Below are 114637 nucleotides of genomic sequence, written 5' to 3' on the forward strand. Positions count from 1 at the left end.
GCCTGATCCGCTCCCTGCGCAGCCTCGACCTGCCGCTCCCGGACGTGGGACGACTGCTGGACCGTGAGGACGCCCTGACGGACGCGCTGGAGGACGCCGTCGCCGGGCGGCTGCGCGACCTCGGCACCCAGCTGTCCGCGCTGCGCTGGCGGGAGGCCGCCCTGTACGCGCTCCGGGACTGCACCGCCGCGGAGCGCGCCGACCGGCTGCGGCTGGTCGGCGCGCTGTCCACCCCACCCAGCACCGCCCCGATGAGGCGCTTCTGGCGGCGGTGGCTGCCGCCGCGGCTCCCGGCCGGACTGGTCGGCCGGATCCTGGAGTTGTCGGTGCCGGAGCCTCCCGGCGACCCGACGCCCGACCAGGTGCTCGCCTTCGCCCGGCTGCACGCCCTCACCACGGGCAACTGCTCCGACGACGTGCGCCCGCGGCCCGCGGAGTACTGGTCCGGCGCCGGCGGACGCCCCGCCGGGCTCTATGAGGGACTCGAGGAGGCGTACGACCTGGCCGCCGCGGAACTGCTGGCCGGACGGGATCCACGCGGGGGCGACGCGCTGGACTGCTTCGTGTCCGCCTACGCCCTGGCGCACGGCGCCCGGGACACGCCCGCCTTCCGGCGCCTGCTGGCAGGACTGCTCGCCGCCGAGCCCCGCGCCGACCTGTACTGGCAGCTCACCGCGGAGCTGTGGGGCCCGGCGCGGCCCACCCCCGGCGCCGCCGACGACTGGCTGCGCACCGCCCTGTCCGCCCCCGCCACCGGCCCGGACGCGGCACAGCCCCGGTTCAGGCCCCGTCCCGGCCCCTGAACCGGGGCATCCTCGCCTGTATCGGGTGGATCGACCGCGATGTACCGTGGAAGTACGCGATCCCGGACGGCAGGGGGCCGTGATGGTCGTCGAGTTGATAGCCGCCGTGCTCTCGGCCGGAGTTCTGTACTTCGTGGCCGGGGCCCGCGTCGTGCAGCAATTCGAGCGGGGTGTGGTGTTCCGCCTCGGCCGGGTCAGGGGCGTGGTGCGGGGGCCCGGGTTCACGATGGTCGTCCCGGTCGTCGACCGGATGCGGAAGGTGAACCTGCAGATCGTGACGATGCCGGTGCCCGCCCAGGAGGGCATCACCCGGGACAACGTCACCGTCCGGGTCGACGCGGTCGTCTACTTCAAGGTCGTCAACGCCGCCGACGCGATCATCAACGTCGAGGACTACCGCTTCGCGGTCTCGCAGATGGCCCAGACCTCGCTGCGCTCGATCATCGGCAAGAGCGATCTGGACGACCTGCTGTCCAACCGGGAGAAGCTCAACCAGGGCCTGGAACTCATGATCGACAGCCCCGCCATCGGCTGGGGCGTGCAGATCGACCGTGTGGAGATCAAGGACGTGTCGCTGCCGGAGACGATGAAGCGCTCGATGGCCCGCCAGGCCGAGTCCGAGCGGGAGCGCCGGGCCCGGATCATCAACGCGGACGCGGAGTTCCAGGCGTCCAAGAAGCTGGCCGAGGCCGCGCACGTGATGGGCGACGCCCCGGCCGCGTTGCAGTTGCGGCTCTTGCAGACGGTCGTCGCGGTGGCCGCCGAGAAGAACTCCACACTCGTGCTGCCGTTCCCGGTGGAACTGCTGCGCTTCCTGGAACGTGCCCAGCCCGGCCCGGGCACCGCCGCCCCCGCCGCCCCGGCCGCGGTGCCGCGCGAGTCCGTGCCACCGCCCCCGCCTGCCGCCACCGCGCCTGCCGCGGAGCCGGTCCCAGGCGGTGCCCCCGGCGAGCCGGCGGACCCGCTGCTGAGCAGCGTCCGGCGACCCCGGCCGTCCGACGCCGTCTGAAGCCGTCCGACGCCGTTCGACGCCGCGCGGGTCTCAGGCGGGACCGTCCGCCGTTCCCGCGTCCGGCCGCCAGACGTACGGCACGGTCGTCGTGACCGCCACCAGCCCCAGCCGCCCCAGGACGGGAGCACTGTCCGCCGAGGCGTCGACCTGCACGAAGCGGTGGCCCGCGGCGACCGCCAGCCGGGCCCGGTGGGCCACCGTCGCCCGGTAGACACCGCGCCCGCGCCACTGCGGAAGCGTCGAGCCGCCCCACAGCGACACGAAGTCCGTGCCCCGGTGGAAGCGGGCCCAGCCCGCGCAGACCACGGTGTCCCCGCTCTCGGCGACGACCACCACGCACGGGTCGCCCGGCCCGGCCACCTCGCTCTCCAGCATGTCCGGCAGCCAGTCGTGGCCGACGCCCCAGATCTCCTCCTCCATGGCGCGGATGCGCTCGAAGTCCGCGCGTGAGGTGACCTCGCGCAGCGTCACCCCCTCCGGCGGCCGCGGCTCGCCGGCCAGCGGAGCGGCCTCGCCCACCAGCACCGTCTCCGGCTCGTCGGGCGTGAAGCCGGCCGCCGTCAGGCGCTCCGGCAGCCCCGGCGGCAGGTCGTGCGCGAAGTACTTCCACTCCACCGCCATACCGAGCCCCGCGAAGTGGTCCCGCTCCCCGGCGATCAGGGCGTCCAGCTCCGGACCGTCCAGCCCGCCGAGGTCGCGGTAGTCGAGGAAGCCCGCCTCGCCGTGGCGGTAGATCTTGCGCAGCAGGGGGCCGACCTGTTCCACCGACGCGTGCCGGGAGAAGCCGTCGGGGACGCGGGCGCGCAGCTGCGCGTCGTACGCGGCGCGGTATCCCAGCGCCGTCGCGGAGGGTTCGAGAGTGCTCATCGGGCGGAGTCCACCACATCCCGGGGACGGAGGCGACCGAATTACCCGGCATGAACACAACGCGTCGGTGCTCCGTATGACCGGCGGCACAGCGCCGCCGCCTCGGCTGTCGACGACCGACCCCGTATCCCCCCACAGGAGGTCATGAGTTGAAGCACAAACACCTACCGAAACGAAAGATCGCGCTGGTCACGGCCGGTGTCGCCGCGGTCGCAGCGGCCGCGGTCCTGCTGCCCCGGGCCAACGCGTCGCAGTCCCCGGCGCCGTCACGGGACGCAGCGCCGCCGCAGGCACCCGACGCCCGTTCGGCGGCGGAAGTGACCTCCCGGCTGACCGCTCAGTTCGGCTCGTCGATCACGGGCACCTACTGGGACCCGGCCGCCCGGCGGCTCGTGGTCAATGTCGCAGGCAACGACACCGACGCCGTCCGCCAGGCCCGGCAGGCCGGCGCCGTGCCCCGCCAGGTCCGCAACACCGCTGCCGAACTGACCGGCGCGGCGGGGACGTTGAGGCAGAACGCCACCATCCCGGGCACCGCCTGGGCCATCGACCCCAGGACCAACCAGATCCTGGTCACCGCGGACCCCACCGTCACGGGCGGGAAGTGGGACACGCTCCAGGCCACCGTGCGGTCGCTCGGCAGCGGCATGGCCCGGATCGAGAGGTCCGCGGGCCCGATCACGCCGTTGGTGGCCGGCGGTGACGCGATCTTCGCCGACGGCGCGCGCTGTTCGCTCGGTTTCAACGTCGTCAAGGACGGCGCCCCGGCCTTCCTGACCGCCGGTCACTGCGGAGTCGCCTTCCCGGCCTGGTCAGGCACGCAGGGCGGCGCCCCCATCGCGACGGTGGCGGCGGCGACCTTCCCCGGCAATGGCGACTTCGCCCTGGTGACGTACGACGACCCGGGCACCGACGCGCCCGGTCAGGTCGATCTCGGAGGTGGCCGGGCCCTGCCGGTCAACCGGGCTGCGGACGCCGCGGTGGGCCGGGAGGTGTTCCGCATGGGCAGCACCACCGGTCTGCACAACGGCACCGTCCTCGGCCTCGACGCCACGGTCAACTACCCGGAGGGCACCGTCACCGGGCTCATCCGGACCGACGTGTGCGCGGAGCCGGGGGACAGCGGGGGCTCGCTCTTCACCCGCGACGGGAGCGCGATCGGGCTCACCTCCGGCGGCAGTGGGGACTGCCGGTCGGGAGGCGAGACGTTCTTCCAGCCGGTCACCACGGCCCTGGCCGCCGTGGGCGCGGAACTCGGCTGACGCGCACGCGATGCGCGCGGGCCCGGGGCGACAGGCCCCGGGCCCGGCCGCGCGCGATCCTGCGAGGGGTCAGCGGTTCAGCGGTTGAGCGGGAAGGCCATCACGGTGGCGCCGACGTGCACGGTCCGCGGTGCCGCCGTGCGGGGGGCCCGTGCGTCCTCGTGCAGCCCGACCAGCAGCGCCGCGAGCCGGTGCCGGAAGTCGTCCCAGATCTCGGCGGCCTCGGCGTCCCCGGCGCTCCCGGTCTCGCCGGCCCGGTGCTGCTGCCGTGCACACGGCGGCTCCACGAAGCCCGCGGCCGCGAGGCGGCGCAGATGGTTCAGCATGCGCAGCCGCCCGGGGTGCGCCGCGGGTCTGAGTGTGGTGTCGGTCGCGGTCATGGCGGTCAGTAAACCGTGCCGTCCCCTTACCTTCGCAACCCCTTCCGGGTCATCGGGCACCCGGAGTGTGACGGGTGTTGACGCGCGGGACGAACGGATACGCGCGGGACGTCCGGACGTGACCCATCTCGCACGGCCGCCGGGTTTGGCGCGCGCCGGGCGGCTCGTAGCCTCGCCCTCCGCGACGGAGGCTGCCCAAGGGAAATGTTGACGGAGCGTCACCTGCCGACCGTAGGGGCAAGGTCACAGCCAGGGTTCACTGGCTGATCGTGAAGATGTAATGTGCACGCTTCACTGGATCTCTCTAATCGGAACCGCACCCATCACTGGTGTGGGTGCAGCGGAGGTTCTGCCTCCGTGTCCTCTTCCGACCCGAGGTTTCCATGACATCGATGGTCTTGAACCGTCGGCTTGCAAGGCCACTGCTCGTGGTGCTCGCCACGGCGACCGCGCTGGCGGCCGCACCTGCCATGGCGTACGCGGACAGTAGCCGGCCCGCACCCGTCACCGGTGGCATCCCGCTGATCAACACGTCCGAGAAGATCGGTCCGGGGATCGGCCTTCAGCACGTGAAGGCGGTCGATCAGAAGGGCTGGTACGACGCGCAGTTCCTGACCGTCGACCTGTCCAACAGCGCCGTCGGCACGGACCTGCTGAGCTCCGGACCGGTCGCGTCCGGCGGGCCGCTCAGCACGGCCGTCAACAAGGCCGGTGCCGTCGCGGGCGTGAACGGCGACTTCTTCGACATCGGAAACTCCAACGCGGCGCTCGGCGGCGAGGTCCAGAACGGGCAGCTCGTCAAGACCGCCGACATCTCCGGCGGTCGCAAGCACGTCGGTGTCAGCAAGGACGGCATCGCCCAGCTCGTGGACCTCACGGTCAACACGACGGCGAAGTTCGCGGGCGCGGACCACAAGGTCCTGTCGATCAACGCCGCGAACGGCGGCGGCATCCCCGCCGACGGCATGGTCGCGTTCACGCCCGCGTGGGGCACCTACAGCCGCAACAACGGCCTGACGGGTGTGGCCAACGACCAGATCGCCGAGGCCCTGGTCACGAACGGCTCGGTCGTGTCGGTCACCCCCAGCGGTCCCGCGGGATCCGGGGCGATCCCGGACGACAGCTTCGTGCTCGTCGGGCGCGGCGCCGCCGCGACCGCGATCCGCGCGCTGCAGCCCGGCGACCCGGCGACGCTCAGCCACACGCTCGCCGACAACGCCGCCAAGACCATGCAGTTCGCGCTCGGCCACGGCGGCACCGTCGTCACCGGCGGCAAGGTCGTGCCCGGCCTCGACCCCTCGATCGCCCCGCGCACCGCGCTCGGCTTCAAGGACGGCGGCAAGACGCTCGTCCTCGCCACCTGGGACGGCCCGGGCGGCACCGGCAAGGGCGGCATCGGGATCGACAAGGAAGCGCGCGACCTCGTCGCGATGGGCGTGGAGACCGCGGTCAACCTCGACGGCGGCGGCTCGTCCACCATGGTCGCCCGCGCGCTCGGCGACGACGACGCGACCGTCCGCAACACCCCGTCCGACGGCCAGGAGCGCAACGACCCCAACGGTGTCGGTGTGTTCGTCGCCAAGGGCGACGGCAAGCTGCGCCAGCTCCTCGTGAAGCCGGCGCCCGGTGCGGCGTCGGCCGACGGCGACGTGAAGGTCTTCCCCGGTCTGCACCGCACGTTGACCGCGGTGGGCGTGGACAGCCACCAGACGCCGGTGACGGTCGACCCGAACTCCGTGCAGTGGTCCTCCCGTGAGGCGTCGGTCCAGGGTGACGTGCTGACGGCGCCGCAGGCGCACGGCCCGGTCACCGTCGACGCGACCGCGGACGGTGTGCAGGGGCACGGGACGGTCTCCGTCCTGGGCCCGCTGGCCAGTGTGGAGCCGTCCTCCAAGCTCCTGTCGATCGCCGCCCCGACGCCCGAGGACGCGACCACCGTCTCGGTGACGGGCCGCGACGGCGAGGGTTACACCGCTCCGGTCGACCCGCAGGACCTGTCGCTGGACTACGACCACGACGTCGTGGACATCAAGGCCGTGGGCGGCAAGCTGCGGATCACCCCGCTGGCCGACGACAGCACGATCCTGAAGATCTCGGTCGGCGGTGTGTCGGCCCAGCTGCCGATCACGATCGGTGTGCAGACCAAGACGGTCTACGACTTCGACGACGATGTGCTGGCCCGCTGGCGGAACAACAGCACCGCGGCCACGACGTTCTCCACCGCCCCTGAGGGCCTGCGGATCGACTTCAACGCGATGCGCAACGTCGGTGTCACCTCGGCTTCGTCGGCCCAGCGCGTGCAGGTGCCCGGCCAGCCGCTGCGTCTGCGGGTGCGGCTCAAGTCCAGCATCAGCGTGCCCAGCGGTCTGAGCTACCTCGCCTACACCGACTCCAGCGGCAAGAGCAACGGCATCTACGGCACGGGGCTTTCGGCGAGCAGTGACTGGCAGTACGCCACCTTCCCGGTCCCGGCGGACACGAAGTTCCCGATCGCGATCTCGGGTTTCCAGGGCATCAACACCAGCGTCGCCCAGCAGAAGGCGGGCACGTTCGTCCTGGACCGCATCGAGGCCGACATCCCCAGCGCCATCGACCTGCCGGCGCAGGCGGACCTGAAGCCGGACGCGCTGGTCTCCGACGACGGCTCGCTGCTCAAGGGCAGCAGCACCTGGAATTTCGCGACGCTGTCGGACGTGCAGTTCACCGCGGACAGCCCGGTGCTGACGCAGGTCGCCACCACGGCGATCCAGCGGATCCGCACCACCCACCCCGACCTGCTGGTCCTCAACGGTGACATCACCGACCGCGGTCTGCCGCAGGACCTCACCCTGGCCCGCAAGGTCCTCACCGACGCCGGCTGCGACCTGATCCCGGTCGGCCAGGAGCCCGCGGCCGACAGCACCCCGGACCCGGCGGCCGGCTCGATCCCGTGCTACTACGTGCCGGGCAACCACGAGTCCTACGGCCTGAACAACGTCCAGCAGGACCTGACGAACTTCACCGCCGAGTTCGGCAAGCCCTACCGCACGTTCGACCACAAGGGCACCCGCTTCATCCTGCTCGCCAGCTCCGTCGGTTCGCTGCGCTCCACCGCGTGGGAGCAGCTGCCGATGCTGCAGCAGGCACTGGCCGACGCCAAGAACGACAAGTCGATCGACAACGTCGCGGTGTTCGCCCACCACCCGGTGGACGACCCGGCGGAGACCAAGTCCAGCCAGCTCGGCGACCGCGACGAGGCCGCGCTGGTGGAGAACCTGCTGACCGACTTCCGTGACGACTCGGGCAAGGGGGCCGTCATGGTCGGCTCGCACGCCCAGATCGCCGACGTCCACCACCTGGAGGGCGTCCCCTACATGGTGCTGCCGTCCTCGGGCAAGGACCCCTACGGCACGCCGGACCGCGGTGGCTTCACCGGCTGGGTCGACTGGTCGGTGGACTCGCACCGCAACGCGCGTCAGCAGTGGCTCCAGGCCGATGTGCGTGCCTTCGCGCAGTCGATCACGCTGAACACGCCCGAGTCGGTCGAGGCCGGCAGCACCGCGCAGTTGTCCGGCAGCATCGTGCAGCCGCAGGGTGTGGCCACGGGTTCGCGTGTGGTGCCGCTGCGGTACCCGATGTCGGTCCACTGGACCGGTTCGTCGAACCTGGCGATCGGTACCGGTCAGGACGCCGTCGATGACGCCCGCCGCAAGGGCAAGGTCGCGATCCTCGACCCGCAGACCCGGATCCTGACCGCGCTGAAGGCCGGCTCGGTGACGGTGTCGGTGACGAACGACTCGATGCGCGCCTACACCGACGCCGCCTCGCTCGCACCGGTCACGACCTCCAGGACCATCCAGGTCCTCCCGGCCGCACAGGGCTGAGAATGACCACGTGACCCACCACGTCACATGACCGAGGGCGAGCACACACCACGTGCTCGCCCTCGGTGCTTTCCGGCCACACGCGTCCGATCGCCGCAAGTCCGCCCCCCTCCAGGGCGGCCGGGGCGTAGCGTGAACCGCCGTGACGGACCAGGTGGATCCCGCTGTGGTGGTGCGTGACTGCACCGACCGAATCGACCGGCTCGACGCCCGGGTGAGGGCGTTCGTGCCCGAGCCCGACCGGCGGGGCCGGCTCGCGGCGGAGGCGGCCGCGGCGCCGCCGGGCGTGCTGTCCGGGGTCGTGGTGGGTGTCAAGGACATCGTGCGGTGCGACGGGACGCAGACCCGTGCCGGGTCGCGGGTGCCGGCGGAGGTGCTGGCAGGACCGCAGGCACCGCTGGTGGACCGGTTGCGCGCGGCGGGGGCGCTGATCGCGGGGAAGACGGTGACGGCCGAGTTCGCGGTGACCGCGCCGGGGCCCACCCGCAATCCGCACAACACCGCCCACACGCCGGGTGGTTCGAGCAGCGGATCGGCGGCGGCGGTGGCCGCGGGCATGGTGCCGCTGGCCGTCGGTACGCAGACCGTGGGCTCGGTGATCCGGCCCGCGGCCTTCTGCGGGGTGGTGGGCTTCAAGCCGACCTTCGGGCGGATCCCGGTGGACGGGGTGATCGCCAACGCCCCGAGTTTCGACACGGTCGGGGTGCTCGCCGCCGATGTCGCGGGCGCGGCGCTCGGCGCGTCCGTGCTGTGCGACGACTGGCGGGAACCGGACGAGCCGGAGCCGGGGACCGTCCGGCGGCCGGTGCTCGGCGTCCCGGTCGGGCCGTACCTGGACCGGGCGGGGGCGAAGGCGCGGGCGGCCTTCGCCGCGCAGACCGCGCGGCTGGCGGCGGCGGGCTGGACCGTGCGCGAGGTGCCGGTGATGGACGCCCCCGGCGAGTTCGAGGCGGTCGTACGGCAGTTGTTCACCATGAACCGCTACGAGGTCGCCCGCACGCATGCCGACTGGTTCCCCCGCCACGGTCACCTCTACCGTGAGCAGACCGTCGCCGCCATCCGCGAGGGGCAGGCGATCGCCCGTGAGGACTACGAGCGGGCCGTGCGGGAACGGCGGGACGTCCGAGGACGGTTGCTGGACGCGATGGAGCGGATCGACGTGTGGCTGGCGCCGTCCGCCACCGGTCCGGCCCCGTTCGGCCTCGACAGCACCGGCGACTCGGTGATGTGCCTGCCGTGGAGCAACGCGGGCTTCCCCGCCGTGAGTCTGCCCGCCGGGTACGCCGCGAACGGCCTGCCGCTGGGGCTGCAGGTCGTGGGGCGCCCGGGGGAGGACGAGGAACTGCTGCTCCGGGCCGTCGAGCTGGCCCCGGCCGTCATGCCTCGGTGAAGACCAGGTCCTCGATCGGCCGGGTCATCCGCACCGTGCCGTCGTCCGTGACCTCGACGACGTGGTGCAGCCCGCGCACCCGCGCGTGCGGGGTGGCCGAGGACAGGATCCGGTACTCGTCGGCCGCCCCCGCGAGGAAGGCGCGGAAGGAACCGAGGGGGAACTCGCCGGGTGCGAGGTGGTCGAAGAGGCGCCGGAAGAGCTTGGGGACGATCACCGCCTCGTCGGTGAGCGAGGAGAGTCCGGTGACCTTCGCGCCCGCGGTGCTCGCGTCCTGCGGCCACAGTCCGGCCCCCGCGGTCCTGGCCTGCCGGACGGCCGCGGCCAGTTCCTCGCGAAGGTCCTCGTAGAGGTCGCTGTAGAAGGTCGGGTAGGCCAGGCCCTGCGCGATCAGATGGTGGTTGACCGTCCGGCGCAGCAGCGGCACACCGACCGGCACCTCCTGGCCGCTCCGCGTGCCCTCCGGCAGCGGGCCGCGCCCGGCCAGCGCGATGCAGCGGCCGTGCACGTCGACGCCGCCGGTGAGGATCCACCCGGGCACGCTCTCGGGGACGGCGGAGGAGACCCGTTCGCTGTCCGGCGCGCGCCGCACATCGGTGAACCCCAGCCACGCCAGGAGTTCGTCCCGGGCCGCGTGGGCGAAGGGCAGCGGCTGGTGGGCCGGGGCCGGGGCCGGGCCGTAGTGGGTCTCCAGGGCGTCGACGGCGTCCAGGCGGAGCTTGCCCCGGCAGGAGTTGGTGAGGTCGAGCCGCGCCGCTCCCGGGACGCGGTTCCAGTCCGGGTGGCGGGCGGGGACAAAGCCCACGGTGTCGCCGTCCGGCTCGGTGCCGGTTATCTGGAAGGACCCTTTGACCAGCAGCATCGGCATGGCGACTTCCCCCTCGGGTGCGCCGGCAGTGACGTCCTGTGCAGGAAACCACGCGAAGGGTGGCGGAGGACAGGGATCCGGCGTGTCTCCGGCATGTCTTCGTACATGCGTTCGAGAAGTGGTCTATGGTGGGTGCCGGAGGGTCCGGAAGGGGGGAGACGTGAGCGGTCGGAGGTGCGTATGCCGGGATTCACGCATCTGCACACCGTCTCCGGCTTCTCGCTGCGGTACGGGGCCTCGCACCCCGAGCGGCTGGCCGAGCGCGCCGCCGAGCGGGGCATGGACGCGCTGGCGCTGACCGACCGGGACACCGTGGCCGGTGTGGTGCGCTTCGCCAAAGCCTGCGCGCGGGCCGGGGTGCGGCCGCTGTTCGGGGCCTCGCTCGCGGTGCCCGCGGCGTACGACGGGCAGGCCGCCCGACCGTCCGGCGGCCGGCGGCGCACCCCGGTGCGCGGGGGCTCCTTCGTCCCGGAGGCGACCGACCGGGCGGTCTTCCTCGCCCGGGACCGGCGCGGCTGGGCCGCGCTGTGCCGGCTGATCAGCGCCGCCCACGCCGGGGAGGCGGGGCTGGGCTGGGCGGACCTGGGTCAGGAGGGGGTGTTCGTGCTGCTGGGCGCGGACTCCGAGGTCGGCCGGGCGCTCGCCGCCGGCCGCCCCGACCGGGCCGCGAAGCTGCTGCGCCCCTGGCGCGCGGCGTACGGGGACGCGCTGCGCCTGGAGGCCGCCCACCACGGCCGCGCCGGCACCGGGCCGGGATCGCTGCGGCTGGCCGCGCGCATCGTCGGATTCGCCGCCGAGCAGGGGGTGATCCCCGTGCTGACCAACGCCGTCCGCTACGCCGACCCCGGGCAGGGGGAGGTGGCCGACGTGCTGGACTCGGCACGCCGGCTCGTGCCCGTCGACATCCGCAAGCCGGAGAGTCTGGACGGCGGCGAGCGCTGGCTGAAGGACGCGGGGGACATGGCCCGCACCGCCGAGCGGGTCATGGAGGCGGCCGGCCTCCGCCGCACGGACGCGCACCGGCTGCTGCGCACCACCGAGGAGACCGCCGCGGCCTGCGCCGTCGACCCCGCGGACGACCTGGGGATCGGGCAGGTCCACTTCCCCGAGCCGGAGACGGTGGGGGCCGTCGCCCGCACGGCCGACCGCGTCCTGCGTTCGCGCTGCGCCGCCGGGATGGTCCGCACCGGGCACGACCGCGAACCGGGCTACTGGGCGCGGCTGGAGGACGAACTGCGGATCATCGAGCGGCTCGGCTTCGCCTCGTACTTCCTCACCGTCGGCCAAGTGGTCGCCGACGTACGGGAGATGGGCATCCGGGTCGCCGCGCGCGGCTCCGGCGCCGGCTCGCTCGTCAACCACCTGCTGGGTATCGCCGCCGCCGACCCCGTCGAGCACGGCCTGCTCATGGAGCGCTTCCTGTCCGGGCGGCGCGCCTCCCTGCCCGACATCGACATCGACGTGGAGTCCGCCCGCCGGCTGGAGGTCTACCGGCGCATCCTGGACCGTTTCGGCGGCGCGCGGGTCGCCACCGTCGCCATGCCCGAGACCTACCGGGTCCGGCACGCCGTCCGTGACGTGGGGGCCGCCCTGGGGCTGGAACCGGAGCAGACCGACCGGCTGGCCAAGGCCTTCCCGCACATCCGGGCGCGCGACGCGCGGGCCGCGCTCGCCGAACTGCCCGAGCTGCGGCAGGTGGCGGGGGAGGACCACGGCCGGCTGTGGGAGCTGGTCGAGGCGCTGGACGCGCTGCCGCGCGGGGTCGCCATGCACCCGTGCGGGGTGCTGCTGTCGGACGCCGGGCTGCTGGACCGTACGCCGGTGATGCCGACCAGCGGTGAGGGCTTCCCGATGTCGCAGTTCGACAAGGAGGACGTCGAGGACCTCGGGCTGCTCAAGCTCGACGTGCTCGGGGTGCGGATGCAGTCCGCGATGGCGCACGCCCTGGACGAGGTGGAACGGACCGGCGGCGGCCGGATCGACCTGGAGGACCCGGCGCAGGTCCCGCCGGGCGACCCGGCCACCTATGAACTGATCCGCTCCGCCGAGACCCTGGGCTGCTTCCAGATCGAGTCGCCCGGCCAGCGCGACCTGGTGGGGCGGCTGCAGCCCAGTACCTTCCACGACCTGGTCGTGGACATCTCGCTCTTCCGTCCGGGCCCGGTCGCCGCCGACATGGTGCGGCCCTTCATCGACGCCCGGCACGGCCGCAAGCCCGTCCACTATGCGCATCCCGACCTGGAGGACGTGCTGAGCGAGACCTATGGAGTCGTCGTCTTCCACGAGCAGTTGATCGAGATCATGCGCGTGATGACCGGCTGCGACCGGGGGTTCGCCGACGAGGCCCGGCGGGCGCTGTCGGACGAGACGCGGCAGGGCCGGGTGCGGGCCTGGTTCGCGGCCCGGGCACGGGAGCGCGGTTACCCCCGCGAGGTCATCCGGCACACCTGGGAGATCGTCTCGGCCTTCGGCGCGTACGGCTTCTGCAAGGCGCACGCCGTCGCCTTCGCCGTGCCCACCTACCAGTCGGCCTGGCTCAAGGCGCACCATCCGGCGGCCTTCTACGCCGGGGTGCTCACCCACGACCCGGGCATGTACCCCAAGCGGCTGCTGCTCGCGGACGCCCGGCGGCGCGGGGTGCCGGTGCTGCCGCTGGATGTCAGCCGGTCGGGTGCGGGCTATCGAATCGAACTGGTGTCTGACGAGGGGGGTGGTGCCGGGGTGTGGGGACTGCGGCTCGCACTGTCGGAGGTGCACGGCATCAGCGAGGCCGAGGTCGCCCGGATCACCGCCGGGCAGCCCTACACCTCGCTCCAGGACCTGTGGGAGCGGGCCCGTCCCGGCCGGGCCGTGGCCGAACGGCTGGTACAGGTCGGCGCGCTGGACCTGTTCGGCGGCAACCGCCGCGACCTGCTGCTCCAGGTCGCCGAGCTGCACCGGCAGGGCCGCGCCTCCGCGTACGACGGCCAGCTGGCCCTCACCGGGGGAGAGGCGGCGGCGTCCCCGCCGGCCGGTCTGCCCGACATGGACGCCGGTGAACGGCTCGGCGCCGAGCTCGGCGTGCTCGGCATGGACGCCTCCCGGCATCTGATGGAGGACCACCTCGCCTTCCTGGAGGAACTGGGCGCGATCCCGGCGAACCGGCTGCGCGAGGTGCGGCACGGCGAGACCGTCCTGGTCGCCGGCGCCAAGGCGGCCACCCAGACCCCGCCCATCCGCTCCGGGCGCCGGGTCATCTTCACCACCCTCGACGACGGCACCGGCCTGGTCGACCTCGCCTTCTTCGACGACAGCCACGAGGCCTGCGCGCACACCGTCTTCCACTCCTGGCTGCTGCTGGTCCGCGGGGTGGTCCAGCGCCGCGGCCCGCAGAGCCTGTCCGTCGTCGGCGCCGCCGCCTGGAACCTCGCCGAACTGGTCGAACTGCGCAAGGAGGGCGGCCTGGAGGCGGTCGCGGCCCGGCTGGCCGAGACCCCGGGCGGGACTCCGGACGAGCCCGTGGGCCTGCCCGTCCCGCCGCCCGACGGCCGCCGGGTCCGGATGTCCACCGGCTACGAGATGCACCCCTGGGCCGATCTGCGCCCGGCAGGCGAGGGCGTCCCCACCGGCCGCAAGCTCTGGCACTCCAGCCCGGGGAGCGCGGGACGATGACGGACGGCGGCGCCGGGCGGCGACGGGACGGCACGGCGGGCATTCTGCATGTGCGCTGTGCTCCGGAACTGCCCGAGGAGGGCTATCGGGCGGTGCTGGATCTGCTGCGCGCGTTCTCCCCGGTCGTCCAGGCCGTTCCGCCCCGGGCGGCTCTGGTGCAGGTGCGCGGCGCGCAGCGGTACTTCGGCGCGGACGCCGAGCGGATCGCGGGGCTGATACGACTGCGTGCGTCGGCCTGGCTGGCCACGGACCTGCGGATCGGGGTCGCGGAGACCTGGGCGGTGGCGGCGACGGCCTCGGACCGCGTGGCGGGACCGGGCGGCGTCCTGACCGTGCCCGAGGGCGCGGCGGACGATTTCCTGGCGCCGCTGCCGGTCGAGGCGCTGCACGGCATCGGCCCCCGGCAGGCCGAGGTGCTGCGCACGTACGGGCTGCACACCATCGGGGCGGTCGCCGCGGTGTCGCCGGGCGTCGTCGAACGGATCCTGGGCCGGCGCGCGGGCCGGCTGGCCGCGGAACGGGCGCGCGGCACGGACCCCCGCCCCGTCGCCCCCAGGGACCTGCCGCCGTCGGCCGGTGTGACGCACCGGTTCACCCGGCACGAGCTCGACGGCCCTGCCGCCCGGGCCGCGCTCCTCGACCTGGTGGTGCGGCTGGGGGCGATGCTGCGCGGCCGCCGGCAGGCCGCCGGGTCCCTGTCCCTGACGCTGCGGTTCACCGGCAACGGGCACTGGGAGAAGACCCGGCGACTCGCGGAGCCGTCCGCGCACGAGGAGGATCTGCGGGCCCTGGCCTACCGGTTGATGGATGCGGCCGGCCTCCAGCGGGCGCGCCTGGCCGGTATGGGGCTGCGCGCCGAGGACCTCACCGGTGCCGACCGCGTGGCCCAGCAGCTCTCGCTGGACCCGATGCGCGCGGTGCACCTGACGGCGGAGGCCGCCGTGGACCGGGTGAACGCCCGGTTCGGCTTCGGCGCGGTGCGCCCGGCCGCCACGTTCCGCAAGGCGTCGTAGCCGCAGGGCTCCTCTATCACAGGACAGTGAAGACGGTGTGACACATTCTTTACCGACCAGTAGCTGGTCGGTTTTTGTTACCCGTGCGTAAATTGACGGAAGCTCAGCAATCTTGTGATCCGGATCACAGGTCGTCAGGGAACGGTCCCCCCTGCTCTTTCCCCCACCTGCGAGGAGATCGCTCGATGCTGCCCTTCAGACGGACAACGCTCCGGCTCCTGTCCGCCCTCACCCTCGCCGCGGCCCTCACCGTCACGCCGGCCCTGGCCGGTACCGCCGCCGCCTCCGCACGGACCGCCGCCTCCGCCCCCGGCAGCGGCTGGAACAACTGGTCCTGCAAGCCCTCCGCCGCCCACCCGCGCCCGGTCGTCCTGGTCCACGGAACCTTCGGCAACTCCATCGACAACTGGCTCGGCCTCGCGCCGTACCTCGTCGCGCGGGGGTACTGCGTCTACTCCCTCGACTACGGCCAGCTGCCCGGCGTCCCGGTGTTCTACGGGCTCGGCTCCATCACCGCGTCCTCCCAGCAGCTCGCCGACTACGTCGACCGGGTCCTCGCGTCCACCGGCGCGGGCAAGGTCGACATCGTCGGGCACTCCCAGGGCGGCATGATGCCGCGCTACTACATGAAGTTCCTGGGCGGCGCCGCCAAGGTCAACGCGCTCGTCGGGATCGGCGCCGACAACCACGGCACCGACCTCAACGGGCTGCTCAACCTGCTGCCCTACTTCCCCGGGGCGGGCGAGGTCATCGACGGACTCCTGCCCCAGGGCCTCACCGACCAGATGGCCGGATCGGCCTTCCTGACCAAGCTGAACGCCGGGGGCGACACCCTTCCCGGCATTCACTACACGGTGATCTCGACCAAGTACGACGAGGTCGTCACGCCGTACACCTCACAGTTCCTGTCGGGACCCGACGTCCACAACGTGGTGCTCCAGAACCTGTGTGCGCTCGACCTGTCCGAGCACGTCCTCATCGGGCTGACCGACCGCATCGTCTTCCACGAGACGGCCAACGCCCTCGACCCGGCGCACGCCACCCGGACCGACTGCACGGACGTCTTCAGCTGATCCCCGCCCGAACCACCGGCGAGCACGTTCCGCCACTGTTTCCGGTCCCGGACGGGACCGGAAACACCTCACGGCGGTGGTTCGTCGTCCGTCTCAGGAATGCCTCCGGCTGCGCGGTGTGCGCCGCGGCGGCCTGGTGAGGGTGATCTGCCGGACGAGCTGGTGGAAGCAGGACAGGGCCGCGATGGCCGGCAGCGCGGCGACGGTCCAGTTGGTGATCGTCCTGGGGGCGCAGGCGATGCAGAAGAGGATGGCGAACGCCGAGAAGAGCAGCACGACCGCCCACGAGTGCGGCGCGCGGCGCTGGTGCAGGGCGGCGCGCAGGATCGACAGCGAGGCCACCATCCACGGGCCGTACACCAGCAGCGGCCACCAGTCGGCCAGGCCCGAGGACCCGTCGGCGGAGGCGATGTTCCGCAGCGGGTCGTGCGCGATCATCCCGCCGAGCACGCTCACCATGGCCACGATGGTCGCCGCCAGCGCGGCGGCGATGAAGCTGAGCGTCTGGGTCCGCGTCAGCCGGCGCCGCAGCGCGGCCCGGCGGATCTTGCGGTGGCGGCGCCGCGTGAGCGGGAGTTCGTGCGTCGCGGTGTCCGGGGCGTGCTGGAAGACGTCCTCCTCGTCCTCCGGCCCGGTCTGGTCGAGCAGCTGCGCCAGCTCCTCCTCGGACGCCCACGCCCCGTTGAGCACGTCGAAGTCCGGGGCGGAGAAGATCCCGTGTCCCGAGGTGTCGTCGGTGGACTGGCGGGGGCTGTAAATGGTGGGACCGTGGAGATGATCCTCGTACGGCAGACCATTCTCAGGGCGGAAACGGTCCTGCAAAGGCGGCATGAAGGCATTCCTGTCGGGGCCGGGCGTGGGAACAACGGGAGCTGGGGACGCGGGCAAGGGGGAGGGTGCGGTCCCTCAGTACGGCGCCGCCGGGTCGATGCCGGAGCAGCGACGGGTGAAGTCCCCTTCGATCCCGGCCATCTCCCTCGTGAACTGCTCCAGTTCCGACGAGCAGTGGACGAGGGGGACCCGCTCGTCGCCGCGCTCGATGTAGGCGTCCGAGGCGCTGCCGAGGAAGTGGTCGGTCCGCGGGATGAAGACCCATTCCCCGAGGGGGAAACCGGGCGAGGTGCGCGGGGGGTACGTGCGGCGGACGGACGCCGGGACGGTCCGGGGGGTCGCGCTCCCGGACGACGCCTCAGGCGCGCTCTGGGGATTGACTGTAGCCACATCCCCACAACGACGGCCGGCACGTGATGGACTTGCGCCACACGAGTGACCCCGGCGCGCCGGACGGCGCTCGCGCCCGCCCCGAGTGCCGCTCCACACCGGCGTGTTGACCTGCGGGCCAACGCATCCGGGGGATGGCAGGGTGTCCCCATGACCGAACCGCCCCGCCGCCCCGCCTCTCTGCAGCTCATCGACGCCCTCGTCGACCCCGGGAGCTGGCGCGGCTGGGACCGTCCCCTGTCCCCACCACCCCCGCTGCCCCCGTACCTGGACGGCGAGGAGTACCGGGCCGACCTCGCCAGGGCCCGCGCCCGGACCGGGCTGGACGAGTCGGTGGTCACCGGCGAGGGCGACGTGCGGGGGCGGCGCGTGGCCGTCGTGGCGGGCGAGTTCGGCTTCCTCGGCGGATCGATCGGCGTGGCCGCCGGGGAGCGGCTGGTACGGGCGATCGAGCGGGCCACCCGCGAACGGCTGCCGCTGCTGGCCTCCCCGGCGTCCGGCGGGACGCGCATGCAGGAGGGCACCATCGCGTTCCTCCAGATGGTGAAGGTCGCCGCGGCCATCACCGACCACAAGGCGGCGGGACTGCCCTGCCTGGTCCACCTGCGCCACCCCACCACGGGCGGCGTCCTCGCCTCCTGGGGCTCGCTCGGCCACGTCACGGCCGCCGAACCCGGGGCGCTCATCGGCTTCCTCGGGCCCCGCGTGCACGAGGCCCTGTACGGCGAGCCGTTCCCGCCCGGGGTGCAGGTCGCGGAGAACCTGCTGGCCAACGGCATCGTGGACGCCGTCCTGCCGCTCACGCTGCTCGCCGGGGCGACGGCGCGGGCGCTCGCGGTGCTCTGCGGCGACACGGCCGCCCCGGCCGCCCCGGCCACCCCGGCCGGTGACGCCGGCGGGCGGGACGACGCGGGCGCCGCCGCGCGGGATGTGCCGGCCGCGGAGTCGGTCCGCCGCTCGCGACGGCCCGAACGGCCCGGACTGCGCGCCCTGTTGGCGGTGGCCGGCCAGGACGTGACGCCGCTCAGCGGCACCGGCGCGGGGGAGCGGGACCCCGGACTCCTGCTCGCGCTCGCCCGGATCAGCGGCACCCCGTGCGTCGTCCTCGGCCACGACCGGCGGGGGGCCGGCGACGGACGGCCCCCCGCCCTCGGCCCCGCCGGACTGCGGATGGCCCGCCGCGGCATGCGTATCGCGGCCGAACTGGACCTGCCGCTGCTCTCCGTCGTCGACACGGCGGGCGCCGCGCTGTCCCGGGAGGCCGAGGAGGGCGGCCTCGCCGGCGAGATCGCCCGCTCACTCGCGGACCTGGTGACCCTGCCCGCGCCCACGCTCTGCCTCCTCCTCGGCCAGGGCGCCGGCGGCGGCGCCCTCGCACTCCTGCCCGCGGACCGGGTACTGGCCGCCCGTCATGCGTGGCTGTCCCCCCTGCCGCCCGAGGGCGCGTCCGCCATCCTGTACCGGACGACCGAGCGGGCCGACGAGGTCGCCGCCCGCCAGGGCGTACGCTCCGCCGACCTGCTCGCGCGCGGCATCGTCGACCGCGTCGTCGAGGAGGCGTCCGGCGGAACGGGCGCGGGAGACGCCGCGGACGCCCCCGAAGCATTCCTCGCCCGCCTCGGCACGATCCTCGGCGACGAACTCGCCACCCTCCGCACCCTGCCCCGCGCCGCCCGCCTCGCCGCCCGCCGCGCCCGCTACCGCGAACTGGGCCTGTACTGAGCGGGCGCGCACGCCGTCCGCCGTGACGAGGGCCTCCCCGGGAGGTTGCCGGCGTGGCGTGGCGCGGGCGGCAGCAGGCGCCGCCGGGCCCGCGCAGTGCCGCGCGTCGGTGACACGGCGTCCGGATCCTTCCGTGCGTCGCGTGCCGGTCGCCGCTTGCCCTCGGGGTGGTCCGGTGGGCGGTCGCGTACCTGTACGCGGGGGTGGGCGGCGGCTGTCGGAGGGCTTCTGTGCGGCGTCGAAAGTGCCGCGTTGTGCCGGCTCGGAGGTGGAAGCCGTCATGGCGCCTGTGGGGTGGTCCGGTGAGTGGTCGCGTACCTGTACGCGGGGGTGGGCGGCGGCTGGCGGAAGGCTTTTGTGCGGTGCCGAAGTCGCCGCCGCAGCCAGGGCAGTGCGGTCGCCGGCGGGCCGGTGGCCGGGAGCGGCCTCCCGGGCAGGACCGCACGCGCCGGCGGCACGGTGTCCTGGACCGGCGCGCGCATCGTGAGCCCGTCGCTCGGGGCCGCCACGGCACCGTGGGGGCGTCCCGGTCGCTGCCAGGGGCGTTGTCGGTGGGGGGTGACAGGATCGGTGGGTGGACGATGTGAGCGGGGACGCGTACTGGGACGCCGCGGCGGACCGTTTCGACGAGGAGCCGGACCACGGGCTGCGCGAGCCGGAGGTCCGGGCGGCATGGGCGGGGCGGCTGCGGGGCTGGCTGCCGGACGCGCCGGCGGACGTGCTGGACCTGGGGTGCGGGACGGGCAGCCTCGCGGCGCTGGCGGCGGAGCAGGGCCACCGGGTGACCGGCGTGGACCGGTCACCGCGCATGGTGGCCCTGGCCAGGGCGAAGCTGGCGGGGACCGGCGCGCGGGCGGTCGTCGGCGACGCGGCGCATCCGCCCGTGGCGGCAGGGCGGTTCGACGTGGTGCTGGTGCGCCACATGCTGTGGGCGCTGCCCGACCCGGCGGCGGCGCTGCGCCGCTGGGCGGGGCTGCTGCGGCGCGGCGGGCGCATCGTGCTGGTCGAGGGACGCTGGGGCGAGGCGGAGCCGGCGGGCATCACGGCAGCCGAACTCGCTGCCCTGGTGGCACCGTTGGCCGGCAGCACGGAGATCGAGCAGCTCGCCCACGACACTGCCCTGTGGGGCCGTCCGGTCCGGGACGAGCGTTACGCGGCCGTGGTGCGGCCGGCCCCGCCCCGGCGCCACAGCGAGATCGTCGACGTCCACCTGATTCTGCGGCGCGGCGACCGTGTGCTGCTCGGCCGTCGCCTCAACACCGGGTACGCCGACGGCCTGCTGCACGCGCCGTCCGGCCATGTCGAGGCCGGTGAGGACGTCCGGGAGGCGCTGATCCGCGAGGCGTACGAGGAGGTGGGCGTCGCGCTGCACACCGAGGACGTCTCCGTCGCGCTGGTCATGCAGCACCGCGCGCCCGGCGGTGACGCGCGCATCGGCTGGTTCTTCGTCGCGGACGGGACCGGCCGGGAACCGGTCAACCGCGAGCCCGACAAGTGCTCGGAGCTCGGCTGGTTCCCGTTGGACGCGCTGCCGGACGACATGGTCGCGTACTGCCGGGCCGGGCTGGACGCCTACCGCGCGGGGGAGCGGTTCGTACTGCACCTGCACGAGCCCGGCGACACCATCGCCCACGACCCGAAGGCCCCCGGCCGTGCCGTCGCTCTGCCGTCGAGCGGCTGCAGCACAATGGCCGCGACAAACGCCGTGTCCTGACCCGCCGGGAGAGCGAACCACATTGACATCCTCCCCGTCCTATAGGGCGGCGATTCCTGGCTCACGTGGGCTGGGGACCAGCGGTCCGCCAGCGCTTGCACGATCGGCACCAGCCGGGTTGAGACCAGCCCGGACGAGCATCACGCGGGCGGAGTTCTTGTCCCTGGGGGACACGACTTTGCACGTGGTGCAGGTGTAGGTACGTTCGGAAAGAGGCAGTGCGTGCTTGGTTCTCGCTCCGCACGCCGCGCAGTCCATGGTGGTGTGCGCGGGATGCACCAGGCGGATGTCCCGCCCGTGCTTGCGGCCCATCTCGATCAGGGCCGTCTTCGTGGCGCCGATCGCCGCGTCCGCCGCCTTGCGGGCCATCGTGGACTTCGCCAGGAACTTCGGCCGGAAGTCTTCGACGGCGATGGCGTCGTGGTCGGTCACGACGCGCTTGGCCCACTTGCGGGCGGTGTCCTGCCTCCGGCGGGCGGTCTTCCTGGACACCTTCGCGGCGGCTTGGCGCGCCCTGCGGTACCCGCCGGTGTCCGGCGCGTCCCTCGGGGTTCGCCGGCGGGCCATCATCCTCTGGTAGAGGGCGAGTTTCGCCGCGGCGGTCCTGCCGTGCTGGGCGTGGGGCAGGTCGTGGAGGTCGCTGGTCGTGGTCGCGGTCTCAGCAACGCCCCAGTCGATACCGATCACTGCGCCGGTGGCGGGCAGCGGCTGCACCTGGGCGGCGACGACGAAGGAGGCGTACCAGTGGCCGCAGCTGTCCCGTTAGACGCGCACCGACGTCGGGGCGGCGGGCAGGTCACGGGACCACACCACCGTCAGCACGATGCCACCCGCCAGGTGCAGGCGCTCGTCCTTGATCCGGAAGCCCCGGGTGGTGTAGTTCAGCGACGGGTCGGCCTCGCGTTTGCGCTTGATGCGGGGCATTCCTGCGCGCTGCGGCATCGGCAGCCGCGCCGCGATGTCCTTCAACGCCTTGGCACGGGACTTCGCGAAGTCCCGGATCGTCTGCTGCTGCGGCACCGAGCTGCCGTCCCGCAGCCACGCCATCGACCGCCGGGCCTCGGTCAGCATCTTGTCGAGCTGCGCCGGGCCGCACGTGATCTTCCGCCGGGCGGTCTTGTTCAGGGCGTGGACCTTGCGGGACACGGCCACGCACTCGTTCCACACCCACCGGCACCGCGCCCACTCCGCTTCCAGGCCGGCACGCGCTGTCGACGACACCCGCAGCCGGTAGGTGTACCGGGCAGGCCCGGACTCCTCCTCCGCCGTCGCAGTCGTCGTCATGCCCCGGAACCTAACAGCCCCCACTGACAACCAATGAGAGTGCAGGTCAGGACAGATGCGCAGAGAACTCCGCCGCTTCGCGGCTCAGACCAACGGACCCATTCCTCCCCGGCCTGAAGGCCCGGGCCTCCTGGGAGAAAACAGATGAGCCTGAAGATCGTCATCCGTCCGAACGCGGCCGCCGCGCCGTTCGAGCAACTGCGCGCCCAGATCGCCGACCAGGCACGCTCCGGAACGCTCCCGGTCGGCTACCGGCTGCCGACGGTGCGCGGGCTCGCCGACGAACTCGGCCTGGCCGCCAACACCGTGGCCAAGGCGTACCGCGCCCTGGAGTCGGACGGCGTGATCGAGACCCGCGGCCGCAACGGCACGTTCGTCGCGGCCGCGGGCGACGCCGCCGACCGCGAGGCGGCCACCGCCGCGACGGCCTATGCCGAGCGCGCCCACCGCCTCGGCCTGGACCGCGCCGCCGCCGAGGCCGCCGTGCGGGACGCGCTGCGCGCCGTGTACGAGGCGTAGCGCGTCCCGCTCAGCAGCCCGGCGAGTTGTAGAGCGCCGGCCAGCCCGCGACCGCGACATCGAGGCCGGCCCCCGTCCCCACCTTCGGGTTCTCGTCGAGCAGGTCGAGCAGGTCGAGCGCCTCCGGCGGGATGCCGTGCCGCTCGTGTCCCAGGACGGCGACCGCGGTGCGCCGCGCGGCCCGCAGGTCCGGCCGTAGGGCCTCGTCGGCCGGGTCGGCCCCCACGATGTGCGCCCCGCGGGCGCGCTGCCGCTGGAGCCGGTCCAGCGGGTCGCCGGTCCAGTGCAGGCAAGGAGGGCGCCGCAGCGTGGTGCCGCGGGCCGGCGCCCGCGGCACCCAGGGGAAGCGCGGCACGACCAGGCACGCCCCGACCGCGTCGCAGGTACGCAGCGGCGTGCCCGGGTTCGCGCCGTGCAGCGGCCGCAGGGGCGCCGCGTAGAGGTGGTCCCGGCAGCCGTGCGTCCGGGGGCGGCGGCCGCGCCGCAGTCCGGCACCGGTGCGGGACCGCATCCGCGGCATCAGAGGTAGAGGCCGCCCGAGGGGGAGGCCGGGGTCTGGGCGGGGAGCACGGGGCCGCCAGCGGAGCCCGCGCCGCGGCGCAGCGCGTACAGCTCGGCCAGCGTGGCACCTTCGCGGCCGACACCCTCCGACGTGCCGAGCCAGTCGGTGGCCTCGGCGCGGGTCAGCGGGCCGACCTCGATACGGGCCAGGCAGCGCCCGGGACGGACCACCGCCGGGTGCAGGCGCTCGAGGTCCTCGTTGGTGGTGATGCCGACCAGGACGTTCCGCCCCTGGCCGAGCAGCCCGTCGGTCAGGTTGAGCAGCCGGGACAGCGCCTGGCCCGTCTGGTGCTTGGCCTGGCCGCGGATGAGTTCGTCGCAGTCCTCCAGGAGCAGCAGCCGCCAGCGGCCGGGCCCCTCGGCGTCGTCCTCGCCGATGGCGATCTCCATCAGGTACCCGACGTCGTTGAAGAGCACCTCGGGGTCGAGCACGCAGTCCACCTGGCACCAGTCCCGCCACGCGCGGGCCAGGGTGCGCAGCGCGGAGGTCTTGCCGGTGCCCGGCGGGCCGTGCAGGAGCAGCAGGCGGCCGCTGATGTCGTCCGCGGTGAGCTTCATCAGCCCGTCCACCGCCTCGGCCACCGGCGCGGTGTAGTTGTCCCGGACGTCGTCCCAGGGCGCGGCGCTGATCTGACGGGTGATGCGGTGCGGCCCGCGGCGCGGCGCCACGTACCAGAAGCCCATGGTGACGTCGTCGGGCTGCGGTTCGGGCTGGTCCTCGGCGTCCTCGACGGCCTCGGCCAGCACGCGCTGCGCGAGCTCCTCGCTCACGGCGGTGACCGTCACGTCCGCGCGGTGGTGCCAGCGGGAGACCAGGATCGTCCAGCCCTCGCCCTCGGCGAGGGTGGCGCCGCGGTCCTTGTCGCGCGCCGCGCGCAGCACTTCGGCCCCGACCGGCAGCAGGGTCAGCCCCGACTTGACCCGCTCCACGGAGGAGCCGCGCGAGTACGGCTGCTCGCCGGTGACGAAGCGGCTGAGGAACAGGGCGTCGATGGCGTCGGACGGCGAGTCGTCGTCGTTCATGCCGAGACGGATGGACAGGGCGCGATGCGGGGGCGTTGCGTCGGGCATGACGCTCATGATCCGGCACGTGCTCCGCACGCGCACAGGGTTTTCGCGGAGCGGCGCAATCCCGTTGAACCCCCGGTGAAACCCGTCCGATCCGGGCAACGCGGCGGTTACCCTGGCTGGTGATGGGACGCCATGGGGACGTTCGTGCGAAAGTACCGGGGGCGGGGCGGCGAGGCATCACCGCGCTTCTGGGGATCGGTGTGGTCGCGCTGGCGCTGCTGCTGACGACGTGCGACCTACGGGGCGGTACGGGCGACGGCGGGCGCGGCAGCGCCGGGTCGGACGCCGGGGTGCACAGCCCGTCCGGCACGCCCACCGGAAAGCCCGCCGCCGAGCTGGGATTCGGCCTGACCCACACCGAGTACAGCGCCGACCACGGCGAACGCCCGGCCAAGCAGGCGGCTGCCGGACTGCTCTCCGAGCGGTCGCTGCCCCAGGACCAGGCGATCATGGGCTGGGGCGCCGACAACCCCGAACCATCGCCGGGGAAGTACGACTTCGGCGAGCTCGACGACCGCATCGACCTCATCCGGGCCAGCGGCGGCACCCCCGTGATCACGCTGTGCTGCGCCCCGGACTGGATGAAGGGCGGCGCGCCCGGCGCCGGGACCGACTGGTCACGGCTGGAGGTCGCCCCCACCCGCGACCACTTCGACGACTTCGCGGCCCTCGCCGCCACCGTCGCCCGCCGCTATCCGGACGTGCGGCACTTCATCGTCTGGAACGAGTTCAAGGGCTTCTGGAACGACGGCGAGCAGCGCTGGGACTACGAGGGCTACACCGACCTGTACAACCGCGTGTACCGGGCCGTGAAGAAGGTGAATCCGGACAATCTCGTCGGTGGCCCCTACCTCGTCATGGACAGCTTCGCCCCCGGCGACGACGGCAACGGCGACGCCTCCGGCACCCTCAAGGGCCCCTGGGGCGCGGCCGACCGGCGGGTCCTCGACGCCGTCGACTACTGGCTGCGCCACAAGGCCGGCGCGGACTTCCTGGTCGCCGACGGCTCCAGCACCAACCGTGACGATTCCCTGGTACCCGACGAGTTCGCCGCCACCGAGAAGTTCGCCGCCGTCGGCCGCTGGCTGAAGCGTCGCAGCGGCGGCCTGCCCCTGTGGTGGGCCGAGTGGTACGTCGAGCCGGACGGGAAGCCGACCGGCTGGGACGAACGGCACCGCACCGCCGTCCAGGCCGCCGCCATGATGGAGCTCGCCCGCGGCGGCGCCGACGCGGCGTTCTACTGGAATCCCCAGGAGCGCGGCAGGTCGTGCCCGGGATGCCTGTGGACCAGCACCGAACTGTCCGCCCGGCGGTGGCGAGCAGCTGCCCATGATGGACCTGCTGCGCCGCTTCGCCGCCGCCTTCCCGCCGGGAACGCGCTTTCGCACCGTGTCCGTCGCCGAGGACGACCGGCCCAATGTGCGGGTGCTCGCCGACGACCGGGCGGTGCTCGTCGTCAACGTCCTCGGCCGCCCGATCCGGGCGAAGGTGGACGGCCGGGCCTTCGACCTGCCCGCCTACGGCATCCACTGGCTCGGCCGTGACCGGTAGGGCGGGCTGGGGCCGCGGCCGGCGTCAGACGACGTTGCGGACCAGCCACTCGTCCGGGTTGTAGGCGTCGCGGTCCGGGTCGTGGACCGTGGCCAGGACCCCGGGGACCGTGTCCTGCGGGCGGACGCGCGCCGGCAGCCGGCCGAAGCGGGCCTGCCGGGCCTGCGCCGCCGTGTCCGGTGCCGTGCCCTGCGGCTGCGGGGTCGTCTCGTTCTCCTTGTGCGCCATTGCTCGCACCTCCTTGGCCCCGGGAACGTCGCGTGGCGGCGCGGTGTTCCCGGGGCTGTTCCCGGGGCGGGGAGGCGGCCGGTCAGCTCAGGGTGAGGAAACGGACCGCCGTCGCCGCCAGGAACACCAGCAGCAGCGGCGCGGCCGCCACCAACGACCAGCGCATGCCGCGTCGTCGCCTGGCCTCCGGCAGGATGACCCGGGCCAGCTCGCGGGCGCCGAGCAGCACCAGCAGCGAGACGCCGGCGAGCACGCCCGCCGCCGTCCAGGTGTTCCATGTCACAACGGGGAAGACCCGGCCGGGCCGCGGTTGCGCCGCCTCCCAGCCGGCCGGCTGCTCGCGCAGTTCGTAGACGGTCGCGTCCTCGTTGCTCAGCACCGGCCGCAGTTCGGTCCGCGCGTCGAGGGAGCGCAGCAGCTTGGCGGGCCAGGTCCCGGAGAATCCGGCGTCCAACTGGAGATAGGCGTCCTGGCCGCGCGAGACCATCAGGTACGAGTTCGGTCCCGCGTCCTGGAGCGCCTTGACCAGCGGATCGACCAGTACCGGGTCGCGCGGGGCCAGGACCGGCACGTACGTCACCCGTTCCATGTCCCGGGCGTTCCACGGCAGGGCCGGCGTCACGTCGTTCACCGGGTCGGTGCTGAGCCACACCAGGCGGGCGGTCGGCTTGTCGTGCGCGTACACGTACTCCATTGCCGCGACCTCGCCTGTGCGGACCCGCTCGAACGGCTCGTTGCCCCACCGGGCGACCAGGAAGCCCGCGATCAGCACCCAGCCGGCCAGCAGCGCCGCGGCCGGCCCGCGCCACCCGCGGTCCGAGGAGGACCGCGGGAAGAACGCGAGCGCGCCCAGGACGGCGGCCCCCGGCAGCGCGAACAGGAACACGCGCAGGGCCATCTCGCCGCCGTAGGACTGCATGCCGAAGCCGAGGAACGGCACGACCAGCAGCACCAGCAGGGCCAGGTCGTTGATCCCGGCCCAGCGGCGGCGCAGCCAGCCGGCCGCCGCGAGCGCCATCACGCCGCCCGCCAGGGCGATCCGCACGTAGAGCACCAGCTTGTGCACCGTGCTGCCGCCTTCGATGCGTCCGGAGACGCTGGAGGACACATTGCCGCCGAGCGAGCCCACGCCGCCGAACAGCTCGTCGAAGTGGCCCGACCAGTACGGTTCGGCGAGGTAGCAGATCCATCCGATCAGCAGCACCCCGCACAGCACCGGCAGCCCGAGCGGTGTCGACCGCCGGACGAGCACGAGGAAGGCCAGCACCCCCAGCATGACGAAGGGGGTGAGCTGGTGGCTCACCACCGACGCCGCGAACAGCGCCACCAGCAGGGCCAGCAGCACCGCCCGGTCGGTCCGGCCCGTCGGGGCGACCTCGGCCTCGCCGGGCAGCAGTTTGCCGCGCGGCGCCGCCGGGGACCGGAACCAGACCAGGAGCACGGCCGCGAAGAGCAGGTAGATCAGGTAGTTGAGGGACTGCGGGGAGAAGTAGTCCTGCCCCACCCAGCCGCACAGGGCGAACATCCACACCGCGCACCACTTCGCGCGCCATCCCGCGCGCACCGCGCGCAGCAGCAGCATCAGCGGCGCCAGGTACAGCAGTTCCACGGCCAGCGGCCACCAGCGCAGCACCTCGGTGAGGTCGGTGAGCCCGCTGGCGCGGGTGACGAAGGTGACCGCGGCGAAGAAGCCGGGCCAGGAGAAGCGGGCGTCCATGTCGGGCGCGGCGTCCCCGGTACGGCCGATGTAGTCGATGAAGCCCGCGTGCTGCCACGCGGTCGCGAACCGCGGCTGCTCCTCCAGTACCGCGGGCAAGGCGTGCAGGGACACCACCGTCGCCAGCAGGATCGCCAGCAGCAGCCACCGGCGCGGCGCGCGCAGCCACAGGCCGGCCGCGAAGGCCACCACCAGCAGCGCCGCCCCGGCCAGGGTCGCCGGCGGGAGCACGGAGATCAGGCCCAGGCCGTTCATCGCGTCGAGCGAGGCGTCGTCCATGCCGGTGAGCGGAAGCCAGTACAGGGCCAGCGCGGTCACCAGCAGACCCCAGACCCCGAGCCCCGGCAGTCGGGCCCGGAAGCCGGTGGGAACCTCGGGCGGCACCGGGGCTTTTGCCGGGGGCTCGGCCGGGGGCTCCTGCGGTGGTCCGGATGCCGGGGAGGGTGTCGCGGGCGTCAGGGACTTCTCCGCGCGCGGCGCGGGAAGTTCCGGGATCGCGGTCCCCTGCGGCGGCGTCACCCAGGGGCGCCGCTCGGGGTGGTCGAAGTCGAGGTGGACGCCCAGTTGGAGGGTGTCGCTGTCCAGCGCGGCGGCACGCGCCCAGCGCGTGCCGTAGACGATCTCCAGGTCCTCGCCCGCCGCGGCCGTCTGCTCGGGCGCGGGCCCGGTGGTGTCCGCCTCGTATGTCCCGGCCTCGGGCACGGCGGACGGCTGCGGGGCAGCAGCGGGTGCGGTGACCAGCGGCCGCAGCCCGAAGACGGCGACCACCGCGATCACCACCAGGCTGCCCAGCTCGGCCCACCCGGCCCCGGTGATGCCCAGCGGCCCCAGCAGCGCGAGGGTGAGCGCCAGCACCAGCAGGCACAGCAGCCCCTGAAGGAAGGCCAGCAGGCCGGTGCGGCTCTGCGCCCGCAGGATGCCGAAGTAGACCTCGATCAGCACACGGGTCAGCGAGCACAGCGCCAGCAGCCGCAGCAGCGGCGCGCCCTCCTGCGCGTAGCCGTCACCGAACACGCCGAGGATCTGCGGCGCGAAGACGCCCATGACGAGCGTGATCGGCACCATGATCTTGGCCATCCGGCGCAGCGCCGCCCGGCAGTTCTCGGCGATCCGGCTGGGGTCGTGGGCGCCCTCGACGGTCAGCGAGGACCCCATGTTGATCGCGAGCAGGTCGATCGTGCCGCCGATCGTCATGGTGATGTAGAAGTACGCGTTGTCCGCGGAGGAGATCTGCGAGGCGACGATGACCGGGACGAGATACACCACGGCGAGTGCGAAGAACGAGCCGGTGGCGTCACCGGCGACGAAGCGGCCCATCTGACGGGCCGTCGGCGGCTCGATGGTCTCCGCCGTGGCCTTGACGTGCCGGGGCACCAGCCGGCGGAAGACCAGCCAGCCCAGCGGCACCACCGACAGGCCGATGGCGGCGACCCAGGACACGAACACGCCGGCCGTCGGGACAGCCGCCGCGATGCCCACCAGCAGTGCCAGTTTCGCCGCGGAGAAGACGGTGTTGCCGACGGGAACCCACACCGCCCGGCGCAGCCCGGTCAGCACCCCGTCCTGGAGCGTCAGCAGCGACCAGCCGACGACCGCCGCGATGAAACCGAGCCCGTTGGCCGTGCCGTGCAGGAAGCGGTACGAGGGGCCCCAGAAGTCCAGGGTGAGCAGGAAGGCCGCCGCGGCGAAGGCGACGATCGCGGAACTCCCCGTGTACGTGCCGAAGATCAGGCGCCCGGTGCGCCGCCCCGAGACCGGGATGAAGCGGGCGAGGGCCCCGGTGAGGGTCACCGCGGTCAGGCCCGCGAGGAACTTCATGGCGGCGATCGCCGCCGAGCCCTGACCGACCGCGTCCTCGGTGTAGTAGCGGGCCGCGACCAGCCAGTAGCCCAGGCCGAGCACCGCGGAGACACCGGTGTTGAGCATCAGCGCGTAGGCGTTGCGGAACAGCTGGTTCCCGCCGCGCTTGTCGGCGCCGGACGCGGATCCGGGATCACCGGGCGCCTCGACGGCGGGCGTCTGCCCGGGAGCCGGTTCCCCGGGTGCTGCGGGCGTGGTTGACGTCGTGGTCGTCTCAGACACCGCTCTCGCGCACCTTCCGCACACCCCGGCGGGCTCTGCGCACCAGGGAGTACCCCTGGGTCAGTACCCGGTCCGCCGCGAGATCACGGGCGACGGCGCGCCCTTCGACCAGCCGCTCGAACTCCTCGATCCCCGTGCCGCGGCGGACCGTCACCCGGGCCAGCGCATAGGGGCTCTGGCGTCGCGGGTCGGCGAGGGCGTTGCCCACGGCGAGCGCGGAGCCGAAGCCGGCCGTGCGCACGGCCTGCCGCACCCGGCGGGTGGAGTAGCCGTACGGGTAGGCGAACGAGGACGGTGGCGCGCCCAGTTCGTCGTGGAGGATCTCCCGGCACCGCAGCAGCTCGAACCAGAGCCGCTTGTCGCCGAGTTGGTCCAGCTGCGGATGGGTGTGGCTGTGCCCGCCGATCTCGGTGCCGGCGTCGCGCAGTTCGCGCACCTGGTCCCAGTCGAGCATGGTGTCCAGCGCCGCGCCCGGCACCTCGTACGCGCCGCGCAGCCAGCCGGTGGAGACGAAGAGCGTCGAGGTGAAGCCGAGCCCCTTCAGTACGGGGAGGGCATGCCGGTGCACACCCTCGTAGCCGTCGTCGAAGGTGATCAGCACCGGGCGGCGCGGCAGCGCCCGCCCCTCGCGCCAGGCGGCCGCCAGGGCGGACGTGCCGAGCGGGGTGAAGCCGCGGTCCCCGAGCAGCGCCATCTGCGCGGCGAAGGCCGCGGGGGTCACGGACAGCCCCCGGGTCGGCCGGGCAGGCGTGTCGGTGACGGCGTGGTACATCAGGATCGGCACGGGGCCGTCCCGCCGTCCGTCGTACTCGGTCATACGAGAGCACCTCCCGGTGTGCGGTGGACGGACGGCAGGGGAACGGCCGGTCTCACGGCATGGCCTCCCCCCGGGTGCGCAGTCGGGCGACGGCATACCCGGCCGCCGTCGTCGCCACGCCGGTCACGATGGCGCCGGCCCGCCCGGCGCCGCCGGGGCGGCCGCGCAGGGCGTCGCGCAGTCCGCGCGCGGCGCCGGCCGGCAGGACGCGTGTGGCGTACCGTCGTTCGGTCTCCAGGCCCGCCTCGGTGCCGACGCTGCGGGTGACCAGCGCCTTGGACAACCCCTCGGCGTAGCAGCGGGTGCGGAAGTAGGCGAAGCGCTCCCGGGCGGCGGGGACGCGGTGCCAGATCACGGCGCGGTCGTCGATGAGCAGCAGCGTGCCGGGCTCGGCCTGCGCGAGCCGGATGCAGAACTCCGTCTCCTCGCAGCCCAGCGGTCGTTTGTCGCCGTCGCGCCCGATGCCGGTCGCGAAGCCGCCCGCGATGTCGAAGGCGGTGCGGCGGAACGCGGCGTTGCCGCCGAGGACGTTGCGCACCGGGGCCCGGCCGGGCGGCTGGCCCCGGTAGGAGGCGCCCACCACCCAGTCGAACTCCTCGGGGAACCAGCGCGGCCGGCGCCCGGAGGCCCACACCGGGCGGGTGCGCCCGCCGATGCCCATGACCTGCGGGTCCTCAAGTGCGTCGGCGAACCAGTGCAGCCAGTCCCGTTCGGCGACCGCGTCGTCGTCGAGGAAGGCGACGGCCTCGCCGGTGGACGCCTCGATCCCGGTGTTGCGGCCGGCCGACAGACCGCGCGGCCCGGCGTTGGCGAGCACCCGCACCGGGGTTCCGGCATAGTGCTCCTCCAGCCGCCCCCGGAGCGCGGGGTTGTGGTCGACGACCAGCAGCACCTCGTGGGCGGCCAGGCTCTGCGCCCCCACCGAGGCCACGGCGGCGAGGATGTCGCCCCAGCGGTCCTCGGTGTAGACGCAGATCACCACGGAGACCGGGGTCCGTCCGGTCACCGCGCGTCCTTGCGGCGTGCGGCGCGGCGCTCGTTCTTCTCCTGCACGATGACCTTCAGCACCCGTAACCCGTCGCGCACCGCGCGCAGGTTGCTGACGCCGTGGATGCGCACGTACTCGTGGCTGGGGATCTCCTGCACCTTCAGGCCGGCCGTCACGACTCTGATGTTCATCAGGGTCTCGACCTCGAAGCCGGTGCAGTCCAGCGTGATCTTGTCCAGGCAGTGCCGCCAGAACGCGTTGTAGCCGTAGCACAGATCGGTGTAGCGGGCCCCGAACTTGGCGTTGACCACGGCGCACAGGACGCGGTTGCCGAGCTTGCGGATCGGGGTCATGTCGTCCGTGCCGCCGCCGTTGGCGAAGCGCGAGCCCTTGGCGAAGTCGGCCCCCCCGACGAGGGCGGACACATAGGAGACGATCTCCGACCCGTCCGCCGAGCCGTCGGCGTCCACCATCACGATGATCTCGCCGGTGCAGGCGGCGAAACCGCTGATCAGGGCATCGCCCTTGCCCTTGCCTGTCTGCGGCACGATCCGCACGTCCGGCCGCAGTTCACGGGCGACCCCGATGGTGTCGTCCGTGGAGTTCCCGTCGACGAGGACCACTTCGTGGATCCACGACGGCAGGGTGGCGAAGACGTGCGGCAGGTTCTCGGCCTCGTTCATCGCCGGAATGACCACGCTGACGAGCGGAGCGATCGCCAAGTGCGCGGAGACCGGCGTGAAATGGTCCGGCGCCAGGACCGCGGCTGTCTGCGCGTGCCCGGTGACTGCCGGGCGCAGAGACGAGCTCATGAGTCAGTTTTCCCTCTCGTCCGGTGGGTCGCCCGTCCCGGGCGCCCTCTGGTGTGCCGGTTCGAAAGGGGGGTTGTCTCACCCCGCCCGGGAATCCGTGCATGCAGGGCATGACGGCGTCCCATGTGCTGGCGTGCCGGGTGAGTGGACATGCGTGACTGGCCGCGCGGCTCGCGACTCGGCACACACGTCCCGGTGACCGAGCACGGCACCCCCCTACCGCGCCCCGCGATCTTCCTGTCGCGACTGTCTGGCCCTCCCCTTCAGCCGCCCATAACAGGTCGATGCGGGTGGATGTATGACGGTATTGCCGGTTGGAACTCTATGGCAAGTCTCGTGAGAGTGAATACCGTTTCATGGAATTGGCGGATAGTCGTCCTGGTCGGTCCTAATGAGTCCTGATCAATCCCGATGGGCCCTGGTGAATGCTGATCAGTCCCGATCGGCACCGATCCACGATGTTGGACACCATTGATCATCCCTGTGACGCAATGTCCGTTATCGCGCACCGGCGCGCAACCGCCCCACACGCTTGAGGAATCGGTCGGCCGGCTCGCGCAGCACGGGATGTGCCGTGACCGCGTTGCGCAGGGCGCGCACCGGCGCACGCCGGGCGCGATGGCCGAGCGCCACCGGGTGCGGCCGGGTCACCCAGCCCTCGGAGACGGTCAGGTCGCGAGTCTTCAGGGACTCCTTGTACTCCTTGTGGCCGCGCCCGAGGTCGAGATGGGCCACCCCGTCGGCCGCCGCGCCCTCCGCCATCCGCAGATGGAGCACCAGCCCCGGCGAGTACTTCGAGAACTGCGGGTCGTACGCCGGGAACCAGCACGCCAGCACCGCCGGCGTACGCATCCCGAAGTGGGCGGCGATCGGCCGGTCGCCCGCGTACAGCACCGACAGCAGGCCGCTGAAGGACTCCTCGCGGGTGTGGAAGAGATGCTCCACCAGGTCGACGATCCAGGGCCGCGCGAAGCGGTCGCTGCGCCCGGTTCTTCGGTACTGCGCCGACTTCCAGTTCATGAGCGTGCGCAGCGCGCCGACATCGCGCTCGTCGTGCACGTAGCGCACCTCGCCTACGTCCCGGCCGAGCTTGCGCTCCTTGGCGAGCGTCGTGCGCACGAACTTGGGCGAGTGGCTGCGAAGATGGCCGAGATACGCCTCGTAACCGTGTTCGACGTCCATCACGGGCGAGGCGTACGTACCGGTCGCCCCCTCTTCGAAGGGCTTCTGGCCCTCCACGAGGTGGTCGAACTCCCAGACGGCCAGCCCGCAGGCGCGCAGCAGCTCCCGGGCGTCCCACTGGAACCCCGGCCGGTGCACGAGCCCCTGACAGTCCGAGAGCCCCAGCCCGATCGCCCGGCCCACGCCGGCCGCCGAGCGCTGGAACGGGAAGAAGGCGACCGGGTCGCCGTCCTCGCGGGCCACCGCGACGCGTACGCCCCGGTGGTGATGGGCCACGGCGAAGGTGAAGCCGGGTGACAGGAAGGGATTGCCCAGTTGCGGGCTGCCCATGGCGACCGCCTGGCTCTGCACACGTGTCCACGCCGCCCGGTCGGCGGCGGTGAGCTCGCCGGGGCGGTAAACGGTGATGTCCACTTTACGGAGTCCGCCTTCTCTCGGCCCGGCCTCGGGACCGCCGCAGGAGCGGCAGCAGGAACAGCGCGGCACTCACCGCCGCGACGACGGCGACTCCGCCGCGCACCGACCACATGTGCAGCGCGAGCATGCCTTGCGCCACGAGCAGGTCGATCACGACGGTGCCCCCGGCGGCGACGACCGCCCGGCTGAGCGGGTCGAGGCCGCGCAACCCGGCGGCGAGTGCCACGGCGGGTGCGGCGAGCAGGAAGAAGAAGGTGAACGGCGCCCGGACGGGCGAGGCGATGTCCGCGAGCGCGAGCACCGCGCCGACCCCGCCGACTCCCACGGCGGCGCCCGCGAGCAGGGGAAGTGATTCCTTGCCGATCGGGTAACCGGATGCATTGTCTGTGTGCGGTGGTTGCATTGGCGACTTTGCCCCCCAAAACGCCGGATGCAGATGTTCAATGTCGCTCAATTCGGGCGCGGACGTCAAGGAAGAGGGGGGGAGAAGCGGCCGTCCAGCCCGGGCCGGGCAGAGCCGGACGATTTCCCCCGAACTGCCCGCCGGGGCGCGGTAGTTTGTTCGGAACGGTCGGGCGGCACCGCGCCGGCGGCGGTCCGGCGGTGCGTCACATGCCCGCATCCTGGCGGGATGTCCGCCGTGCGCGCGATGCGGCGGAGATCCTGCTAAGGGGTTTTCCATGAGACTGTCCCGTTTCGCGTCGGCCGCGTCCGCGCTCGTCCTCACCGCCGCACTCGCTCTGACCGGTGCCGGCCCGGCAGACGCCGCAGGCCCCGTGTATGTGGCCCTCGGCGACTCCTACGCCGCGGGCGTCGGCTCCGGGAGATACGACGGCTCCAGCGGCGGCTGCTACCGCAGCGGCAGGGCGTACCCCCGGCTGTGGGCCAACGCCCATACTCCGTCCGGGTTCTCTTTCACCGCCTGTTCCGGCGCCACCATCACCGATGTGCTCAACCGTCAGCTCGGCCCGCTGAATGCCTCCACGACCTTGGTCAGCATCACCGCGGCGGCAACGACGCGGGATTCGTCGACGTCATGACCACCTGCCTGCTCAGCGTGTCCAGCGCGTGCCTGAGCCGGATCGACCAGGCACGCGACGACATCGAGAACCGGCTCCCGGCCCGGCTGGACGCTCTCTACGACGCCATCGTTTCCCGGGCACCCGCGGCCCGCGTGGTCGTCGTCGGGTACCCCCACTTCTACAAGCTCGGTACCTCCTGCATCGGCCTCGGCAAGGCCAAGCGCAGGGCCATCAACGAGGCCGCCGACCTCCTCGACACCGTCACCGCCAAGCGCGCCGCCGACCACGGCTTCGCCTTCGCCGATGTGCGCGGCGCCTTCACCGGCCATGAGCTCTGCGCCGGATCGGAGTGGCTGCACAGCCTGACCATCCCGGTCTACGAGTCGTACCACCCCACCGCCTCCGGCCAGTCCGGCGGCTACCTCCCGGTGTTCACCGCGGCCGCGTGACCCGCGGCGCACGCATGCCGGAGGGGTCCGGGCGCCCGCCCGGCCCCTCCGCGCGTTCACGGAGAGGCGGCTGTGCCCGTGGGGGACGGGGACGGCGACGGGGACGTCGTACGGCAGGTGACGGTGAACGGGATGCGTTCCGACTCCACCGCCACCGGACTGCCGATCTCCACCGTCATCGAGTCCTCGTGCGTGGCGTCCGTTTCGTTGGACAGCTCGACGTACTCGACCGTACGGCTGGTGTCCCCGCCCGCCGGGAAGTCGAGCGTCCGCCATCCTGGGTCCCCGCCGGTCCCGCTCCCCGTCCGCCAGCGGTAGCCGACCGTCGCAGGGGTCCGGTCGACCGTCACGACCGCGGAGAACGCCGGCGCCTGCGCCTCCGGCGGCGGGCAGGCGCCCGTGTAACCGTCCCGTACCGCGTGGACGGAGACATGGACGTTCACCCGGACCGGCGTGTGCGATGTGCCGGAGGACGTCCCCGAGCCCGGGCCGTGGCCGTCCGTGGGCGAGGCCGGACCGGTGGCGCCGCCCGGGGAGGAGGCGGGCGGCGAGGAGGCACTGCCGTCCGTCGTCACCGCGGGGGAGGACACGTCCGCGTCGTTGACACCCCCTGTCGTCCCCGTCGCGGTCGACCCGGAACCGGCCGCACCGCCCCCTTCGTCGTTCAGGAGCGCGTAGGCCGCCCCGCCCGCTCCCAGCGCCAGGGCGAGCACCCCCGCCGCCAGCGCCACGGCCGCCCGTCGGGGCCGCTCCGGCGTAGCGGCGGCCGGCGGTTCGTCGGGCGGGGGCGGACCGAGGGGCGTCGTGCGCACCGGCGTGCGGTCCCGCTGCCGGTCCCGGACCGGCTGCGGCGCGGTGACCGTCAGGGCGGCCTCGGTCGGCGCGTAGGCCGCGGCGACCTGGCCCGGTCCCGGTGAGCGGCCGGCCGCCACGGCGTCCAGCTGCCGCTGCGCCTCCGCGGCGGGGAGCCGGGCGGCCGGGTCCTTCTCCAGCAGCCCCGCGATCACCGGCCCGAGCGGGCCCGCCCGCCGGGGCGGCGGCAACGGTTCGTCCACCACGGCGCGCATCGTGCTCAGCGCCGTGTCGCGCCGGAAGGGCGAACCGCCCTCCACCGCGACGTACAGCAGCACGCCCAGCGACCACAGATCGGACGCCGGGCCGGGGCGGCGACCCAGCGCGCGCTCCGGCGCCAGGTACTCGGGCGAGCCGACCAGTTCGCCGGTGCGGGTGAGCGCCGAGGTGCCCTCGATCATCGCGATGCCGAAGTCGGTGAGCACCACCCGGCCGTCATTGCCGATCAGCACATTGCCGGGCTTGACGTCGCGGTGCAGCACACCGGCGGTGTGCGCCACCCGCAGCGCGGCCAGCACCTTCGCCCCGATGTCCGCCGCCCTGCGCAGTGCCATGGGGCCCTCGGCGTCGAGGACGTCGGCCAGCGTCAGGCCGCGGATCAGTTCCATGACGATCCACGGGTTGCCGTCCGCCATCGCCACGTCGTAGACCTTGACGACGTTCGGGTGCTCCACCCGGGCGGCGGCGCGGCCCTCCTGCTCCAGCCTCGCGTAGAGGCGGGCGGTGTCGCGCTCGTCGAACCCGGCCGGCGCCTTGACCTCCTTGATCGCCACCTCGCGGCCCAGCAGCTCGTCACGGGCGAGCCAGACCACGCCCATGCCGCCGCGCCCGAGTTCGCCGATCAACCGGTAGCGCTCCGCCACGACCCGTGTCATCGGCGGCTCCCCCCTTCATCGCGACCGCTGCCCAGCATGACCGAACTTCCGCCTGTGCGAACCCTTTCGACGGGAACCTCCCTCGCCGCCGTCAGCCCAGGGTCGCCGCAGCGCCCCTGAGCACCAGGCCGCAGCCGAGCACCAGCACCACCGACGCCGTCGCCAGCGGCATCAGGCGCCTCGCCGCCGTCAACGCCCGGCCCCGGAGCAGCCCTTGGCGCAGCGAGGCCCGGCCGGCCAGCCGGCCCAGGCGCACGACGGCGAATCCGGCCGCCGTGAGCGTCACGGCCAGGCCCGCGCCGTACGCCAGCACCAGCAGGAAGCCGAACCAGGCCTGGCCGAGCGCCGCCGCGCCGACGAGCACGACGACGGCGGACGGGCTCGGGACCAGGCCGCCCGCGAAGCCGAGCAGGATCGTGCCACGAAGGGTGGGGCGGCCCTCGTGGACGTGCGGGTGGACGTGCGGGTGGGGGTGGTGCGGTACGGGGGCGGGAGGTTCGGCGGTCAGGACGGTGGCGGGGGAGAGGCCGGCGGACGGGTCGGCGGCGCTGGGCGTGCGGGGGTGGTGGTGAGGGGCGTGCGCGTGGCTGTGGCCCTGCGCGTGGCGGTGCTCGTGGCTGTGCTCGTCGTCGTGTCCGTGTCCGTGTCCGTGTCCGTGTCCGTGCCCGTGTCCGTGCCCGTGTCCGTGCCCGTGTCCGTGCCCGCGCAGCCGCCACGCCCTGCGGAACAGTGCCGCCCCCGCGAAGGCGACCAGGACACCGCTCGCGATGCCGAGCCAGGCGATGACCGAGGGCGCGGCCGCCGACCCCGTCGTCACGAGCAGCCCCAGCCCGAACACACCGAGCGTGTGGGTGACCGTCACCGACGCGCCCAGGGCGAGCATGTCGCGCCGCGACCGGCGACCGCCCGCCGCTGCCGCCGCGGCCATCAGAGTCTTGCCGTGGCCCGGGGCGAGCGCGTGCATCGCGCCCAGCGCCAGCGCCGTGAGCAGGGCCAGCGCGGCGAAGCCCGGGGTGAGCGCGTGCCGGGACACCAGCCCGGTGAGCGCCTGGGTCCAGCGGTCCGCACCGCGCGGCAGCACACCGCTCCCCGGTGCCGCCGCGCTGCCCGGGTCCGCCGCGCCGCCGAGCGCCGGCCCGCCGGGCGTCACGCGCAGCCGCGCCGACCGCTCGTCGGCGGGGGAGGACAGCAGGTCCCCCGGGTAGGCCGTCAGGCGCCGCGACACCGACGCGCCGGGTACGTCGGCGGCGGCGAGGGTCATACGGTCGCCGCGCGCCGTGATCTCCCGCCAGCCGGGCCCCGTGCCGAGGTCGGCCGGACGGTACGTCAGCACGACCGGCTCCGCACGGGGGAGGGGCGCCGTCAGCCGGCACTCCACGCGCAACGTCGTCAGACCGGCCTGCCCCGGCCGGACGGCGGCGCTCGCCGCGGCCACCCGGACCGGAGTGCTCCGCCCGTCCGCCCCGGCCCGTGCCCCGTCCGCCGCCGCGCCGCAGCGCAGCCGCGCCCAGGCCGCCAGCTCGGGCTTCGCCAGGGTGCCGTCGCCGTCCCGGTCGACGGCCGGGACGGCCTGGGCGGCGGGGATCTCCGCAAGATCCTCGACGTGGTCGACGCGCAGCGTGCCGGGCGCGACGACCAGCCCGTCGTAGCGGTTGATGGTGAAGTTGCCGAGCGGGTGCGCCTGCGCCTGGCCGGCGGGCAGTATCGCGAGCGCGGCGGCGGCCGCCGCCACAGCCGCCGCCGCGGCCGTCCTGCGCCGGATCATGACGGGTCTCCTTCGATACGAGCGAGGGCCGCGCGTGCGGCGGGGGCGCCGGTCGGGGAGAAACCGGGGTTGAGCCGCAGGGCGGCGGCCAGCGACCCGCGGGCGGCCGGTCGCCTGCCGAGGGCGGCCTCGATGACGCCGCGGTGGTAGAGGAAGGCCGCGTTGCGGTAGCCGGGCGCGGAGGAGCGCTCCGCGTACGGCAGCGCTTCCTGGTCGCGGCCGTTGACGTGCAGGGCCCAGGCGAGGGCGTCGGCGGTGTGCACGGTGTGCCGGCGCGCCCACTCCGCGCGGGCCGCGCGCAGCGCCTCGCGCGGGTCGCCGTGGTCGGCGGCGACCAGGGCCGCGTCGAGGTCCGTCGCGACGCCGTTCGCCTTGGCGAGCGCGATCCAGGTGCCGACCACCGCGAACTGCTCACGGGCCTTGTCCCGCCGGCCGGACGCCTCGTACAGCTCGCCCAGCTCGGCGAGTTGAGCCGGCAGCGGGTAGCGGCGGACGACCTCGGCCAGGTCCTGGAGGGCCCGGGCGCGGTCGCCGCGTGCGGCGTGGGCACGGCCGCGGCCCTCGATCGCCGGCAGGTAGCCGGGCGACGCGCGCAGCGCGGTGGCGTACTGCGCGAGGGCCTGCGTGTAACTCCCCTGGCTCCAGGCGAGCTGGCCCAGCGCCGTGGCCACGTAGGCGGTGTCGCCGGGGGTGCTCGCGGAGTCCAGGGCCCGGGTCAGGATGCGGCGGGCGCCGGTCGCGTCACCGTGCAGCTCGCGCACGTACGCGAGACGGGTGAAGACGGGGATGCCCGGGCGCAACGTGTCGGCGTGCTCGGCGGTGGACCGCGCGGCGTCGTACCGGCCGAGTTCGACCAGGGCGTCCACCCGGACCGCCAGGGCGCGTTCGTTGTAGGCGTTGGTGCGCAGGGCGCGGTCGGCGGCGCTCAGGGCGGTGCCGAAGTCGTGGCGGGCGGCGGCGAGGGCGGCCTGCCCGGCGAGCGCCGCGTCATTGCCGTCGGGGGTGATCCGCAGGGACCGGGCGAGTGCCGCCTCGGCCTGCGGATAGCGGGTGGGGTCGCCGGAGGTGCGGGCCTGCTCGACATAGGCCGCACCGAGCGTGGCCCAGCCGGAGGAGTCCTCCGGCTGCGCGCGCAGGTGTTCCTGCAGTCCCGCGATGCCGCCCGCGAGGTCTCCCGTCGCGAGCCGGTCCAGCGGGGCGTCGCCGGCCCGCGCGGCCGCCGCGGCCGGGCCGCCGCCCGCGCCGGGCCGGCCGGAGGTGCCGCCGAGCACCAGCGCACCCGCGGTGAGCGCCAGCGCCAGGCCCAGCGACAGCGCGGTGAAGAGGACGGCGGTGCGCAGCCGGCCCAGGGGCGGTGCGTCCATGGCTGTCTGCCTTTCGGGTGGGGTGGGAGCCCCGGCCGGGGCGAGGGGAGCCGGCGCCCCGGCCGGGAGCGGGACCGGTGGTCAGGCCCGGTGGGCCCGCGTGCGGACCGGGCGGCGGCGCATCCGCCACCAGGCCAGCGCGGCGCCGATGAGCAGCACACCCGCGCCGCCGGAGGCCGCGGAGGCGATGAGGGCGGTGCTGTCGTCACCGCCGGGGCCCGGCATGAGGCCACCGGCGTTGAGCTGGGTCACCCCGTCGGTCCGGGTCGAGTCCGTCGTCGCCGCCTTGGCGAGCGGGCCGTCCGATCCGGAGTTGGGCAGGGCCACATAGGGGAAGCTCGCCCCGAAGGCCTGGTCGTTGGCGTCGACCGCGTCGCCGAGGTCGTTCTTGGCGCCGAGCAGTTCGCCCTCGACCACCTGGAGCGCGATGTCGACGACGTCGTCGGTCAGCCGGCGCCCGTTCGGGAAGCCGGCGGTGTCGCCGTCGAGGACGCCGAGCCGCTTGGGCTGCGCGGCGGGCGGGACGGCGGTGTTGAGCCGCAGCATCTCCGACGGCCGGACGTGCGGCGGCTGGTTGAGCCCCGGCACACCGGTGAGGAAGACCTGGACGAGGTCGTTGCGGGGGGTGGCCGGAGCCTTGATCTTGTAGATGCCCTCGATGAGCTTCGGCAGCTCGGGCTCGGTCACGTTCTTGAGGAACTGCGCGTCGTTCCAGGGAGACGAGGCGTTGAATTTGTCCTTGTCCTTGAGGGGGTTGACCACCTCGTTGACCAGCGGCATGCCGAGCCGGGAGACCTGCGCCCAGTCCCCGTCGGCAGTGCGCCGCTGGGTGGTGGACCAGATGCCGACGACCGGCTGCTTCGCGGACCGGCGTATCGCGGCGGTCGGCACCTGGAGGGCGATCGTGTTGACGTTGTAGCCCTTGAGGGTGTCGTCGCCGACTTCGGAGAGGTTGCCCCCGTAGAGCAGGTCGAAGACCCGCAGATCCAGGAAGAAGGGGTCGTCGGACTGGCCGGCGAAGGCCGTCGTGCCCCGGCCCAGGTCCCTGACGGCCTGCCCGCGCAGCACGTTGTAGTCGGGCATCGACGCCTTGCCGACGTTCGACGGGGCCACCGGCACGTCGTTCGCGACCTTGTAGCGGCCGGTCACGTGCTGGTTGTGCAGCCGGAACAGGTCGATGTCGTACGTCTGGAAGAAGTTCAGGTCCGGGTCGTCGAGGCTGGTGACCGGGCCGGTGTTGTAGAGGAACGTCTTCTTGTTGCGGACGTGGTCCTGGAACGTCCACCGGTAGAGGTAGTCGCCCTGGGCGTCCCCGTCGTTGTCGATGTGGATGTCGTACTGGGCGTCGTTGGCGAACTTGTAGAAGTTCGGGCCGCCGGCCGGGTCCTCGAACGGGATCCAGTTCGCCACCAGCGTGGTGGTGTCCGGGCGGTCGGGGCTGACGAACGCGTACACGTCCGTGGTGTCGTACTGCGGCTGGCCCGAGATCAGCGGCGCCTCCCGGTGGCTGGAGGCCTCCGCGGCGTCCGGTGCCAGTACGGTGACGCCCGCCGCGGCGAGCCCCCCCGCGGCCAGGGTGCCCGCCGTGATCAGGGCGATCGCACGGGATCGCCCGATCCGGGCCGTGAGCCTGTTCCTGAGTTCTGCGGTCATCGCGTCGGTCCTTCGCGAGTGCGGCCTCTTCCCCTTGGAAGAGGTCCTGCGAGAGGTGTTCGGGACCGGGGGGCGGGGCGGATTGGCGGAGCGAGAGGAATTTGCGTCACAGAATCGTCACGTGATAATGGGGCAACCGGACTGCCCGGCCTCGGAGTTGGGGCCGGGACCCGGCGCGGGCGCCGGCCCGTGCCGAACCGGAGCCGGTGCCGGGTCCCGGCCCGGCGCCCCGATCGGGAAGCAGGGGTGCGAGATGAGGCGCTCCGTGCACGAACTGGCCGAGTCCTACGTCCTGGACGCGTTGCGGCCCCGGGAGGTGCGCCGGTTCGAGGACCATCTGCCGCGGTGCGGGGCCTGCGCGGACCGGGTGGGCGAACTGGCCGGAGATGCGGTGTGGCTGGGCGGCGCGGCACGGTCGGCAGCACCGGGGGCGGTGCTGGGGGAGGTCGTCGAGCACCCCGGCGTTCAGCGGCGGGAAAGGGGCGCGCGCCCCGGAGCGCGCCACCTGTGGCGCCGGGGCAGGCCCTCGGCGGTCGTCGTGGCGGCGGCGGGCGCGGCCGCCGCGCTCGCCCTCGCCGCGGTGCTGGGCGTCCTGCTCGACCGCGCCGGGGAGCGGCTGGACCGGGAGCGGGCGCGGACGCGGGCGGTCACGGAGGTGCTGACCGCGCCCGACGCGCGGCCCGCCTACACCAATGACGACCACGGCCGCGGAATGACGGCGGTCTACTCGCGGGCGCTGCGACGCGCGGTGGTGACGGTGCAGGGCCTGCCCCGGCCGGCGGAGCGCCGGGTCTACCAGGTGTGGCTGGTCAGCGAGCGCCCGGAGGCATACCGCTCGATCGGGGTGCTCGGGGACGATCCGGGCACAGGCGACACGCCCGGGCCGCTGCTCGCCTCCGGGCTGGACGGGCGGTCGTACGCCTTCACCGTGACGATTGAGCCGAGTGGCGGATCTCCCCAGCCCACCGCCGACCCCGTGGCCCAACTGCCCCTGCTGGCGCTCGGGATCGACGCATGACCGTCAACCCCCTTGACGTACAGGTGAATCCGGTAACGCGGATGCGTAGGTGACGCCACGGGACGATAGGGTTACCCTGCCCGGTGCCGGGTGCCCTCGAACGGGTGGGGAGTGTCATGGATCAGATAGCAATGCGAGGCAGGGCGCGAGTGCCTGCCATCACCTGCGGGAGCAGCACGTCCAGTGCGCGGCTCGACCGCCATCTCTCGGTGCTGGCCGGTCCGGCCGTGCCGCAGCGGGAGGCGGAGGAGGCCACGCTGTTGATGCGTGAGCTGACCTCGCGTGACCACGTGCGGTCGGACGCGAACCGTGGAGCCCGAGTGTCGCTTTTCGCTCCGCTGCGGCGGCTGCGACGTTCGCTCTTCGGGGGCCGCGGCTGACCCGAGGGCGTTCCCGACGCCTCCGCACGCGAACAGGCTCGGGCGAACACACCGTCCCGGCACCGCGCCGTCTTATGCGGCGTGTCGGTGTGTTTCGTCCGGGCCTGTTGTCATGTCGACTTGTGGCCACATGGGCAGATGGTCATATGGATATGGCTGCTGTCGAGTGACCAGGGCGGGTCAGCTGTTTTCGCCCTGGATGCGCTGACCTTCGGGCCGGGGAGCGATGGGTCCCCGTGGGCCAGGAATCCCCGCCTCTCAGGGCGGGGAGGATGTCAAAGCAGGACGAACTGCCCGTCCGGGCCCTCCTCGTGGTGGTCGAGCACGGACGCGGGACGCCGCGCCGCCTGCGGAACCGGCAGGACACGCGCCGCCCGCAGCTCCCCGGCCCCGATGCGGGGTCCCGCGGCCACCCGTGCGGCCAGGGCCCGGCGGTGCGGCCGCTCCTCCGCCAGCAGTGCGAGGACGCTGATCAGCTCCAGCAGTTCGGTCGTGCGGGCGCGCGGCCAGGAAGCGGGGCGTACGGCGTCCAGCGTTCCCGCCGCTCCCGGCTCCGCACGACGGGCGAACCAGGTCTCCAGCACCCGGGTGCCGCCCGCGTGGAACTCCCAGGCCGCCTCCGCCACCGGCGCGATCCGCCCGTCCCCGACCACCAGCGCCTCCTCCTCCGCGTCCCAGGAGGGTGGCTCCTGCGGCACGTCCGGCAGAGCGGCCCGCACGTACGGCCGACGGCCGCCCGGCAGCCGGGGATGCCCCACCGGCCGCTCCGCCCCCGGATCGGCGTACCGGGCGCCGCGCGTGTGCAGCCAGAGCAGCCGGCGGCCGAGCGCGACGCCCTGTGCCCACAGCTCCGGGTCGGCGGTCAGCGGTACCCCGACCGGCCCGCCGGCCGTCCCCGTCGCGGCGATCCAGGCGAGCACGTCCTCCGCCGGGACCGGCACGCCCAGCCGCGCCCCGAGATGGGCGAGCAGTCCCGGCGCCAGGTTGGGGTCGGCCCCGCCGGGGCGGCGGAAGAGCGGACGCACGCGGCCGGGCCGTCCGGCGGGGGAGTGCCCGTCGGGAAGCAGCGCGGAGAAGGTCAGCGGCGGCCCCGGGATCTGCGGCAGCCGGGCGAGTTCGACCGCGTACACCTGGTGGGTGTCGTCCGCGACGCGCCACAGCTCCGGGCGGGCGGCGTCGATCAGCCGCTGGTCCGGCAGCAGCCATTGCTGGTCGTACGGGCCGTGGAGCACCCGCACCGGCTCGGCGCACGGCCCGTGCTCGCGTTCCAGCCGCGCGGTGGACACGGGGTGGCCAGGCAGCTGGGCGACGCCGGTGTGCGTCGTCCGCGCTCGTGACGGGTGGAACAGACGCGCGCGCTCGGCCCCTTCGGCCCGCAGCAGCCGGTCCCATCGGGCGGTGAGAGTGGCGGCCTCGGGAGCCAGCACCCAGGAGCGCCCCAGGCGCAGGGGCGGGGTGGACCACGGCATCAGCTCTGCCAGCGTCGGCGCGTCATCGCTCACCGTGAGCATGCTACTTAAGGCCCCTCAGGGTGCCTCCATCGTGACGGTGAAGGAGAAGCGGTCCCCGCGGTAGTGGATGCGTACGACATCGACGACCCGTCCGGACTCGTCGTAGGTCACCCCCGTGTAGTGCAGGATCGGGCTGAGCAGCGGCACCCGCAGCAGCCGCGCGGTGTCCGGGTCGGCGAGGCGGGCCTCCACGGTGTCGGTGATCCGGCTGATCCGCACCCCCAGGGCGTCGCGCAGCACCTTCGTCATCGGCCAGCGGGCCAGGTCCGCCAGGTCGATCCGGGCCGCCAGCTCGGGCAGTACGAAGTTCTCCGCCCAGTTGGTCGGCTCACCCGTCCCGTCGTCGCACCGCAGCCTGCGGTACGCCACCGTCTCGGCCGCGCCGGGGAAGTACTCGGCGTACTCCGCGGGCACCGGCTCGGGGCCGTGCCCGAGCACGCTTGTGCGCTCCCCGGACTGCTGGGCCACGATCGCGTCGACCGAGCCCAGCAGCCGGACCGGGGCACCGCGCCGCGCGGCCGGCTCGATGAACGTGCCGCGCCGGCGGTGCCGGCTGATCAGCCCCTCCTCCTCCAGTTCCTTGAGCGCCTGCCGCATGGTGAGCACGCTCACGCCGTAGTGCCCCGCCAGGACGTCCTCGGTCGGCAGCCGCAGCGGGGCGTCCGGACGGCGGACGAGTATCGAGGCGCGCAGCGACTGCGACACCTGGTACCACAAGGGGAGCTTGCGGTTCAGGACCAGCGAGTCGGGGGCGAAGAGACCGGGGCCCGTCGTCATGGTCTGAAGTGTCGCTCGAGCCCCCGCCACACGTCGTCGTACCCCGGCTGCAGATGTTCCGCTCCCAGTGCCTGCGCCGTGGGCACGACCGGCCAGCGCGTCTCGAACATGAACGCCAGGCCGTCGTCGATCTTCTGCGGCGCCAACTCCGCGCCGCTGGCCTTGTCGAACGTCGCCCGGTCCGGGCCGTGCGCCGACATCATGTTGTGCAGTGAGGCGCCGCCGGGCACAAAGCCCTCGGCCTTGGCGTCGTACGCCCCCTCGACGAGCCCCATGAACTCGCTCATCACATTGCGGTGGAAGTACGGCGGCCGGAAGGTGTCCTCGCCGACCAGCCAGCGCGGCGCGAAGACCACGAAGTCGGCGTTGGCCAGGCCCGGGGTGTCGGAGGGCGAGGTCAGCACCGTGTAGATCGACGGGTCGGGGTGGTCCCAGCTGACGGAGCCCAGCACATTGAAGCGGTGCAGGTCGTACACGTACGGCACCAGGTTTCCGTGCCAGCCCACGACGTCCAGCGGCGAGTGGTCGTACTCGGCGGCCCAGAGGTTGCCACCGAACTTGTTGACCACCTCCACGGGCTCCTCGCGGTCCTCGTACGCGGCGACGGGTGCCATGAAGTCCCGGGCGTGCGCCAGCCCGTTCGCCCCGATGGGGCCGAGGTCGGGGAGGCGGAAGTGCTGCCCGTAGTTCTCGCAGACGTAGCCGCGCGCGTCGGCGTCCAGCAGCTCGACGCGGAAGCGCACCCCGCGCGGGATCAGCGCGACGTGTCCCGGTTCGGCGGCCAGCACACCGAGTTCGGTGCGCAGCAGCAGGCCGCCGCGCTCCGGCACGATCAGCAGCTCGCCGTCGGAGGACGAGAACACCCGGGCGTCCATCGAGCGGTTGGCGGCGTACCAATGGATGCCGATGCCCTCGCGGCGCAGCACATCGCCGTTCCCGCCGACGGTGACCAGGCCGTCGACGAAGTCCGCCGGACCCTGCGGTATCGGCAGCGGACTCCAGCGCAGCCGGTTGGGGTCGGCCTCGGCCTCCTGGAAGGGCGCGCTGCGCAGGGCGCCGTTCGTGATGCGCCGGAAGGGCGGGTGCGCGGCCGAGGGGCGGATGCGGTACAGCCACGAGCGGCGGTTGTGGTGCCGCGGCTCGGTGAACGCGGTCCCGCTCAGCTGCTCCGCGTACAACCCGAGCGGGGCGCGCTGCGGGGAGTTGCGGCCCACCGGGACGGCGCCCGGCACGGCCTCGCTGACGTGCTCGTTGCCGAAGCCCGGAAGGTACTCCAGGTCCTTGATCTCAGTGCTGGTCACGATTCCTATGGTCGAGCAGAGGAATCCGGCCCGCAAGGGGTCGTCGGGCACCTGTGGAAAACCGTTGTGACCGGCATGATGAATCCCGTGCAGAGCAGCGGCAGCGGTCTCAGGCGGGTCCCCGTCCAGCAGCGCAGCGCCGAACGCCTCGCCCGCATCCTCGACGTGGCGGCGGCGGTCCTCGACGAGGGCGGTTACGAGGAGCTGAGCACCCGGGCCGTGGCCGCCCGCGCCGGGGTCCCGATCGGTTCGGTCTACCGCTTCTTCTCCAACAAGCGCGCGATGGCCGACGCGCTGGCCCGCCGCAACCTGGAGAAGTACCTCGCCGGTGTCACCGCGCGCCTCGCCGCCGCCGGTCCTGTCGCCGGTCCTGTCGCCGGCACTGGCACCGGCACCGGCACCGGCACTGGCACCGGTACCGGTACCGGCGACTGGCGCCGCCTGATCGACGTGGTCGTCGACCACTACGTCGCCATGCGCCGCACGGTCCCCGGCTTCGCGCTCGTCAGTTTCGCCGGACCCGCCCCGGGCGCCGCCGCCAACGACGAGGCCAACCACCAACTCGCCGACGGCCTGCGCTCGCTGCTCGCGGGGCGGCTCGGTGTCACGGCGGGCGAGGAGCGGCTGCGCACCGCCTTCGTGGTCGGAGTCGAGGCGGCCGACGCGCTGCTGAAGCTCGCCTTCCGTACCGAACCCGAGGGCGACGCCGTCCTCATCGCCGAGACCAAGGAACTGCTGCGGGCCTATCTGGCCCGTGTCCTGGACGCCTGAGAGCGCGTCGTACAGGCCCGGATCGCGGGTTCCCCACCTCACATGCCTACCGGTCGGTATGGTGTGTCCGACGAGGATGTCTCCGGTCTCCCGGGAGGGCCCGATGGCCAGCAGCCGTACCGCTCTGCGCATCTGTCCGCTGTGCGAGGCCACCTGCGGCCTGACGCTGACGATCGAGGACGACCGCGTCACCCGCGCCCGCGGCGACCGCGACGACGTCTTCAGCGCGGGCTTCATCTGTCCCAAAGGCGCCTCCTTCGGCGAGCTCGACGGCGACCCCGACCGGCTGACCGCACCGCTCGTGCGCCGCGACGGCCGCCTCGTCGAGGCGACCTGGACCGAGGCGTGGGAGGCGGTCGCCGCGGGACTCGGCCGCGTGCTCGCCGAGCACGGCGCCGCCGCCTCCGCCGTCTACCTCGGCAACCCCAACGTGCACACCGTCGCGGGCGGCCTCTACCCGCCGATGGTCGTCCGCGCGCTCGGCACCCGCAACGTCTTCTCGGCCAGCACCCTGGACCAGATGCCCAAGCAGGCCGCCTGCGGCCACCTGTACGGCGACGCGCTGGCCGTCCCGGTCCCCGACCTGGACCGCACCGACCACCTGGTCGTCATCGGCGGCAACCCCCTGGTCTCCAACGGCAGCCTCGCCACCGCCGCCGACTTCCCCGGCAAGCTCAAGGCGCTGCGCCGGCGCGGCGGCAGGCTGACCGTCATCGACCCCAAGCGCACCCGTACCGCCGAACTCGCCGACCGGCACCTCGCCCCGCGCCCCGGCACCGACGCCGCCCTGCTCTTCGCCCTCGTGCACGTGCTCTTCGACGAGGACCTGACCGACCTCGGCTCGCTCGCCGGCCACGTCACCGGGGTCGAGGAGGTCCGCGCGTCGGCCCGCGACTTCAGCCCCGAGACCGTCGCCGCGCACTGCGACGTCCCCGCCGAGGAGATCCGCGCCCTCGCCCGCGAGCTCGCCGCCGCCCCGACGGCCGCCGTCTACGGGCGCCTGGGGAGCACCGCCGTCCGCTTCGGCACCGTCGCCAGCTGGCTGATCGACGTCCTCAACATCCTCACCGGCAACCTCGACCGCCCCGGCGGTGCGATGTTCCCGCTGCCGCCCACCTCCCCGGCGCCGCGCCCGCCCCGTCCCGGCCGCGGGTTCACGACCGGCCGCTGGCACAGCCGGGTCACCGGCCACCCCGAGGTCGCCTCCGAGCTGCCCGCCGCCGCGCTCGCCGAGGAGATCGACACCCCCGGTGAGGGACGCGTGCGCGCCCTGGTCACCGTCGCCGGCAACCCCGTGCTGTCCGCCCCTGACGGTGAACGCCTGGACCGGGCCCTGGCCGGGCTGGACTTCATGGTCAGCGTGGATCCGTACCTGAACGAGACCACCCGCCACGCCCATGTCGTCCTGCCCCCGCCCCCGCCCTCGCGCAGCGCGCACTACGACTTCGCCTTCACCCACTTCTCCGTGCGCAACAACGCCCGCTACAGTCCGCCGCCGGTGGCGCTGGAGGACGGCCGCCCGGACGAGGCGGAGATCCTGGCCCGCCTGACCCTCGTCATAGGCGGCCTCGGGGCGGACGCGGACCCCGCCCTCGTCGACGAGCAGGCGATCGCGCACCGCCTCGGCAAGGAGACCGCCGACCCGCACTCGCCCGTCCACGGGCGCGTTCCCGCCGAGATGGCCGCGCAGTTGACCGGCCGCACCGGTTACGAGCGGCGGCTCGACATGATGCTGCGCCTCGGCCCCTACGGCGAGGGCTTCGGCGCCGACCCGCAGGGCCTCACGCTCCAGCGGCTGCTGGAGCGGCCGCACGGCGTCGACCTCGGCCCGCTGCGGCCGCGCGTCCCGGAGATCCTGCGCACCGCCTCCGGCACGATCGAGCTGGCGCCCGCCGCCGTCACGGCGGACGTCCCCCGGCTGCTGGAGTCGGTCGCAGGGCGCGCGGGGGACGGCCTGGTCCTCATCGGCCGCCGCCACCTGCGTTCCAACAACAGCTGGATGCACAACGTGCCCGCGCTGACCGGCGGCACCAACCGCTGCACGCTCCAGGTCCACCCGCAGGACGCCGCCCGGCTCGGCCTCACCGACGCGACCGCCGCCCGGATCAAGGGCGACGGCGGCGAGATCGAGGCGCCCGTGGAGGTCACGGACGCGATGCGCCCCGGCGTGGTGAGCCTGCCGCACGGCTGGGGTCACGACCGGGACGGCACTCGGCTCACGGTCGCCGTACGTACCCCCGGGGCCAATCTCAACCAGCTGCTCGACGGCAGCCTCCTCGACCCGCTGTCGGGTACGGCCGTGCTCAACGGCTTCCCTGTGCAGGTCACCCCCGCGTGATCCACTGCACGGGGTGCCGCCCTGGCACCAGAAAACTATCGGCGCTAGTTTGGGCGGGCCAAGGCAATGCCGCCCGGGAGGACAACGGATGATGCCGCACGACGGGATGTACATCGACGGCGACTGGCGGCCCGCCGCCGGCACGGAGACGATCGCCGTCGTCAACCCCGCCGACGAGCAGGTGTTCGCCACCGTGCCCGCCGGCACCGAGGCCGACGTGGACGCCGCGGTGCGCGCCGCCCGCGCCGCCTTCCCCGGCTGGGCCGCCACGGCCCCCGCCGACCGGGCGGCCCGCATCGCCGCGCTGCGCGACGTGCTCGCCGCCCGCCGCGAAGAGATCGCCGAGACCGTCGCCGCCGAACTGGGCGCGCCCCTGGCCTTCGCCCAGGCCGTCCACGCCGACCTCCCCATCACGGTCGCCGGCTCGTACGCCGAACTCGCCGCGAGCCATGCCTTCGAGGAGCGGATCGGCAACTCCACCGTCTTCCACGAGCCGGTCGGCGTCGTCGGCGCGATCACTCCCTGGAACTACCCGCTGCACCAGATCGTCGCCAAGGTCGCCCCCGCCCTCGCCGCCGGCTGCGCCGTCGTGCTCAAGCCCGCCGAGGACACGCCGCTGGTCGCCCAGCTCTTCGCCGAGGCCGTCCACGAAGCGGGCCTGCCCGCAGGAGTGTTCAACCTCGTCACCGGCCTCGGCCCGGTCGCCGGGCAGGCACTCGCCGCGCACCCGGGCGTCGACCTGGTCTCCTTCACCGGCTCCACCGCCGTCGGCAAGCAGATCGCCGCCACCGCCGGTGCCGCCGTCAAGCGGGTCGCCCTGGAACTCGGCGGCAAGTCCGCCAACGTCATCCTCCCGACCGCCGACCTCGCCAAGGCCGTCAACGTCGGCGTCGCCAACGTCATGTCCAACACCGGTCAGACGTGCAGCGCCTGGACCCGCATGCTGGTCCACCGCGACCGCTACGACGAGGCCGTCGCCCTCGCCGCGGCCGCCGCCGCGAAGTACGTCCCCGGTGAGCGCATCGGCCCCGTCGTCAACGCCAAGCAGCAGGCCCGGGTCCGCGGCTACATCGAGAAGGGCCTCGCCGAGGGCGCACGCCTCGTCGCCGGCGGCCCGGACGCGCCCCGCCCGCTGGGCTACTGGGTCAGCCCCACGATCTTCGCCGACGTGCGCCCCGGCATGACCATCGCGCAGGAGGAGATCTTCGGCCCGGTCCTGTCGATCCTGGCGTACGACGACGAGGACGACGCCCTCCGTATCGCCAACGGCACCGTCTACGGCCTCGCGGGCGCGGTGTGGGCGGGCGACGACGCCGAGGCCGTCGCCTTCGCCCGGCGCATGGACACCGGTCAGGTCGACATCAACGGCGGCCGCTTCAACCCGCTTGCCCCGTTCGGCGGTTACAAGCAGTCCGGCGTCGGCCGTGAACTCGGCCCGCACGGCCTGGCCGAGTACCTCCAGACCAAGTCCCTCCAGTTCTGACCCTTTCCGCCGTCCAGCACCTCCGAACCCCTGAGCGCAGGAGAAAACACCGTGGTCCGCGCCGCCGTCCTGTCAGCCGTCAACGCGCCCCTGGCCATCGCCGACATCGAGCTGCCCGCACCCGGCCCCGGCCAGGTCCGGGTGCGCCTCGCGGCGGCCGGCGTGTGCCACTCCGACCTCTCGCTGTCCAACGGAACGCTCCGGCAGCCCGTGCCCGCCGTCCTCGGCCACGAGGGCGCGGGCACGGTCGTCTCCGTCGGCGACGGCGTCACCGGGCTCGCCCCAGGCGACCGCGTGGTCCTCAACTGGGCGCCCTCCTGCGGTGCCTGCCACTACTGCGCCCTGGGCGAGCCATGGCTCTGCGCCAACGCGGGCGCGGCGGCCGCCGCACCCTACGCCAAGCGCGCCGCCGGGGGCGACGAGCTCTACCCGGGCCTGGGCACCGCCGCCTTCGCCGAGGAGACCGTGGTCCCGGCCACCGCCGTCCTCCCGCTGCCCGACGGCGTCCCGCTCACCGAGGCCGCCCTCCTGGGCTGCGCCGTGCTCACCGGCTACGGCGCCGTCCACCACTCCGCCGGCGTGCGTTCCGGCGAGTCCGTCGTCGTCTTCGGTGTCGGCGGAGTCGGCCTCGCCGTCCTCCAGGCGGCCCGCATCGCCGGCGCGGGGACGATCCTGGCCGTCGACGTCTCCCCGGCCAAGGAGGATCTGGCGCGGGCCGCCGGTGCCACCGAGTTCCTGGTCGCCGGCGACGACATCGCCAAGCGTGTCCGCGCCCTGACCGGTGGGCACGGCGCGGACGTCGCCATCGAGTGCGTGGGCCGCGCGGAGACCATCCGTGCCGCCTGGTCCTCCACGCGGCGGGGCGGCCGCACGACGGTCGTCGGCATCGGCGGCAAGGAGGACGTGGTCTCCTTCTCCGCCCTGGAGCTCTTCCACTTCGGCCGCACGCTGTCGGGCTGCGTCTACGGCAACAGCGACCCCGCCCGCGACCTGCCGGTCCTCGCCGAGCACATTCGGGCCGGACGCCTGGACCTGTCCGCCATGGTCACCGAGCGCATCGCCCTGGAGGGCATTCCCGGCGCCTTCGACGCGATGCTCGCGGGCCGCGGCGGCCGCGCCCTGGTGGTCTTCTGAGACCTGCTCACCCAGGGTTCACGGTCACCGTCATGTACCTCTCGCCCGGCTCGGGCGGCCGCGTCCACGACCGGGTGACGAACGTGTGCAGATGTCCCCTGGTGATGGCGAAGCGCGGCAGCGTCACCCCGAACTCGGCGGCGATCGCCCGCAGAGCGCGCAGTTCACCCTCCCTGGGAAAGTCGTCCGGTGAGAAGAGATCGCGCGGGTCGAGGGCCGGCGGCAGGCTGCCGCTCCGCCGGACCTCGGCGCCGCGGACGGTGAACGCGTACCGCTCCTCGCCGTTCTCGGCGACCGACAAGTGGAAGACGTCGGTTGACGGTCTGTGCGGCCTCTCGGGCGCGCACCAGACCACGACCGCGCGCCCTGATCCGGACGCGGCGGCCGCGGGAGAGACGAACCGCCGCTCGCTGAAGGGATTCGGCCGCCCGTCGAAGGCGAAGCTCCAGCCCTTCCCGGCGCTGCCGACGGCGACCCGTGCCCTGTCGTCGTACGACGAGTACGCGCGGGGGTCCCCCGGGCGGGGTCTCGGTGGCCGGAGCACCATGGAAGCCTCGTCGGCTTCCGCTCCCAGGCATGCGGGCAACCCGTCCGGAGTCACCCCCTCCACGAGGACGAAGCGGTACCCGAGGTGGGACGGCCCGGAGGCGATCCAGGCCAGCCCGCCCGGATCGGCGTCGGGCGTCGGGGCCGGTGCCACACCCGTCTCGCCTGCCCGCGGCGTCGCCAGCAACTCCAGTCCGCGGTCGGGGGTGATCAGCGGCCCGAGGACCGGGTCCGCCAGCAGACCCAGCGGCGCGAGCAGATCCGGACCCGACGGCTCCCAGGCCGGCAGCGCCGCGCGCAATGTGCGCCAGGCGGCATCGGTTCCGCCCCACCGCGCCTGCTCGCGCGCCCGGTCGACGGCCTCCCCGAAGGCGCCCGGTGCCGTGTACCGGTAGGTGCCCTCCCGCATCCGCCGCAGCAACTCCTCGCCCAGGGCGCGGACCTCGCCGGAAGCATCCCGCACGAGGAACTCCCACGAGGTCTCGTCACGTCTGTTCCGAACGTGCTCGGCGGCCAGCACTGGCAACAGCTCCGGCGCGTACACAGGGTCGAGGGCGTGCCCTGCGAAGTCGGCCCTGTCCGTCGGGCTCCGCAGTCGCCGTATCTGATCGCCCAGGGCCTTCGCCCGCGGTCGGCCGAACCTCTCGGCGTCCGTGAGCACGGTCTCGGCCGGCTCGTACCGCCCGGCCAGCGCGTCACGCCGGGCGCCCTCCACGACGACGTCCAGTGCCCGCGTCGTCGCGTTGGCGAACTCCCGTCCGCCGCGGGTAGCCCGGCCCGCGGTCAGCTGATGGAACTCGTGGTACATGTCCTGCATGAACGCCTGGAAGGACGCGTACCGGCGCGGCGGTGCTGCGGCCCAGCTCCGGTAGCTGTACAGAGCCCACTCGCCCTCGGTGTCGACGTCGAGCGGGTCCAGCAGCACATAGGCCAGGTCGGACTCCACGTCGAGCCGGAGGGCCCGGGTCCACATCCCGGCCTCCTTGACCGCCTGCGGAGAGGGGTCGGGGCCGATGGCCTCCTGCCAGATCCCGGCGAGGCCGGCCGTGTCCTGGTGCCAGTGAGCCGTCTCCGTACCCGCGAGCAACCAGACGAACCCGCCGGCATGCCGCCATCCGTCCGTCACCTCAAGGAACGCCCGGTAGGACGGGGGCAGTCGGTGGCCCAGCCGCTGTTCGGCCTTCGCGATGCGCTCCGTGTCCGCCGGGGCGAAGCCCAGCCAGCGGTCGCGCAGGGCCCGGGCGTCGCTCTCGGAGCAGGAGTCTTCCGGGTCCTGGGCGTCGGCCCATTCCTCGCTCCACCGCACGAGGAAGGAGCGCCAGTCGAAGGTCGTGTCCGTCATGGGCCGATCGTCGCACCCGCCACCGACAGCCGGACTCCGCAGCTCAGTGCGGCAGCGCGGCGAACTGCATCGCCAGCCCGTCCACCAGGGCCCGCAGTCCCGCCTCGAACGCGCCCTCGTCCACCCTCTGCTGACGCTCGGCCAGCAGGTGCGCCTGCCCGAGGTGCGGGTAGTCCGCCGGGTCGTACGCCGTCGGGTCGTCGACGAACCCCCGCGCGAACGACCCCAGCGCCGATCCCGCCACGAAGTACCGCATGAGCGCGCCCACCCGGGTCGCGTGGGCCGGCGGCCATCCGGCGGCCGTCATGCCGCCGAAGACGGCGTCGGCCATGCGGAGGCCCGCGGGGCGGCGGCCGGGTCCCTGGGCGAGGAACGGCACGATGTGGGGGTGCGCGGCAAGGGCGGCGCGGTAGGACCGGGCCCAGGCCACGAGCGCGTCGGGCCAGTCGCGGCCGTCCTCGAACATGGCGAGGTCGACCTCCGCGACGACGGCGTCGGCGACCGCGTCCAGGATCTCGTCCTTCGTCGGGAAGTGGTTGTACAGGCTCGGCCCGCTCACGCCCAGCTCCGCGGCGAGCCGCCGGGTCGAGACGGCCGCCAGGCCCTCCGCGTCCACCAGCGCGAGCGCCGCGGCGACGATGCGCTCGCGGCTGAGCAGGGGCTTGCGGGGGCGGGCCATGCGGCACATAGTAGGGGCTGCGAGCAAGAAACTAGCACTGCTAATTAACGAGTGGATCACCACCGAGGTGTGTCGTGAATCTTGAGCTGTCCGAGGAGCAGGCCGCGGTCCGCCGCCTGGCCGCAGACTTCACCGAGCGCGAGATCGCGCCGCACGCGACGGCCTGGGACCGCGCCGAGAGCGTGGACCGCGGCATCGTGAAGAAACTGGGCGCGGTGGGCTTCCTCGGCCTGACCGTTCCGGAGGAGTACGGCGGCTCGGGCGGCGACCACCTCGCGTACTGCCTGGTCACCGAGGAACTGGGCCGCGGCGACTCCTCGGTGCGCGGCATCGTCTCGGTCTCCCTCGGCCTGGTGGCGAAGTCCGTCGCCCACTGGGGCAGCGAGGAGCAGAAGCGTGCCTGGCTGCCCCGTCTGACCTCGGGGGAGGCCGTGGGCTGTTTCGGCCTCACGGAGCCCGGCACCGGCTCCGACGCCGCCCACCTCACCACCCGGGCCAGGCGCGACGGCGGTGACTGGGTGATCAACGGCACCAAGATGTTCATCACCAACGGCACCTGGGCCGACGTCGTCCTGCTCTTCGCCCGCACCAATGACACCCCGGGCCACAAGGGCGTCAGCGCTTTCCTTGTGCCCACCGACACCCCTGGCCTCGGCCGCCGCGAGATCCACGGCAAGCTCGGCCTGCGCGGCCAGGCGACCGCGGAGCTGGTGCTGGAGGACGTGCGGGTACCGGACGCCGCGATGATCGCGCCCGAGGGCAAGGGCTTCTCGGTGGCGATGTCGGCGCTGGCCAAGGGCCGGATGTCGGTGGCCGCCGGCTGTGTGGGCATCGCCCAGGCGGCTCTGGACGCCGCCGTGGGCTACGCCAAGGAGCGCGAGCAGTTCGGCCGGCCCATCGCCGCGCATCAGCTGGTGCAGGAGCTGATCGCCGACATCGCCCTCGACGTGGACGCCGCCCGCCTGCTGACCTGGCGTGTCGCCGACCTCATCGACCGCGGGCAGCCCTTCGCGACGGAGTCGTCCAAGGCCAAGCTCTTCGCCAGCGAGGCGGCCGTGCGCTGCGCCAACAACGCGCTCCAGGTGTTCGGCGGCTACGGCTACATCGACGAGTACCCGGTCGGCAAGCTGGTCCGCGACGCCCGGGTGATGACCCTCTACGAGGGCACGAGCCAGATCCAGAAGCTGCTCATCGGCCGCGACCTGACCGGCGTCTCGGCCTTCTGACGGGCCCGGCCGGCCGGCCCTCCCCGTTCGACCGACCGTCCGGTATCTAAGCGCTTGCTCAGTGGGCATGTAGGGTGTCCGCCATGGACGTGGAGGCGGAGCAGTCGGAGCGGACCGAGGCGTGGACCGGCATCACCCCCGATGCCGCCCGGCGGCTGGTGATCGCCGCGGTCGAGGCGTTCGCGGAGCGCGGCTACCACGCGACGACCACGCGGGACATCGCCGGCCGCGCCGGCATGAGCCCGGCGGCGCTCTACATCCACTACAAGACCAAGGAAGAGCTGCTCTACCAGATCAGCGTGGTCGGCCACCGGCTCTCGCGCGGGCTGCTCCAGGACGCCGCGGACGGCGAGGGCTCCCCGTCCGGGCGCCTGGCCGAGGCCGTGCGCGCGTTCGTCCGCTGGCACGCCGAGCACCACACCACCGGCCGCGTCGTGCAGTACGAGTTGGGCGCCCTCGGTCCCGAGCACTACGCCGAGATCGTGGAGCTGCGCCGGCAGAGCGAGGCGGCGGTCCGCTCGATCCTGCGCGACGGCGTGCGGACGGGGGAGTTCGACGTTCCCGACGTCTCGGGCACCACCGTCGCGCTGCTGTCGCTGTGCATCGACGTGGCCCGCTGGTTCAATCCGGACGGGCGGCGCACGCCGGACGAGATCGGCGCGCTCTACGCCGATCTGGCCCTGCGCATGGCCGGGTACGGCCCGGCCGGCTCCGGCAGGGGATGACCCGCTCCGCGTGACGGCGGACGCCGGGGCGGCCGGGAAGGGTCAGAGGTAGAAGCGGACGACCGTCTCGGCGACGCAGACCGGCTTGTCGCCGCCCTCGCGTTCGACGGTGATGCGGACGACGAGCTGCGCCCCGCCCGGCACTTCGGTGACCTCGGCCACCTGGCCGGTGGCGCGCAGCCGCGAACCCACCGGCACGGGTGAGGGGAAGCGCACCTTGTTGACGCCGTAGTTGACGCCCATCGTCACGCCCTCGACGCGCATCAGTTCGGGGGTGAAGGAGGGGATCAGCGACAGCGTCAGGTAGCCGTGCGCGATGGTGGTGCCGAAGGGGCCCTGGGCCGCCTTCTCCGGATCCACGTGGATCCACTGGTGATCGCCGGTGGCGTCCGCGAAGAGGTCGATCCGCTTCTGGTCGACCTCCAGCCACTCCGTGGTGCCGAGTTCCTCCCCGACGGCGGTCTTCAGTTCGTCCACCGAGGTGAAGATCCTGGGCTGTCCCATGTGATGCCTCCCGTACTGTCCAAGCGCTTGCTCAGCATGCTGCGAGGGGCGGATACCTGTCAACGCCCCGTCCTCCGGCGCGTATCGCGAAGCACAAGTCTGGTTTGTGGCTATCTTGCATAGCCATATGCCACGAATGTGGCGTTATGGCGATGGAGGAGGCGGCAGTGGCCGAGGCCCGGACGGAGACCAGCCCGCACGACTGGGACACGACGGAGGTCCGGTACGGCAGCGGGCCGTCCGTCCCCGGCGGCCGCCGCGTCCTGCTGCGCCCGTCCACCTGGCCGCAGGCCTGGGTCGCGCTCGGTGCCTACTGGCTCTCCAGCCGGGTGGTCATGCTCGCCCTGCTGCGGGCCGGCCACGGCGACATCGCCCGTGAGGTCTACCACCTCTACCAGCACTGGAGTCACGGCTTCGAACGCGGAACGTACCCGGTCCGCGACGTCACATGGCAGTACCCGCCCGGCGCGGCCCTGGTGATGCTGTTGCCCGCGCTGCTGCCGGGCCTCAGCTATCTCCAGGGCTTCGTCCTGCTCTCGCTCCTCGCTGACGCGCTCGTCCTCACCGCCCTCCTGCGGGCCGGGTGGAACCGGCCGGGCCGCAGCATCGCCGGGGCCTGGATGTGGGTCCTGGGGCTGCCCCTGCTGATGCATCTGCCCTACTCCCGTTACGACCTGATGGTCACCGCCGTCGCCGTGTGCGCCCTGCTCGCGGTGCCCGCGCGGCCCCGGCTGGGCGGCGCCCTCGTGGGGCTCGCCGCCATGATCAAGCTCTGGCCCGCGATCACCGTCCTCGGCACACCGCGCGGCCGCACGACCCGCCAGGCCTGGACCGCGCTCGGCATGTCGGCGGCCGCGCTGCTCGCGGTGCTGACCGTGTTCTTCCGCGGTGCCACCGGCTTCGTCGACGCGCAGCACCACCGCGGGGTCGAGGTCGAATCGCTCGGCGGCACCTTCCTGCATGTCGCGGGGCTGCTCGGCTGGTCCGGCCGGGTGCGGGCGCACTACGGCTCCATGGAGTTCATCGGCCCGTACGTCAACTGGGTGGCCACCACATCGCTCCTGCTCACCGGCGCCGCCCTGGTGTGGCTGCTGCTGTGGCGGCTGCGGGCGGCCCGCTGGACTCCGGCCACCCCCTACGACGCCGCGCTGACCGCCGTGCTGCTCTTCACCGTCACCAGCCGCGTCATCAGCCCGCAGTACCTGATCTGGCTGATCGGCCTCGCCGCCGTCTGCCTGACGATGCGCCAGACGACGCAGCGACCGGTGACCGTTCTGCTGCTGGTCGCCACCGCCGTCACCACCGTGGACTACCCGTTGTTCTTCGAGGAGGTCGTCAGCAACTCCTGGCAGGGCACCACGGTCGTCGCGATCCGCAACGCCCTGCTCGTCGGCGCGGCCGCGGTGTCCTGCACCCGGCTGTGGCGGTCGAGCGTCCCACGCCGCAAAAAGCTCACGACGCTCTCGTAGAGTCGGGGAATGACCGCCCTTCCCACCGGACAACGCGAACTGACCGTCGGCCAGCTCAGCGCACGCAGCGGCGCGGCGGTCTCGGCACTCCACTTCTACGAGGCCAAGGGCCTGATCCGCAGCAGCCGCACCGCGGGCAACCAGCGCCGCTACACCCGCGACGCGCTGCGCCGGGTCGCCTTCATCCGGGCCTCCCAGCGGGTCGGCATACCCCTCGCGGCGATCCGCGACGCCCTGGACGGCCTGCCCGCGGGACGCACCCCCGACCGCGCCGACTGGGCACGGCTGTCCGCGGGCTGGCGGTCCGAACTCGACGCGCGCATCGAGCAACTCACCCGCCTGCGCGACAGCCTCGACGACTGCATCGGCTGCGGCTGCCTCTCCCTGGACCGCTGCGCCCTGTCCAACCCGGGCGACGTGCTCGGCGACCAAGGGCCGGGCGCGCGACGGCTGCTCACCGGGCAGCAACCGCCGCGCACCCCAGCCGCTACCAGAGCGCCGGCCTGCGCGCGGCCCATGGACGGGCCGCCTCCAGCTGCGCCGACAGCGAGATGAGCGTCGCCTCGTCCCCGTAACGGCCGCCGAACATCACCCCGATCGGCAGACCCTCCTCGGTCCAGTGCAGCGGCACGTTCACCGCCGGCTGGCCCGTGGCGTTGAAGATCGGCGTGAACGGCGTGAAGGCCGCCAGCCCCGCGAACTCCGCGGCAGGGTCCGCGTCCTGGCGCAGCCCCGCCGGGCCCACCGGAGCCGGCGGCTGCGCCAGCGTCGGGGTCAGCACCAGGTCGTACGAGGACAGCAGCGCGTCAGCGATCAACTGACCCAGCGCGCGGAACGCGTACAGCGACGCCGCGAAGTCCGGCCCCGAGACCTTCGCGCCCTCGGCGCGCAGGTGCCGGGTGAGCGGCATCAGCAGCTCCTCCTGCTCCGGCGCGACCGGGTAGACGGTGGCCATCACGCCCCACACGCGGGTGAAGGCGTCCCGGATCGCGTCGTCGACGGGCAGTTCCACCTCGTCGACCTGGTGGCCCAGCCCGCGCAGCAGCTCCGCCGTGCCGTCGTACGCCGCACGGCAGTCGGGGTGCAGTTCGACCCCCGGCACGGGCGGCCGCGGCAGCCCCACCACGCGCAGCGGCCCCGGTTCCCGGGCGGCGTACGAGGCGAACGTCTCGCCCGGCGGCAGCGACGGCGCGCCGTACGGGTCGCCGGGCATCCCGCCCGCGAGCACGTCCAGCAGCGCCGCGGCGTCGGCGACCGTGCGCGCGAGCGGACCGCTCGTGCTCAGCCCGCTGACGTCGTGCTGCACCGGCCCGGGGCTGACCCGCCCGCGGCTCGGCTTGATGCCGAACAGACCGCAGACGGAAGCGGGGATACGGATGGAACCGCCGCCGTCGCTGCCCTGGGCGATCGGCGCCAGCCCCGCGGAGACGGCGGCCGCCGCGCCACCGCTGGAGCCCCCGGCGGACCGCGCCAGGTCCCACGGGGTGCGCGCGGGCGGGACCAGTTCGTTCTCGGTGTAGCAGGGCAGCCCGAACTCCGGGGTGTTGGTCTTGCCCAGCAGGACCGTTCCCGCGGCACGCAGTCTCGCCGCCACGTGGTCGTCGACGTCCGGAACGTGGTCGGCGTAGACCCGCGAGCCGAGCGTGCAGCGCACGCCCGCCACGAAGTTGAGGTCCTTCACGGGGACGGGCACGCCGTGCAGCGGCGACAGTCGCTCCCGGCGGTCCTCCCGACGGGCCGCCAGCGCCTTGGACTCGGCGTCGGCGGCCTGCTTGCGGGCGATTTCGGGGGTGACGGTGATGTAGGCGCCGACGGTGTCGTTGAGGCGGTCGACGCGGGCCAGGTAGTGGTCGGTGAGTTCCACCGGGGACACGTCGCCGGCCCTGATCGCGGCGGCTTGCTCCAGTGCGGTCAGATCGTGCAGTTCGGCCATGCCGGTACCGTCCTGTCCACGTCGGTCGTGGCTGCATCGTCGCACCGCGCGATCCCGTGTGCCAGCCCTCCCCCAACCTTCGGCCGGGGGTGCCCCCAGCCCCGTGAAGTCAGGGCGCCCCGACGCGCGTTCAGGTGGGTGCCGGGTTCGGGGCCTCCGGGGCTGGCCATTCTGGACAGCACATTTAGGTGCCTCAGGGCCTTCACATTGCGCACCGGGGTTGTGCACCCAAATATGCTCCAGTGTCCAGAACGCCCACCCCTACGACCCCGCCCCCTCCGTTGTGTTCGCGCCTGATCCCCGGTGGGGGGTGGGGGCGGCGCCGTGCCTGGGGCCGCCGTTGGCGCAGCGCCAACGGCGCGGGAGCCCCTCGACAGACCGGACCCCGTCCACTCCGCGGCCGACGACCGCAGCCCGCACCGCGGGGCCGTCACCTGCGTCGGGCCGCGGCATCCATCGCAGCGTCGGGGATCGACCCATGTGGCCGGCAAGGTCGACCACCGCCGCCACGCCGCAGCTCAGCGCCTCTGGGTGATCATTCCCGCAACCCGACTGCGCTGCGTCGACGATGATGCGAGCCACGACCGCCCTCCCCACTCCCCATCGGGCGTCCGGCGTCGCCACACGCGGCGGAAGGGGACGGCAGCCTCATGGGCTTACGGCCGGCTGCACGCCTCGACCGCCACTGCGGGGCCGCGTCCAGGCAACCGCGGCCACCCCGGAGCGGCTCAACACTCCCCATCGGGCGTCCGGCGCCGCCACACACGGCGGAAGGGGATGGCAACCTCATGGGCTTACGGCCGGCTGCACGCCTCGACCGCCACTGCGGGGCCGCGTCCAGGCAACCGCGGCCACCCCGGAGCGGCTCAACACTCCCCATCGGGCGTCCGGCGTCGCCACACGCGGCGGAAGGGGACGGCAGCCTCATGGGCTTACGGCCGGCTGCACGCCCCGACCGCCACTGCGGGGCCGCGTCCAGGCAACCGCGGCCACCCCGGACCGCCTCCACACCCCCCACCGGGGATCAGGCGCGAACACAACGGAGGGGGCGGGGTCGTAGGGGTGGGCGTTCTGGACACTGGAGCATATTTGGGTGCACAACCCGGGGTAATCAAAGCAGGCGCCTGAGGCACCTAAATGTGCTGTCCAGAATGGCCGGCCCCGGAGGCCCCGAACCCGGCACCCACAACAACGGGCGCCGGGGTGCCCGGACTTCACGGGGCTGGGGGCACCCCCGGCCGAAGGTTGGGGGAGGGCGGGCGGGCGGGGAAAAAAACCCGGTGCAGCGAAGCGCAGCGCACCTCAGCCGACGGCAACGAGCAACCCCCGAGCCGCCGCGACAGCGGCCCCCGTGAGGACGGGGAGCGGCACCACGATCCCGCAGTGGGCGCACACCGGCCCCGCGCCGGGGTAGTGGTTGAGGCGGTCGCGCCACAGGAGCCGTTCCCGCGCGCAGACGGGGCAGGCGCGCCCCGCTCCCGCGTCGATCGCCGTGATGATGCGGCGCAGGACATCCGCGAGCCGGTCGGAGGGGTGGGTGAGCGGATCGTCGCACCAGGCGACCCCGTTGCCGCCCCAGGTGCGCCGGTGCCAGTCGTCGAGGGCGCCGGGCTGCCGTATGCCGGAGAACTTCTCCGCCTTGCGGCGGGCGGCGAACTCCCGCTCGTACGCGAGCCAGACGGTCCGTGCCTCCTCCAGTTCCGCGAGAGCGGACAGCAGGCGGGCGGGGTCGGGTTCGCGGTCCTGGGGGGCGAACCCGGCGCGGGCGCTGAGGTGGTCCCAGGTGGCCCGGTGGCCGTACGGCGCGAAGCGCTCCAGGCATCGCCGCAGGTAGGTGCGGCGTTGGGTGGGGGACCACTGCGGGTCGCGCACCTGTCTCGCGAGACTTCGGAATCCGGCCATGGCATGCCACCTCCGTCATCGGGTTCGCATCGCTGTCGAATGGACGTAACGGACGGCGATCCGGATCCATCCCCGGGGCGGTGAATTCCAGCCGATCTCGCGTGCTCAAAAACGTGACGCATGTTCATCTTACTCGTGGGTCAACTTCGAAGTAATCTGCGTCACACCGGCCTTCGGGAGGAGCGGTCATGCGCGCACAGATTGACAGGTTCAGGTCAAGACTGAAAACGAGTGCCGCCGCTGCGGTGCTCGCTCTGGGGGCGAGTCTCCTCGCGCCTCTCCCCCTGGCGGCCCCCGCGGCGGCCGCCACCCCCAATGACTACTGCCAGGGGCAGTGTTCCGACATCCTGCCGCCGGGGGAGAACGGCAACGCCACTCTCGCCCAGGTCCTGCTCAACCAGATCTTCGGCACCCAGCCCGACCACGCGGAGGACCAGCTCGGCCCCTACGCCAACCTGGCCACCGGGTACCAGAGCCTGACGAACGTCACGATCGGAAACTTCTTCAACGACGCGTCCTTCGGCGTCCCCTCGGGCCAGGTGGCGTCCACCGTCTCGCCCCGCGGCGACGTGACGATCACGCGCGACAAGAAGACCGGCGTCCCGCACATCTCCGGGACGACGCGCTACGGCACGGAGTTCGGCGCCGGGTACGCGGCGGCGCAGGACCGCCTGTGGATGATGGACCTGTTCCGGCACGTCGGCCGGGGGCAGTTGACCTCCTTCGCCGGCGGCGCCCTCGCCAACCAGGGCCTCGAGCAGCAGTTCTGGCGGGCCGCCCCCTACACCGAGGCCGATCTGCAGACCCAGATCGACTGGATCGGCTCCCACAACGGCGCCCGCGGCCAGCAGGCGTACGCCGACGTCACCGCGTACGTCGACGGCGTCAACGCCTACATCGCCGCCTCCGACAGCGGCCGCTACTTCCCCGGCGAGTACGTGCTGACCGGCCACAAGGACGCGATCACCAACGCCGGCACCATCGAGAAGTTCAAGCCCACCGACCTGGTGGCGCTCGCCGCCGTCATCGGCGCCCTGTTCGGCACGGGCGGGGGCGGCGAGGTGAGCAACGCGCTGTCGCTGCTGGCGGCCCAGGAGAAGTACGGCGTCGTGGAGGGCACCAAGGTCTGGGAGTCCTTCCGCGAGCGCGACGACCCCGAGGCGGCCCTCACCGTCCACGACGGCGAGAGCTTCCCGTACGCCGTGCGCCCCGACACCCCGCGCGGCACGGCGATGCCCGACGCCGGCTCGGTGACCGAGGAGCCGCTGGTCTACGACCGCACCGGCACCGGCGCGACCGCCAAGGCCGCCGCCGCGTCCAAGAGCGCGGCACACACGTCCCTGTCGGCCAACACCAGGGGGATGTCCAACGCCCTGCTCGTCAGCGGCGCGCACACCGCGAGCGGCCACCCGGTCGCCGTCTTCGGCCCGCAGACCGGCTACTTCGCGCCGCAGCTGCTCATGCTCCAGGAGATCCAGGGCCCCGGGATCAGCGCCCGAGGCGCCTCCTTCGCGGGGCTGAGCATGTACGTGGAGCTGGGCCGCGGCCCGGACTTCGCGTGGAGCGCGACGACCTCCGCCCAGGACATCACGGACACCTACGCCGTCGAGCTGTGCCAGGACGACGTCCACTACCTCTACCACGGCACCTGCACGCCCATGGAGAAGCTGGAACGCAGCAACTCCTGGACGCCGACCACCGCCGACGGCACGGCCGCGGGCTCGTACCGGATGCAGGTCTACCGGACCAAGTACGGCACCGTGGAGTACCGCGGGACCGTCGACGGCAAGAAGGTGGCGTTCACCGGCCTGCGCAGCTCCTACATGCACGAGGCCGACTCGGTGGTGGGCTTCCAGATGCTCAACGACCCGTCCGCGGTGACCGGTCCCGCCTCCTTCGAGGAGGCCGTGCAGCACATCAACTACACCTTCAACTGGTTCTACGCCGACTCCCAGCACACGGCGTACTACAACAGCGGCGACAACCCCGTCCGCCAGGCCGGTGTCGACGCGACGTTCCCGGTGCGCGCCGAGACCGCGTACGAGTGGCAGGGCTTCGACCCGGTGCACAACACCGCCGACTACACGCCGCCCGCCGAGCACCCGCAGTCCGTCGACCAGGACTACTACGTGTCCTGGAACAACCGGCAGGCCAAGGGGTACGACGCGGCCGGCTTCGGCAACGGCTCCGTGCACCGCGGGGACCTGCTCGACGACCGGGTGAAGCAACTCGTCGCCGCGGGCGGCGTCACCCGGTCGCAGCTCATCCGGGCGATGGCCGACGCCTCCCTCACCGATCTGCGCGGCGAGGACGTGCTGCCGAACCTGCTGAAGGTGATCCGCAGTACTGCCGTCTCCGACCCCGCCGCCGCCGCGGCCGTCACGAAGCTGGGTGACTGGGTCACCGCGGGCGCCAAGCGCAAGGAGACGTCGGCGGGTTCGCACACCTACGCCAATGCCGACGCGGTGCGCATCATGGACGCGTGGTGGCCGCTGCTGGTCAAAGCCGAGTTCGAACCGGGCCTCGGCACCGGGCTGTACACGGCGCTCACCGGCAACCTGACCGTCGACGAGTCCCCTTCGGCGGGGCACGGCCCGACCGGTGCGCACGCCGGAAGCGCCTTCCAGTACGGCTGGTGGTCCTATGTCGACAAGGACATCCGTGCGGTCCTCGGTGAGCCTGTTCAGGGCGGCCTGGCCAGGAACTACTGCGGCGGCGGCTCGCTGAGCGCGTGCCGGGACCTCCTGATCGCCACTTTGAAGCAGGCCGCGGCGACGACCGCCGCCCGGGTCTACCCGGGCGACGAGAACTGCTCGGCCGGCGACCAGTGGTGTGCCGACACCGTGATCCAGCGGCCCCTCGGCGGCATCAAGCACGGCAAGATCAGCTGGCAGAACCGCCCGACCTACCAGCAGGTCGTGGAGTTCGCGTCGCACCGCTGAAGCGTCGCGACCACCCGCACGCGATCCGGGGCCCGGCCGTCACGGCCGGGCCCCGGCCCGCTCCGTGCCGCGTGGCACTCCGGCCCGTGTGACCTTCCCTCTATGTGACCGACCGCTTAGTATGCCAAGGGAGCCGTACGAGTCGAAGGAGACGCGATGGAAGCGCTGCGCGATGCCCGGGTGGTCGTCACCGGTGCGGGAGGCGGAATCGGCGCGGCCCTCGCCCGCAGGTTCGCCTCGGAAGGCGCCCGTGTCGTCGTCAACGATGTGAACAAGGCCGCCGCCGAGGCCGTCGCCGAGGAGATCGGCGGCATCTGCGTGCCGGGCGACGCCTCCGACGTGGTCGGCCCGGCCCGCGAGGCGCTGGGTGGCCGCATCGACCTCTTCTGCGCCAACGCCGGCATCGGCTCCATGGCCGGCGTCGAGGCCGACGACGAGGTCTGGCAGCGGGTGTGGGACGTCAACGTCATGGCGCACGTCCGGGCGGCGCGCGAACTGCTCCCCGAGTGGCTGGAGCGCGGCGAGGGCCGCTTCGTCGCCACCGTGTCCGCCGCCGGACTGCTCACCATGGTGGGCGACGCCCCCTACTCCGTCACCAAGCACGGCGCCCTCGCCTTCGCCGAATGGCTGGCCGTCACCTACCGCCACCGCGGCATCCGCGTCCACGCCGTGTGCCCGCAGGGCGTGCGCACCGACATGCTGCGCGCGGCCGGCCACGCGGGCGAACTCGTCCTCGCTCCCGGCGCCATCGAGCCGGAGGACGTCGTGGAAGCCGTGCTCCAGGGCATCGCCGACGAGCGATTCATGATCCTGCCGCACCCCGAGGCCGCTGGGTACTACGCAGCCCGGGCCGGCGACACCGACCACTGGATCGACGCCATGAACCGGGTGCAGCGGAAGCTGGAGGAGGGGGGAGCGGCATGACCTCGTACGAGAGCAAGCCCTGGCTCAAGCACTTCCGGGAGGAGCTGCGCGTCCTCCCCGACCCGCCGCCGACCCTGCTGCACGCCTTCCGCGCCACCGTGGACCGCGTGCCGGACCGCACCGCGCTCGCGTACTTCGACGCCCGGATCGCCTACCGCGAGCTCGACGAGCTCTCCGACGGCCTCGCCCGCCACCTCGTGGGTCGCGGCTTCGCGCGTGGCGACCGGCTCGCGATCGTCCTGCAGAACGTCCCGCAGTTCGCCGTCGCCCTGCTCGCCGCCTGGAAGGCCGGCGGCAGCGTCGTGCCCGTCAACCCGATGTACAAGGAGTACGAGCTCGGCCACATCCTGCGGGACGCCGAGGTGGACGCGCTGGTGTGCTCCGAGCGCGCCTGGGACGCGTACATCCGCAGGACGGCCGCGGACTCCCCGGTCCGCATCCCGCTGACCACCAGCGAGTTCGATCTGCAGACCCGCGACGACCACCGCGTCCTGCCGGGGCAGCGGACCGTCGCGAAGGAGGCCGAGGACGCCGAGGACCTGCTCGCCGCCGCGCACGCCGGCACGATCGGCCCCGCCCTGCCCGATCCGGGACTCACCGGCGAGGACATCGCGCTCATCAGCTACACCTCGGGCACCAGCGGCGTGCCCAAGGGCGCCATGAACACCCACGGCAACATCAGCTTCAACGCCGACCGCCAGCGCGCCCACAGCGTGCTGCCCGACGGTGCGACGATCTTCGCGCTGGCACCGCTGTTCCACATCACCGGCATGGTCTGCCAGCTCGCCGCCGGCATCGCCGCGGGCGCCACGCTCGCCCTCGCCTACCGCTTCGAGGCGGGCGTCGTCCTCGACGCGCTCCGCGAGCACCGCCCCGCCTACATGGTCGGGCCGTCCACCGCCTACATGGCGCTGATGGCCCACCCGGATGCCGCGCCCGAGGACTTCGCCTCCTTCCAGCTGCTGTACTCCGGCGGCGCGCCGCTGCCGCCGGCCCTGGTGGAGGCCTTCCGGGCGCGCTTCGGCCACTACCTGCGCAACGGCTACGGCCTCACCGAGTGCACCGCCCCGGCCACCAGCACCCCGCCCGGCCTGGAGGCCCCGGTCGACCCGGTCTCCGGCACGCTCTCGGTGGGCGTCCCCGGCCCGGACACCGTCGTGCGGATCGTCGACGAGCAGGGCGCGGACGTGCCGTTCGGCGAGCACGGGGAGATCGCGGTGCGCGGCCCGATGGTCGTCCCCGGCTACTGGCGGCTCCCCGCGGCGTCGGCCGCGGCCCTGCCCGGCGGCGAACTGCGCACCGGCGACATCGGCTTCATGGACGAGGACGGCTGGGTCTACGTCGTCGACCGCAAGAAGGACATGATCAACGCCTCCGGCTTCAAGGTGTGGCCGCGCGAGGTCGAGGACGTCCTCTACACGCACCCCGCGGTGCGCGAGGCGGCCGTCGTCGGCGTCCCCGACGCCTACCGCGGCGAGTCCGTGAAGGCCTACGTCAGCCTGCGCCCGGACGCCGCCGCGTCGCCCGAGGAGTTGATCGCCCACTGCAAGGACCGGCTGGCGGCGTACAAGTACCCCCGCGTCGTCGAGGTCCTGCCCGAGCTGCCCAAGACCGCAACGGGCAAGATCCTGCGCCGGGAGTTGCGGGCACGCGCGGACTGACACATACCGCTCGGTACGCTGTCCCGCGCACCGGTACGGAGAGAAGGCAGGCCATGGCACGGAGTACGACACCACCCAAGGCGGCCGCCACCGCGGTCCCGCAGCGGCTGCTCGCCGAGGCGACCCGGCTCTTCGCCGAGCGCGGATACGACCGGACGTCCGTGCAGGAGATCGTCGAGGCCGCCGGGGTGACCAAGGGCGCGCTCTACCACTACTTCGGCAGCAAGGACGACCTCCTGCACGAGATCTACGGCCGGGTGCTGCGGCTGCAGATGGAACGCCTGGAGTCGATCGCCGACACGGACGAGCCCGTGCAGCGGCGCCTGGTCGAGGCCGCCGCCGACGTCGTCGTCACCAGCATCCAGAACCTCGACGACACCAAGATCTTCTTCCGGTCCATCCACCAGCTGAGCCCGGAGAAGCAGAAGGCGGTACGAGCCGACCGCCGCCGCTACCACGAGAAGTTCCGCGCCCTGGTGGAGGAGGGACAGCGCGAGGGAGTGTTCCGGGCGGAGGCCCGGCCCGACCTCGTCGTCGACTTCTTCTTCGGCGCGGTGCACCACCTCGGCACCTGGTACCGCGAGGACGGTCCGCTGTCCGCCGGCCAGGTCGCCGCCGATTTCGCCGACATGCTGCTGCACTCCGTGCGGCAGCCCTGAACAGGAGCCGGGAGCCGACCGCATGAAGGCATGGCGAGTGCACGAGAACGGGGAGCCGCGCGAGGCGATGCGCCTCGAGGACGTACCCGACCCGCAGCCCGGTCCCGGCGAGCTGCTGCTCACGGTGCGCGCGGCGGCCGTCAACTTCCCCGACGCGCTGCTGTGCCGCGGCCATTACCAGATCCGCCCGCCGCTGCCGTTCACTCCCGGCGTCGAGTTCTGCGGCGAGATAGCCGCCGTCGGCGAGGGCGTCGAGGGACACCGCGCCGGCGACCGTGTCATCACCCCCGCGGCGCTGCCCGGCGGCGCCTTCGCCGAGCGGGCCGTCGTCCCGGCCTCCGGCGTGCTCCCCGCGCCGGAGGCGCTGGACGACGCGGAGGCCGCAGCCCTCCACATCGGCTACCAGACCGGCTGGTTCGGCCTGCACCGGCGCGCCGCGCTCCGGTCCGGCGAGACCCTGCTCGTGCACGCCGCCGCGGGCGGCGTGGGCAGCGCGGCCGTACAGCTCGGCAAGGCGGCGGGCGCCACGGTCATCGGTGTCGTCGGCGGCCCGGAGAAGGCCAAGGCCGCCCGGGAACTCGGCGCCGACGTCGTCGTCGACCGGCACAGCGAGGACTTCGTGGCCGTCGTCAAGGAGGCCACCGGCGGACGCGGGGCCGACGTGGTGTACGACCCGGTCGGCGGCGACGCCTACACCCGCTCCACCAAGTGCATCGCCTTCGAGGGCCGCATCGTCGTCGTCGGGTTCACCAGCGGCACCATCCCCAGCCCCGGGCTCAACCACGCCCTGGTGAAGAACTACGCCGTTCTCGGCCTCCACTGGGGCCTGTACAACACCCACGACCCGGCCGCCGTCCGGCGCTGCCACGAGGAGCTGACCCGGCTGGCCGCCGAGGGCGCGATCAAGCCCCTGGTGAGCGAGCGGGTCCCGCTCGCCGGCGCCGCGGACGCCGTGCAGCGCGTCGCGGACGGCGTGACGACGGGACGACTGGTGGTCGTCAACAACTGACCACCTCCGGGCAACCTCTGCGTCGCTTCGATCGTCTCTTCTCCAGAGGCCGGACCGCCGAACAGGGGAGAAACGAACAATGCGGTGGTGCCTTGACGCTCGCGGGCAGTGGACGGCCTGGGCGGTGACCCGGCTGCTGCTCGTGGGGGCGTCGCTGCGCCTCGGCCCGTTCCGCGGCCTCGGAGCCCTCGATCCGTCGGTCTCGGAGGTCTACACGGGCTGGTACGCGGTGCTGCGCACCGGCGTCTTCCCCGTCGCCGACGTCACCTGGCAGTACCCGCCCGGCGCCGCGCTCCCGCTGCTCGCCCCGAGCCTGGTGCCGCTGCTGGACTACGGTCACGCGTTCATCGTGTGCTGCGCGCTGTGCGACGCCGTCGTGACGGCCGTGCTGCTCCGCAAGGGGCCGGGCACGGCCGCCGCGTGGATGTGGATCGGCGGCCTGCCGCTGCTGATCACCCTGCCCTGGAGCCGCTTCGACGTCTTCGTGACCGCGACGGCCATGGGCGCCCTGACAGCCGCGGGTACCAGGCGCCGCTGGGCCGACCTCGCCTTCGGGATGCTCGTCGGGCTCGGCGCCATGATCAAGGCGTGGCCCCTGCTCCTGCTCAGCGGGCTGCGGGCCGGTCCGCGGGCCCGTACCGCGCTCCTCACGGCGGGGGCGACCGCCGCTGCCGTCGCCCTCGGCTTCGCCGTCGCCATGCCCGGGGCCTTCGACTTCCTGGCCGCGCAACGCGAACGCGGCATCGAGGTCGAGGCGACGGCGGCGCTGCCGTTCCACGTCGCCCGGCACTTCGGCTGGTCGGGACGGTGGATGCCGCGCGACGGCTCGATGGAGTTCGTCGGCCCCTGGATCCGTGAGGCGGTCTGGTTCAGCGAGGCCTGCTCGGTCCTCGCCTTCTGCTGGCTGCTGTGGTGGTGGCGGCGGGCCGACCGCCGGGCGCCCTGGGTGCTGCCGGACGCGGCGCTGACGGCGGTGCTGCTCTTCGTCGTCACCAGCCGCGTCCTGAGCCCGCAGTACCTGATCTGGCTGATCGGGCTGGCCTCCGTCTGCCTGCTCCACCGCGGGACCTCGCAGCGGCCCGTCGCCGTCCTCCTGGTCGCCGCGACCGTGCTGACGACCTTGGACTTCCCGCTGCTCTTCCGCGACCTGCTCGACGGATCCGTCCTGGCCGTGGGGGTGCTGACCGCGCGCAACCTGCTGCTGGTGGCCGCCGCCGTGGTCTCGGCGACCCGCCTGCTCCGGGCCACCCGCCGCGCCGGCCCCGGCACCGGGGAGGTCCGCCGGATCCCGGACGCCGAGACGGTCGGCGCGGGCAGCCGGGCCGCGTAGCCGGGCCCGATCGCCGCGCGCGAACCACCGGTCACCAGGGCCGTCTTGCCGGTCTCCTCGGTCCGCGGTGCCGGGCCCCTGCGGCCCGTCCGTGGGAACACCGTCGCGGCCCGCGCTGACCGCCCGCGCACCGGCGGCGCAGCGCCCCCGCACACGAAGGCGCCCCCGGGCACACGACCCGGGGGCGCCTCGCCGTCGGTGTGCCGCTCAGCCCTCCTGGACGGCGTAGCGCTTCAGCTCGCGGCGGGCGAGCGACCGCTTGTGGACCTCGTCGGGCCCGTCGGCCAGGCGCAGTGTGCGGGCCGCCGCGTACAGCTCGGCGAGCGGGAAGTCCTGGCTGACGCCGCCCGCGCCGTGCACCTGGATGGCGCGGTCGAGGATCAGGCCCACCTTCGCCGGGGTGGCGATCTTGATGGACTGGATCTCGGTGTGCGCCCCGCGGTTGCCCACGGTGTCCATCAGCCACGCGGTCTTCAGCACCAGCAGCCGCAGTTGCTCGATCTCGACCCGCGCCTCGGCGATCCACTCCTGGACGACGCCCTGCGCGGCCAGCGGCTTGCCGAACGCGACGCGCCCGGTGGCACGCCGGCACATCAGTTCCACCGCGCGCTCGGCCATGCCGATCAGCCGCATGCAGTGGTGGATGCGGCCGGGCCCCAGCCGGGCCTGGGCGATGGCGAAGCCACCGCCCTCCTCGCCCACCAGGTTCTCCGCCGGCACCCGGACGTCGTGGAAGACCACCTCGGCGTGGCCGCCGTGGTCCCCGTCGTCGTATCCGAACACCCGCATGCCGCGCCGCACTTCGAGGCCGGGGGTGTCGCGCGGCACGAGGATCATGCTCTGCCGGCGGTGCCGGTCGGCGGTGGGATCCGTCTTGCCCATGACGATGAAGATCGCGCACCGCGGGTTCATCGCACCGGAGATGTACCACTTGCGGCCGTTGACGACGTAGTCGCCGCCGTCGCGCGCGATCCGGGTCTCGATGTTCGCCGCGTCGGAGGAGGCCACGTCCGGCTCGGTCATCGCGAAGGCCGAGCGGATCTCCCCCGCGAGCAGCGGCTCCAGCCAGGTCTTGCGCTGCTCCTCGGTGCCGAACTCGTTCAGCACCTCCATGTTCCCGGTGTCCGGGGCGGCGCAGTTGAGGGCGGGCGGCGCCAGGTGCGGGCTGCGGCCGGTGATCTCGGCCAGCGGCGCGTACTGAAGGTTGGTCAGGCCCGCGCCGCGCTCACCGGGCAGGAAGAGGTTCCACAGGCCCAGCTCCCGCGCCTTCGCCTTGAGTCCCTCGACGACCGGCGGGGCCGACCAGACCGCGTCGCCCTCGGCCTCCTCGCGCTGCCGGTGGAAGACCGGCTCGGCGGGGTACACGTGCTCGTCCATGAAGGCGAGCAGCCGCCCGCGCAGTTCCTCGGTCCTGGCGTCGTACGCGAAATCCATGGTCAGCCTTCCTGAAGTGTGCGCAGGCCGTTGTCGATGAAGGCCGGGACGATGGCGCCGATCCGGTCGAAGCCGGCGCCGACGGTCTGGCCGAGGGTGTAGCGGTAGTGGATGCCCTCCAGGATCACGGCGAGCTTGAAGTACGCGAAGGCCGTGTACCAGGCCACCGACGACACGTCGCGTCCCGATCCGGCGGCGTAGCGCTCGAGCAGCTCCGCGGCGGAGGGGTGGCCCGGGGCGCCGCCGGTGACCGACACCGGCGTGCCGGGGGTCGGGCGCAGCTCGCCGTACATCAGCAGCAGGCCGAGGTCGGTGAGCGGGTCGCCGAGAGTGGACATCTCCCAGTCGAGGACGGCCCTGACGGTGTCGTCGGGGCCGACCAGCACGTTGTCGAGCCGGTAGTCGCCGTGCACGACCGCCGCCGGGCCGGAGGCGGGCAGCCGCGCGCCCAGGGCGGCCGCGAGTTCGTCGATGCGCGGCAGGTCGCGGCTGCGCGAGGCGTCGAGCTGCTTGCCCCAGCGGCGCAGCTGGCGCTCCAGGAATCCGTCGGGACGGCCGAAGTCCCCGAGCCCGGCAGCGGCGGGATCGACGGCGTGCAGCGCGACGAGCGTGTCCACCAGGGCGAGCACGATGGCGCGCGTGCGCTCGGGGCCGAGTTCGGTGAGCTGCCTCTCGGTGCGGTAGGGCGTGCCCTCCACGAAGTCCATGACGTAGAAGGGCGCCCCCACGACCTCCCGGTCCTCGCAGAGGATCACGGTGCCGGGGACGGGCACGGGGGTGTCGCGCAGGGCGCTGATCACGCGGTGCTCGCGGCCCATGTCGTGCGCGGTCGCCAGGACGTGGCCCAGCGGCGGCCGCCGGACCACCCAGCGCGCGGTGCCGTCGCTGACGGCGTACGTCAGGTTGGACCGCCCGCCCTCGATGAGCTCGCCGTCGAGCGCGCCGCGCAGCAGGCCGGGCCGCTGCGCGTCCAGGTACCGCCGCAGCCGGTCCAGGTCGAGCCCCGGTGGGTTCTCCGTACCGCTCATCATGCTCCTCGCCACTGCCAACCCTGTCCCCGACATCATGCCGACCAGTCGGTATGTCGTCCAGCCCACCGCCTGAACCGGCGGGCGCGCACCGAGGTGCCCGCGCCCGGCGACGTCCGCAGCGGCCTGCGTGTCGCGTGCCGCTTCCCGGAGGGCACCTCCGTCCGGCACGCCGCCGATGTGCTGGGCTCTGGCTACGGAGTGTCCGCCCCGGACACCGTGCCGTTCGCCCTGTGATGCGCCGCCACGCACCCGGACGACCTGGCGGGCGGGCTGTGGAGCGCCGTGGCCGGGCAGGGCGACACGGACTCCACCTGCGCGATGGCGGGAGGGGTCATCACCGCCCGCACCGGCGTGGCGGCTCTGCCGCCCGCGTGGCACGCCGCGGCCGAACCGCTGCCCGGCTGGGTGTCCCCGCCGCCCGGTGCGGCCGGGCCGCGATCCATGTCCGGACCTGTGCGTTCTTGACGAGTTTGGGGAGGGGACCTAGGGTCCGATTCTGGTAGACGCACTTCAAACATGTATGTGAACGACGAGGGTGGGCGTTGATGACACACCGCAGGGACCTGACGATTACGGACGTACGACTCACCCCCGTCCTGATCTCCGACCCCCCACTTCTCAATACTCAAGGCGTTCACCAGCCGTTCACTCCACGGTTGATCATTGAAGTGACCACCGAGAGCGGGATCACGGGTGTCGGCGAGACCTACGGCGACGCCCGGTACCTGGAGCCGGCCCGGCAGCTCGCCGACGCGTTGCCCGGATGCGAGGTCAGCGACCTGAACAACCTGGTACCGCTCGCCAATCTGGTGTGCGCGCCGCCCCAGGAGACCTCCGACGCCGTGGACGCCGGCGGGCTGCGCGGCGTGCAGACCGCCGGCAAGGTGCTGCTGTCGGTGGTCTCCGGCTTCGAGGTGGCCTGCCTGGACGCGCTCGGCAAGGCGCTCGGGCTCCCCGTGCACGCCCTGCTCGGCGGCAAGGTGCGCGACACCGTGGACTACAGCGCCTATCTCTTCTACCGCTGGGCGGAGCACCCGGACGGGCAGGGCCTCAAGGACGACTGGGACGCGGCGCTCGACCCGGACGGCGTCGTGGCGCAGGCCCGGCGCTTCGTCCGCGAGTACGGCTTCACCTCGTTCAAGCTCAAGGGCGGCGTCTTCCCGCCCGACGAGGAGATCGCCGCCGTCCGTGCGCTGGCCGCGGCCTTCCCCGGCATGCCGCTGCGCCTGGACCCCAACGGCGCCTGGTCCGTGGAGACCTCGCTGCGCGTCGCCGACGAGCTCGGCGAGGTCCTGGAGTACCTGGAGGACCCCACCTCCTCCACCACCCGCATGGCCGAGGTCGCCGCCGGCACCGACCTGCCGCTGGCCACCAACATGTGCGTCACCACGTTCGAGGAGATCTCCGAGGCCTTCGCCCAGGAGGCCGTCCAGGTCGTGCTCTCCGACCACCACTACTGGGGCGGGTTGCGCAGCACCCGTGAACTCGCCGCGATCTGCCGCACGTTCGGGGTGGGGGTGTCCATGCACTCCAACACCCACCTCGGCATCAGCCTCGCCGCGATGACCCATGTCGCCGCCACGGTGCCCAATCTGCACCACGCCTGCGACTCGCACTACCCGTGGCAGACCGAGGACGTCATCACCCGCCGCCACGAGTTCCGCGGCGGCCGCCTGGCGGTGTCCGACGCCCCCGGCCTCGGCGTGGAGCTGGACCGGACGGCCCTGGAGACCCTGCACCGCCGCTGGCTCGACGACGACGGCGGCCTGCGCGACCGCGACGACGCCAAGGCCATGCGCCGGGCCGAGCCGGGCTGGGTCACCCCCTCCGTGCCGCGCTGGTGACCGCGGGCCTCAGGCCAGGCACTCCGGGACCCGGCCGCCGTTCAGCGCCGCCATGTCGGTGATGATCCGCACCAGGTCCAGCGGCGAGCCGTGCGGCAGCCCGTCCAGCTCCGCGTACGCGCGGTGCAGATTGGCGACCAGCCGCTCCGGCTCGCGCAGCGTCGCGAACTCGCCGGGATCGGCGGCCCGGGCGACCTCCAGCGGGCTCCGTCCCGCCTTGTGGCCGTCCGCCGCGAGCTCCGTGACGAAGCGCAGGTAGCCCTCCGTCGTGTCGTACACCGACGGGTCGCAGACCTGCCCGTGGCCCGGTACGACGACCTCGGCGTCCAGCGACCGCAGCAGGTCGAGCCCGCGCAGCGAACCCGCCAGCGAGCCCATCGGGACGAAGGGCGCGCCGCCGTTGAACACCAGGTCGCCGGTGAAGACCACGCGCGGGCCGGGCAGCCACACGACCGTGTCGCCGAGCGTGTGGGCGACCCCGGGGTGCAGCAGCCGCACCTCCTCGTCGCCGACGTGCAGGGTCAGCTGCTCCTCGTAGGTGACGGTGGCGGGCGTGACGGGCACCTCGCCGTAGTCCACGTCCGGCCAGATGGCGTGCAGTTGGTGCCCGGCGGCCAGCTGCTCCTTGACGCACGCCGTGTGGCCGACGATCCGGGCGCCCGGGGTGAAGACGCTGTTCCCGTTCGTGTGGTCGCCGTGGTGGTGGGTGTTGACCACGTACGCGGGCTGCGGCACCCCCGCGGCGGTCAGCGCGTCGCGCAGCAGCAGGGCGCGCCGCTCGGTCGCGGCGGTGTCCACCAGCAGGGTCGTGCGGCCGTCGCTGACGAATCCGGCGTTGTTCAGGCACCAGCCGCCGTCCGGCTGGACGTAGGCGTGCACGCCCGGCGCGAGCCGGGAGGTGTACGGAGCATCGGTGGACGACGGTGACGACATGGCTGTGCCCTTCCCTGGTGGACCGCAAGGAACCTAACAGGGAAGGGCGCAGGTCAGACGAGGCGGCCCCGCTTTGCCGGAGGGCTACAGGATCAGCGACGGCAGCAGGACGAAGACGATCGCGACCACCGGGACGACGGTCTCCATCGCCGACCAGGACTTGAGGGTCTTCGGACGCTCATCCCGAGGTACTCCTTGACCAGCCAGAACCCGGCGTCGTTGACGTGCGAGAAGAACAGCGACCCGGCGCCGACGGCCAGTACCGGCAGCGCCGCGTGGGTGGCGGTCGTGCCCTCGGCGAGCGGTGCGACCAGGCCCGCGGCGAAGCTCGTCGCCACCGTGGCGGAGCCGGTGGCCACCCGGATCAGGACGGCGATCAGCCAGGCCGGCAGCAGCGGCGAGATGTGCCGGCCGTCCGACCGGTCGAGGATCATGTTGCGGCGTCGGCATCGATGAGGGTCGGCTCGAAGCCGCCGCCCGCCGGTGGGGGGATGTGGAGTGCGGGGTGGGGGGTGCGGTGGGGGAAGGGCTCAGCGGGGGAGTGCCGCCAGGGCCCGGTCGGTGATCTGCTGGGGGCCGCCGTCGATCACCACGACCGCTCCGGTCTCGTCCGGGCCGAGCGGTTCCAGCGCCTCGAACTGCGAGTGCAGCAGCCCGGCCGGCATGAAGTGCTGCATCCGCGCGGCGAGGCGGGACGCGATCAGCTCCTCGGAGCCGTCGAGGTGGAGGAAGAAGAGGCCGGGACCGTCCTTGCGCAGCCGGTCGCGGTAGCGGCGGCGCAGCGCGGAGCAGCTGACCACGCCGCCGGCTTCACCGCGCCCGGCGATCCAGGCCGCGATCGCGTCCAGCCAGGGTGCGCGGTCCTCGTCGTTCAGCGGCTGCCCCGCGGACATCTTGGCGATGTTGGCCGGCGGATGGAAGTCGTCGGCCTCGGCGTAGGGGACGCCGAGCCGCTCGGCGAGCAGTCCGCCGACGGTGGACTTGCCCGATCCGGAGACCCCCATGACCACCACCAGGGGGAGACGTGGGCCGTCCGGGCCGTTGTCCGTCATCGCTGGTACCTCCTCGTCCGGGTGATGGCCCTCAGGAAACGCCATAGGTACTACTTATTCAAGAGGGCGAAACTGAATCGTCATACGAATCATCCCGCATAGGCTGTCGCCATGGATCGGCAGGGAGAGAACGGCGGCCTGCACGCCCGGGTCCTGGCGGAACTCGGCCCCGCCATCGCCTCCGGCGTCCACCCGCCCGGCACGGTGCTGCGCATCGACGAGCTCGAGCGCGACTTCGGCGTCTCCCGCACCGTCGTCCGCGAGGCCGTCCGTGTGCTGGAGGCCATGCACCTGGTCGAGACCCGGCGCCGGGTCGGCATCACGGTGCGCCGCACGGAGGAGTGGAACGTCTTCGACCCCGCCGTCATCCGCTGGCGGCTGGCCGGCGCCGACCGGCCCCGACAGCTGCGCTCGCTGACCATGCTGCGCGCCGCCGTCGAGCCGGTCGCCGCAGGGCTCGCGGCGGTGGCCGCCACCCCGGCCCAGTGCCGCGAACTCACCGTCCTCGCCGCCGAGATGGCGGCGGCCGGCCGGGCGGCGGACCTGGACGAGTACCTCGTGCACGACATCGCGTTCCACCGCGTGATGCTCCGGGCCTCGGGCAACGAGATGTTCGCCCGGCTCGGCGACGTGGTCGCCGAGGTCCTGGCCGGCCGCACCGAGCACCACCTGATGTTCAGCGCCCCCGACCCGGAGGCGGTCACCCTCCACGTCCGGGTCGCCGAGGCCGTCCGCTCCCGGGACGCCGCAGCCGCCGAGCGGCTGATGCGGGAGATCTGCGTCGGCGCCATGCGTGAACTGGACATCCTGGCGCCCTGACACCGCCCGGCCGCCGGGGCCGCGGTCAGCCCGTGGGCCCGGCGTGACGCAGGATCGTGTCGACGGTCTCCTCCGGGGTCTGCTCGCCGGTGTCCAGCCACAGTCCGATCCTGGGCGTGCCCGAGCGCAGCGCATGGTCCAGCCGGGCGGGCGTCACGACGGAGTCGTAGACCCGCTTGGCGCGAGCGGCCTCCCGCGCGGCGACCGCCCTGGGAGGCGGGACGAGGACGACGACGTGCAGCGGCCTGGTGCGCAGCAGCGCGATCGTGCGCGGCAGTTCGTCGCCGAGGATCACGTCCTGGAGCACGGGTGTGAATCCGGCCGCGGCGTACCCGTCGGCGCTCGCCGCGGCCAGGAGGTGCCGCAGCCGCATCTGCCGCAGCGTCTCCTCGCCGGGACCCTCGTCGTCGTGTTCCACGGGCACCGGCTCCGCACGGCCGCCCACGATCATCCGCCGGAAGGCGTCCCCGCGGATGTGCGCCGACCTCGGCAGCCGCTCGGCGAGTGCCTGCGCCACGGTGGACTTGCCCGATGCCGGGATGCCCGTGATCAGGAACATGCCTCGCACCGCCGCGGCCCCCGGCGACCGGCGGGCCGTCTGTCACGCATCCGATGACGGATCGTCATCAGGCCTTCCTCTCAAGGACATTGATGTGTCAGGGGCGAATCTACGGTCGTGCGCGGGGGCAGCGGAATCCCTGGTACCGGACGACCGGAAATCCAGATGACCGGCCGGGCCGGGGCGTGGTCGACTGGGGGCCATGACCTCCCCGCCGGGCACGCGTCCCGTCCCGCCGCAGCCGTACCGCTGGACGCTGTCGCGCGCCCGCGACGGACGCCGCCCGGACCGCCTCGGCGCGCTCGCCGGCGGGGCCGAACCGCCCCGGCTCTGGTTCCTGCCCGAGTTGACGGACTGCGCGGGCAAGGTGCTCGCCCGCTCCGGCGGGGCCGACCTGTGCTTCGTGGGGCGTTCCCTGGACAGCATGTACGACCTGCTCGGCGGCGCCTTCGAGGGTTCCTCCTGGGACGGGAGGCTGCTGCGCCTCCCACTGTCGCTGCGGCTGTCCCGCGCGGGCCGGGGCACGGCGCACACCCGCCGGCTGCGGGAGCACCTGGCGGCCGCCGGGCTCGCCCCGTACGACCTGGCCCGCCGCACGCGGCCGCTCGCGCTCGTCGACGTCGTGCACGGGGGCACGACGTACGACGTGCTGCACGGCGCGCTGGCCGGGTGGGCGGCCGAGAGCCGAGAGCCCTGGCCGGTGATCCGCCGCAAGCTGCGCTTCGTCGGCGTGACGATCCGGGAGCGGACCAGCCCGAACACCTGGCGCTGGCAGCAGCACACCGACGGCGGCTGGGCCCGTGCCCTGCCGGCCGGGCACGCCGCGAGCGTGTCTCTGGACGGCCGGGTCTGGGCCTACCTCGGCAACGACCAGGACAAGCTGCAACCCTGCTTCCCGCCGCTGCGGTGGTTCGACGAGTGGGCCGCCGAGCCCTGGCACCGCCCGGGGCTGCCGGTGGCCCTGGCCGAGTCGCTCGCGCTGGTCGAGGCGGGCCGCGGCCGCGCCGTGCGCGAGGCCCTGATCCGGGTCATCGGCGCCGAGCCCGGTTTCGCCGACCGGAACGTCCGGGCGCTGGTCGCGCCGCTGCGGCGTCAGCCGCGGGCGCGGTCCTCCATGACCGGGCGCAGCCGCTCCAGGAGGCCGTAGAGCGTCTCCCGCTCCACGGCGTCGAGGACGTCGAGGGCGCCGTGGGTGGCCTGCATCTCGTCGCGCACCCGGCGCATCGTCTCGCGGCCCAGATCGGTGGCGACCACGTTCTTCACCCGGCGGTCGGCCGGGCTCACCTCGCGGCGCACGAACCCGTGGGCCTCGAGGCGGTCGACGATGCCGGTGATGTTGGACGCGTCGCACACCAGCCGCTCGGCGAGACCGCGCATGGGGACCGGGCCGTGCAATTGGGAGAGCACCTTCGCCTGCATGGACGTCAGCCCGTGCCGTGCCGCCGCGGCGGCGAAGTCCTGCCACTGGGCGGTACCGATGACCGCGAGCAGCTCCAGCAGCTGGATCTTGGAGGGCGGGGTCACGTTCGGCGAAGTCGGGGCGGTCGGGGCGTTCCGGGCGCTCATGCAGCGAGTGTACTCAGATACTTGACATTGTGAACCATTTGTTCGACGGCCCCCGGGCCTGAGGAGCACGCCGGCGCCGGACCCGCTCAAAGGAACAGCAGCGCCGACCCGAGGAGGACCAGGACCAGGACGCACAGCACGGCCCCGGCCGCCCACGGCCCGGTCAGCACCGGGGGCCGGACGTCGTCCAGCACGGCGATCCTGCGCTGCGCGACCGCGGTGAAGGCCAGCCACATCAGCGCGCAGAGCGCCACCCCGCCGATCGCGCCCGGCGACACCCCGTGCAGCAGCGCCTCACGCCCGGCCAGCAACGCCGCCACCGCGAAGGAGAGGGTCGTCCGCCGCCACGCCAGCCGGGTCCGTTCCGGCTGGAGCCCGGGATCGCGCGGCAGGGCGCCACCGGCGTCCATCAGCCGGCCCGCCCGAGCACGGCGGTGAGCAGCAGCGCCACCGCCATCGCGGCCACCACCACCGCCAGCAGCGCCGGGAACCGCGACACCGGCAGGTCATCCCCGCGCCGCATCGCCCGCTCGCAGCGCACCCAGTGGTTGACCGCCCGCACCGCGCACATCGCCCCGCCGACCACCAGCACGACGGCCAGCGTCACCCGGACCGGACGCTGCAGGTTCCGCAGGAACTGGTCCACGGCGAAGCCACCGCCCACCAGCGCCAGCGCCGTGCGCAGCCAGGCCAGGAAGGTCCGCTCGTTCGCCAGCGAGAAGCGGTAGTCGGGCGTCGGGCCCTCCGTCCGCACCCGTTCCGGGGCGAACCACAGGCCGACCGCCCGCGCGGTTTTCCGGACAGCGTCGATCACACGCTTCACCCTACCCACGCCGGGACAACCCCCGGCGTCCACGGGCTGCCGCCCGGGGGAGGGGTGCGTGACGTCCGCGGGCGTGGCACCGTACGGAGATCACCGGGGACGGCACGGCGGAGGCGCTGCGTGGACGGCAAGGACGGCAAGGACGGCAGGGACAGCATGGACGGAGCGCCGCGTTCGGCGGACGAGCTGCTGGACATCGTGGACGAGCAGGACCGGGTCGTCGGCCGGGCCACCCGCGGCGAGGCGACCGCCCGCGGACTACGGCACCGGTGCGTGTTCATCCTGGCCAGGGACGCCGGCGACCGGGTGTTCGTGCACCGCAGGACGGCGCAGAAGCTGGTGTTCCCCTCCCTGTACGACATGTTCGTCGGCGGTGTCGTCGGCGCGGGCGAGGCGTACGACGACGCGGCTCTGCGCGAGGCCGAGGAGGAACTCGGCGTCAGCGGGCTGCCGCGCCCGACCCCGTTGTTCGGCTTCCTGTACGAGGGGACCGGCGCGGCCGCCGGCCACACCTGGTGGTCCCGGGTCTACGAGGTGCGCTGCGACCTGGCGGTCGCGCCGCAGGTGGAGGAGGTGGCCTGGCACGCCTTCCTCACCGAGCGGGAACTGGAGGACCAACTGCCCCGCCGCGCGTGGGTCCCCGACGGACTGGAGGCCTACCACCGGCTGCTCACCTGGCGCCGCACCGCGCGCTGACCACCGCGTCGCGGCGTGTGCCGCCCCGGCTCTTCTGCTCCGCGGGGCACGGCCGGTAGCGTGCCGCTCGCGCGCCCCGGTGTTCCGTTCGCGCCACGACGGGGCCTGTGCGAGCGTGGCCGGAGGCGTATCCGTACATGCCGCGGGTAGGAAATCGGGCCCGAACGGTCTCACGGGAGGCGAGTGATGAACCGACCCAGGATCCTGGTCGTCGGCGGTGGCTTCGCGGGCATGGAGTGCGCGCACCGTCTGGAACGCCGGCTGGCGCCGGACGAGGCCGACATCAGCCTGGTGACGCCATGGAGCCACCAGCTCTATCTGCCCCTGCTGCCGCACGTGGCCGCCGGTGTCCTCACCCCGCAGGCCGTCGCGGTCCCGCTGCGCCGCATGCTGCACCGCACCACGGTGATTCCCGGGCGGGCGATCGGCGTGGACCCGGCGGCCAAGGCGGTGGTGGTCAAGAAGATCACCGACGAGGAGCTCGTGGAGCAGTACGACTACCTCGTCCTGGCCCCCGGCAGCGTCACCCGCACCTTCGACATCCCAGGACTCACCGAGTACGGCCGGGGCATGAAGACCCTCGCCGAGGCGGCGTACATCCGCGACCATGTCATCGCCCAGCTGGACCTGGCCTCCGCCACCACCGACCGGGCCGAGCGCGAGTCCCGGCTGCAGTTCGTGGTGGTGGGCGGCGGCTACGCGGGCACCGAGACCGCCGCCGTCCTGCAGCGGCTCACCACGGCCGCCGCCAAGCGCTACCCGCGCCTGGACCCGACGCTCATCAAGTGGCACCTGATCGACATCGCCCCCCGCCTGATGCCCGAGCTCGGCGAGAAGCTCGGCCTGAAGGCGCTGCAGATCATGCGGGAGCGCGGGGTCGACGTGTCGCTGGGCGTGTCCGTCGCCGAGGTCACGCCCGACACCGTCACCTTCACCGACGGCCGCAAACTCCCCTGCCGCACCCTGATCTGGACCGCGGGCGTGGTCTCCAGCCCACTGGTGACCACGCTCGGCACCGAGACCGTCAAGGGCCGTCTCGTCACGGACGCCGAGATGCGCATCCCCGGCGCCGACGGCGTGTTCGCCCTCGGCGACTCCGCGGCGGTCCCGGACCTCGTGACCGGCGGCGGCGCCGTGTGCCCGCCCACCGCCCAGCACGCCATGCGGCAGGGCAAGGCCGTCGCCGAGAACGTGGTCGCCGCCCTGCGCGGCCGCCCCCTGGAGCCGTACCGGCACAAGGACCTCGGGCTCGTCGTGGACCTCGGCGGCATCGAGGCGGTCTCCAAACCGCTCGGTATCCCGCTCAGCGGGCTGCCCGCGCAGATCGTGGCCCGCGGCTACCACCTCGGCGCGCTGCGCACCTTCCCCGCGCGCTTCCGGGCCGCCGCCGGCTGGTTCCTCAACGCCGTCGCCGGCGACGACTTCGTACGCACCGGCTTCCAGGCACGCAGGCCGGCGGCCCTGAAGGACTTCGAGGTCACCGACATCTACCTCTCGCCGGAGGAGATCCGCCGCCACGTGGACTCCCTGCGCGCGACCGCAGCCTGACCCCGGCGGCCCCGCCCCGCGCACCACCGCGTCACCACATCTGAAGACCGACACCGCCGACGGCGAGGGACATGACCCAGCGACGAGACACCCTGCGGATCGCCAACTGCTCCGGCTTCTACGGGGACCGCCTCGCGGCCGCCCGTGAGATGGTTCAGGGCGGCCCCATCGACGTGCTGACCGGCGACTATCTCGCCGAACTCACGATGCTGCTGCTGTGGAAGGCCCGGCAGCGGGACCCGGCCGCCGGGTACGCGGTCTCGTTCCTCGCCCAGATGGGCGACGTCCTCGGCACCTGCCTGGAGCGCGGCATCAAGGTCGTCGTCAACGCGGGCGGGCTCAACCCGGCCGGGCTCGCGGCCAAACTCGGCGAACTGGCCGCGCTCGCCGGGCTGAGCCCGTCGGTGGCGTATGTCGAGGGCGACGACCTCATCGAGCGGCTGCCCGAACTCCAGGCGCAGGGGCACCCCTTCGCGCACCTCGCCACCGGCCGCACCCTCGCCGACGCCGGCGTGCGGCCCGTCACCGCCAACGCCTACCTGGGCGCGTGGGGCATCGCGGAGGCGCTGCGCGCCGGGGCCGACGTGGTGATCTGCGGACGCGTCACGGACGCCTCCCTGGTGGTCGGTCCCGCGGCATGGGCCTTCGACTGGGCGCCCGACGACTGGGACCGCCTCGCGGGAGCCGTCACCGCGGGGCACATCATCGAGTGCGGTGCCCAGGCGACCGGCGGCAACTACTCGTTCTTCACCGAGATCGAGCGCCCCGTGCACCCCGGCTTCCCCATCGCCGAGATGCGACCCGACGGGTCCGCCGTCATCACCAAGCACGAGGGCACCGCCGGCGCCGTCACGGTCGAGACCGTCACCGCCCAGCTGCTGTACGAGATCGACCGGCCCTCCTATCTCAACCCGGACGTCGTCACCCGCTTCGACACCGTCACCCTCGAACAACTCGGCCCGGACCGGGTACTGGTCAGCGGCGCCCGCGGTGAGCCCGCCCCCGACACCCTCAAGGTGTGCGTCAACCACCACGGCGGCTACCGCAACACCGCGACCTTCGTGCTGACCGGTCCCGACATCGAGGCCAAGGCCCGGTTCGCCGAGGCGTCACTGCTGGACGCCACCGGCGGGCCCGGGCGGTTCGGGAGCTACGACGTCCGCCTGGAGCCGACCGCGTCCGGCGCCCGGCTCACCCTGACCGTCAAGGACGCCGACAAGGACAAGGCCGGCCGCGCGCTGTTCTCCGCCGTGGTCGGCACCGGCCTGTCGACGGCACCCGGCCTGCACATGGAGCACTTCTCGCCGAAGGCCACCGAGTACGGCGTGCACTGGCCCGCCCTGGTCCCGGCCGACGTGGTCCGGCACGAGGTCGTGCTCCAGGACGGCACGCGGGTCCCCGTGCCGCGCTCCCCGGCGTCCGCCGCCGTGCCCGTGCCCGTGCCTGTGCCCGTCGCCGTCCCCGCGCCGGGCGGGCCCACCGTGCGCGCCCCCCTGGGCCTGGTCGTCGGCGCCCGCTCCGGTGACAAGGGCGGCGACGCCAACGTCGGCCTGTGGGCCCGCAGCGACGCCGCGTATGCCTGGCTGCGGGACTGGCTCGACGTCGAACGGCTCCGCGAGCTCGTGCCGGAGGCCGCAAAGCTCCGCGTGAGCCGCTGGGAACTGGCCAATCTGCGCGCGCTCAACTTCGTCGTCCACGGCCTGCTCGGCGAGGGCGTCGCCGCGTCCACCCGTCCCGACCCGCAGGCCAAGGGGCTCGGGGAGCAACTGCGCGGCCTGGAGGCCGACATCCCCGCCGCGCTGCTCCCGGCGCCACGCACCGAGGCCTGACCACCCCATGAGCAATCTCGACGTACGTCCCCTGCCCGCCGCCCGCGGCGGACGCGAGGACGATTCCGCCGCCCCCGTGCACGACCTGCTGACCGGCCGCGTCGTCCCCCTCGGCGAGAGCAGCGAGGTGCGCCGCCTGCTGCCCAACCTGGGCCGCCGCACGGTCGGCGCCTGGTGCTTCGTCGACCACTACGGGCCGACGACATCGCCGCGAGCCCGGTACGCAGGTGCCTCGCCGGCGCTGCACTGGGGTGGGTGAACAGGTCTGCCGCCAAAGGGCGTTCCTCATTCGGCCGGACGGGTGAAGCGACCACCGGCCACCTCCGGGACCGGCGGCCGAACCCCGTTCGGCCGCGTCACCGACGTCGCCGAACACACCGCACGCGGGCTCCCGGGCCCCGGGTGCGGTGCCTCAGACCCGGAAGACCGAGCCGACGAACTCCGTCAGCAGCCGCTCCTTGAGGCGGCCCGGCAGGGCGTCGAGCAGCATCAGCACGGGGGCCATCCGGCGCGGCAGTCCCGATCCGCCTCCGAGGCCCGCGAAGGCCAGTACCCCCTCGACCTCCTCCGGCCCGAGGGTGTCCGGGTCGAGCCCGGCCGCGAACTGCGCGAGCGCCGGGTCCACGGCCACCGGCGCCAGGGCCCGTGCCGCCTCGAGGGCCGCGTCCAGGTCGGCGAGCAGGTCGTCCACCAGCCCGGCCGACGCGGGGGTCAGGGTGAGGTGCAGATTCGGCGGCAGCCCGTCGAAGGACAGCTGGGGCTGGAGGTACCAGCCGCGTTCGCGCATCTCGTCGGCGAGGTGCAGCAGCAGGCTCAGATCGGGCGTGCCGTCCGGCCCGAGCAGCGTGAACGCGACCAGTGCGGCCCCCGGGTCGCCCAGCACCCGTACGCCCTCCACGGCGCGCAGCCCCGGCAGCAGCCGGCCGGCCGCCTCCGCGGTCCGCTCGGCGAGCTCCCGGTAGCCGTCCCCGCCGATGTACCGCAGCACCGCCCACGCCTGGGCCAGCAGCCCGGCCGACTTGGTGCCCTGCACCGTCGGGTTGACCACCGGGTAGCCCGGCCAGCCCGCGTGCGCGAAGTACTGGTGGCGGCGCAGCTCCGCGTCCCGGTACAGCACCACGGAGGCGCCCTTGTCGGCGTAGCCGTACTTGTGGAGGTCCACCGACAGTGAGGTCACCCCGGGCACCGACAGGTCGAACGGCGGTATCTCCCGCCCGGCCCGCCGCAGATGGGGCAGCAGCCAGCCGCCGATACAGGCGTCCACGTGGCAGAGCACCCCGCGCGCGGCCGCCGCGGCGGCGATCTCCGGTACGGGGTCGATCACCCCGTGCGCGTACGAGGGCGCTGAGGCGACGACGAGCGCGGTACGGCCGGTGATCGCGGCCGCCATGGCCGCCGCGTCGGCCCGCAGGCTCTCCCGGTCCACGGGGACGGTCACCGTCTCCAGGCCCAGGTAGGAGGCGGCCTTGTGGAAGGCGGCGTGCGCGGTCGAGGGCAGCAGGAGCTGGGGCTCCGTCATCCCGCGCGCGGCGCGGGCGTGGTCGCGGGCGGTCTTCACGGCCAGCAGGATCGACTCGGTGCCGCCGCTGGTGAAGCTGCCCTGCGCGCCGGGCGTGCCGAGCAGCGCCACGGCCGCGGCCACGACGTCGTTCTCCAGGCGGGCCACACTGGGGAAGACCGTCATGTCCAGTCCGTTGACGCCCGCGAACTCCGTGTACGCGGCGGCGGCGAGCTCGTCCACCCCGGCCCGCCCGGAGTCGTAGACGTAGGCGAAGGTGCGCCCGCCGCGGGTCGGGGCGTCCTGCGCGCGCAGACCCCGCAGTTCGGCCAGCACCTCACCGCCCGGACGGCCGGGCGGCAGGGCGGGGGAGGGAACGGGCTCAGTGGGCATGGTCGTTCCTGTCCTCGGACGGTTTGGTACGAACGGGGCCGGGGCCTGAGCCGGACGGGGCAGCCGCGGGGACCGGGACGTCCTCCCGGTAGCGGTGCAGCAGCCACAGACTCGCCGCGGCGAGCACGGCGGGCAGCAGGCTCATGCCGGACGTGATGCCGGCCAGTGCGGCGCCGGGCTGATCGGCGTGATGGGCGGCGTCGGAGGAACGGAAGCCGGTCACCGCCAGGACCAGGGCGAAGATCCCGGCGCCAAGGGCGAGCGCCAGGGTCTCGGCGGCGGTCCACAGACCCGTGAAGGTCGCGGCCCGGCGCCGCCCGGTCCGCGCCGCGTCGGCGGCCAGGGTGTCGGCGAGCATCGTCAGCGGCAGCAACTGAAGCCCCGCGTAGGCGATCCCCACGGCCGCCACCGCCGGGTAGCCCAGCGCCGGGCCCGCGAACGGGGTCAGCGCGAGCAGCGCGGCCGCGGCGACGAACAGCGACGAGGCGCACCACTGGGCGTACTTCGGGCCGCGTGCCCGGGCCAGCCGGTTCCACAGCGGCATCACCAGCACCAACGGGCCGATCATGCAGGCGAACAGCGGGGTGACGGCGTCCGCGGCGCCGAGGGTGTACGTGGCGAAGTACTGCACCCCGGCCAGCATGATCCCGACGGCGAGCGCCTGGAGCGTCCACATGCCCACCAGGAAGAGGAAGGCCGGGTTCTCCCGGGCGGCCGCCAACTGCGCCTTCAGGGAAGGCTCCGCCTCACTGCGGGCGACGGAAGGGGCCCGCCGGGTGAAGTGCCAGGCCCCGAGCGTCCCGGCCAGGAGCAGCAGCGCCACGACGCCGCCCATCAGCCGGTAGCTCCCGGGGGTGTCGCCCCTGCCGTGCGCGATCGCGGGGGCCACCGCGCCCGACAGCAGGATCGCCACCCCCAGGAACCCCACCCGCCAGCCCAGCACGCGGGCCCGTTCGCCGGTGTCCTCGGTCATCTCGGCGGGCATCGTCACGTATGGGACCTGGAAGACCGCGTAGGCGGTCGCGGCCAGCAGGAAGACCACGGCCACGTAGCCGGCCGCCGCCGCGCCCCGCAGCGGCGGCGCCGCGAAGACCAGCGCGAACAGTGGCGGCAGAGTCAGCGCGCCGGCCAGCAGGAACGGCCGCCGTGACCCCCCTTGCAGGCGGCTGCGGTCGGCGGCGGCCCCCACCAGCGGGTTGATCAGCACGTCCCACGCCTTGGGGAGGAACACCGCCGCGCCCGCCACGGCCGCCGGAACGGCCAGCACGTTCGTCAGGTAGTAGAGCAGGATCAGCCCCGGCACCGTGCCGAACGCGCCCGTGCCCAGCGACCCCAGGCCGTACCCGATGCGCACTTCACGCGGCAGCGGCACGGCGGGCGCGCGGCCGGGGTCCCCGGAAGGGGTGCGGGGCGGCGTCTCGGGCATGGGTTTCCTGCGGGCCGGGGTGCGGGCGGCGGAGCGACAGGGTCAGGAGATCACAACGGCCCGGCGCACCGACAGATCCGGGAACGGGCCAATTCCCGTCCGCCCACCGGCCGCTTCCCGCTACGCCCGCGCGGCCGCCACCCGGCCGGCGACCTCGCCGAAGCCGATCCGCGTTCCGTCCGGTCCGGGAGCGGTCGCCGTGATCACGACCTCGTCGCCGTCCTCCAGGAACGTCCGCCGCGTCCCGTCGGCGAGCACCAGCGGCTCCTCGCCGTTCCACGTCAGCTCGATGAGCGCGCCGCGCTGCGCCCGCTCGGGCCCGCTGACGGTGCCGGAGGCGAAGAGGTCCCCGGCCCGCAACGAGGCGCCGTTCACCGTCATGTGGGCGAGCATCTGCGCGTACGTCCAGTACATCGTGGCGAACGGCGGCCGGGAGACCACCTCCCCGCGCAGCCGCACCTCCAGCGCGATGTCCAGGCCGCGCGGCGGAACGGAATCGTCCTGGTCGTCGAGGTAGGGCAGCAGCGCCGCATCGCGGGCCGGCGGGGCGACGCGGGCCGCGGCGAGCGCGTCGAGGGGGACGATCCACGGCGAGACGGAGGTCGCGAAGGACTTGCCGAGGAACGGGCCCAGCGGCACGTACTCCCACGCCTGGATGTCACGGGCGGACCAGTCGTTGACCAGGCAGACGCCGAAGACATGGTCCTCCGCGTCGGCGAGCGCCACCGGCGAGCCCTGCGCGGTCGGGCCCCCGACGATGAAGCCGATCTCCGCCTCGACGTCCAGCCGCCGCGACGGCCCGAAGTCGGGGAGGGACTCGCCCGGCGCCCGCCGCTGGCCGCTCGGCCGTACGACGGGCGTGCCGGAGACCACCACCGTGCCGCTGCGGCCGTGGTAACCGATCGGCAGGTGCTTCCAGTTGGGCGGCAGCGCCGCGCCGTCGGGCCGGAAGATCCGGCCGACGTTGGTGGCGTGGTTCTCGGAGGCGTAGAAGTCGACGTAGTCCGCCACCTCGAACGGCAGGTGCAGCGTGACCGCCGGTCGCGGCAGCAGGTGCGGCTCGACCGCCGGGCGGTGCGCCGGGTCGGTCAGCCAGGCGGTGAGCAGCGCACGGACCGCCGTCCAGGCGGGCCGGCCCGCCGCCAGCAGCGCGTTGAGCGACGGCGCCGCCAGCAGCGCCGCCGCGGCGTGTGCCGGCTCGTCCGCGGCCACCGCCCCCGCGTCGAGCACGTACTCCCCGACGGCCACGCCGATCCGCCGCTCGCCCGGCCGGTCCGCGGTGGTGAACACCCCGTACGGCAGGTTGTGCACACCGAAGGGGGAGTCGTCCGGCACGGCGACCCAGGTAGGGGCGGCCATGGCACCTCCATACGCGTCAGCGCCGCGCCTCCTCGCGCGGTCGGCCCACCCTAGCGTCCAGCGTGGCTGAGACCGCCGGACGGCTCGCATCGGTAGTGTCGCAAAAGCCGCACTTGTCGCGAAAGGTGCGTCGCGACGAGAGGGGAAGGCGATCTCCGGGACCGCGAACCAGCCGCAGGAAGCCGACCAGTTGCGGGCCCTGCTGCGTCAGCCGCACTACCGCAGGACGCTGTTGTCCTCCGCCGTGCTCGGCATCCCGGTGTCCTTCCTCGCGTTCTGGTTCCTCGTCGGCCTCCACGAACTGGAGAAGCTGGTCTGGCAGGAGTGGCCGCGGCACCTCGGCCACGACCAGCCGCCCTGGTGGTGGCCGCTCCCGCTGCTGGCGATCGCCGGTCTGGCCGTCGGCCTGGTCGCGAAGCGCCTCCCGGGCGGCGGCGGCCACATCCCGGCGTCGGGGCTGCACTCCGGCGGGGCCGGCGCGGCGGCGGTGCCCGGGGTCGTCCTGGCGGCCGTGGCGAGCCTGCCGCTGGGCGCCGTCCTCGGCCCCGAGGCGCCGCTGATCGCGTTCGGCGGCGGCATCGCGCTGGTCTTCCGCACCATGGTCCGCGCATCCCCCACTCCCACCGGCACCGTGCTGCTGGGCGCGGCCGGTGCCGCGGCCGCCATCGCGACGATCTTCGGCAGTCCGCTCGTGGCGGCGGTGCTGCTGATGGAAGTCGCGGGCGTCGGCGGTCCGCAGCTGTTCGCCGTCATGCTGCCCGCCCTGCTGTCCAGCGGGGTCGGCGACCTCGTCTTCACCGGGTTCGGCCGCTGGACCGGTCTCAAGACCGGCGGCCTGGAGATCGGCCTGCCGAAGCCGTCCGCACTGGACACCGGCGACGTCGTGTGGGGCGTCCTCATGGGCCTGGTCGTGGGGGTCCTCGTCCACTGGATCGTCGTCGGCGGCCGGTACGCGGCGGTCCTCGTCTCCCGGCGCCCCCTGCGCAACACCGTCGCCTGCTCGGTGGCCGCGGGCGTCTGCGTGGCCGCCTACGCCCTGCTGACCGGGCGTTCACCGGCCGAGGCGGCGCTGTCCGGGCAGAGCACGCTGCCGCAGCTCGCCGCCGACCCCCACGCGTGGCCGGTCACCGCCCTGGTCGCCGTACTGGTCTTCAAGTCCCTGGCCTACGCCCTCTGCCTCGGCAGCCTGCGCGGCGGCCCGATCTTCCCCTCCCTCTTCCTCGGCGGGGCCTGCGGCGTGCTCCTGGCCCCGCTGCCGGGCTTCGGCCTCGTGCCCGCCATGGCCGCGGGGATGGCCGCCTCGTGCGCCGCGGCGATGCGGCTGCCCGTCAGCACGGTCGTACTCGTCGTCCTCCTGCTGGGCAACGCCGAGTCGGTGCCGGTGGTCGTACTGGCGGCGGTCGTCGCCTTCGTCACCACCGAACTGCTGCCCCAGGGACCGGACATCCCGTCGTTCGGCCGCGTCACGGACTGAGCGGGGAGCGGGGAGCGGGGAGGCAGCCCCCCGGCGTCAGGCGTCCCGCGCGGTGACCCGGCCGGTCCGCACGGCGTCCAGGAGTGCCTGGTGGTCGCGCTCGTTCTGGTCGGCGTACAGCTCGGCGAAGTCCGCCAGCGCCCGGTCGAAGACATCACCGCGGCCCAGGTAGGCGGCGATCGCGATCCGGTCCCCCGAGCGCGCGTGCGCGCGGGCCAGCGTGGCGCCGCACATCCGGCCGAAGATGCCCATCACCTGGGGCGACATCGTCTCGGCCACCACGATGCCCTTCCAGTCGCGCAACTGGCGCACATAGAAGTCCCGCCGGCGGCCGTCGATGCCGTGGACGCGTTCCCAGCCCAGGAAGATGTCGCTCGTCGCCTGCATCAGCCGCTGCCCGGCCACCACGCGCTCGCCCTGCGTCCGCTGCAGGCAGGCGCCCACATGCCGGGCCAGCACCGACTCGTCGGCCTCCTTGGCCTGGAGGAACAGCGGGTCCTCGTCGTCCTTGCCGAGCAGCAGGACGATCCAGCAGCGGGTCCCCACACTGCCCACCCCGACGACTTTGCGGGCGATGTCGGCGACCCGGTACTGCTCCAGCAGCGTGCGGCGGTCGGACTGCAGGGTGTGGCCGTAGCGCTCCATCAGCCGCGCCAGCTCGCGCTCCACCCCGGCGTCCCGGGTGTCCGGCAGATCGCGCAGCGGCGTCAGCAGCGGCGGGTCGGGCACGATGCGCCGCTCGCCGTCCACCACATGCGTGAGCTTGACGAACGCCTGGAGCGTGTCGTGCGAGCGGGCCCGCTCCTGCGAACGCTCCCAGCGCGCCCGGTCCCGCGAGCCGAGCAGAGGGGCGAACCGCTCCTGCAGCCGGTCCGCCTCGAAGTGGGTGTACCAGACGTCGAGATTGCCCATCCGGGCGAAGCGGCGCATGTGCTCGCGGTACCCCCCGACGGCGGCCAGGACGGTCGCCGCACGTTCCCTGGCGGAGAAGCCGGCCGCCCGGCCCGCGATGACGAGACTGGCGGCCAGGCGCTTGACGTCCCACTCCCACGGTCCGGGCAGCGTCTCGTCGAAGTCGTTGATGTCGAACATCAGCCGCCGCTCGGGCGAGGCGAGCAGCCGGAAGTTGAGCATGTGCGCGTCCCCGCACAACTGGGTGCGCAGCCCCGTCACCGGCGTGCCCGCGAGATCGGCCGCCATGACGGCGGCCGCGCCGCGGTAGAAGCGGAACGGCGACTCGGCCATCCGGCCGTACCGGATCGGCACGAGTTCGGGCACCCGGCGCGCGGACTGGTCCTCGATCACGTCGACGGGGTCGGTCCGGAGCGGCGAGGGCTCCCACTGCGCGTGACCCGACCGGGGCGTGGTCCGACGTGCGGCCCTGCCCAGCGCCGCACGCTCGTCCGGCGATAGGTGCTCCCGCTCGCCGGCCGCCGCGGCCGGCTCGTCCTGCCCGTCCGTCATGGCGCCGTCCCTAGTGGCTTCCGCCGACCACTGTGAAGCTCTTCCATGGGGCCTGGCCTGGTACGCCCGGGTCACTGGTCTGCGAGGACAGGTAGAACTGGCTGGTCCCCGTGGCGTTGTGGCAGTCCTCGCGGGTGTAGAGGATCACGTCGTTGACGGTGTTGTTGTCGATGGACTTCGCCCCGGGGGCCGTCAGCGGGTGGCACCCGTCGACCGAGGGGCTCTCGATCTGCTGCGCCTTGCCGTCGGTGGTCGTGTAGACCAGATTGCCCACGGCCTGATGGGTCATACCGGAGCACGCCGCGGTGCCGAGGAGCAGGAGCAGGGCGCCGGCGTGAAGGCCGGGCCGGCGGAGAGCGGCCATGGTGAGCGTCCTCGTCTGTACGGGGGACCGGTACTGAGGGCAACGCTGCCGCCTGCGCCGGCCCCTGTCACCCGCAGCGCGACCAGTCGGCTGAATCGACGGCGGTCCTACACCGCCGCGGGCCTGCGCCCCGGAGCGGTGCACAGGGCCCAGACGACGACGCCGTCGAGGAGGATCATCGCCAGTGCCCAGAAGGGGGTGTACGGCAGCCACATGAAGTTCGCCAGCAGCGCGAGGCCGACGATCGCCACGCCCGCCATGCGCGCCCACAGCGCGCCCCGCAGGAGCAGCAGTCCGATGAGGACGATCAGCACTCCGAGGACGAGATGGATCCAGCCCCAGGCGCTCAGGTCGAACTGGAACGTGTAGTTGCTGGTCACGACGAAGACGTTGTCCTTGGCGATCGCGGCGACGCCCTGGAGGATCGCCGAGATGCCACCGAAGATCATCAGGACGGCGGCGAAGACGATCCATCCGGAAGCCGCGGAGCCGTCCGTTCGTGGAGTGGCCATGGTGGGCTCCTTACTCTTCGGAACCAGCGTGCCACGGTCCGCAGCGGACGGCATGCGGAGCGCGTCGGGCCGGGCGAGGGCCCGGCCCGGGTGCCGTTCCGGGGCCCGGAAACGCCGAAGGGCGGCACCGCCGTACTCCGGCCGTACCGCCCACAGGCTTCACATGGTGTCCGAGGGGGGACTTGAACCCCCACGCCCGATAAAGGGCACTAGCACCTCAAGCTAGCGCGTCTGCCATTCCGCCACCCGGACAAGGTGTCTACCGCCCGGCGCTTGGGCCCGGCGACGTGGAAAACAATAGCAAACATCCGGGGCCCCTCGATCAACCCGGCCGCCGGGGCCCGCGTGACGGCCGCACGAAGGGGCCCGGGGGGCCTCGCGGCCCGGTGGGGGTGCGGGGGAGGATGGGGAGATCGACCAACGAAGGAGACAGCGTGAGCGAGTCGAGCCCGGCCGTCCGTACGACCACCGGCGAGGACGAGGTCGCCGGCCTCTGCCGTGACCTCATCCGGATCGACACCAGCAACTACGGCGACCACTCGGGCCCGGGCGAGCGGGCCGCCGCGGAGTACATCGCCGAGAAGCTCGCCGAGGTCGGCCTCGAGCCGCAGATCTTCGAGTCGCACCAGGGCAGGGCCTCCACCGTCGCCCGCATCGCCGGCGAGGACCCGTCGCGGCCGGCCCTGCTCATCCACGGCCACACCGACGTCGTGCCCGCCAACGCCGACGACTGGACCCACCACCCGTTCTCCGGCGAGATCGCCGACGGCTGCGTGTGGGGCCGCGGCGCGGTCGACATGAAGGACATGGACGCGATGACCCTGGCGGTCGTGCGCGACATGCTGCGCAGCGGGCGCCGCCCGCCGCGCGACATCGTGCTCGCCTTCCTCGCCGACGAGGAGGCCGGCGGCGTGTACGGGGCCCGCTACCTGGTCGACAAGCACCCGGAGCTCTTCGAGGGCGTCACGGAGGCGATCGGCGAGGTCGGCGGCTTCTCCTTCACGGTCAACGAGGACGTGCGGCTCTACCTGATCGAGACCGCCCAGAAGGGCATGCACTGGATGCGGCTCACCGTGGACGGCACCGCCGGCCACGGCTCCATGACCAACAACGACAACGCGATCACCGAGTTGTGCGAGGCGGTCGGCCGGCTCGGGCGGCACCAGTTCCCGGTGCGTGTCACCAAGTCCGTCCGCGGCTTCCTCGACGAACTGGGCGACGCCCTCGGGACCGATCTCGACCCCGAGGACATGGAGACGACGCTGGCCAGGCTGGGCGGCATCGCGAAGCTCATCGGGGCCACGCTCCGCAACACCGCCGCGCCGACCATGCTGGGCGCCGGCTACAAGGTCAACGTGATCCCCGGCCAGGCCACCGCGCACGTCGACGGTCGCTTCCTGCCCGGCTACGAGCGGGAGTTCCTGGCCGACGTGGACCGCATCCTCGGTCCCCGGGTCAGGCGTGAGGACGTGCACTCCGACAAGGCGCTGGAGACGACGTTCGACGGGGCGCTCGTGGAGGCCATGCGGGCCGCCCTGAAGGCCGAGGACCCGATCGCCCGCGCCGTGCCGTACTGCCTGTCCGGCGGGACCGACGCCAAGTCCTTCGACGACCTGGGCATCCGCTGCTTCGGCTTCGCGCCGCTCCAGTTGCCGCCCGACCTCGACTTCGCCGGAATGTTCCACGGCGTCGACGAGCGGGTACCGGTGGACGGTCTCAAGTTCGGAGTGCGGGTGCTCGACCGCTTCCTCGCGAGCAGTTGAAACGACTCGCCAATTATCGACATTTCCTGCCGCTTAGCCGAAAAGAGTGAATGAATCCCAGCGGCAGTAGCGCGCCTTGTGTCCACTCGTTGGTTCCTGTGCGGTCCGAAGTTGGGGCCGTTTTGCCAACGAGGAGGAAGAATGATCAAGAAGGTCGTCGCTGCTGCCGTGGTCACCGGTGGGCTCGTGGCTGCGGGTGCCGGCGTGGCCGTCGCCGACTCCGGCGCCCAGGGTGCCGCTGTCGGTTCCCCGGGCGTGCTGTCGGGCAACGTGATCCAGGTTCCGGTGAACATCCCGATCAACCTGTGCGGAAACACGATCAACGTCGTGGGCCTGCTGAACCCCGCCGTCGGCAACGTCTGCCTCAACAGCTGACATCGCTTCGGGCCTCTTCGAAGGCCCGATCCCGGCCGGCCCCGTGAAGCCCCGCGCGGGCTTCGGGGCCGCCCCGGCTGGGGGAGTGCCGGTATTCGTGTCCGGGGGGGTCATCCATTCCCCCGGCGGGTCATCGCCCGTCGGTTTCCGTATCCGGAAGAGCAAGGCAAGGAAATACAATGCGACAGGTTGCAAAGAAGGCGCTGATCACTGCGGTCGCGGCCGGCGGTGCGCTCGCCGTCACCGGCGGCATGGCCCACGCGGACTCCCACGCGTCCGGCGTGGCCGCCGGCTCGCCGGGCGTTCTGTCCGGGAACCTGATCCAGGTTCCGGTCAACATCCCGATCAACCTCTGCGGCAACACCATCAACGTGGTGGGCCTCCTCAACCCGGCGGCGGGCAACGTCTGCATCAACGGGTCCTTCGGGCACCGCGAGGTCCGCGTCTACAAGAAGGGCTTCCACAAGGAGGGCGGCTTCCGCAAGCCCATCGGTGGCGGCTACATCGACAAGGACGGCAAGTGACGTTGCTTAGGGCCTCGTTGACGGCCTGAAACCGGTCGGCCCCGGAAATGCCCTGTGCGCTTCCGGGGCCGACCCGGTGGGGGAGGCGACATTCTGACGTCCGGGGGGGCGACCATTCCCCCGGCGGGCATTGCCCGCCGGTTTCCGTATCTGGAAAAGCAAGGCAGGGACATTCCATGCGACAAGTCGCGAAAAAGGGGCTGCTCACCGCGGTCGCGACCGGCGGCGTGCTCGCCGTGACCGGCGGTATGGCCGCCTATGCGGACTCCAACGCGTCCGGCGTCGCCGCCGGCTCGCCGGGCGTTCTGTCCGGGAACGCGATCCAGGTTCCCGTGAACATCCCGGTGAACGTCTGCGGCAACACCATCAACGTGGTGGGCCTGCTCAACCCGGCGGCGGGCAACACCTGCGTCAACGGGTCCTTCGGGCACCGCGAGGTCCGCGTCTACAAGAAGGGCTTCCGCAAGCCCGTGGGCGGCGGCTACCGCGACAAGGACGGGTACGCCGACAAGGACGGCGGCGGCCGCGGCGGTTCCACCCGCGGTGTCGACTCCGCGTTCGGCGGCCGCGGCAACGACGGCGGCCACGGTTTCGGTGGCGGCGACCACGGACGCGGCTTCGGCGGCGGTTCCGGCGGCGACCGCGACGGGCGCGGCTTCGGGCACGGCGGTGCGTCGGCCCAGGCCGCCGCGGTCGGCTCGCCCGGCATCCTCTCCGGGAACGCCATTCAGGCGCCGGTGAACATCCCGGTCAACGCCTGCGGCAACTCCATCAACGTCATCGGCCTGCTCAACCCGGCGGTCGGCAACACGTGCGTGAACGCCGGCGGCGGCGGCTACTACGGCGGCGGCAAGGGCCACGGGCACCACCCGCGCCCGCACCGCCACATCCCGCGCGACAACAACGACTACCCGGAGCACAACTACCCGGAGCCGGCCGGCGTGCCGGGCGGTGGCGGCCCGAGCCTGGCCCAGACCGGTTCCGAGGACATCGGCACCGCGCTGCTCACCAGCGCCGGCCTGCTGCTCGGCGGTGCCGTGCTCTTCCGCCGCGCTCGCGCGGCGCGTCGCTGAACGCCTCCGTCTCCCCCGATGGGGCGGCATGTGAGGAAAGGGGCCCCGCTGGCGCGGGGCCCCGCTTCATGTGGCGTACGTCACCATGTGGCGCGGACCTGGCGGATGATTCTTCGGCGCAGCCGAACCCGGCGGCTGCCGTCCGGGTAGAGGCGGAGACGGTCCAACTCCCAGTGCCCGTACTCCGCATGGTCGGTCAGCAGCCGCTGGGCCTCCTTGCGGGAGACGCCCCGTGGCACGTACACATCTCTGAATTCGTATTCAGGCATCGCATCTATTGTGCGGGGAGCGCCCCAGTACGGATAGCGTCTTCCGCATGTCTGATGTCGCGCAGCCCACTGTTGCCGAGGTACGTGCCGCCGTCGAAGCGGTGAAGGCCGCTCTGGACCGCCACCTGGCCGCGGTCGAGCACCGCACCGGGGAGGACGATCCCGCGGTCTACCAGGCCTTCGAGGCCCTGGCCTCGGCGGCCGAGGCCTACGACGAGCTGCTCTACGACACCTATGACGAGGTCACCCCCTTCGAGGTGCCGCTCGGGGACACGCTGCCCGAGTACGACGGTCCCGAGCAGCCGGGCGCGATCAGCGTCCTGATCCGCCGCGACTACACCGTGGGCGATCCGCAGCGCCTGGTGCAGCAGGCGGAACGTGTTGCCGACACCGACGCCGGGCGCGAGGGCGGTACCGAAGTCGCGGCCGCGATCGGGGCCCTGTTCGGGGAGTACGAGCCCGACGAGATCGCCGAGCGGCACAAGGAGTTCGGCCTCGAGGAGGGCGACTCCACGGTCTGGGTGACCGCGGTGGAGGCGGCGGAACCGGGCGAGTGGCTGGCCACCCCCTTCGAGCACGCCGATCCGCGCCACCTCATCTGCCGGTTCGACGTCAGCGCGGTCTTCGACGACGAGAGCGACGTGCTCGGCGAGGACCGCAGCGAGGCGTGACGCGCTCCGCGCGGGGGCCCGGGCAAGCCCGGGCCCCCGTGCCGTGCGCTACTGCGCCGACGCCGCCTGCTCGCGCAGGATCTCGCGCAGCCGCGTGGTGCGATCCCGGGCCGGGATCTCGGCGACGGCGCGCGGGAGCGCCTGGTCCACGCCGTGGACGACGGACAGATGCCGCTCGCCCCGGCCGAAGGCGGTGTAGATCCAGGCGCGGGTCAGGGTCTGCGCCGCGTCCCCCGGCAGCACGACGACGGCGGCCGGCCAGCGGCGGCCGGCGGCCTGGTGGGCGGTGACCGCCCAGCCGTGGCGCACCTGGCCGGCGACGGCGTCGGGCGCGACGACGACGGCGGCACCGTCGCAGTCCACCCGCAGGCCCTCGTCACCGCCACCGGTGACGGTGCCGGGCACGGTCGCGCCGGGGACGCGGGTCAGGAGCACCCGGTCGCCGGGGTCGAAACCGCCGAAGCGGCCGGGGCCGGGATTCAGCCGTTCCTTGAGCGCCGCGTTGAGCACCCGGGTACCGGCGGCGCCGCCGTGCCCCGGGGTGATGACCTGGGTGCTCGCGGAGGGCACCCCGATGACCCGGGGCACGGAGTCCGCGACCAACTGCACCGTGCGGTGCACCGCCTCGCCGGGGTCGCGCACCGGGACGATGACGACCTCCTTCTCCGGCGCCTCGACCTGTGTGAGCTCACCGATGCCGATGCCCGAGACCAGTTCGCCGATCGGCCCCGGGTCCGGCGTGCGCGAGGCGACCTGCGGGCACACCTTGGCCGCCGCCAGGTCGGCGAAGACCCTCCCGGGGCCGGCGGACCACAGCGACCCCGGGTCTCCGGAGAGAACCAGGCGCGCACCGTCGGGAACGCCCTCGACGAGGGTGGCCGCGGCCTCCACGTCCAACTGCGGGGCGTCCAGGACCGCCAGCAGGTCCAGTGCCAGCGTCCCGTCCTCGTCCCGTCCGGGCCCCTCGTGGCCGGAGAGCAGGCCCGCGACGGTGGCCACCGCGTCCGCGTCCGCGCCCGCCTCGGCCAGCCGCCTGCGGCCGTCCTCGGTGGCCGCCGCGGCGTAGGCGCGCAGTCCGAGCGCCCGGGCGGCCGCCACCAGGGCGGCGGGTTCGGCACGGGCCTCCTCGGCGCCCTGGTGGATCACGAGCCCGCTTCCCGCGGCGGCGCGCACCAGCGCGCCGGCGGACGAGGACGGCGCCGCGGCGGCCGCGCCCTCCCAGTCCGGTCCATCGTCGGGCGAGAAGGTGTTGAGCAGCCGCATGAGGCCGTCGGCGAGGCTCTCCTCCGCCATCGCCCACCGGTCCAGGCCGAGCAGCAGCCGCACCGGCTGCCCGTCGCCCTCGTCATCGTCGTCGTCGCCCGAGGCCTGCACGGGTCCGGCGCTGTCGTCGGGGACGTGGAAGAGCAGCGCCAGGCCGTCGGTGACGGCCGCCTTGAGCGCGTCGTCGGCGGCGGTGACCGCGTGCCGGCCCAGGGCCGCGCCGAGCACGGACCATTCGACCGCCGTGTGCCCCTGCTCGGCCGCCTGCTCCAGCAGCCGGACCACCAGGGCGCGCACCCGGCGCTCGTCCTCCGGGCCGGCGGAGCCGCCCAGCAGGGCCTTCGCGAAGCCGTCGGCCTGCTCCACCCGGACGCCGGGCACGGACAGCACCTGCCACGGGTCCTCGCGCAGCGCCTCGCCGGCCCGCTCGCCGAGCGCCGACACGGCCGCCTCCGCCAGTCCCTCCGGCGCGCCGCCCGCGGCGAGCACCGTGCGCGCGGCGGCCACCGCGTCCCCGCTCAGCAGGGTCGGAAGGGGCGCCGGGGCCACCGGGACGGGGGAGGGCGCGGCCACCGCCGGGCGTTCCGGGGCGGGGCGCGCGGGGGCGGTGCGGCCCCTGGGCACGGCCGCCGGCCGTTCGCCGCGCTCGATGGCCCGCACCGCGGCCGCCAGGTCCGACAGTTCCTCGGGCAGCTGCGAGCCGACGCCTTCGGTGGACGGGCGCGGGCGCCGGGGCGGCGGTGCGTCCTCGCCGGTGTCGTCCGCGGCGCCGGCGGACTGTGCCGGCGTCGCGTCCGCACCGGGTGCCGCCTCGGCTCCGCTGGTGTCCTCGCGGTCGCGGTCGTCGCGGTCCTCGGTCACGGTGGCCTCCGTAGTAGGGCGGACTACCGCCGGAGGACGCTCACAGCGTGCTCCAGTCGTGGTCCGGATAGCGGTGCAGCGGCGCCGAAACGTCGTCCAGCGCCTGGCAGATCTCTTCGGGAAGACTAAGGGCCTCCACTGACAAAGCCGCCGCCAGCTGCTGGGCGTTGCGCGCCCCGACGATCGGCGCCGCGACCCCCGGGCGGTCCCGTACCCAGGCCAGGGCCACCTGGAGCGGTGAGGAGGCCAGCCCGTCGGCCGCTATGGCCAGCGCGTCCACGATGAGCCGGGCCGTCTCGTCGAGGTAGGGCGCGACGAAGGGCGCCATGTCCTCAGAGCCGCCCCGCGAGTCCGACGGGGTGCCGTGCCGGTACTTGCCGGTGAGCACGCCCCGCCCGAGCGGGGAGGAGGGCAGCAGGCCCACTCCGAGGTCCAGCGCCGCGGGCAGCACCTCGCGCTCGATGCCGCGCTGGAGCAGCGAGTACTCCATCTGCGTACTCGACAGCGGCGTCCGCGTCTGCACGGCACGCTGCCAGGTGGCGGCCTTGGCGAGCTGCCAGCCGCAGAAGTTGGAGACGCCGACGTAGCGGGCGCGGCCCGAGGTGACGGCGAGGTCGAGGGCCTGAAGCGTCTCGTCGAGGGGCGTCGTGGGGTCGTACGCGTGCACCTGCCACAGGTCCACGTAGTCCGTCCCGAGCCGCTCCAATGAGGCGTCCAGGGCGGCGAGCAGATGGCCGCGGGAGGCGTCGAAGCGGCGGTCGGGGTCGCGGACGCTGCCGGCCTTGGTGGCGATCACCAGGTCCGCGCGCGGCACCAGGTCCTCGACGAGGCGGCCGAGCAGGTACTCCGCGCCGCCGTCCCCGTACACGTCGGCCGTGTCGACGAGCGTCCCGCCGGCCTCCCAGAAGGCCTTGAGCTGGTCCGCGGCGTCGAGTTCGCCGGTGTCGCGTCCCCACGTCAGCGTGCCGAGCCCGAGCCGGGACACACGCAGTCCGGTACGGCCGAGGTGCCTTTGCTCCATGAGGGCTGAGATTACTGGTCAACGACGGTATTTGGGCCCGAGTGGCGTACCCGACAGGCGCTGTGCCGCCGTCAGGGCGATATGGTTCGGGGAACAAAGACGTTACTCACTGGTAAGGGGAGCGCTATGCGGCTCGGGATCAACCTCGGCTACTGGGGCGCCGGGATGGACTCTGACAACCTCGCCGTCGCGCAGGAGGCGGACCGTCTCGGCTTCTCGGTGTGCTGGGCGGCCGAGGCCTACGGCTCGGACGCGCCCACCGTCCTGTCCTGGGTCGCCGCCCAGACCGAGCGCATCGACGTCGGCTCCGCCATCTTCCAGATCCCGGCCCGCACGCCCGCGATGACCGCCATGACCGCGGCCACCCTCGACTCGCTGTCCGGCGGCCGCTTCCGCCTCGGTCTCGGCGTCTCCGGGCCCCAGGTCTCCGAGGGCTGGTACGGCGTCAGGTTCGACAAGCCGCTGGCCCGCACCCGTGAGTACGTGGAGATCGTCCGCAAGGCGATGTCCCGCGAGCGGCTGACCCACGAGGGCGAGCACTGGACGCTGCCGCTGCCGGAAGGCCCCGGCAAGGCGCTCAAGCTGACCGTGCACCCCGTCCGCGAGCACATCCCGCTGTACATCGCCGCCATCGGCCCGAAGAACCTGGAGCAGACCGGCGAACTGGCCGACGGCGCGCTGCTGATCTTCCCCTCCGCCGAGCACCTGGAGGACACCGCCCTCCGCCACATCCGGGCGGGCCGCGAGAAGGCCGGGAAGACGATGGAGGGCTTCGACGTCTGCCCGACCGTCCCGCTCGCCCTCGGCGAGGACGTGGACGCGCTGGCCGACATCTTCCGCCCCTACACGGCGCTGTACGTCGGCGGCATGGGCAGCCGTAAGCAGAACTTCTACAACAAGCTCGCGCAGCGCATGGGGTACGAGAAGGAGGCCGCCGAGATCCAGGACAAGTACCTGTCCGGCGACAAGGACGGCGCCGCGGCCGCGATCCCCCGCGAGCTGATCGACTCCACCACCCTGCTCGGTTCCGTGGAGCGCATCGCCGACCGCATGCAGGCCTACGCCGCGGCGGGTGTGACCACGCTGACCCTCGCCCCGGCGGGCTTCACCCTGGACGAGCGGATCGCGGCCCTGCGCGCCGGGGTCGAGGCCCTGGAGCGGGCGGGGCTGGCCGAGTAGAGCGGCCGGGCAGAGCGGGAGCGCGGCGCGGCGACCACCGCGCGGCGGCGGCCGGTCCCGGCTCAGCCCGGGACCAGCCGCCCCAGCAGCCGTCCGAAGGCGGTCAGGCGCGCTATCTGCCCAGGGCCGCCGTCCTCGAGGGACTTGCTGAACCGGAAGGCCTCCGGCCGGAACCGGGCCGAGGTGATCGCCCCGTCGACGTCGCCGCGCACCGCGCTCAGCTCGTGCGGTATGGCGGTCGCCAGCACCACGTACACACCGCGGTCGACGCGCCGGCCCTGCTCGTCGTTGCCCACCAGGGTGCGCATCCCGACATGGCCGATGGTCTCCAGGGGAAGCACCTGCACGGAGGAGTCCAGGACGCGGCCGCCGGGGGCGTCCTCGTCGGCGACCTCCTCGCTGTGCCAGAGGATGAGCCGCCGCCCGTCGCAGACCGCGGCCTCCTGCCACACCGACGTCCCGGCCTCCGTGAGGTCCACCACGCGTTCGAGGGTGAAGCCGCGCACCCGGCGCCGGCCCATGACTCCGCCGATCGCCTCCAGGGCCACGTCGGCGTGCAGGAAGTAGGCGTGCGCCGCGTCGTCCAGGCGCGCGTACGGCGCCCAGTCGGAACCCGCGGGGCCCGCTGGACGCACCGTCGAGCGGCTCCGCGTCGCCTTGCTGAACATGTCTAGGTAGTAACCCCTCCGAGGGGCTATGAAATCACGAGCACCCGGGCCGGCCGCGGGGTCCCCTCGGTTTTCGCGGCCGTGGTGGGGGCTCGGGGGTCTTCCCCGCCACGGCCGTCACCAAACTCAACGCCGGGAAGCGCCAAGGGTTACGCACCCCTCACCCGATCGACCTCATCCGTTCGGCCGAGTTGACGCGCGGGCCTGTTGCCACAGGCTTTCCGGGGCATTTGACTCTTCATTTACGCATGGCTGATTTATTGAGTTATCCGGTGATCCATCCGGTTCGCGCAGGAGGTTCCCACATGCTCTCCGCCCGGAGTCTGTTCCAGGAGATCCTCGACCACGACGAGTCCTTCCGGCTCTTCTGCTCGATCGCCGCCAGTGGCGAGGCGCAGGGCGGATGGGAGAACGGACGCATCGCCGCCCTGGTCCCCGAGCCGGAGCGCGGCCTGGCACCCAAGATCGCCCGGCACGGCGCCGACGAGGACAAGCACGGGCGGATCTTCAACGCCCTGCTGCACAAGCGCGGCCTGGACCCCGTCCCCGTGCCCGCGGACACCGACTACACGATGCTGCTGGAGCGCGGCGGCATCGGCCTCGCCCACGACAAGCTCCGCCGCGACGAGCCGCTGACTGTCCGGGACGTCGTCACCTACCTCGCCCACAGCCGTGTCACCGAGCAGCGCGCCTCCGAGCAGATGGCCCGGCTCGCCAGGCACTTCGCCGACCACCCCGACATCGGCCGCGCCGTCCGCATGATCTCCCAGGACGAGGACAACCACCTCGCCTACTGCCACGAGGAACTGCTGCGCTTCGCCGCCGCCGGGCACGGCCGCGCCATCCGGCACACCCTGCGCGCGTGCGCGCTGGCCGAGATCCGCGTCTACCGGGATGTCAGCCTCGCCGTCATGGCCCACATGGGACGCGTCCTCGGCTGGTCCCGGGGCCGGTCCGCGCTGCTGCGCGCGGGCATCCACGCCGTGTACGCCTACGAGCGCCTGGGCGGCTGGCGGCGCATGGTCCGGCTGTCCATGCCGCAGCGCCGCAACGCCCTCGGCGGGACGGCCACCGCGGCCGAGGCGGCCGTCCCGTGACAGGCGCGGGTCCGTCCGGCTACAGCCAGCCGTGCCGCTTGAACGTCCGGTAGAGCAGGATCTCAGCCACCATGATGACGGTCAGGACCGCGGGATAGCCCCACACCTGGCGCAGTTCCGGCATGTGCTCGAAGTTCATGCCGTACACGCCGGTGAGCATGGTCGGCACGGCGGCCATGGCGGCCCAGGCCGAGATCTTGCGCATGTCGTCGTTCTGCCGCACGCCGACCTGGGTCAGATGGGCGCCGAGGATGTCGCTGAGCAGCCGGTCGAGCCCTTCCACCAGTTCGTTGGCCCGGGTGAGGTGGTCGGCGACGTCCCGGAAGAACGGCTGGGTGCTGGACGCCACATGCGGCACTGTGCCCGCGGACAGCCGGATCATCGGCTGCATCAGCGGCGAGGCCGCCCGCCGGAACTCCAGCAACTGGCGCTTGAACCCGTAGATCCGGCTGGCCGTGCTCTCCGCGCCGCGCCTGGCGGCGGTCCGCCGCAGCTCGGGAGCGAAGACCTCCGTCTCCAGCTCCTCCAGATCGGCCTGGAGATCGGCCGCCACCACGATGTAGTCGTCCACCACGGTGTCGCTGATGGCGTACATCACGGCGCTCGGACCGTGCTTGAGCACCTCGTGCTCGGTCTCCAGGCGGTGCCGGATCTCCCCGGGGGTGATGGCCTCGCCATGGCGCACGGTGACGACGAAGTCGTCCCCGACGAAGACCATCAGCTCGCTCGCGGTGACCGTGTCCAGGGCGTCGTCGTACGCCACCGGTTTGAGCACCAGGAAGAGCGAGCCCTCGTAGACCTCCAGCTTGGGGCGCTGGTGGGCGCTGAGGGCGTCCTCCACCGCCAGCGGGTGGAGTGTGAACTCCCGGCTGACGAGGTCGAACTCCTTCTCCGTGGGCTCGTACAGCCCGATCCACACGAAGGCGCCGTCCACCGCCCGCGCGGCCTCCAGGGCCTCGGCCACGTCGGTGGGGGTCGCCGTTCGCTCGCCGTCGCGGTACACGGCACAGTCCACGATCACGTATGTCTCTTTCCGCGAATCGCCGCCGACACACCGGTCCCGGGCTGGCCGTATGGTGGCGGTCATGTCCACCGTGATCCTGGTCCGGCACGGCCGGTCCACCGCCAATTCCGAGAACGTGCTGGCCGGACGGCTCCCCGGAGTCGCCCTCGACGAGACCGGCCGCGACCAGGCGGCGGACCTCGCCGCGCGGCTCGCCGCCCTGGCGCCCGCCGCCGTGGTCACCAGTCCGCTCCAGCGGTGCCGCGAGACGGTCCAGCCGCTGCTGGACGTGCTGCCCGACGTGCCCCTCCATGTGGAGGAGCGGATCTCCGAGTGCGCGTACGGCGACTGGAGCGGCCGCAAGCTCGCGGAGCTCGCCGACGAGCCCATGTGGGGCGTCGTGCAGCGCTATCCGTCGGGCGCCGTCTTCCCCGGCGAGGGCGGCGAGTCGATGCGCGCCATGCAGATCCGCGCCGTCGACGCCGTACGCGAGTGGAACGCCCGCATGGAGGAGGCCCACGGCCCCGAGGCGCTGTGGGTCATGTGCTCGCACGGCGACGTCATCAAGTCGGTCGTGGCGGACGCCCTCGGCATGCACCTCGACCTCTTCCAGCGCATCGCCGTCGACCCCTGCTCGGTGACGGCCATCCGCTACACCTCGGAACGGCCCTTCCTGCTCCGCCTCGGGGACACCGGCAGCCTCGACGGGCTCCGTCCGCGCGCGCAGCCCACGGCCGCGCCGGGGGACGCGGAGGTCGGTGGTGGTGCGGGCGCACCGTGATCAGCTTCCGCAGTAGGGTGGACCGGACCTCGAAGACACCGAGCAAACGGAGCAGGACGTGCCTCGTCAGGTGTTCCTCTACGACAAGCCCGATCGCTTTGTCGCAGGCACCGTTGGCCAGCCAGGACAACGCACCTTCTTCCTGCAGGCCAGCGCGGCCGGCCGGACCACCAGTGTCGCCCTGGAGAAGACCCAGGTGGAGGCGCTGGCGGAACGCATCGACGAACTCCTGGACGAGGTCGTACGGCGCACCGGCGGCGCCGCACCCGTGCCCGCCGTGGCCCCCGGCGAGCTGGCGGACAACGCGCCTCTGCAGGCCCCGGTCGAGGAGGAGTTCCGGGTCGGCACCATGGCCCTCGCCTGGGACGGCGCCGAGGAACGCATGATCCTGGAGGCACAGGCCCTCGTCGAGATCGAGACGGACGCCGAGGAGGACCTCGAGGCCGCGGAGGAGATGCTCCTCCAGGACGAGGAGAACGGGCCGCCCCTGCTCCGGGTGCGCCTGACCGGCGCCCAGGCACGTACCTTCGCCAAGCGCGCGCTGGACGTCGTGGCCGCGGGCCGGCCCCCGTGCCCCCTGTGCAGTCTGCCCCTGGACCCGGAAGGACACGTATGCCCGCGTCAGAACGGGTACCGGCGATCGGCGACGGCCTGAACGGCGACGCCGTCGGCGGCATAGCCGGGGCGGAACTCCTGACGCACGGCGAACTGGCGGTGCTCGGGCGGCTGCGCGACGCCTCGAACGCCGTGCTCTACTGCGAGATCGCCCACGAGGGCGTCACCGCGCACTGCGTCTACAAGCCGGTCGCCGGGGAGCGGCCGCTGTGGGACTTCCCCGACGGCACGCTCGCCCAGCGGGAAGTGGCCGCGTACCTGGTCTCCGAGGCGACCGGATGGGGCCTGGTGCCGCCCACCGTCCTGCGGGACGGGCCGTACGGCGAGGGCATGTGCCAGCTGTGGATCGACACCCCCGAGGAGGGGGAGGACGGCGGGGACGGCCTGCTCGCCCTCGTGGACGCCGAGGAGCCGGCGCCCGGCTGGAAGGCGGTCGGCTTCGCGGAGGTCGGCGAGGGCCGCACCGCGCTGCTGGTGCACGCGGACGACGAGCGGCTGCGGCGGCTCGCGGTGCTCGACGCCGTGATCAACAACGCGGACCGCAAGGGCGGCCACCTGCTGCCGACGGCGCGGGGCGGGCTCTACGCCATCGACCACGGTGTGACGTTCAACGCGGAGAACAAGCTGCGGACGCTGCTGTGGGGATGGGCGGGGGAGCCGCTGACCGAGGAGGCCGTGGAGGTCCTCGGCAAACTGGGGACCGAGCTCGGCGACGGCGGCCTCGGGGCGCGGCTGGCCGAGTTGATCACCGCCGTTGAACTTGCAGCACTGCGCGAGCGCGTGGCGGACCTGCTGCGCTCGGGCCGGCATCCGGAGCCCTCCGGGGAGTGGCCGGCCATCCCGTGGCCGCCCATCTGAGCGTTCGGGACGGGCCCGGGCCGGCCGGCCGCGGCCCCGCAGTGGGCGACGGCACAGTCCCAGGGGACCCCAGCGGTCGTTTGCCGATCACGCGGGCGGTTAATCTCATGACATGCATGCCTGGCCCGCTTCCGACGTCCCCGCCCTCCCGGGCACAGGACGCGACCTTCGTCTCCACGACACCGCGACCGGAGGTCCGGTAACCCTGGACCCCGGTCCGGTCGCCCGTATCTACGTCTGCGGGATCACCCCCTACGACGCCACCCACATGGGGCACGCGGCCACCTACAACGCGTTCGACCTCGTGCAGCGCGTGTGGCTCGACACGAAGCGCCAGGTCCACTACGTCCAGAACGTCACCGACGTCGACGACCCGCTGCTGGAGCGGGCCGAGGCCACCGGCCAGGACTGGACGGCCCTCGCCGAGCGTGAGACCACCCTGTTCCGCGAGGACATGACCGCCCTGCGGATGCTGCCCCCCGCCCACTACATCGGCGCGGTCGAGGCCATCCCCGGGATCGTCCCCCTGGTCGAGCGGCTGCTCGAGGCGGGCGCCGCCTACGAGGTCGACGGCGACATCTACTTCCACGTCGACGCCGACCCGCACTTCGGCAGCGTCTCCCACCTCGACGCGGCCGCCATGCGCGTGCTGTCCGCCGAGCGCGGCGGCGACCCGGACCGCCCCGGCAAGAAGAACCCCCTCGACCCGATCCTGTGGCTCTCGGCCCGCGAGGGAGAGCCCAGCTGGGACGGCGGCAGCCTCGGCCAGGGACGGCCCGGGTGGCACATCGAGTGCGTCGCGATCGCGCTGGACCACCTCGGCATGGGCTTCGACGTCCAGGGCGGCGGCTCCGACCTCGCCTTCCCGCACCACGAGATGGGCGCCTCGCACGCCCAGGTGCTCACCGGCGAGTTCCCCATGGCCAAGGCCTATGTGCACGCCGGCATGGTGGCGCTCCACGGCGAGAAGATGTCCAAGTCGAAGGGCAACCTGGTCTTCGTCTCGCAGCTGCGGCGGGACGGCGTCGACCCGGCCGCCATACGCCTCAGCCTGCTGGCCCACCACTACCGCGCGGACTGGGAGTGGACGGATGCCGTGCTGGAGCGGGCCGTGGAGCGGCTCGGCAGCTGGCGCGCGGCCGTGTCGCGGCCGGACGGGCCGTCCGCCGACGCGCTGGTCGAGGAGATCCGCGAGGCACTGGCCGACGACCTCGACGCGCCCGCCGCGCTCGCCGCGGTGGACCGCTGGGCGGCGCTCCAGGCCGCCGAGGGCGGCACCGACACCGGGGCCCCGGGGCTCGTGTCGCGCGCGGTGAACGCCCTGCTCGGCGTGGCGCTCTGACCTGACCGAACGGTGAAGGCCGGTGTCCCCCGCGGGGGACACCGGCCTTCACCGTTCGCCGGGGCGGCCGGCAGGCCGCGTCCGGCTCACTCGTCGTTGTCGGTGCTCTCGGGGTTCCCGGTGCTCCCGGTGCTCTCGGGGTTCCCGGTGTCTCCGCCGTTGGTGTCGGCGGCGCTGTCCTTCCCCGCCTCGTCCCGGTCGGCCCTCGGCACGGTGCCGCCGCCGGCGGTGCCGGTGTCCGGCTTCGGGGAGGTTTCCCGCAGGTAGGGGCCGGCGTCCTGGTCGCCCGCCTGCGGGTCTCGGCGCCGCAGATAGCGCTCGAACTCGCGGGCGATGGCCTCGCCCGAGGCCTCCGGCAGCTCGGCCGTGTCGCGTGCCTCCTCCAGGGTCTGCACGTACTCGGAGACCTCGCTGTCCTCGGCCGCGAGTTCGTCCACTCCGACCTGCCAGGCGCGGGCGTCCTCGGGGAGCTCGCCCAGCGGGATGCGCAGGTCCAGCAGGTCCTCGAGCCGGTTGAGCAGGGCCAGGGTGGCCTTCGGGTTGGGCGGCTGCGACACGTAGTGCGGTACGGCGGCCCACAGGCTCACCGCCGGGATCCCCGCGTGCGTACAGGCCTCCTGGAGAATGCCGACGATGCCGGTGGGGCCCTCGTAGCGGGACTCCTCCAGGCTGAGCGCGGTCGCCAGATCCGGGTCCGAGGTCACCGCGGTGACCGGGACCGGACGGGTGTGCGGCGTGTCGCCGAGCAGGGCGCCCATCACCACGACCATCTCGACGCCGAGCTCGTGGGCGAAGCCCAGGATCTCGTTGCAGAACGAGCGCCAGCGCATGCTGGGCTCGATGCCCCGGATCAGGACCAGGTCGCGCGGCTTGGGGGTCTCGATGCGGACGACGGACAGCCGGGTCGTGGGCCAGGTGATCTGGCGTACGCCGCCGTCCATCCACACCGTGGGACGGTTGACCTGGAAGTCGTAGTAGTCCTCGGCGTCGAGCGCCGCGAACACCTCACCCTTGAACTCCCGGTCCAGATGCCCGACCGCGGCGGAGGCGGCGTCCCCGGCGTCGTTCCAGCCCTCGAACGCGGCCACCATGACCGGGTCGATCAGCTCGGGAACTCCCTCGAGCTCGATCACCCAGCGCCTCCTTCCGGCCGGAAGGGGGATGGTGTCACCCCCGCCGGCTGCCGTTCCTTCGCGTGCTGCACCAGCCTACGGCTTCACGGGACAGGTGCCGCCGCCTTCGTAGGGGGATGATCCCCAGCGTCGCCGGACGTACGCGTCCCGTCGTCCTCCGGTCCCCATGCGGAGCGGTACGCGGCCCAGTCGCCGTCGGTGGCGTGGAAGTCGACGTAGAGGGCGAGCCCGAAGCGCTCGCGGGCGGGATCGTGCCGGGCGAGGCCCAGCCGCGCACCGCGCGCGGCGGCGGCGACGGTCTCCGCCCACGCGTGGTGGCCCAGGTTGTTCGTGTGATACCCGGGCAGCCCGATCAGCAGGTCAGTGGACGGCGGGGTCACCCCCAGGGCCAGCGCGGTCTGCTGGGCGACGTAGCCGCCGAAGAAGCTCTCCAGCGGCAGGGAGGTGTCGTAGGCCATGACCGCGACCTGGTCGACCCTCCGGGCGACCTCCCCGAGATAGGCCTGCGACCACCACTTCGGGTGATGGAACAGCGTGCCCGCCGGTACGTGCAGGGACGGCAGCGGATCGATCTGGTGTGTCGCGACGGACAGGACGGCGCCGCCCCGGGACGTCAGCGCGTGCACGGAGTCCAGGACGTCGAGGAATCCGCAGTCGCCGGAGTACATCGGCTCCAGATCCAGGTGCACCCCGTCGAACCCCGCCGCCAGTGCCTGCCCGGCGCTCGCCTCGATCCGCGACCGCGTGGCCGGGTCGTCCAGGCGCAGGCCCTCGTCGCCGCCGTGCGAGACCACCTGTCCCAGCCATGCCTGCACGCGCACCCCGGGCAGCGCGCGGTGTGCCTCCCGGATCAGCGACGCGGCCTTCGGGTACAGCGCCGGTTCCAGACTGCCGTCGAACTCCAGCGGGCCGGTGTGCACGTACAGGTCCCGGGTGCCGCTGCCGCGCAGTTTCCGGCCGAGCGCTGCCAGGTCGGCCGCGTCCCGGCGGCCGTCGACCCAGGCGTGCCCGAGCCAGACCGCGTTGCGGCCGCGGTCGGCGCCCGCGGCGGAGGGGTCGCCGACGTACTCCAGGCGCAGGGCGACGCCCGCGGCCAGTACCGGCAGCAGCACGACGAGAGCGACCACGAGGGCGCAACGCCGCAGCGTGCGGACGGAGGGGCGGCGGAGCCGGAGCGCGAGGCGGGGCGGACGACTGTGGTGGTCCGGGCTGTGGTGGTCCGGGCTGTGGTGGTCCGGGTGTGCGCGCGAATTCATCCGACCCCTGCTGTCGACTTCCCTCGATCATTCCTTCGAGAGACCGGACGCACGGAACCCCGTCCCCGGTTCGCCCGCCGGGCGGCGGCTCAGAGGGTCGAGCGCAGCCACTGCTCGACGCTGGCGACATGGACCGTCGCCCACGACCGCGCCGCCTCCGCGTCGCGGTCGCGCAGCGCGCCGAGGATCGCCCGGTGTTCGTGCAGGGTGCGGCTGACCGCGTCCTCCTGGGTCAGCCCGCGCCAGATCCGCGCCCGCGTGGTGGGCCCGGACAGCCCGTCGAGCAGCGAGCAGAGCACCGAGTTGCCGGCCGCCTGCACGATGCCGCGGTGGAACTCCAGGTCGCACGACACGAGTTCCTCGACCGAGGGGTCGGTCCCCAGCGCGGCCAACTGGGCCTCCAGAGCCTCCAACTGGGCCTCCGGGATGATCGCGGCCGCCATGGCCGTCGCCGCGGGCTCCAGTATGCGCCGCACGGCCAGGAACTCCAGCACCGTGTCGTCGCGGTGGAAGTCCACCACGAAGCTCATTGCCTCCAGCAGGAGTTGGGGGTCGAGGCTGGTGACGTACGTGCCGTCGCCCTGCCGTACGTCCAGGATGCGGATCAGCGAGAGCGCGCGCACCGCCTCGCGCAGCGAGTTGCGCGACAGGCCGAGGTCGGCCGCCAGTTCGCTCTCCTTGGGAAGCCGGTCGCCAGGGCGCAGCGCACCGGAGACGATCATCCCCTTGATCTTCTCGATCGCCTCGTCGGTGACTGCCATGACCGCCCTCGCCTCCAGGACATCCGATGTATCGGGCCATTATGCCCGCACCGCCCGTGCGCCGGAACCTTCTCGAGAGGCTGGTCCACCGACGTGCGTGGCCATCTTCCGCGGAATGCCGAGAGGCCGCGTCCACCGCTGCGAACACGATGGCGTTTCGCTGTGCGGTGTCACGGGATCGCGCTCGAGCGCGCGGGTTCTGCTCGCCGGCCCGCACCGATTGCCGGTGTCGGCTCCCTGAGCGAAGGGCAGACAACCCTGCAGACTGTCCCTGGTGAACGGGGAGTTCGGTGCAAGGGGGTGCACGGTGCCTTGTCCGGTCGACGCCAACGACCGTGCGTCCTGCCAGGGCGGGTCCGACCGGGTCCGTCCTGCCGGCGGGGATCCGAGGAGCCTGCGTGCGGTGGCCGCGGGCCTCACCCCGGTCGGCGATCCGCACCACAGAAGGCCTCGCAGGGAGGGAGCGGGGTGGGAACACTCACGTCGATCGGCCCGCAGAAAGCCGAAGGGGCGAAGTTGATTTTCCGCACCGTGGCACGGTTCTGAGAGGGGAACGAATGGCCGGCGGAGGGCCCGTCAATCAATTGGGGGATCTCAAGGCGCGCTACCCCCGTGACATCGCAGCGGTCCTGTTGCTCAAGTGTTTCGGTGTCCGAGTTTCATCGCAAGGGCGCAATTATCTCGCCCGGAGGCCCTGTCTGCTGTTCTTCGTCGTCCTGGCGACCCCCGGAATCATCTCGCTCGCACCGCGGATCACTGACCCGCTGTCGGGGAGTCCGGAAGCGAGGTACTCCGGCTGGGTGGGGTACTTCATTCTGGTGGATCTGATGTGCGTGGCTTTCGAATGGGCGGGATGCCGCGCGTTCTACGCCCTGACGCAGGACCTCGACGAGATGCTCACGGGGCGGGGGCGCGACGCAGTGCACGCCTGGATCACCCGTACGACCTCCCCATGGCGGCAAGCCGTGGTCTCCGCTGTCGGCGCAAGTGTCGGCCTGGGCGGAATGATGGCCGTGGACAGTGCTCCGGAGACTCAGCGAGTGATCTCTGTCGGGGTGGGATCGTACCTCGTTGTCGCCGTGACCGGCGGGTGCGTCTTCAACTGTGTTTACTGGCTGTGGGAGTGCGCCTATCTCCCGAGGTCCCTCGCGCGGGCCGGAAACATGCGACTTCTGTGGTCGTCTCCTGCTCGAACCCCAGGCATCGAGTTGCTGTCGCGCTGCTACAGGTGGGCTTCACTCCTTGCGGCAGTCGGAACGGCGGTCTGCATATACCCCTGGATATCATGGTCAGGGGAGGCTCGGGGTTCGAGTATGCTCTCGGTCGCGAAATGGACACTGCTGTTCATATCCATGGCGGCGACTTTGGCGATCTCCTTTACTCCACAGTGGTTCCTGTCATCCGCGGTCAGTCGCGCGCGGCTGGTTTCAGTGCGAAGATTGAGGAGGGGACTTCCCGTGCATGCCCCGGTCTCGGATTCTGTCATGACGGAGGAATCTGCGAGGCGGCTGGACGCCCTGGACGGTGTCATCGCAAGCCCTTCCGGAGTGATCGATGGGCAGACCATTTCCTCCGCACTTCTTGCCCTTGCGGCCGCCGGTATTCCGCCCATTCTCCAGATAATCCTCGACTGACCTGCTGCGCCGGCACACCTGCGAAAAACGCCATTCCCCGGATGCGGCTGTCGGCCGCCGTACTTCGCGAGGCGGACGACCGCGAGGCCGTCGGACACCGGGAGGGAAACCTCGTCCTCGGGGCCGCCGGGCCTCCATGATCGGCATACCGCCCGACCGGGCCACCCGCTGCGTCCGCCTCAGCCGCATGCCCGGCGACTACGGAGGCCCCCGCGATACGCGACGCCCCCGTCGATCAGACCGCCCAACGAACA

94 protein-coding genes, 1 tRNA gene and 7 pseudogenes (1 of these 102 cut by a window edge) are annotated in these 114637 nt (G+C 73.2%); 51 read left to right on the forward strand and 51 right to left on the reverse strand.

Going from position 1 to position 114637, the window contains the following annotated elements:
• Window positions 1–803, forward strand: partial view of a helix-turn-helix domain-containing protein gene (locus tag RV983_RS28170; RefSeq protein ID WP_475988519.1) — the 3' portion only. The gene continues 160 nt to the left of window position 1, outside the view; only the last 803 of its 963 coding nucleotides appear in the window; the start codon falls outside the window, past its left edge; its stop codon occupies window positions 801–803.
• Window positions 804–885: 82 nt separating this feature from the next.
• A complete protein-coding gene (locus tag RV983_RS28175) occupies window positions 886–1812 on the forward strand; it encodes a slipin family protein (RefSeq protein ID WP_475988520.1) in 927 nt (308 codons plus the stop codon).
• 33 nt (window positions 1813–1845) lie between these two features.
• Here RV983_RS28175 and RV983_RS28180 read toward each other — a convergent pair whose 3' ends face one another.
• Window positions 1846–2682: a GNAT family N-acetyltransferase gene (locus tag RV983_RS28180; RefSeq protein WP_475988521.1), complete on the reverse strand. Its 837-nt coding sequence runs from the start codon at window positions 2680–2682 to the stop codon at window positions 1846–1848.
• A gap of 149 nt (window positions 2683–2831) precedes the next feature.
• Between RV983_RS28180 and RV983_RS28185 the strand changes: the two genes are divergently transcribed.
• Window positions 2832–3944 carry a S1 family peptidase gene (locus RV983_RS28185; RefSeq protein WP_475988522.1) on the forward strand — a complete coding sequence of 371 codons (1113 nt, stop codon included), beginning with the start codon at window positions 2832–2834 and terminating at the stop codon, window positions 3942–3944.
• A 77-nt stretch (window positions 3945–4021) separates the two neighbouring features.
• Here the strand turns inward: RV983_RS28185 and RV983_RS28190 are convergent, their stop codons facing one another.
• Window positions 4022–4324, reverse strand: coding sequence for a hypothetical protein (locus tag RV983_RS28190; protein ID WP_475988523.1), 303 nt, complete (start codon window positions 4322–4324; stop codon window positions 4022–4024).
• A gap of 392 nt (window positions 4325–4716) precedes the next feature.
• On the opposite strand from RV983_RS28190, the gene RV983_RS28195 reads away from it, so the two are divergent.
• Both RV983_RS28195 and RV983_RS28200 read left to right on the forward strand, forming a co-directional pair.
• Entirely contained in the window at window positions 4717–8187 is a 3471-nt protein-coding gene (locus tag RV983_RS28195; RefSeq protein WP_475988524.1) for a phosphodiester glycosidase family protein, read from the forward strand.
• 142 nt (window positions 8188–8329) lie between these two features.
• Window positions 8330–9577: an amidase gene (locus RV983_RS28200; protein ID WP_475988525.1), complete on the forward strand. Its 1248-nt coding sequence runs from the start codon at window positions 8330–8332 to the stop codon at window positions 9575–9577.
• Here the strand turns inward: RV983_RS28200 and RV983_RS28205 are convergent.
• Window positions 9564–10445: a nuclease gene (locus tag RV983_RS28205; protein WP_475988526.1), complete on the reverse strand. Its 882-nt coding sequence runs from the start codon at window positions 10443–10445 to the stop codon at window positions 9564–9566. The genes RV983_RS28200 and RV983_RS28205 overlap by 14 nt on opposite strands.
• A gap of 180 nt (window positions 10446–10625) precedes the next feature.
• Between RV983_RS28205 and RV983_RS28210 the strand changes: the two genes are divergently transcribed.
• From RV983_RS28210 to RV983_RS28220, 3 genes are all read left to right on the forward strand, one after another.
• On the forward strand, window positions 10626–14096 hold the full coding sequence (locus tag RV983_RS28210) for a DNA polymerase III subunit alpha (RefSeq protein WP_475988527.1): 3471 nt from the start codon (window positions 10626–10628) through the stop codon (window positions 14094–14096).
• Window positions 14093–15109 (forward strand): DNA polymerase Y family protein, encoded by a 1017-nt coding sequence (locus tag RV983_RS28215; protein WP_475988528.1) that lies wholly within the window; start codon window positions 14093–14095, stop codon window positions 15107–15109. The genes RV983_RS28210 and RV983_RS28215 overlap by 4 nt, the downstream gene beginning before the upstream one ends.
• 185 nt (window positions 15110–15294) lie before the next feature.
• Complete coding sequence (locus RV983_RS28220; RefSeq protein ID WP_475988529.1) at window positions 15295–16182, forward strand: esterase/lipase family protein; 888 nt, start codon at window positions 15295–15297, stop codon at window positions 16180–16182.
• 93 nt (window positions 16183–16275) lie between these two features.
• On the opposite strand, the gene RV983_RS28225 is transcribed toward RV983_RS28220, so the two are convergent.
• Window positions 16276–17013 (reverse strand): DUF2637 domain-containing protein, encoded by a 738-nt coding sequence (locus RV983_RS28225; RefSeq protein WP_475988530.1) that lies wholly within the window; start codon window positions 17011–17013, stop codon window positions 16276–16278.
• Between the two features lie 75 nt (window positions 17014–17088).
• Window positions 17089–17403, reverse strand: coding sequence for a hypothetical protein (locus tag RV983_RS28230; RefSeq protein WP_475988531.1), 315 nt, complete (start codon window positions 17401–17403; stop codon window positions 17089–17091).
• A gap of 150 nt (window positions 17404–17553) precedes the next feature.
• Between RV983_RS28230 and RV983_RS28235 the strand changes: the two genes are divergently transcribed.
• Together RV983_RS28235 and RV983_RS28240 are read left to right on the forward strand one after the other, a co-directional pair.
• A complete protein-coding gene (locus tag RV983_RS28235; RefSeq protein WP_475988532.1) occupies window positions 17554–19125 on the forward strand; it encodes a carboxyl transferase domain-containing protein in 1572 nt (523 codons plus the stop codon).
• Between the two features lie 574 nt (window positions 19126–19699).
• On the forward strand, window positions 19700–20839 hold the full coding sequence (locus RV983_RS28240) for a methyltransferase domain-containing protein (protein ID WP_475988533.1): 1140 nt from the start codon (window positions 19700–19702) through the stop codon (window positions 20837–20839).
• Between the two features lie 39 nt (window positions 20840–20878).
• Here RV983_RS28240 and RV983_RS28245 read toward each other — a convergent pair.
• Window positions 20879–22123: pseudogene (locus RV983_RS28245) on the reverse strand (RNA-guided endonuclease InsQ/TnpB family protein).
• Window positions 22124–22267: 144 nt separating this feature from the next.
• On the opposite strand from RV983_RS28245, the gene RV983_RS28250 reads away from it, so the two are divergent.
• Window positions 22268–22642 (forward strand): GntR family transcriptional regulator, encoded by a 375-nt coding sequence (locus RV983_RS28250; protein WP_475988534.1) that lies wholly within the window; start codon window positions 22268–22270, stop codon window positions 22640–22642.
• A 10-nt stretch (window positions 22643–22652) separates the two neighbouring features.
• Here the strand turns inward: RV983_RS28250 and RV983_RS28255 are convergent, their stop codons facing one another.
• Both RV983_RS28255 and RV983_RS28260 read right to left on the reverse strand, forming a co-directional pair.
• Window positions 22653–23153, reverse strand: coding sequence for an RNA methyltransferase (locus tag RV983_RS28255; RefSeq protein WP_475988535.1), 501 nt, complete (start codon window positions 23151–23153; stop codon window positions 22653–22655).
• A gap of 8 nt (window positions 23154–23161) precedes the next feature.
• On the reverse strand, window positions 23162–24283 hold the full coding sequence (locus tag RV983_RS28260; protein ID WP_475990484.1) for a DUF5925 domain-containing protein: 1122 nt from the start codon (window positions 24281–24283) through the stop codon (window positions 23162–23164).
• Between the two features lie 113 nt (window positions 24284–24396).
• On the opposite strand from RV983_RS28260, the pseudogene RV983_RS28265 reads away from it, so the two are divergent.
• A pseudogene (locus RV983_RS28265) lies at window positions 24397–25825 on the forward strand (GH39 family glycosyl hydrolase).
• Window positions 25826–25849: 24 nt separating this feature from the next.
• On the opposite strand, the gene RV983_RS28270 reads toward RV983_RS28265, so the two are convergent.
• From RV983_RS28270 to RV983_RS28300, 7 genes are all read right to left on the reverse strand, one after another.
• Window positions 25850–26053, reverse strand: coding sequence for a hypothetical protein (locus RV983_RS28270; protein ID WP_475988536.1), 204 nt, complete (start codon window positions 26051–26053; stop codon window positions 25850–25852).
• Window positions 26054–26135: 82 nt separating this feature from the next.
• On the reverse strand, window positions 26136–29852 hold the full coding sequence (locus RV983_RS28275; protein ID WP_475988537.1) for a lipopolysaccharide biosynthesis protein: 3717 nt from the start codon (window positions 29850–29852) through the stop codon (window positions 26136–26138).
• The gene (locus RV983_RS28280; RefSeq protein WP_475988538.1) at window positions 29845–30669 is read right to left on the reverse strand and encodes a polysaccharide deacetylase family protein; all 825 of its coding nucleotides are present in this window, start codon (window positions 30667–30669) and stop codon (window positions 29845–29847) included. Before RV983_RS28280 ends, RV983_RS28275 begins: the two co-directional genes overlap by 8 nt.
• 52 nt (window positions 30670–30721) lie before the next feature.
• Complete coding sequence (locus RV983_RS28285) at window positions 30722–31675, reverse strand: glycosyltransferase family 2 protein (protein WP_475988539.1); 954 nt, start codon at window positions 31673–31675, stop codon at window positions 30722–30724.
• Window positions 31672–32469, reverse strand: coding sequence for a glycosyltransferase family 2 protein (locus RV983_RS28290; protein WP_475988540.1), 798 nt, complete (start codon window positions 32467–32469; stop codon window positions 31672–31674). Before RV983_RS28290 ends, RV983_RS28285 begins: the two co-directional genes overlap by 4 nt.
• Window positions 32470–32967: 498 nt before the next feature.
• Window positions 32968–34065, reverse strand: coding sequence for a GNAT family N-acetyltransferase (locus RV983_RS28295; protein ID WP_475988541.1), 1098 nt, complete (start codon window positions 34063–34065; stop codon window positions 32968–32970).
• 1 nt (window position 34066) lies between these two features.
• Window positions 34067–34471, reverse strand: a complete 405-nt coding sequence (locus RV983_RS28300) for a hypothetical protein (protein ID WP_475988542.1) — start codon at window positions 34469–34471, stop codon at window positions 34067–34069.
• A 277-nt stretch (window positions 34472–34748) separates the two neighbouring features.
• Between RV983_RS28300 and RV983_RS28305 the strand changes: the two are divergent.
• Window positions 34749–35539, forward strand: a pseudogene (locus tag RV983_RS28305) (SGNH/GDSL hydrolase family protein).
• Between the two features lie 56 nt (window positions 35540–35595).
• Here RV983_RS28305 and RV983_RS28310 read toward each other — a convergent pair.
• The 4 genes from RV983_RS28310 to RV983_RS28325 all read right to left on the reverse strand — a co-directional run bounded on the left by RV983_RS28310 (window position 35596) and on the right by RV983_RS28325 (window position 42048).
• A complete protein-coding gene (locus tag RV983_RS28310; protein ID WP_475988543.1) occupies window positions 35596–37266 on the reverse strand; it encodes a serine/threonine-protein kinase in 1671 nt (556 codons plus the stop codon).
• A gap of 91 nt (window positions 37267–37357) precedes the next feature.
• Complete coding sequence (locus tag RV983_RS28315; protein WP_475988544.1) at window positions 37358–39031, reverse strand: nickel transporter; 1674 nt, start codon at window positions 39029–39031, stop codon at window positions 37358–37360.
• Window positions 39028–40395 (reverse strand): tetratricopeptide repeat protein, encoded by a 1368-nt coding sequence (locus RV983_RS28320; RefSeq protein ID WP_475988545.1) that lies wholly within the window; start codon window positions 40393–40395, stop codon window positions 39028–39030. Before RV983_RS28320 ends, RV983_RS28315 begins: the two co-directional genes overlap by 4 nt.
• A gap of 81 nt (window positions 40396–40476) precedes the next feature.
• Window positions 40477–42048 (reverse strand): DUF4331 domain-containing protein, encoded by a 1572-nt coding sequence (locus RV983_RS28325; protein WP_475988546.1) that lies wholly within the window; start codon window positions 42046–42048, stop codon window positions 40477–40479.
• Window positions 42049–42301: 253 nt separating this feature from the next.
• On the opposite strand from RV983_RS28325, the gene RV983_RS28330 reads away from it, so the two are divergent.
• Together RV983_RS28330 and RV983_RS28335 are read left to right on the forward strand one after the other, a co-directional pair.
• A complete protein-coding gene (locus tag RV983_RS28330; protein ID WP_475988547.1) occupies window positions 42302–43066 on the forward strand; it encodes an anti-sigma factor in 765 nt (254 codons plus the stop codon).
• Between the two features lie 116 nt (window positions 43067–43182).
• Window positions 43183–43446 (forward strand): hypothetical protein, encoded by a 264-nt coding sequence (locus tag RV983_RS28335; protein ID WP_475988548.1) that lies wholly within the window; start codon window positions 43183–43185, stop codon window positions 43444–43446.
• 275 nt (window positions 43447–43721) lie between these two features.
• Here the strand turns inward: RV983_RS28335 and RV983_RS28340 are convergent, their stop codons facing one another.
• The 3 genes from RV983_RS28340 to hmgA are packed head-to-tail and all read right to left on the reverse strand — an operon-like array spanning window position 43722 to window position 47035.
• Window positions 43722–44957, reverse strand: coding sequence for a type ISP restriction/modification enzyme (locus RV983_RS28340; RefSeq protein WP_475988549.1), 1236 nt, complete (start codon window positions 44955–44957; stop codon window positions 43722–43724).
• Window positions 44958–44972: 15 nt separating this feature from the next.
• The gene (locus RV983_RS28345; RefSeq protein WP_475988550.1) at window positions 44973–45734 is read right to left on the reverse strand and encodes a GntR family transcriptional regulator; all 762 of its coding nucleotides are present in this window, start codon (window positions 45732–45734) and stop codon (window positions 44973–44975) included.
• Window positions 45731–47035 carry a homogentisate 1,2-dioxygenase gene (hmgA, locus tag RV983_RS28350; protein ID WP_475988551.1) on the reverse strand — a complete coding sequence of 435 codons (1305 nt, stop codon included), beginning with the start codon at window positions 47033–47035 and terminating at the stop codon, window positions 45731–45733. The genes RV983_RS28345 and hmgA overlap by 4 nt, the downstream gene beginning before the upstream one ends.
• Before the next feature lie 78 nt (window positions 47036–47113).
• On the opposite strand from hmgA, the gene RV983_RS28355 reads away from it, so the two are divergent.
• From RV983_RS28355 to RV983_RS28370, 4 genes are all read left to right on the forward strand, one after another.
• Complete coding sequence (locus RV983_RS28355) at window positions 47114–47806, forward strand: TetR/AcrR family transcriptional regulator (protein ID WP_475990485.1); 693 nt, start codon at window positions 47114–47116, stop codon at window positions 47804–47806.
• 103 nt (window positions 47807–47909) lie between these two features.
• Window positions 47910–50144 carry a molybdopterin oxidoreductase family protein gene (locus tag RV983_RS28360; RefSeq protein WP_475988552.1) on the forward strand — a complete coding sequence of 745 codons (2235 nt, stop codon included), beginning with the start codon at window positions 47910–47912 and terminating at the stop codon, window positions 50142–50144.
• Between the two features lie 88 nt (window positions 50145–50232).
• On the forward strand, window positions 50233–51627 hold the full coding sequence (locus tag RV983_RS28365; protein ID WP_475988553.1) for an aldehyde dehydrogenase family protein: 1395 nt from the start codon (window positions 50233–50235) through the stop codon (window positions 51625–51627).
• A gap of 51 nt (window positions 51628–51678) precedes the next feature.
• Window positions 51679–52761 carry a Zn-dependent alcohol dehydrogenase gene (locus RV983_RS28370; RefSeq protein ID WP_475988554.1) on the forward strand — a complete coding sequence of 361 codons (1083 nt, stop codon included), beginning with the start codon at window positions 51679–51681 and terminating at the stop codon, window positions 52759–52761.
• A gap of 7 nt (window positions 52762–52768) precedes the next feature.
• Here the strand turns inward: RV983_RS28370 and RV983_RS28375 are convergent, their stop codons facing one another.
• Entirely contained in the window at window positions 52769–54649 is a 1881-nt protein-coding gene (locus RV983_RS28375; RefSeq protein ID WP_475988555.1) for an SMI1/KNR4 family protein, read from the reverse strand.
• A gap of 43 nt (window positions 54650–54692) precedes the next feature.
• The gene (locus RV983_RS28380) at window positions 54693–55328 is read right to left on the reverse strand and encodes a TetR/AcrR family transcriptional regulator (protein ID WP_475988556.1); all 636 of its coding nucleotides are present in this window, start codon (window positions 55326–55328) and stop codon (window positions 54693–54695) included.
• Between the two features lie 74 nt (window positions 55329–55402).
• On the opposite strand from RV983_RS28380, the gene RV983_RS28385 reads away from it, so the two are divergent.
• Both RV983_RS28385 and RV983_RS28390 read left to right on the forward strand, forming a co-directional pair.
• On the forward strand, window positions 55403–56554 hold the full coding sequence (locus RV983_RS28385; protein WP_475988557.1) for an acyl-CoA dehydrogenase family protein: 1152 nt from the start codon (window positions 55403–55405) through the stop codon (window positions 56552–56554).
• 83 nt (window positions 56555–56637) lie between these two features.
• On the forward strand, window positions 56638–57279 hold the full coding sequence (locus RV983_RS28390; protein ID WP_475988558.1) for a TetR/AcrR family transcriptional regulator: 642 nt from the start codon (window positions 56638–56640) through the stop codon (window positions 57277–57279).
• A 42-nt stretch (window positions 57280–57321) separates the two neighbouring features.
• On the opposite strand, the gene RV983_RS28395 is transcribed toward RV983_RS28390, so the two are convergent.
• On the reverse strand, window positions 57322–57783 hold the full coding sequence (locus RV983_RS28395; RefSeq protein WP_475988559.1) for a MaoC family dehydratase: 462 nt from the start codon (window positions 57781–57783) through the stop codon (window positions 57322–57324).
• Window positions 57784–57929: 146 nt separating this feature from the next.
• Between RV983_RS28395 and RV983_RS28400 the strand changes: the two genes are divergently transcribed.
• Together RV983_RS28400 and soxR are read left to right on the forward strand one after the other, a co-directional pair.
• On the forward strand, window positions 57930–59252 hold the full coding sequence (locus RV983_RS28400; protein ID WP_475988560.1) for a glycosyltransferase 87 family protein: 1323 nt from the start codon (window positions 57930–57932) through the stop codon (window positions 59250–59252).
• Between the two features lie 9 nt (window positions 59253–59261).
• Complete coding sequence (gene soxR, locus RV983_RS28405) at window positions 59262–59807, forward strand: redox-sensitive transcriptional activator SoxR (protein ID WP_475988561.1); 546 nt, start codon at window positions 59262–59264, stop codon at window positions 59805–59807.
• Here the strand turns inward: soxR and RV983_RS28410 are convergent.
• Window positions 59740–61185: an amidase gene (locus RV983_RS28410; protein ID WP_475988562.1), complete on the reverse strand. Its 1446-nt coding sequence runs from the start codon at window positions 61183–61185 to the stop codon at window positions 59740–59742. The genes soxR and RV983_RS28410 overlap by 68 nt on opposite strands.
• A gap of 1302 nt (window positions 61186–62487) precedes the next feature.
• Complete coding sequence (locus RV983_RS28415) at window positions 62488–63087, reverse strand: hypothetical protein (RefSeq protein ID WP_475988563.1); 600 nt, start codon at window positions 63085–63087, stop codon at window positions 62488–62490.
• A 188-nt stretch (window positions 63088–63275) separates the two neighbouring features.
• Between RV983_RS28415 and RV983_RS28420 the strand changes: the two genes are divergently transcribed.
• The 6 genes from RV983_RS28420 to RV983_RS28445 all read left to right on the forward strand — a co-directional run bounded on the left by RV983_RS28420 (window position 63276) and on the right by RV983_RS28445 (window position 71612).
• A complete protein-coding gene (locus RV983_RS28420) occupies window positions 63276–66029 on the forward strand; it encodes a penicillin acylase family protein (RefSeq protein WP_475988564.1) in 2754 nt (917 codons plus the stop codon).
• A 156-nt stretch (window positions 66030–66185) separates the two neighbouring features.
• Window positions 66186–66953 carry an SDR family oxidoreductase gene (locus RV983_RS28425; RefSeq protein WP_475988565.1) on the forward strand — a complete coding sequence of 256 codons (768 nt, stop codon included), beginning with the start codon at window positions 66186–66188 and terminating at the stop codon, window positions 66951–66953.
• The gene (locus RV983_RS28430; RefSeq protein WP_475988566.1) at window positions 66950–68614 is read left to right on the forward strand and encodes an AMP-binding protein; all 1665 of its coding nucleotides are present in this window, start codon (window positions 66950–66952) and stop codon (window positions 68612–68614) included. Before RV983_RS28425 ends, RV983_RS28430 begins: the two co-directional genes overlap by 4 nt.
• A 53-nt stretch (window positions 68615–68667) precedes the next feature.
• Window positions 68668–69273, forward strand: coding sequence for a TetR/AcrR family transcriptional regulator (locus RV983_RS28435; protein ID WP_475988567.1), 606 nt, complete (start codon window positions 68668–68670; stop codon window positions 69271–69273).
• Between the two features lie 22 nt (window positions 69274–69295).
• Window positions 69296–70282: an NADPH:quinone oxidoreductase family protein gene (locus tag RV983_RS28440; RefSeq protein WP_475988568.1), complete on the forward strand. Its 987-nt coding sequence runs from the start codon at window positions 69296–69298 to the stop codon at window positions 70280–70282.
• Between the two features lie 79 nt (window positions 70283–70361).
• Window positions 70362–71612: a glycosyltransferase 87 family protein gene (locus RV983_RS28445; RefSeq protein ID WP_475988569.1), complete on the forward strand. Its 1251-nt coding sequence runs from the start codon at window positions 70362–70364 to the stop codon at window positions 71610–71612.
• Between the two features lie 207 nt (window positions 71613–71819).
• On the opposite strand, the gene RV983_RS28450 is transcribed toward RV983_RS28445, so the two are convergent.
• Window positions 71820–73046, reverse strand: coding sequence for an acyl-CoA dehydrogenase family protein (locus tag RV983_RS28450; protein WP_475988570.1), 1227 nt, complete (start codon window positions 73044–73046; stop codon window positions 71820–71822).
• Between the two features lie 2 nt (window positions 73047–73048).
• Window positions 73049–74074, reverse strand: coding sequence for a phosphotransferase family protein (locus RV983_RS28455; RefSeq protein WP_475990486.1), 1026 nt, complete (start codon window positions 74072–74074; stop codon window positions 73049–73051).
• A gap of 96 nt (window positions 74075–74170) precedes the next feature.
• On the opposite strand from RV983_RS28455, the gene RV983_RS28460 reads away from it, so the two are divergent.
• The 3 genes and pseudogenes from RV983_RS28460 to RV983_RS28470 all read left to right on the forward strand — a co-directional run bounded on the left by RV983_RS28460 (window position 74171) and on the right by RV983_RS28470 (window position 75921).
• A complete protein-coding gene (locus RV983_RS28460; protein ID WP_475988571.1) occupies window positions 74171–74311 on the forward strand; it encodes a hypothetical protein in 141 nt (46 codons plus the stop codon).
• A 12-nt stretch (window positions 74312–74323) separates the two neighbouring features.
• Window positions 74324–74542: pseudogene (locus RV983_RS28465) on the forward strand (ADP-ribosylglycohydrolase family protein); the annotation flags it as partial.
• A gap of 80 nt (window positions 74543–74622) precedes the next feature.
• Window positions 74623–75921: a glucarate dehydratase family protein gene (locus tag RV983_RS28470; RefSeq protein ID WP_475988572.1), complete on the forward strand. Its 1299-nt coding sequence runs from the start codon at window positions 74623–74625 to the stop codon at window positions 75919–75921.
• A 9-nt stretch (window positions 75922–75930) separates the two neighbouring features.
• On the opposite strand, the gene RV983_RS28475 is transcribed toward RV983_RS28470, so the two are convergent.
• From RV983_RS28475 to RV983_RS28485, 3 genes and pseudogenes are all read right to left on the reverse strand, one after another.
• Window positions 75931–76854, reverse strand: a complete 924-nt coding sequence (locus RV983_RS28475; protein WP_475988573.1) for an MBL fold metallo-hydrolase — start codon at window positions 76852–76854, stop codon at window positions 75931–75933.
• An 84-nt stretch (window positions 76855–76938) separates the two neighbouring features.
• Window positions 76939–77335 (reverse strand): annotated as a pseudogene (locus RV983_RS28480) (GntT/GntP/DsdX family permease); the annotation flags it as partial.
• Window positions 77336–77384: 49 nt separating this feature from the next.
• Window positions 77385–77906 (reverse strand): gluconokinase, encoded by a 522-nt coding sequence (locus tag RV983_RS28485; protein ID WP_475988574.1) that lies wholly within the window; start codon window positions 77904–77906, stop codon window positions 77385–77387.
• Window positions 77907–78017: 111 nt separating this feature from the next.
• Between RV983_RS28485 and RV983_RS28490 the strand changes: the two genes are divergently transcribed.
• Entirely contained in the window at window positions 78018–78725 is a 708-nt protein-coding gene (locus RV983_RS28490) for a FadR/GntR family transcriptional regulator (RefSeq protein ID WP_475988575.1), read from the forward strand.
• A 25-nt stretch (window positions 78726–78750) separates the two neighbouring features.
• Here RV983_RS28490 and RV983_RS28495 read toward each other — a convergent pair whose 3' ends face one another.
• Window positions 78751–79284, reverse strand: a complete 534-nt coding sequence (locus tag RV983_RS28495; RefSeq protein WP_475988576.1) for an AAA family ATPase — start codon at window positions 79282–79284, stop codon at window positions 78751–78753.
• 202 nt (window positions 79285–79486) lie between these two features.
• Here RV983_RS28495 and RV983_RS28500 point away from each other — a divergent pair, with 202 nt between their 5' ends.
• A complete protein-coding gene (locus tag RV983_RS28500) occupies window positions 79487–80431 on the forward strand; it encodes a hypothetical protein (RefSeq protein WP_475988577.1) in 945 nt (314 codons plus the stop codon).
• Here RV983_RS28500 and RV983_RS28505 read toward each other — a convergent pair.
• From RV983_RS28505 to RV983_RS28515, 3 genes are all read right to left on the reverse strand, one after another.
• Window positions 80377–80850 (reverse strand): MarR family winged helix-turn-helix transcriptional regulator, encoded by a 474-nt coding sequence (locus RV983_RS28505; RefSeq protein WP_475988578.1) that lies wholly within the window; start codon window positions 80848–80850, stop codon window positions 80377–80379. The genes RV983_RS28500 and RV983_RS28505 overlap by 55 nt on opposite strands.
• Before the next feature lie 86 nt (window positions 80851–80936).
• Complete coding sequence (locus tag RV983_RS28510) at window positions 80937–81260, reverse strand: DUF202 domain-containing protein (protein ID WP_475988579.1); 324 nt, start codon at window positions 81258–81260, stop codon at window positions 80937–80939.
• Entirely contained in the window at window positions 81260–81664 is a 405-nt protein-coding gene (locus RV983_RS28515) for a YidH family protein (protein ID WP_475988580.1), read from the reverse strand. The genes RV983_RS28510 and RV983_RS28515 overlap by 1 nt, the downstream gene beginning before the upstream one ends.
• A 165-nt stretch (window positions 81665–81829) precedes the next feature.
• Here RV983_RS28515 and RV983_RS28520 point away from each other — a divergent pair, with 165 nt between their 5' ends.
• From RV983_RS28520 to RV983_RS28535, 4 genes and pseudogenes are all read left to right on the forward strand, one after another.
• Window positions 81830–82369, forward strand: a complete 540-nt coding sequence (locus RV983_RS28520) for an NUDIX hydrolase (RefSeq protein WP_475990487.1) — start codon at window positions 81830–81832, stop codon at window positions 82367–82369.
• Window positions 82370–82555: 186 nt separating this feature from the next.
• Window positions 82556–83917: an NAD(P)/FAD-dependent oxidoreductase gene (locus tag RV983_RS28525; RefSeq protein ID WP_475988581.1), complete on the forward strand. Its 1362-nt coding sequence runs from the start codon at window positions 82556–82558 to the stop codon at window positions 83915–83917.
• A 71-nt stretch (window positions 83918–83988) separates the two neighbouring features.
• Window positions 83989–85746, forward strand: a complete 1758-nt coding sequence (locus RV983_RS28530; protein ID WP_475988582.1) for an acyclic terpene utilization AtuA family protein — start codon at window positions 83989–83991, stop codon at window positions 85744–85746.
• A 7-nt stretch (window positions 85747–85753) separates the two neighbouring features.
• Window positions 85754–85979 (forward strand): annotated as a pseudogene (locus tag RV983_RS28535) (pirin family protein); the annotation flags it as partial.
• Window positions 85980–86158: 179 nt separating this feature from the next.
• Here RV983_RS28535 and RV983_RS28540 read toward each other — a convergent pair.
• From RV983_RS28540 to fahA, 3 genes are all read right to left on the reverse strand, one after another.
• Window positions 86159–87637, reverse strand: a complete 1479-nt coding sequence (locus RV983_RS28540) for a pyridoxal phosphate-dependent decarboxylase family protein (protein ID WP_475988583.1) — start codon at window positions 87635–87637, stop codon at window positions 86159–86161.
• Window positions 87627–89063 (reverse strand): MFS transporter, encoded by a 1437-nt coding sequence (locus tag RV983_RS28545; RefSeq protein ID WP_475988584.1) that lies wholly within the window; start codon window positions 89061–89063, stop codon window positions 87627–87629. The genes RV983_RS28540 and RV983_RS28545 overlap by 11 nt, the downstream gene beginning before the upstream one ends.
• 120 nt (window positions 89064–89183) lie before the next feature.
• The gene (gene fahA / locus RV983_RS28550; RefSeq protein WP_475988585.1) at window positions 89184–90422 is read right to left on the reverse strand and encodes a fumarylacetoacetase; all 1239 of its coding nucleotides are present in this window, start codon (window positions 90420–90422) and stop codon (window positions 89184–89186) included.
• Between the two features lie 190 nt (window positions 90423–90612).
• Between fahA and RV983_RS28555 the strand changes: the two genes are divergently transcribed.
• Window positions 90613–91896, forward strand: coding sequence for a chloride channel protein (locus RV983_RS28555; protein WP_475988586.1), 1284 nt, complete (start codon window positions 90613–90615; stop codon window positions 91894–91896).
• Window positions 91897–91932: 36 nt separating this feature from the next.
• Here the strand turns inward: RV983_RS28555 and RV983_RS28560 are convergent, their stop codons facing one another.
• The 4 genes from RV983_RS28560 to RV983_RS28575 form a co-directional block, all read right to left on the reverse strand.
• The gene (locus tag RV983_RS28560; RefSeq protein WP_475988587.1) at window positions 91933–93360 is read right to left on the reverse strand and encodes a DUF2252 domain-containing protein; all 1428 of its coding nucleotides are present in this window, start codon (window positions 93358–93360) and stop codon (window positions 91933–91935) included.
• A gap of 10 nt (window positions 93361–93370) precedes the next feature.
• Window positions 93371–93724 (reverse strand): hypothetical protein, encoded by a 354-nt coding sequence (locus RV983_RS28565; RefSeq protein ID WP_475988588.1) that lies wholly within the window; start codon window positions 93722–93724, stop codon window positions 93371–93373.
• 107 nt (window positions 93725–93831) lie between these two features.
• The gene (locus RV983_RS28570; protein WP_475988589.1) at window positions 93832–94236 is read right to left on the reverse strand and encodes a DUF7144 family membrane protein; all 405 of its coding nucleotides are present in this window, start codon (window positions 94234–94236) and stop codon (window positions 93832–93834) included.
• 164 nt (window positions 94237–94400) lie between these two features.
• Window positions 94401–94488, reverse strand: a tRNA-Leu gene (locus RV983_RS28575).
• Window positions 94489–94640: 152 nt separating this feature from the next.
• Here RV983_RS28575 and RV983_RS28580 point away from each other — a divergent pair.
• From RV983_RS28580 to RV983_RS28595, 4 genes and pseudogenes are all read left to right on the forward strand, one after another.
• Window positions 94641–95999: a M20/M25/M40 family metallo-hydrolase gene (locus RV983_RS28580; protein ID WP_475988590.1), complete on the forward strand. Its 1359-nt coding sequence runs from the start codon at window positions 94641–94643 to the stop codon at window positions 95997–95999.
• Between the two features lie 141 nt (window positions 96000–96140).
• Window positions 96141–96374, forward strand: a complete 234-nt coding sequence (locus tag RV983_RS28585) for a chaplin (protein WP_475988591.1) — start codon at window positions 96141–96143, stop codon at window positions 96372–96374.
• A 179-nt stretch (window positions 96375–96553) separates the two neighbouring features.
• Window positions 96554–96802: pseudogene (locus RV983_RS28590) on the forward strand (chaplin); the annotation flags it as partial.
• A gap of 272 nt (window positions 96803–97074) precedes the next feature.
• Entirely contained in the window at window positions 97075–97971 is an 897-nt protein-coding gene (locus tag RV983_RS28595; RefSeq protein WP_475988592.1) for a chaplin, read from the forward strand.
• An 80-nt stretch (window positions 97972–98051) separates the two neighbouring features.
• On the opposite strand, the gene RV983_RS28600 is transcribed toward RV983_RS28595, so the two are convergent.
• Window positions 98052–98240: a DUF5703 family protein gene (locus RV983_RS28600; RefSeq protein WP_319661956.1), complete on the reverse strand. Its 189-nt coding sequence runs from the start codon at window positions 98238–98240 to the stop codon at window positions 98052–98054.
• Between the two features lie 47 nt (window positions 98241–98287).
• Here RV983_RS28600 and RV983_RS28605 point away from each other — a divergent pair, with 47 nt between their 5' ends.
• On the forward strand, window positions 98288–98911 hold the full coding sequence (locus RV983_RS28605; protein WP_475988593.1) for a hypothetical protein: 624 nt from the start codon (window positions 98288–98290) through the stop codon (window positions 98909–98911).
• A 48-nt stretch (window positions 98912–98959) separates the two neighbouring features.
• Here the strand turns inward: RV983_RS28605 and RV983_RS28610 are convergent, their stop codons facing one another.
• Both RV983_RS28610 and RV983_RS28615 read right to left on the reverse strand, forming a co-directional pair.
• Window positions 98960–101035, reverse strand: a complete 2076-nt coding sequence (locus RV983_RS28610) for a helix-hairpin-helix domain-containing protein (RefSeq protein WP_475988594.1) — start codon at window positions 101033–101035, stop codon at window positions 98960–98962.
• Between the two features lie 40 nt (window positions 101036–101075).
• Entirely contained in the window at window positions 101076–102056 is a 981-nt protein-coding gene (locus RV983_RS28615) for an aldo/keto reductase (protein WP_475988595.1), read from the reverse strand.
• Between the two features lie 126 nt (window positions 102057–102182).
• On the opposite strand from RV983_RS28615, the gene RV983_RS28620 reads away from it, so the two are divergent.
• A complete protein-coding gene (locus RV983_RS28620; protein ID WP_475988596.1) occupies window positions 102183–103235 on the forward strand; it encodes an LLM class F420-dependent oxidoreductase in 1053 nt (350 codons plus the stop codon).
• 62 nt (window positions 103236–103297) lie between these two features.
• Here the strand turns inward: RV983_RS28620 and RV983_RS28625 are convergent, their stop codons facing one another.
• Window positions 103298–103903: a hypothetical protein gene (locus tag RV983_RS28625; protein WP_475988597.1), complete on the reverse strand. Its 606-nt coding sequence runs from the start codon at window positions 103901–103903 to the stop codon at window positions 103298–103300.
• A 305-nt stretch (window positions 103904–104208) separates the two neighbouring features.
• Between RV983_RS28625 and RV983_RS28630 the strand changes: the two genes are divergently transcribed.
• Window positions 104209–105000 (forward strand): ferritin-like domain-containing protein, encoded by a 792-nt coding sequence (locus RV983_RS28630; RefSeq protein ID WP_475988598.1) that lies wholly within the window; start codon window positions 104209–104211, stop codon window positions 104998–105000.
• A 19-nt stretch (window positions 105001–105019) separates the two neighbouring features.
• Here the strand turns inward: RV983_RS28630 and RV983_RS28635 are convergent, their stop codons facing one another.
• Entirely contained in the window at window positions 105020–106021 is a 1002-nt protein-coding gene (locus RV983_RS28635) for a magnesium and cobalt transport protein CorA (RefSeq protein WP_475988599.1), read from the reverse strand.
• A 64-nt stretch (window positions 106022–106085) separates the two neighbouring features.
• Between RV983_RS28635 and RV983_RS28640 the strand changes: the two genes are divergently transcribed.
• The 4 genes from RV983_RS28640 to mshC all read left to right on the forward strand — a co-directional run bounded on the left by RV983_RS28640 (window position 106086) and on the right by mshC (window position 109599).
• The gene (locus tag RV983_RS28640; RefSeq protein ID WP_475988600.1) at window positions 106086–106784 is read left to right on the forward strand and encodes a histidine phosphatase family protein; all 699 of its coding nucleotides are present in this window, start codon (window positions 106086–106088) and stop codon (window positions 106782–106784) included.
• 58 nt (window positions 106785–106842) lie between these two features.
• Window positions 106843–107439, forward strand: coding sequence for a DUF3090 domain-containing protein (locus tag RV983_RS28645; protein WP_475988601.1), 597 nt, complete (start codon window positions 106843–106845; stop codon window positions 107437–107439).
• Window positions 107397–108257 (forward strand): SCO1664 family protein, encoded by an 861-nt coding sequence (locus RV983_RS28650; protein WP_475988602.1) that lies wholly within the window; start codon window positions 107397–107399, stop codon window positions 108255–108257. The genes RV983_RS28645 and RV983_RS28650 overlap by 43 nt, the downstream gene beginning before the upstream one ends.
• A 112-nt stretch (window positions 108258–108369) precedes the next feature.
• On the forward strand, window positions 108370–109599 hold the full coding sequence (gene mshC / locus RV983_RS28655) for a cysteine--1-D-myo-inosityl 2-amino-2-deoxy-alpha-D-glucopyranoside ligase (RefSeq protein WP_475988603.1): 1230 nt from the start codon (window positions 108370–108372) through the stop codon (window positions 109597–109599).
• 86 nt (window positions 109600–109685) lie between these two features.
• Here mshC and RV983_RS28660 read toward each other — a convergent pair whose 3' ends face one another.
• The 3 genes from RV983_RS28660 to RV983_RS28670 form a co-directional block, all read right to left on the reverse strand.
• The gene (locus RV983_RS28660) at window positions 109686–110732 is read right to left on the reverse strand and encodes a PAC2 family protein (protein WP_475988604.1); all 1047 of its coding nucleotides are present in this window, start codon (window positions 110730–110732) and stop codon (window positions 109686–109688) included.
• 83 nt (window positions 110733–110815) lie between these two features.
• Window positions 110816–111988, reverse strand: coding sequence for a glycoside hydrolase family 18 protein (locus RV983_RS28665; protein ID WP_475988605.1), 1173 nt, complete (start codon window positions 111986–111988; stop codon window positions 110816–110818).
• Window positions 111989–112077: 89 nt separating this feature from the next.
• Entirely contained in the window at window positions 112078–112749 is a 672-nt protein-coding gene (locus RV983_RS28670; protein ID WP_475988606.1) for a FadR/GntR family transcriptional regulator, read from the reverse strand.
• 584 nt (window positions 112750–113333) lie between these two features.
• On the opposite strand from RV983_RS28670, the gene RV983_RS28675 reads away from it, so the two are divergent.
• Entirely contained in the window at window positions 113334–114383 is a 1050-nt protein-coding gene (locus tag RV983_RS28675) for a hypothetical protein (RefSeq protein ID WP_475988607.1), read from the forward strand.
• Window positions 114384–114637: the final 254 nt, after the last annotated feature.

Source organism: Streptomyces sp. RLA123 (genome assembly GCF_056270165.1).

Coding starts and splice junctions, on each gene's coding strand:
- RV983_RS28650 (WP_475988602.1), top strand. CDS start 107,397: ATGCCCGCGTCAGAACGGGTACCGGCGATCGGCGACGGCCTGAACGGC.
- RV983_RS28195 (WP_475988524.1), top strand. CDS start 4,717: ATGGTCTTGAACCGTCGGCTTGCAAGGCCACTGCTCGTGGTGCTCGCC.
- RV983_RS28670 (WP_475988606.1), bottom strand. CDS start 112,749: ATGGCAGTCACCGACGAGGCGATCGAGAAGATCAAGGGGATGATCGTC.
- RV983_RS28220 (WP_475988529.1), top strand. CDS start 15,295: ATGCTGCCCTTCAGACGGACAACGCTCCGGCTCCTGTCCGCCCTCACC.
- RV983_RS28620 (WP_475988596.1), top strand. CDS start 102,183: ATGCGGCTCGGGATCAACCTCGGCTACTGGGGCGCCGGGATGGACTCT.
- RV983_RS28250 (WP_475988534.1), top strand. CDS start 22,268: ATGAGCCTGAAGATCGTCATCCGTCCGAACGCGGCCGCCGCGCCGTTC.
- RV983_RS28325 (WP_475988546.1), bottom strand. CDS start 42,048: ATGACCGCAGAACTCAGGAACAGGCTCACGGCCCGGATCGGGCGATCC.
- RV983_RS28355 (WP_475990485.1), top strand. CDS start 47,114: ATGAATCCCGTGCAGAGCAGCGGCAGCGGTCTCAGGCGGGTCCCCGTC.
- RV983_RS28585 (WP_475988591.1), top strand. CDS start 96,141: ATGATCAAGAAGGTCGTCGCTGCTGCCGTGGTCACCGGTGGGCTCGTG.
- RV983_RS28505 (WP_475988578.1), bottom strand. CDS start 80,850: ATGAGCGCCCGGAACGCCCCGACCGCCCCGACTTCGCCGAACGTGACC.
- RV983_RS28435 (WP_475988567.1), top strand. CDS start 68,668: ATGGCACGGAGTACGACACCACCCAAGGCGGCCGCCACCGCGGTCCCG.
- RV983_RS28605 (WP_475988593.1), top strand. CDS start 98,288: ATGTCTGATGTCGCGCAGCCCACTGTTGCCGAGGTACGTGCCGCCGTC.
- RV983_RS28475 (WP_475988573.1), bottom strand. CDS start 76,854: ATGTCGTCACCGTCGTCCACCGATGCTCCGTACACCTCCCGGCTCGCG.
- RV983_RS28400 (WP_475988560.1), top strand. CDS start 57,930: ATGGCGATGGAGGAGGCGGCAGTGGCCGAGGCCCGGACGGAGACCAGC.
- RV983_RS28310 (WP_475988543.1), bottom strand. CDS start 37,266: ATGACACGGGTCGTGGCGGAGCGCTACCGGTTGATCGGCGAACTCGGG.
- mshC (WP_475988603.1), top strand. CDS start 108,370: ATGCATGCCTGGCCCGCTTCCGACGTCCCCGCCCTCCCGGGCACAGGA.
- RV983_RS28455 (WP_475990486.1), bottom strand. CDS start 74,074: ATGAGCGGTACGGAGAACCCACCGGGGCTCGACCTGGACCGGCTGCGG.
- RV983_RS28225 (WP_475988530.1), bottom strand. CDS start 17,013: ATGCCGCCTTTGCAGGACCGTTTCCGCCCTGAGAATGGTCTGCCGTAC.
- RV983_RS28215 (WP_475988528.1), top strand. CDS start 14,093: ATGACGGACGGCGGCGCCGGGCGGCGACGGGACGGCACGGCGGGCATT.
- RV983_RS28440 (WP_475988568.1), top strand. CDS start 69,296: ATGAAGGCATGGCGAGTGCACGAGAACGGGGAGCCGCGCGAGGCGATG.
- RV983_RS28270 (WP_475988536.1), bottom strand. CDS start 26,053: ATGGCGCACAAGGAGAACGAGACGACCCCGCAGCCGCAGGGCACGGCA.
- RV983_RS28335 (WP_475988548.1), top strand. CDS start 43,183: ATGGATCAGATAGCAATGCGAGGCAGGGCGCGAGTGCCTGCCATCACC.
- RV983_RS28525 (WP_475988581.1), top strand. CDS start 82,556: ATGAACCGACCCAGGATCCTGGTCGTCGGCGGTGGCTTCGCGGGCATG.
- RV983_RS28320 (WP_475988545.1), bottom strand. CDS start 40,395: ATGGACGCACCGCCCCTGGGCCGGCTGCGCACCGCCGTCCTCTTCACC.
- RV983_RS28470 (WP_475988572.1), top strand. CDS start 74,623: ATGACACACCGCAGGGACCTGACGATTACGGACGTACGACTCACCCCC.
- RV983_RS28630 (WP_475988598.1), top strand. CDS start 104,209: ATGCTCTCCGCCCGGAGTCTGTTCCAGGAGATCCTCGACCACGACGAG.
- soxR (WP_475988561.1), top strand. CDS start 59,262: ATGACCGCCCTTCCCACCGGACAACGCGAACTGACCGTCGGCCAGCTC.
- RV983_RS28330 (WP_475988547.1), top strand. CDS start 42,302: ATGAGGCGCTCCGTGCACGAACTGGCCGAGTCCTACGTCCTGGACGCG.
- RV983_RS28530 (WP_475988582.1), top strand. CDS start 83,989: ATGACCCAGCGACGAGACACCCTGCGGATCGCCAACTGCTCCGGCTTC.
- RV983_RS28290 (WP_475988540.1), bottom strand. CDS start 32,469: ATGAGCTCGTCTCTGCGCCCGGCAGTCACCGGGCACGCGCAGACAGCC.
- RV983_RS28425 (WP_475988565.1), top strand. CDS start 66,186: ATGGAAGCGCTGCGCGATGCCCGGGTGGTCGTCACCGGTGCGGGAGGC.
- RV983_RS28540 (WP_475988583.1), bottom strand. CDS start 87,637: ATGCCCACTGAGCCCGTTCCCTCCCCCGCCCTGCCGCCCGGCCGTCCG.
- RV983_RS28625 (WP_475988597.1), bottom strand. CDS start 103,903: ATGTTCAGCAAGGCGACGCGGAGCCGCTCGACGGTGCGTCCAGCGGGC.
- RV983_RS28415 (WP_475988563.1), bottom strand. CDS start 63,087: ATGGCCGGATTCCGAAGTCTCGCGAGACAGGTGCGCGACCCGCAGTGG.
- RV983_RS28180 (WP_475988521.1), bottom strand. CDS start 2,682: ATGAGCACTCTCGAACCCTCCGCGACGGCGCTGGGATACCGCGCCGCG.
- RV983_RS28430 (WP_475988566.1), top strand. CDS start 66,950: ATGACCTCGTACGAGAGCAAGCCCTGGCTCAAGCACTTCCGGGAGGAG.
- RV983_RS28345 (WP_475988550.1), bottom strand. CDS start 45,734: ATGACGACGGGCCCCGGTCTCTTCGCCCCCGACTCGCTGGTCCTGAAC.
- RV983_RS28360 (WP_475988552.1), top strand. CDS start 47,910: ATGGCCAGCAGCCGTACCGCTCTGCGCATCTGTCCGCTGTGCGAGGCC.
- RV983_RS28300 (WP_475988542.1), bottom strand. CDS start 34,471: ATGCAACCACCGCACACAGACAATGCATCCGGTTACCCGATCGGCAAG.
- RV983_RS28510 (WP_475988579.1), bottom strand. CDS start 81,260: ATGGACGCCGGTGGCGCCCTGCCGCGCGATCCCGGGCTCCAGCCGGAA.
- RV983_RS28485 (WP_475988574.1), bottom strand. CDS start 77,906: ATGACGGACAACGGCCCGGACGGCCCACGTCTCCCCCTGGTGGTGGTC.
- RV983_RS28175 (WP_475988520.1), top strand. CDS start 886: ATGGTCGTCGAGTTGATAGCCGCCGTGCTCTCGGCCGGAGTTCTGTAC.
- RV983_RS28500 (WP_475988577.1), top strand. CDS start 79,487: ATGACCTCCCCGCCGGGCACGCGTCCCGTCCCGCCGCAGCCGTACCGC.
- RV983_RS28205 (WP_475988526.1), bottom strand. CDS start 10,445: ATGCCGATGCTGCTGGTCAAAGGGTCCTTCCAGATAACCGGCACCGAG.
- RV983_RS28560 (WP_475988587.1), bottom strand. CDS start 93,360: ATGACGGACGGGCAGGACGAGCCGGCCGCGGCGGCCGGCGAGCGGGAG.
- fahA (WP_475988585.1), bottom strand. CDS start 90,422: ATGGCCGCCCCTACCTGGGTCGCCGTGCCGGACGACTCCCCCTTCGGT.
- RV983_RS28340 (WP_475988549.1), bottom strand. CDS start 44,957: ATGCTCACGGTGAGCGATGACGCGCCGACGCTGGCAGAGCTGATGCCG.
- RV983_RS28520 (WP_475990487.1), top strand. CDS start 81,830: ATGGACGGAGCGCCGCGTTCGGCGGACGAGCTGCTGGACATCGTGGAC.
- RV983_RS28570 (WP_475988589.1), bottom strand. CDS start 94,236: ATGGCCACTCCACGAACGGACGGCTCCGCGGCTTCCGGATGGATCGTC.
- RV983_RS28380 (WP_475988556.1), bottom strand. CDS start 55,328: ATGGCCCGCCCCCGCAAGCCCCTGCTCAGCCGCGAGCGCATCGTCGCC.
- RV983_RS28365 (WP_475988553.1), top strand. CDS start 50,233: ATGATGCCGCACGACGGGATGTACATCGACGGCGACTGGCGGCCCGCC.
- RV983_RS28420 (WP_475988564.1), top strand. CDS start 63,276: ATGCGCGCACAGATTGACAGGTTCAGGTCAAGACTGAAAACGAGTGCC.
- RV983_RS28580 (WP_475988590.1), top strand. CDS start 94,641: ATGGGGAGATCGACCAACGAAGGAGACAGCGTGAGCGAGTCGAGCCCG.
- RV983_RS28260 (WP_475990484.1), bottom strand. CDS start 24,283: ATGAGCGTCATGCCCGACGCAACGCCCCCGCATCGCGCCCTGTCCATC.
- RV983_RS28445 (WP_475988569.1), top strand. CDS start 70,362: ATGCGGTGGTGCCTTGACGCTCGCGGGCAGTGGACGGCCTGGGCGGTG.
- RV983_RS28640 (WP_475988600.1), top strand. CDS start 106,086: ATGTCCACCGTGATCCTGGTCCGGCACGGCCGGTCCACCGCCAATTCC.
- RV983_RS28495 (WP_475988576.1), bottom strand. CDS start 79,284: ATGTTCCTGATCACGGGCATCCCGGCATCGGGCAAGTCCACCGTGGCG.
- RV983_RS28410 (WP_475988562.1), bottom strand. CDS start 61,185: ATGGCCGAACTGCACGATCTGACCGCACTGGAGCAAGCCGCCGCGATC.
- RV983_RS28450 (WP_475988570.1), bottom strand. CDS start 73,046: ATGGATTTCGCGTACGACGCCAGGACCGAGGAACTGCGCGGGCGGCTG.
- RV983_RS28210 (WP_475988527.1), top strand. CDS start 10,626: ATGCCGGGATTCACGCATCTGCACACCGTCTCCGGCTTCTCGCTGCGG.
- RV983_RS28190 (WP_475988523.1), bottom strand. CDS start 4,324: ATGACCGCGACCGACACCACACTCAGACCCGCGGCGCACCCCGGGCGG.
- RV983_RS28565 (WP_475988588.1), bottom strand. CDS start 93,724: ATGGCCGCTCTCCGCCGGCCCGGCCTTCACGCCGGCGCCCTGCTCCTG.
- RV983_RS28615 (WP_475988595.1), bottom strand. CDS start 102,056: ATGGAGCAAAGGCACCTCGGCCGTACCGGACTGCGTGTGTCCCGGCTC.
- RV983_RS28395 (WP_475988559.1), bottom strand. CDS start 57,783: ATGGGACAGCCCAGGATCTTCACCTCGGTGGACGAACTGAAGACCGCC.
- RV983_RS28390 (WP_475988558.1), top strand. CDS start 56,638: ATGGACGTGGAGGCGGAGCAGTCGGAGCGGACCGAGGCGTGGACCGGC.
- RV983_RS28490 (WP_475988575.1), top strand. CDS start 78,018: ATGGATCGGCAGGGAGAGAACGGCGGCCTGCACGCCCGGGTCCTGGCG.
- RV983_RS28280 (WP_475988538.1), bottom strand. CDS start 30,669: ATGACCGAGTACGACGGACGGCGGGACGGCCCCGTGCCGATCCTGATG.
- RV983_RS28255 (WP_475988535.1), bottom strand. CDS start 23,153: ATGCGGTCCCGCACCGGTGCCGGACTGCGGCGCGGCCGCCGCCCCCGG.
- RV983_RS28375 (WP_475988555.1), bottom strand. CDS start 54,649: ATGACGGACACGACCTTCGACTGGCGCTCCTTCCTCGTGCGGTGGAGC.
- RV983_RS28600 (WP_319661956.1), bottom strand. CDS start 98,240: ATGCCTGAATACGAATTCAGAGATGTGTACGTGCCACGGGGCGTCTCC.
- RV983_RS28545 (WP_475988584.1), bottom strand. CDS start 89,063: ATGCCCGAGACGCCGCCCCGCACCCCTTCCGGGGACCCCGGCCGCGCG.
- RV983_RS28315 (WP_475988544.1), bottom strand. CDS start 39,031: ATGATCCGGCGCAGGACGGCCGCGGCGGCGGCTGTGGCGGCGGCCGCC.
- RV983_RS28235 (WP_475988532.1), top strand. CDS start 17,554: ATGACCGAACCGCCCCGCCGCCCCGCCTCTCTGCAGCTCATCGACGCC.
- RV983_RS28665 (WP_475988605.1), bottom strand. CDS start 111,988: ATGAATTCGCGCGCACACCCGGACCACCACAGCCCGGACCACCACAGC.
- RV983_RS28595 (WP_475988592.1), top strand. CDS start 97,075: ATGCGACAAGTCGCGAAAAAGGGGCTGCTCACCGCGGTCGCGACCGGC.